The organism is Billgrantia lactosivorans, from assembly GCF_003254665.1.
Classification (GTDB): domain Bacteria; phylum Pseudomonadota; class Gammaproteobacteria; order Pseudomonadales; family Halomonadaceae; genus Halomonas; species Halomonas lactosivorans.
The window spans coordinates 279,123-388,097 of record NZ_QHGY01000002.1 but is presented as its reverse complement, the minus strand read 5'-3'; the positions used below and the strand labels follow the sequence as shown (position 1 = coordinate 388,097).

At 64.7% G+C, this 108,975-nt stretch carries 117 protein-coding genes and 6 pseudogenes (2 of these 123 running past the window's edge); 60 read left to right on the top strand and 63 right to left on the bottom strand.

Annotated elements, in window-relative coordinates:
* Positions 1–2,335: the 5' portion of a DEAD/DEAH box helicase gene (locus DIS04_RS07465; protein WP_111413142.1), read on the bottom strand. The gene continues 2,003 nt to the left of window position 1, outside the view; 2,335 of the gene's 4,338 nt are visible here — the first part of the coding sequence; its start codon is at positions 2,333–2,335; the stop codon falls past the left edge of the window.
* 77 nt (positions 2,336–2,412) lie between these two features.
* Here DIS04_RS07465 and trpA point away from each other — a divergent pair.
* Positions 2,413–3,108: pseudogene (trpA, locus tag DIS04_RS07460) on the top strand (tryptophan synthase subunit alpha); the annotation flags it as partial.
* A 15-nt stretch (positions 3,109–3,123) separates the two neighbouring features.
* On the opposite strand, the gene DIS04_RS07455 reads toward trpA, so the two are convergent.
* Positions 3,124–3,690, bottom strand: coding sequence for a LysE family translocator (locus tag DIS04_RS07455; protein WP_245904514.1), 567 nt, complete (start codon positions 3,688–3,690; stop codon positions 3,124–3,126).
* Here DIS04_RS07455 and DIS04_RS20450 point away from each other — a divergent pair.
* Positions 3,689–3,964, top strand: a complete 276-nt coding sequence (locus DIS04_RS20450; RefSeq protein ID WP_162623020.1) for a hypothetical protein — start codon at positions 3,689–3,691, stop codon at positions 3,962–3,964. The genes DIS04_RS07455 and DIS04_RS20450 overlap by 2 nt on opposite strands.
* A gap of 9 nt (positions 3,965–3,973) precedes the next feature.
* Here DIS04_RS20450 and DIS04_RS07450 read toward each other — a convergent pair whose 3' ends face one another.
* Both DIS04_RS07450 and DIS04_RS07445 read right to left on the bottom strand, forming a co-directional pair.
* A complete protein-coding gene (locus DIS04_RS07450) occupies positions 3,974–4,378 on the bottom strand; it encodes a VOC family protein (RefSeq protein ID WP_111413139.1) in 405 nt (134 codons plus the stop codon).
* A gap of 29 nt (positions 4,379–4,407) precedes the next feature.
* The gene (locus DIS04_RS07445; protein ID WP_245904513.1) at positions 4,408–5,562 is read right to left on the bottom strand and encodes an MFS transporter; all 1,155 of its coding nucleotides are present in this window, start codon (positions 5,560–5,562) and stop codon (positions 4,408–4,410) included.
* A gap of 67 nt (positions 5,563–5,629) precedes the next feature.
* Here DIS04_RS07445 and DIS04_RS07440 point away from each other — a divergent pair, with 67 nt between their 5' ends.
* Complete coding sequence (locus DIS04_RS07440) at positions 5,630–6,184, top strand: Lrp/AsnC family transcriptional regulator (protein ID WP_111413137.1); 555 nt, start codon at positions 5,630–5,632, stop codon at positions 6,182–6,184.
* On the opposite strand, the gene ada is transcribed toward DIS04_RS07440, so the two are convergent.
* The gene (gene ada / locus DIS04_RS07435) at positions 6,079–7,254 is read right to left on the bottom strand and encodes a bifunctional DNA-binding transcriptional regulator/O6-methylguanine-DNA methyltransferase Ada (protein ID WP_111413136.1); all 1,176 of its coding nucleotides are present in this window, start codon (positions 7,252–7,254) and stop codon (positions 6,079–6,081) included. The two genes, DIS04_RS07440 and ada, sit on opposite strands and share 106 nt — an antisense overlap.
* Before the next feature lie 249 nt (positions 7,255–7,503).
* Here ada and DIS04_RS07430 point away from each other — a divergent pair, with 249 nt between their 5' ends.
* The 5 genes and pseudogenes from DIS04_RS07430 (at position 7,504) to DIS04_RS07410 (ending at position 11,087) form a co-directional block, all read left to right on the top strand.
* Complete coding sequence (locus DIS04_RS07430; protein ID WP_111413135.1) at positions 7,504–8,274, top strand: SDR family oxidoreductase; 771 nt, start codon at positions 7,504–7,506, stop codon at positions 8,272–8,274.
* A gap of 168 nt (positions 8,275–8,442) precedes the next feature.
* Positions 8,443–8,859, top strand: coding sequence for a VOC family protein (locus DIS04_RS07425; RefSeq protein ID WP_111413134.1), 417 nt, complete (start codon positions 8,443–8,445; stop codon positions 8,857–8,859).
* Positions 8,860–8,912: 53 nt separating this feature from the next.
* Positions 8,913–9,263, top strand: a complete 351-nt coding sequence (locus DIS04_RS07420; protein ID WP_111413133.1) for an antibiotic biosynthesis monooxygenase family protein — start codon at positions 8,913–8,915, stop codon at positions 9,261–9,263.
* A 190-nt stretch (positions 9,264–9,453) separates the two neighbouring features.
* Entirely contained in the window at positions 9,454–9,786 is a 333-nt protein-coding gene (locus DIS04_RS07415; RefSeq protein ID WP_111413132.1) for a VOC family protein, read from the top strand.
* Positions 9,787–10,009: 223 nt separating this feature from the next.
* Positions 10,010–11,087, top strand: a pseudogene (locus tag DIS04_RS07410) (IS3 family transposase).
* Positions 11,088–11,214: 127 nt separating this feature from the next.
* On the opposite strand, the pseudogene DIS04_RS07405 reads toward DIS04_RS07410, so the two are convergent.
* The 10 genes and pseudogenes from DIS04_RS07405 to DIS04_RS07360 all read right to left on the bottom strand — a co-directional run bounded on the left by DIS04_RS07405 (position 11,215) and on the right by DIS04_RS07360 (position 21,037).
* A pseudogene (locus DIS04_RS07405) lies at positions 11,215–12,230 on the bottom strand (pyruvate kinase).
* Positions 12,227–13,567, bottom strand: a complete 1,341-nt coding sequence (locus tag DIS04_RS07400) for a glycerate kinase type-2 family protein (protein WP_111413131.1) — start codon at positions 13,565–13,567, stop codon at positions 12,227–12,229. The pseudogene DIS04_RS07405 and the gene DIS04_RS07400 overlap by 4 nt, the downstream one beginning before the upstream one ends.
* Positions 13,568–13,961: 394 nt before the next feature.
* Positions 13,962–14,819: a sugar phosphate isomerase/epimerase family protein gene (locus DIS04_RS07395; RefSeq protein WP_111413130.1), complete on the bottom strand. Its 858-nt coding sequence runs from the start codon at positions 14,817–14,819 to the stop codon at positions 13,962–13,964.
* On the bottom strand, positions 14,816–15,985 hold the full coding sequence (locus tag DIS04_RS07390; protein ID WP_111413129.1) for a dihydrodipicolinate synthase family protein: 1,170 nt from the start codon (positions 15,983–15,985) through the stop codon (positions 14,816–14,818). The genes DIS04_RS07395 and DIS04_RS07390 overlap by 4 nt, the downstream gene beginning before the upstream one ends.
* Positions 15,982–16,473, bottom strand: coding sequence for a MaoC family dehydratase (locus DIS04_RS07385; RefSeq protein WP_218938135.1), 492 nt, complete (start codon positions 16,471–16,473; stop codon positions 15,982–15,984). Before DIS04_RS07385 ends, DIS04_RS07390 begins: the two co-directional genes overlap by 4 nt.
* A 15-nt stretch (positions 16,474–16,488) precedes the next feature.
* Complete coding sequence (locus DIS04_RS07380; protein ID WP_111413127.1) at positions 16,489–17,253, bottom strand: enoyl-CoA hydratase/isomerase family protein; 765 nt, start codon at positions 17,251–17,253, stop codon at positions 16,489–16,491.
* Between the two features lie 11 nt (positions 17,254–17,264).
* The gene (locus DIS04_RS07375; protein ID WP_111413126.1) at positions 17,265–18,134 is read right to left on the bottom strand and encodes a shikimate dehydrogenase family protein; all 870 of its coding nucleotides are present in this window, start codon (positions 18,132–18,134) and stop codon (positions 17,265–17,267) included.
* A gap of 43 nt (positions 18,135–18,177) precedes the next feature.
* Positions 18,178–19,167, bottom strand: a complete 990-nt coding sequence (locus tag DIS04_RS07370) for a TRAP transporter substrate-binding protein (protein WP_162623034.1) — start codon at positions 19,165–19,167, stop codon at positions 18,178–18,180.
* Positions 19,168–19,217: 50 nt separating this feature from the next.
* Positions 19,218–20,501: a TRAP transporter large permease gene (locus DIS04_RS07365; protein ID WP_111413124.1), complete on the bottom strand. Its 1,284-nt coding sequence runs from the start codon at positions 20,499–20,501 to the stop codon at positions 19,218–19,220.
* Complete coding sequence (locus DIS04_RS07360) at positions 20,501–21,037, bottom strand: TRAP transporter small permease (protein WP_162623033.1); 537 nt, start codon at positions 21,035–21,037, stop codon at positions 20,501–20,503. The genes DIS04_RS07365 and DIS04_RS07360 overlap by 1 nt, the downstream gene beginning before the upstream one ends.
* Before the next feature lie 304 nt (positions 21,038–21,341).
* Between DIS04_RS07360 and DIS04_RS07355 the strand changes: the two genes are divergently transcribed.
* From DIS04_RS07355 to DIS04_RS07340, 4 genes are all read left to right on the top strand, one after another.
* Positions 21,342–22,916, top strand: coding sequence for an acyl CoA:acetate/3-ketoacid CoA transferase (locus tag DIS04_RS07355; protein WP_111413122.1), 1,575 nt, complete (start codon positions 21,342–21,344; stop codon positions 22,914–22,916).
* A complete protein-coding gene (locus DIS04_RS07350; RefSeq protein WP_111413121.1) occupies positions 22,916–23,569 on the top strand; it encodes a TetR family transcriptional regulator in 654 nt (217 codons plus the stop codon). The genes DIS04_RS07355 and DIS04_RS07350 overlap by 1 nt, the downstream gene beginning before the upstream one ends.
* 389 nt (positions 23,570–23,958) lie before the next feature.
* Positions 23,959–24,099 carry a transposase gene (locus DIS04_RS20940; RefSeq protein ID WP_111413120.1) on the top strand — a complete coding sequence of 47 codons (141 nt, stop codon included), beginning with the start codon at positions 23,959–23,961 and terminating at the stop codon, positions 24,097–24,099.
* A gap of 263 nt (positions 24,100–24,362) precedes the next feature.
* On the top strand, positions 24,363–25,343 hold the full coding sequence (locus DIS04_RS07340; protein WP_111413119.1) for an NAD(P)-dependent oxidoreductase: 981 nt from the start codon (positions 24,363–24,365) through the stop codon (positions 25,341–25,343).
* A gap of 535 nt (positions 25,344–25,878) precedes the next feature.
* Here DIS04_RS07340 and DIS04_RS07330 read toward each other — a convergent pair.
* Positions 25,879–26,090 (bottom strand): annotated as a pseudogene (locus tag DIS04_RS07330) (transposase domain-containing protein); the annotation flags it as partial.
* On the opposite strand from DIS04_RS07330, the gene DIS04_RS07325 reads away from it, so the two are divergent.
* Complete coding sequence (locus DIS04_RS07325) at positions 26,041–26,271, top strand: transposase domain-containing protein (RefSeq protein WP_422667632.1); 231 nt, start codon at positions 26,041–26,043, stop codon at positions 26,269–26,271. The pseudogene DIS04_RS07330 and the gene DIS04_RS07325 overlap by 50 nt on opposite strands.
* On the opposite strand, the gene DIS04_RS20935 is transcribed toward DIS04_RS07325, so the two are convergent.
* The 4 genes and pseudogenes from DIS04_RS20935 to DIS04_RS07285 all read right to left on the bottom strand — a co-directional run.
* Positions 26,166–26,561, bottom strand: coding sequence for an IS110 family transposase (locus DIS04_RS20935; protein WP_111413117.1), 396 nt, complete (start codon positions 26,559–26,561; stop codon positions 26,166–26,168). The genes DIS04_RS07325 and DIS04_RS20935 overlap by 106 nt on opposite strands.
* Positions 26,562–27,023: 462 nt before the next feature.
* Positions 27,024–27,955: pseudogene (gene tnpC, locus DIS04_RS20630) on the bottom strand (IS66 family transposase); the annotation flags it as partial.
* A gap of 283 nt (positions 27,956–28,238) precedes the next feature.
* Positions 28,239–28,604 (bottom strand): hypothetical protein, encoded by a 366-nt coding sequence (locus DIS04_RS07290; protein WP_111413112.1) that lies wholly within the window; start codon positions 28,602–28,604, stop codon positions 28,239–28,241.
* 134 nt (positions 28,605–28,738) lie between these two features.
* Positions 28,739–28,951 (bottom strand): annotated as a pseudogene (locus DIS04_RS07285) (IS30 family transposase); the annotation flags it as partial.
* 93 nt (positions 28,952–29,044) lie between these two features.
* Between DIS04_RS07285 and DIS04_RS20440 the strand changes: the two are divergent.
* The 3 genes from DIS04_RS20440 (at position 29,045) to sigJ (ending at position 30,535) form a co-directional block, all read left to right on the top strand.
* Complete coding sequence (locus DIS04_RS20440) at positions 29,045–29,221, top strand: hypothetical protein (protein WP_162623019.1); 177 nt, start codon at positions 29,045–29,047, stop codon at positions 29,219–29,221.
* 109 nt (positions 29,222–29,330) lie between these two features.
* On the top strand, positions 29,331–29,663 hold the full coding sequence (locus tag DIS04_RS07280) for a putative quinol monooxygenase (protein WP_111413111.1): 333 nt from the start codon (positions 29,331–29,333) through the stop codon (positions 29,661–29,663).
* On the top strand, positions 29,663–30,535 hold the full coding sequence (gene sigJ, locus DIS04_RS07275; RefSeq protein WP_111413110.1) for an RNA polymerase sigma factor SigJ: 873 nt from the start codon (positions 29,663–29,665) through the stop codon (positions 30,533–30,535). Before DIS04_RS07280 ends, sigJ begins: the two co-directional genes overlap by 1 nt.
* 9 nt (positions 30,536–30,544) lie before the next feature.
* Here the strand turns inward: sigJ and gcvA are convergent, their stop codons facing one another.
* A complete protein-coding gene (gene gcvA / locus DIS04_RS07270) occupies positions 30,545–31,459 on the bottom strand; it encodes a transcriptional regulator GcvA (RefSeq protein ID WP_111413109.1) in 915 nt (304 codons plus the stop codon).
* A 140-nt stretch (positions 31,460–31,599) separates the two neighbouring features.
* Here gcvA and DIS04_RS07265 point away from each other — a divergent pair, with 140 nt between their 5' ends.
* Together DIS04_RS07265 and DIS04_RS07260 are read left to right on the top strand one after the other, a co-directional pair.
* Entirely contained in the window at positions 31,600–32,319 is a 720-nt protein-coding gene (locus DIS04_RS07265; RefSeq protein WP_111413108.1) for an FMN-dependent NADH-azoreductase, read from the top strand.
* 123 nt (positions 32,320–32,442) lie between these two features.
* Complete coding sequence (locus DIS04_RS07260; protein WP_111413107.1) at positions 32,443–32,889, top strand: GNAT family N-acetyltransferase; 447 nt, start codon at positions 32,443–32,445, stop codon at positions 32,887–32,889.
* A gap of 120 nt (positions 32,890–33,009) precedes the next feature.
* Here DIS04_RS07260 and DIS04_RS07255 read toward each other — a convergent pair whose 3' ends face one another.
* The 5 genes from DIS04_RS07255 to DIS04_RS07235 all read right to left on the bottom strand — a co-directional run bounded on the left by DIS04_RS07255 (position 33,010) and on the right by DIS04_RS07235 (position 37,339).
* Positions 33,010–33,984 (bottom strand): SDR family oxidoreductase, encoded by a 975-nt coding sequence (locus DIS04_RS07255; protein ID WP_111413314.1) that lies wholly within the window; start codon positions 33,982–33,984, stop codon positions 33,010–33,012.
* A gap of 122 nt (positions 33,985–34,106) precedes the next feature.
* Positions 34,107–34,856 (bottom strand): arsenical resistance protein ArsH, encoded by a 750-nt coding sequence (arsH, locus tag DIS04_RS07250; protein ID WP_111413106.1) that lies wholly within the window; start codon positions 34,854–34,856, stop codon positions 34,107–34,109.
* Entirely contained in the window at positions 34,853–36,019 is a 1,167-nt protein-coding gene (locus DIS04_RS07245; protein ID WP_111413105.1) for an MFS transporter, read from the bottom strand. The genes arsH and DIS04_RS07245 overlap by 4 nt, the downstream gene beginning before the upstream one ends.
* Positions 36,020–36,068: 49 nt before the next feature.
* Complete coding sequence (locus tag DIS04_RS07240; protein ID WP_111413104.1) at positions 36,069–36,488, bottom strand: PadR family transcriptional regulator; 420 nt, start codon at positions 36,486–36,488, stop codon at positions 36,069–36,071.
* A 32-nt stretch (positions 36,489–36,520) separates the two neighbouring features.
* Positions 36,521–37,339 (bottom strand): AraC family transcriptional regulator, encoded by an 819-nt coding sequence (locus DIS04_RS07235; RefSeq protein WP_111413103.1) that lies wholly within the window; start codon positions 37,337–37,339, stop codon positions 36,521–36,523.
* 237 nt (positions 37,340–37,576) lie between these two features.
* On the opposite strand from DIS04_RS07235, the gene DIS04_RS07230 reads away from it, so the two are divergent.
* The 4 genes from DIS04_RS07230 to DIS04_RS07215 all read left to right on the top strand — a co-directional run bounded on the left by DIS04_RS07230 (position 37,577) and on the right by DIS04_RS07215 (position 40,106).
* Complete coding sequence (locus DIS04_RS07230; RefSeq protein WP_111413102.1) at positions 37,577–38,875, top strand: NAD(P)/FAD-dependent oxidoreductase; 1,299 nt, start codon at positions 37,577–37,579, stop codon at positions 38,873–38,875.
* Between the two features lie 73 nt (positions 38,876–38,948).
* Positions 38,949–39,407 (top strand): carboxymuconolactone decarboxylase family protein, encoded by a 459-nt coding sequence (locus DIS04_RS07225; RefSeq protein WP_111413101.1) that lies wholly within the window; start codon positions 38,949–38,951, stop codon positions 39,405–39,407.
* Between the two features lie 113 nt (positions 39,408–39,520).
* Entirely contained in the window at positions 39,521–39,718 is a 198-nt protein-coding gene (locus DIS04_RS07220) for a helix-turn-helix transcriptional regulator (protein WP_111413100.1), read from the top strand.
* On the top strand, positions 39,702–40,106 hold the full coding sequence (locus tag DIS04_RS07215; RefSeq protein ID WP_111413099.1) for a hypothetical protein: 405 nt from the start codon (positions 39,702–39,704) through the stop codon (positions 40,104–40,106). The genes DIS04_RS07220 and DIS04_RS07215 overlap by 17 nt, the downstream gene beginning before the upstream one ends.
* Positions 40,107–40,122: 16 nt before the next feature.
* Here DIS04_RS07215 and DIS04_RS07210 read toward each other — a convergent pair whose 3' ends face one another.
* Positions 40,123–40,962 (bottom strand): PhzF family phenazine biosynthesis protein, encoded by an 840-nt coding sequence (locus DIS04_RS07210; RefSeq protein ID WP_111413098.1) that lies wholly within the window; start codon positions 40,960–40,962, stop codon positions 40,123–40,125.
* A 149-nt stretch (positions 40,963–41,111) separates the two neighbouring features.
* Here DIS04_RS07210 and DIS04_RS07205 point away from each other — a divergent pair, with 149 nt between their 5' ends.
* From DIS04_RS07205 to DIS04_RS07195, 3 genes are all read left to right on the top strand, one after another.
* Complete coding sequence (locus DIS04_RS07205) at positions 41,112–42,713, top strand: SLC13 family permease (RefSeq protein ID WP_245904512.1); 1,602 nt, start codon at positions 41,112–41,114, stop codon at positions 42,711–42,713.
* A gap of 102 nt (positions 42,714–42,815) precedes the next feature.
* Positions 42,816–43,166, top strand: coding sequence for a VOC family protein (locus DIS04_RS07200; protein ID WP_111413097.1), 351 nt, complete (start codon positions 42,816–42,818; stop codon positions 43,164–43,166).
* Positions 43,163–43,426 (top strand): LysR substrate-binding domain-containing protein, encoded by a 264-nt coding sequence (locus tag DIS04_RS07195; RefSeq protein ID WP_111413096.1) that lies wholly within the window; start codon positions 43,163–43,165, stop codon positions 43,424–43,426. The genes DIS04_RS07200 and DIS04_RS07195 overlap by 4 nt, the downstream gene beginning before the upstream one ends.
* Before the next feature lie 48 nt (positions 43,427–43,474).
* Here the strand turns inward: DIS04_RS07195 and DIS04_RS07190 are convergent, their stop codons facing one another.
* Positions 43,475–44,068, bottom strand: a complete 594-nt coding sequence (locus DIS04_RS07190; protein WP_245904511.1) for a TetR/AcrR family transcriptional regulator — start codon at positions 44,066–44,068, stop codon at positions 43,475–43,477.
* A gap of 128 nt (positions 44,069–44,196) precedes the next feature.
* On the opposite strand from DIS04_RS07190, the gene DIS04_RS07185 reads away from it, so the two are divergent.
* The 4 genes from DIS04_RS07185 (at position 44,197) to DIS04_RS07170 (ending at position 46,836) form a co-directional block, all read left to right on the top strand.
* On the top strand, positions 44,197–44,598 hold the full coding sequence (locus tag DIS04_RS07185) for a RidA family protein (RefSeq protein ID WP_111413095.1): 402 nt from the start codon (positions 44,197–44,199) through the stop codon (positions 44,596–44,598).
* Positions 44,599–44,791: 193 nt separating this feature from the next.
* A complete protein-coding gene (locus DIS04_RS07180) occupies positions 44,792–45,061 on the top strand; it encodes a hypothetical protein (protein WP_111413094.1) in 270 nt (89 codons plus the stop codon).
* A gap of 260 nt (positions 45,062–45,321) precedes the next feature.
* A complete protein-coding gene (locus DIS04_RS07175; protein ID WP_111413093.1) occupies positions 45,322–46,338 on the top strand; it encodes a DUF2235 domain-containing protein in 1,017 nt (338 codons plus the stop codon).
* 111 nt (positions 46,339–46,449) lie between these two features.
* Positions 46,450–46,836: a tautomerase family protein gene (locus DIS04_RS07170; protein WP_111413092.1), complete on the top strand. Its 387-nt coding sequence runs from the start codon at positions 46,450–46,452 to the stop codon at positions 46,834–46,836.
* Positions 46,837–46,961: 125 nt separating this feature from the next.
* On the opposite strand, the gene DIS04_RS07165 is transcribed toward DIS04_RS07170, so the two are convergent.
* Complete coding sequence (locus DIS04_RS07165; protein ID WP_111413091.1) at positions 46,962–47,702, bottom strand: dienelactone hydrolase family protein; 741 nt, start codon at positions 47,700–47,702, stop codon at positions 46,962–46,964.
* A 206-nt stretch (positions 47,703–47,908) separates the two neighbouring features.
* Here DIS04_RS07165 and DIS04_RS07160 point away from each other — a divergent pair, with 206 nt between their 5' ends.
* Entirely contained in the window at positions 47,909–48,577 is a 669-nt protein-coding gene (locus DIS04_RS07160) for a dihydrofolate reductase family protein (RefSeq protein ID WP_111413090.1), read from the top strand.
* 6 nt (positions 48,578–48,583) lie between these two features.
* Here the strand turns inward: DIS04_RS07160 and DIS04_RS07155 are convergent, their stop codons facing one another.
* Positions 48,584–48,970: a gamma-glutamylcyclotransferase family protein gene (locus DIS04_RS07155; protein ID WP_111413089.1), complete on the bottom strand. Its 387-nt coding sequence runs from the start codon at positions 48,968–48,970 to the stop codon at positions 48,584–48,586.
* A 136-nt stretch (positions 48,971–49,106) separates the two neighbouring features.
* Here DIS04_RS07155 and DIS04_RS07150 point away from each other — a divergent pair, with 136 nt between their 5' ends.
* From DIS04_RS07150 to DIS04_RS07130, 5 genes are all read left to right on the top strand, one after another.
* A complete protein-coding gene (locus DIS04_RS07150) occupies positions 49,107–49,850 on the top strand; it encodes a carbon-nitrogen hydrolase family protein (protein WP_111413088.1) in 744 nt (247 codons plus the stop codon).
* 70 nt (positions 49,851–49,920) lie between these two features.
* Positions 49,921–51,003, top strand: a complete 1,083-nt coding sequence (locus DIS04_RS07145) for a calcium/sodium antiporter (RefSeq protein ID WP_111413087.1) — start codon at positions 49,921–49,923, stop codon at positions 51,001–51,003.
* Complete coding sequence (locus DIS04_RS07140; protein WP_218938134.1) at positions 51,000–51,962, top strand: arsenic resistance protein; 963 nt, start codon at positions 51,000–51,002, stop codon at positions 51,960–51,962. Before DIS04_RS07145 ends, DIS04_RS07140 begins: the two co-directional genes overlap by 4 nt.
* 133 nt (positions 51,963–52,095) lie before the next feature.
* Positions 52,096–52,707, top strand: coding sequence for a cell wall hydrolase (locus DIS04_RS07135; RefSeq protein WP_111413086.1), 612 nt, complete (start codon positions 52,096–52,098; stop codon positions 52,705–52,707).
* A gap of 165 nt (positions 52,708–52,872) precedes the next feature.
* Positions 52,873–53,070 carry a hypothetical protein gene (locus tag DIS04_RS07130; protein WP_111413085.1) on the top strand — a complete coding sequence of 66 codons (198 nt, stop codon included), beginning with the start codon at positions 52,873–52,875 and terminating at the stop codon, positions 53,068–53,070.
* Positions 53,071–53,129: 59 nt separating this feature from the next.
* On the opposite strand, the gene DIS04_RS07125 is transcribed toward DIS04_RS07130, so the two are convergent.
* On the bottom strand, positions 53,130–54,029 hold the full coding sequence (locus tag DIS04_RS07125) for a LysR family transcriptional regulator (RefSeq protein WP_111413084.1): 900 nt from the start codon (positions 54,027–54,029) through the stop codon (positions 53,130–53,132).
* A gap of 160 nt (positions 54,030–54,189) precedes the next feature.
* On the opposite strand from DIS04_RS07125, the gene DIS04_RS07120 reads away from it, so the two are divergent.
* Positions 54,190–54,516, top strand: a complete 327-nt coding sequence (locus tag DIS04_RS07120; RefSeq protein WP_111413083.1) for a hypothetical protein — start codon at positions 54,190–54,192, stop codon at positions 54,514–54,516.
* 4 nt (positions 54,517–54,520) lie between these two features.
* On the opposite strand, the gene DIS04_RS07115 is transcribed toward DIS04_RS07120, so the two are convergent.
* Complete coding sequence (locus DIS04_RS07115) at positions 54,521–55,420, bottom strand: arylamine N-acetyltransferase family protein (RefSeq protein ID WP_111413082.1); 900 nt, start codon at positions 55,418–55,420, stop codon at positions 54,521–54,523.
* A 200-nt stretch (positions 55,421–55,620) separates the two neighbouring features.
* On the opposite strand from DIS04_RS07115, the gene DIS04_RS07110 reads away from it, so the two are divergent.
* Both DIS04_RS07110 and DIS04_RS07105 read left to right on the top strand, forming a co-directional pair.
* Positions 55,621–56,322 carry a DUF899 domain-containing protein gene (locus tag DIS04_RS07110; protein WP_111413081.1) on the top strand — a complete coding sequence of 234 codons (702 nt, stop codon included), beginning with the start codon at positions 55,621–55,623 and terminating at the stop codon, positions 56,320–56,322.
* 51 nt (positions 56,323–56,373) lie between these two features.
* A complete protein-coding gene (locus tag DIS04_RS07105; protein WP_111413080.1) occupies positions 56,374–57,075 on the top strand; it encodes an aspartate/glutamate racemase family protein in 702 nt (233 codons plus the stop codon).
* Here the strand turns inward: DIS04_RS07105 and DIS04_RS07100 are convergent.
* Positions 57,066–57,269 carry a putative motility protein gene (locus DIS04_RS07100; RefSeq protein WP_111413079.1) on the bottom strand — a complete coding sequence of 68 codons (204 nt, stop codon included), beginning with the start codon at positions 57,267–57,269 and terminating at the stop codon, positions 57,066–57,068. The genes DIS04_RS07105 and DIS04_RS07100 overlap by 10 nt on opposite strands.
* Positions 57,270–57,396: 127 nt before the next feature.
* A complete protein-coding gene (locus DIS04_RS07095; RefSeq protein ID WP_111413078.1) occupies positions 57,397–58,581 on the bottom strand; it encodes an MFS transporter in 1,185 nt (394 codons plus the stop codon).
* A 141-nt stretch (positions 58,582–58,722) separates the two neighbouring features.
* Between DIS04_RS07095 and DIS04_RS07090 the strand changes: the two genes are divergently transcribed.
* Positions 58,723–59,754, top strand: a complete 1,032-nt coding sequence (locus tag DIS04_RS07090) for an AraC family transcriptional regulator (protein WP_245904510.1) — start codon at positions 58,723–58,725, stop codon at positions 59,752–59,754.
* Positions 59,755–59,770: 16 nt separating this feature from the next.
* Here DIS04_RS07090 and DIS04_RS07085 read toward each other — a convergent pair whose 3' ends face one another.
* Positions 59,771–60,091 (bottom strand): DUF1330 domain-containing protein, encoded by a 321-nt coding sequence (locus DIS04_RS07085; protein WP_111413077.1) that lies wholly within the window; start codon positions 60,089–60,091, stop codon positions 59,771–59,773.
* A 116-nt stretch (positions 60,092–60,207) separates the two neighbouring features.
* Between DIS04_RS07085 and DIS04_RS07080 the strand changes: the two genes are divergently transcribed.
* Entirely contained in the window at positions 60,208–61,017 is an 810-nt protein-coding gene (locus DIS04_RS07080) for a helix-turn-helix domain-containing protein (RefSeq protein WP_179951235.1), read from the top strand.
* Here DIS04_RS07080 and DIS04_RS07075 read toward each other — a convergent pair.
* The 3 genes from DIS04_RS07075 to DIS04_RS07065 form a co-directional block, all read right to left on the bottom strand.
* A complete protein-coding gene (locus DIS04_RS07075; RefSeq protein WP_111413075.1) occupies positions 61,014–62,021 on the bottom strand; it encodes a zinc-dependent alcohol dehydrogenase family protein in 1,008 nt (335 codons plus the stop codon). The genes DIS04_RS07080 and DIS04_RS07075 overlap by 4 nt on opposite strands.
* Before the next feature lie 95 nt (positions 62,022–62,116).
* Entirely contained in the window at positions 62,117–62,983 is an 867-nt protein-coding gene (locus DIS04_RS07070; protein WP_111413074.1) for a LysR family transcriptional regulator, read from the bottom strand.
* Between the two features lie 36 nt (positions 62,984–63,019).
* Complete coding sequence (locus DIS04_RS07065) at positions 63,020–64,060, bottom strand: zinc-dependent alcohol dehydrogenase family protein (protein WP_111413073.1); 1,041 nt, start codon at positions 64,058–64,060, stop codon at positions 63,020–63,022.
* 129 nt (positions 64,061–64,189) lie between these two features.
* On the opposite strand from DIS04_RS07065, the gene DIS04_RS07060 reads away from it, so the two are divergent.
* Complete coding sequence (locus DIS04_RS07060) at positions 64,190–64,939, top strand: NAD(P)H-dependent oxidoreductase (RefSeq protein ID WP_111413072.1); 750 nt, start codon at positions 64,190–64,192, stop codon at positions 64,937–64,939.
* A 15-nt stretch (positions 64,940–64,954) separates the two neighbouring features.
* Here DIS04_RS07060 and DIS04_RS07055 read toward each other — a convergent pair whose 3' ends face one another.
* Positions 64,955–66,430, bottom strand: coding sequence for a sensor histidine kinase (locus tag DIS04_RS07055; protein WP_111413071.1), 1,476 nt, complete (start codon positions 66,428–66,430; stop codon positions 64,955–64,957).
* Positions 66,427–67,191, bottom strand: coding sequence for a response regulator transcription factor (locus DIS04_RS07050; RefSeq protein WP_111413070.1), 765 nt, complete (start codon positions 67,189–67,191; stop codon positions 66,427–66,429). Before DIS04_RS07050 ends, DIS04_RS07055 begins: the two co-directional genes overlap by 4 nt.
* Before the next feature lie 203 nt (positions 67,192–67,394).
* Between DIS04_RS07050 and DIS04_RS07045 the strand changes: the two genes are divergently transcribed.
* The 3 genes from DIS04_RS07045 (at position 67,395) to DIS04_RS07035 (ending at position 69,408) form a co-directional block, all read left to right on the top strand.
* On the top strand, positions 67,395–67,673 hold the full coding sequence (locus DIS04_RS07045; RefSeq protein ID WP_111413069.1) for a hypothetical protein: 279 nt from the start codon (positions 67,395–67,397) through the stop codon (positions 67,671–67,673).
* 90 nt (positions 67,674–67,763) lie between these two features.
* Positions 67,764–68,645, top strand: coding sequence for a cytochrome b/b6 domain-containing protein (locus DIS04_RS07040; RefSeq protein WP_111413068.1), 882 nt, complete (start codon positions 67,764–67,766; stop codon positions 68,643–68,645).
* Positions 68,629–69,408: a molybdopterin-binding protein gene (locus tag DIS04_RS07035; RefSeq protein ID WP_111413067.1), complete on the top strand. Its 780-nt coding sequence runs from the start codon at positions 68,629–68,631 to the stop codon at positions 69,406–69,408. Before DIS04_RS07040 ends, DIS04_RS07035 begins: the two co-directional genes overlap by 17 nt.
* A gap of 263 nt (positions 69,409–69,671) precedes the next feature.
* Here the strand turns inward: DIS04_RS07035 and DIS04_RS07030 are convergent, their stop codons facing one another.
* The 7 genes from DIS04_RS07030 to DIS04_RS07000 form a co-directional block, all read right to left on the bottom strand.
* A complete protein-coding gene (locus DIS04_RS07030) occupies positions 69,672–70,943 on the bottom strand; it encodes an NAD(P)/FAD-dependent oxidoreductase (protein WP_111413066.1) in 1,272 nt (423 codons plus the stop codon).
* A gap of 14 nt (positions 70,944–70,957) precedes the next feature.
* Positions 70,958–71,557 (bottom strand): gamma subclass chorismate mutase AroQ, encoded by a 600-nt coding sequence (aroQ, locus tag DIS04_RS07025; protein ID WP_111413065.1) that lies wholly within the window; start codon positions 71,555–71,557, stop codon positions 70,958–70,960.
* Between the two features lie 117 nt (positions 71,558–71,674).
* The gene (locus DIS04_RS07020) at positions 71,675–72,577 is read right to left on the bottom strand and encodes a PA4780 family RIO1-like protein kinase (protein ID WP_111413064.1); all 903 of its coding nucleotides are present in this window, start codon (positions 72,575–72,577) and stop codon (positions 71,675–71,677) included.
* A gap of 28 nt (positions 72,578–72,605) precedes the next feature.
* Positions 72,606–74,003 (bottom strand): ATP-dependent RNA helicase DbpA, encoded by a 1,398-nt coding sequence (gene dbpA, locus DIS04_RS07015; RefSeq protein ID WP_111413310.1) that lies wholly within the window; start codon positions 74,001–74,003, stop codon positions 72,606–72,608.
* A 235-nt stretch (positions 74,004–74,238) separates the two neighbouring features.
* The gene (locus tag DIS04_RS07010) at positions 74,239–75,687 is read right to left on the bottom strand and encodes an efflux transporter outer membrane subunit (RefSeq protein ID WP_111413309.1); all 1,449 of its coding nucleotides are present in this window, start codon (positions 75,685–75,687) and stop codon (positions 74,239–74,241) included.
* A 22-nt stretch (positions 75,688–75,709) separates the two neighbouring features.
* Positions 75,710–78,883, bottom strand: coding sequence for an efflux RND transporter permease subunit (locus tag DIS04_RS07005; RefSeq protein ID WP_111413063.1), 3,174 nt, complete (start codon positions 78,881–78,883; stop codon positions 75,710–75,712).
* Positions 78,884–78,967: 84 nt separating this feature from the next.
* Positions 78,968–80,137: an efflux RND transporter periplasmic adaptor subunit gene (locus DIS04_RS07000; protein WP_245904509.1), complete on the bottom strand. Its 1,170-nt coding sequence runs from the start codon at positions 80,135–80,137 to the stop codon at positions 78,968–78,970.
* A gap of 361 nt (positions 80,138–80,498) precedes the next feature.
* On the opposite strand from DIS04_RS07000, the gene DIS04_RS06995 reads away from it, so the two are divergent.
* Positions 80,499–81,479, top strand: a complete 981-nt coding sequence (locus DIS04_RS06995; protein ID WP_111413061.1) for a LysR family transcriptional regulator — start codon at positions 80,499–80,501, stop codon at positions 81,477–81,479.
* A gap of 1 nt (position 81,480) precedes the next feature.
* On the opposite strand, the gene DIS04_RS06990 is transcribed toward DIS04_RS06995, so the two are convergent.
* Both DIS04_RS06990 and DIS04_RS20435 read right to left on the bottom strand, forming a co-directional pair.
* Positions 81,481–83,370: an ABC transporter ATP-binding protein gene (locus tag DIS04_RS06990; protein ID WP_111413060.1), complete on the bottom strand. Its 1,890-nt coding sequence runs from the start codon at positions 83,368–83,370 to the stop codon at positions 81,481–81,483.
* A gap of 52 nt (positions 83,371–83,422) precedes the next feature.
* On the bottom strand, positions 83,423–83,572 hold the full coding sequence (locus DIS04_RS20435; protein ID WP_162623029.1) for a hypothetical protein: 150 nt from the start codon (positions 83,570–83,572) through the stop codon (positions 83,423–83,425).
* Positions 83,573–83,681: 109 nt separating this feature from the next.
* On the opposite strand from DIS04_RS20435, the gene soxR reads away from it, so the two are divergent.
* Both soxR and DIS04_RS06980 read left to right on the top strand, forming a co-directional pair.
* Positions 83,682–84,131 carry a redox-sensitive transcriptional activator SoxR gene (gene soxR, locus DIS04_RS06985; protein ID WP_111413059.1) on the top strand — a complete coding sequence of 150 codons (450 nt, stop codon included), beginning with the start codon at positions 83,682–83,684 and terminating at the stop codon, positions 84,129–84,131.
* A gap of 115 nt (positions 84,132–84,246) precedes the next feature.
* Positions 84,247–84,858 (top strand): glutathione S-transferase family protein, encoded by a 612-nt coding sequence (locus tag DIS04_RS06980; protein ID WP_111413058.1) that lies wholly within the window; start codon positions 84,247–84,249, stop codon positions 84,856–84,858.
* Between the two features lie 25 nt (positions 84,859–84,883).
* Here DIS04_RS06980 and DIS04_RS06975 read toward each other — a convergent pair whose 3' ends face one another.
* Positions 84,884–85,105, bottom strand: coding sequence for a hypothetical protein (locus DIS04_RS06975; protein WP_111413057.1), 222 nt, complete (start codon positions 85,103–85,105; stop codon positions 84,884–84,886).
* A 95-nt stretch (positions 85,106–85,200) separates the two neighbouring features.
* The gene (locus DIS04_RS06970) at positions 85,201–86,211 is read right to left on the bottom strand and encodes an AraC family transcriptional regulator (RefSeq protein ID WP_111413056.1); all 1,011 of its coding nucleotides are present in this window, start codon (positions 86,209–86,211) and stop codon (positions 85,201–85,203) included.
* Positions 86,212–86,419: 208 nt separating this feature from the next.
* On the opposite strand from DIS04_RS06970, the gene DIS04_RS06965 reads away from it, so the two are divergent.
* Positions 86,420–87,859, top strand: a complete 1,440-nt coding sequence (locus tag DIS04_RS06965) for an FAD-binding oxidoreductase (RefSeq protein ID WP_111413055.1) — start codon at positions 86,420–86,422, stop codon at positions 87,857–87,859.
* Between the two features lie 61 nt (positions 87,860–87,920).
* On the opposite strand, the gene DIS04_RS06960 is transcribed toward DIS04_RS06965, so the two are convergent.
* Positions 87,921–89,114, bottom strand: coding sequence for a M24 family metallopeptidase (locus DIS04_RS06960; protein ID WP_111413054.1), 1,194 nt, complete (start codon positions 89,112–89,114; stop codon positions 87,921–87,923).
* 144 nt (positions 89,115–89,258) lie between these two features.
* On the opposite strand from DIS04_RS06960, the gene DIS04_RS06955 reads away from it, so the two are divergent.
* Positions 89,259–89,981 (top strand): YebC/PmpR family DNA-binding transcriptional regulator, encoded by a 723-nt coding sequence (locus tag DIS04_RS06955; protein WP_111413053.1) that lies wholly within the window; start codon positions 89,259–89,261, stop codon positions 89,979–89,981.
* Positions 89,982–90,052: 71 nt separating this feature from the next.
* Here the strand turns inward: DIS04_RS06955 and DIS04_RS06950 are convergent, their stop codons facing one another.
* The 6 genes from DIS04_RS06950 to DIS04_RS06925 all read right to left on the bottom strand — a co-directional run bounded on the left by DIS04_RS06950 (position 90,053) and on the right by DIS04_RS06925 (position 94,788).
* Complete coding sequence (locus DIS04_RS06950) at positions 90,053–91,204, bottom strand: DUF3618 domain-containing protein (protein ID WP_111413052.1); 1,152 nt, start codon at positions 91,202–91,204, stop codon at positions 90,053–90,055.
* A complete protein-coding gene (locus tag DIS04_RS06945) occupies positions 91,201–91,620 on the bottom strand; it encodes a phage holin family protein (protein ID WP_245904508.1) in 420 nt (139 codons plus the stop codon). The genes DIS04_RS06950 and DIS04_RS06945 overlap by 4 nt, the downstream gene beginning before the upstream one ends.
* Before the next feature lie 96 nt (positions 91,621–91,716).
* Entirely contained in the window at positions 91,717–92,175 is a 459-nt protein-coding gene (locus DIS04_RS06940) for a hypothetical protein (RefSeq protein WP_111413050.1), read from the bottom strand.
* Positions 92,176–92,432: 257 nt separating this feature from the next.
* Entirely contained in the window at positions 92,433–93,185 is a 753-nt protein-coding gene (locus DIS04_RS06935; RefSeq protein ID WP_111413049.1) for a creatininase family protein, read from the bottom strand.
* 15 nt (positions 93,186–93,200) lie between these two features.
* The gene (locus DIS04_RS06930) at positions 93,201–93,398 is read right to left on the bottom strand and encodes a tautomerase family protein (protein WP_111413048.1); all 198 of its coding nucleotides are present in this window, start codon (positions 93,396–93,398) and stop codon (positions 93,201–93,203) included.
* Between the two features lie 76 nt (positions 93,399–93,474).
* Positions 93,475–94,788, bottom strand: coding sequence for a putative bifunctional diguanylate cyclase/phosphodiesterase (locus DIS04_RS06925; protein WP_111413047.1), 1,314 nt, complete (start codon positions 94,786–94,788; stop codon positions 93,475–93,477).
* A gap of 351 nt (positions 94,789–95,139) precedes the next feature.
* Here DIS04_RS06925 and DIS04_RS06920 point away from each other — a divergent pair, with 351 nt between their 5' ends.
* Both DIS04_RS06920 and DIS04_RS06915 read left to right on the top strand, forming a co-directional pair.
* Entirely contained in the window at positions 95,140–95,328 is a 189-nt protein-coding gene (locus DIS04_RS06920) for a DUF3008 family protein (RefSeq protein WP_111413046.1), read from the top strand.
* 94 nt (positions 95,329–95,422) lie between these two features.
* Positions 95,423–96,892 carry a dihydrolipoyl dehydrogenase gene (locus DIS04_RS06915; RefSeq protein ID WP_111413045.1) on the top strand — a complete coding sequence of 490 codons (1,470 nt, stop codon included), beginning with the start codon at positions 95,423–95,425 and terminating at the stop codon, positions 96,890–96,892.
* A 6-nt stretch (positions 96,893–96,898) separates the two neighbouring features.
* Here the strand turns inward: DIS04_RS06915 and DIS04_RS06910 are convergent, their stop codons facing one another.
* Both DIS04_RS06910 and DIS04_RS06905 read right to left on the bottom strand, forming a co-directional pair.
* Positions 96,899–97,981 carry a GGDEF domain-containing protein gene (locus tag DIS04_RS06910; protein WP_162623028.1) on the bottom strand — a complete coding sequence of 361 codons (1,083 nt, stop codon included), beginning with the start codon at positions 97,979–97,981 and terminating at the stop codon, positions 96,899–96,901.
* Positions 97,982–98,245: 264 nt separating this feature from the next.
* Positions 98,246–100,927 (bottom strand): AsmA family protein, encoded by a 2,682-nt coding sequence (locus tag DIS04_RS06905; RefSeq protein WP_162623027.1) that lies wholly within the window; start codon positions 100,925–100,927, stop codon positions 98,246–98,248.
* A gap of 272 nt (positions 100,928–101,199) precedes the next feature.
* On the opposite strand from DIS04_RS06905, the gene DIS04_RS06900 reads away from it, so the two are divergent.
* The 6 genes from DIS04_RS06900 to DIS04_RS06880 all read left to right on the top strand — a co-directional run bounded on the left by DIS04_RS06900 (position 101,200) and on the right by DIS04_RS06880 (position 105,191).
* Positions 101,200–101,511 carry a hypothetical protein gene (locus DIS04_RS06900; protein ID WP_111413042.1) on the top strand — a complete coding sequence of 104 codons (312 nt, stop codon included), beginning with the start codon at positions 101,200–101,202 and terminating at the stop codon, positions 101,509–101,511.
* Positions 101,512–101,553: 42 nt separating this feature from the next.
* Complete coding sequence (locus tag DIS04_RS06895) at positions 101,554–102,552, top strand: NADP-dependent oxidoreductase (RefSeq protein ID WP_111413041.1); 999 nt, start codon at positions 101,554–101,556, stop codon at positions 102,550–102,552.
* Positions 102,553–102,845: 293 nt separating this feature from the next.
* The gene (locus DIS04_RS06890) at positions 102,846–103,157 is read left to right on the top strand and encodes a hypothetical protein (protein WP_111413040.1); all 312 of its coding nucleotides are present in this window, start codon (positions 102,846–102,848) and stop codon (positions 103,155–103,157) included.
* Positions 103,158–103,319: 162 nt separating this feature from the next.
* On the top strand, positions 103,320–103,496 hold the full coding sequence (locus DIS04_RS20430; RefSeq protein WP_162623026.1) for a hypothetical protein: 177 nt from the start codon (positions 103,320–103,322) through the stop codon (positions 103,494–103,496).
* 73 nt (positions 103,497–103,569) lie between these two features.
* A complete protein-coding gene (locus DIS04_RS06885) occupies positions 103,570–103,794 on the top strand; it encodes a hypothetical protein (protein WP_179951233.1) in 225 nt (74 codons plus the stop codon).
* An 89-nt stretch (positions 103,795–103,883) separates the two neighbouring features.
* On the top strand, positions 103,884–105,191 hold the full coding sequence (locus tag DIS04_RS06880; RefSeq protein ID WP_111413039.1) for a glycerophosphodiester phosphodiesterase family protein: 1,308 nt from the start codon (positions 103,884–103,886) through the stop codon (positions 105,189–105,191).
* A gap of 32 nt (positions 105,192–105,223) precedes the next feature.
* On the opposite strand, the gene DIS04_RS06875 is transcribed toward DIS04_RS06880, so the two are convergent.
* Both DIS04_RS06875 and DIS04_RS06870 read right to left on the bottom strand, forming a co-directional pair.
* Positions 105,224–105,652 (bottom strand): nuclear transport factor 2 family protein, encoded by a 429-nt coding sequence (locus tag DIS04_RS06875; RefSeq protein ID WP_111413038.1) that lies wholly within the window; start codon positions 105,650–105,652, stop codon positions 105,224–105,226.
* 168 nt (positions 105,653–105,820) lie between these two features.
* The gene (locus tag DIS04_RS06870; protein WP_111413037.1) at positions 105,821–106,210 is read right to left on the bottom strand and encodes an HIT family protein; all 390 of its coding nucleotides are present in this window, start codon (positions 106,208–106,210) and stop codon (positions 105,821–105,823) included.
* A 730-nt stretch (positions 106,211–106,940) separates the two neighbouring features.
* Here DIS04_RS06870 and DIS04_RS06865 point away from each other — a divergent pair.
* From DIS04_RS06865 to DIS04_RS06855, 3 genes are all read left to right on the top strand, one after another.
* Positions 106,941–107,780 (top strand): diguanylate cyclase, encoded by an 840-nt coding sequence (locus DIS04_RS06865; RefSeq protein WP_162623025.1) that lies wholly within the window; start codon positions 106,941–106,943, stop codon positions 107,778–107,780.
* Positions 107,781–108,007: 227 nt separating this feature from the next.
* On the top strand, positions 108,008–108,382 hold the full coding sequence (locus tag DIS04_RS06860; protein ID WP_111413035.1) for a septal ring lytic transglycosylase RlpA family protein: 375 nt from the start codon (positions 108,008–108,010) through the stop codon (positions 108,380–108,382).
* A 161-nt stretch (positions 108,383–108,543) separates the two neighbouring features.
* Entirely contained in the window at positions 108,544–108,783 is a 240-nt protein-coding gene (locus tag DIS04_RS06855; protein WP_111413034.1) for a hypothetical protein, read from the top strand.
* A 51-nt stretch (positions 108,784–108,834) separates the two neighbouring features.
* Here DIS04_RS06855 and DIS04_RS06850 read toward each other — a convergent pair whose 3' ends face one another.
* Positions 108,835–108,975, bottom strand: the final stretch of a protein-coding gene (locus DIS04_RS06850) for an AraC family transcriptional regulator (RefSeq protein WP_111413033.1). 840 nt of this gene lie beyond the right edge of the window; only the last 141 of its 981 coding nucleotides appear in the window; its start codon lies beyond the right edge, outside the window; the stop codon is at positions 108,835–108,837.

The window sequence follows — 108,975 nt, the reverse complement described above, 5'->3', positions numbered from 1 at the left end:
CAGGCAGCTCACGCGCCCCGGCCAGGTTCTCGGCGCAGGCGAGCTGGTCGGGAAAGACCACCGAGAGCAGGTCCTCGGAGTCCTGGCGCTGCAGCTGCGGCGGACGCCGTCGGCCATTGCGGGTACGCGGCACGGCGAGCCCCACCGAGGCGTTCCAGCGCCAGCGCAAGCCGAACATCGGCGCATCGAGCAGCGCCTGGATCAGCACCTCGCGCGCTGTTTTGCTGTTGAGATAGTCCCACACCTCGTCGAGCGGGAAGCTATGCGTCGGGCCCAGCGACAGCACGATGCTGTCCTCCAGCGCCGCCGCCTGCAGTTCGAAGTTGAACTTGCGGCAAAAGCGCTTGCGTAGCGCCAGCCCCCAGGCGCGGTTGAGCCTGGAGCCGAACGGCGAGTGCAGCACCAGGTGCATGTCACCGGCCTCGTCGAAGAAGCGTTCCAGCACCAGGTGGCGCTGGCTGGGAATCACGCCCAGCGCCGCCCGCGCCACGGCGAGGTAGCGCATCAACTGCTCGGCGGCAGCCGGCGCCAGGCCGTATTCGGCTTCCAGCCACGCTTGGGCCTCGGCCTCGTCGCTTTCGGCCAGCTGCCGGTCGATCCCCTCGCGCAGCCGCGACACCGCCTGCGAGAGCTCTTCCGTACGCGCCGGCGCCTCGCCGAACCAGAACGGGATGCTCGGCGGTGCGCCGCGGGCATCCTCGACGAAGAGCTTGCCGGTGGCGAGCTTGAGGATGCGATAGGCCTGGTTGCCGAGCTGGAAGATATCGCCCGGCATGCTCTCGAAGGCAAAATCCTCGTTGACGGTGCCGACGCGAATCTCCTCGGGCTGCAGGATCACGTCGTAGTCGAAGTGGTCAGGAATCGCCCCGCCGTTGGTCAGGGCGACGAGACGCGCATTGCGACGCGGGCGCAGGCGGCCGTTGACGCGGTCGCGATGCAGGTAGGCGCCACGCCGCCCGCGACGGGTGGTATAGCCGTCGGCAAGCATCTGCACCACCGCGTCGAAGCGCTCCTCGCTCAGCGCCCGGTAGGGCCAGGCTTGACGGATGCGCTCGAACAGTTCCGCCTCGTCGGTCTCCCCCGCCCCGGCGACCTCGGCGACGATCTGCTGGGCCAGCACGTCGAGCGGCCCCTCGGGAATGTGCAGCCGGTCGAGCTCGCCGGCCTGCACCGCGGCCATCAGCGCGCTGCACTCCACCAGATCGTCGCGCGTCAGCGGGAACAGCCGCCCCTTGGGCACGCGCCCCACCCCATGGCCGGAGCGGCCCACCCGCTGCAGGAAGGCCGACATGGAACGCGGCGAGCCGAGCTGGCAGACCAGGTCGACGTCGCCGATGTCGATGCCGAGCTCCAGCGAGGCGGTAGCCACCAGCGCGCGCAGCTCGCCCTGTTTCAGGCGCTGCTCGGCGTTCAGCCGATGCTCGCGGGCCAGGCTGCCATGGTGCGAGTTCACCCACGCCTCGCCGAGTCGGTCGGCCAAATGCCTCGCCACCCGCTCGCACACCCGCCGGGTGTTGGCGAAGATCAGCGTGGTGCGATGTTCTCTCACCAATTCTGCCAGACGGTCGTAGACCTCTTCCCACACCTCGTTGGCCATCACCGCAGTGAGCGGCGAGCCGGCCACCTCGATGGCCAGGTCACGCTCGCGCACGTGGCCGGTGTCGACGATGGTGCACTCACTGCCGCCGGTAAGGAACGCCGCCACCGCCTCCACCGGTTTCTGTGTGGCCGAGAGCCCGATGCGCTGCGGCGGGCGCGCGGCGAGCCCGGCCAGCCGCTCCAGCGACAGTGCCAGGTGCGAGCCGCGCTTGGTGCCGGCCACCGCATGGATCTCGTCGACGATCACCGTGCGCACGCTGGAGAGCATTCGCCGCCCCGAGTCTGACGTCAGCAGCACGTAGAGCGACTCCGGCGTAGTGACCACGATATGCGGCGGACGCTTGCGCATGCGCTCGCGCTCCGACGAGGTGGTATCGCCGGTGCGCACCCAGGCGCGTATCTCCGGCGCTTCCCGGCCTTCGGCCGAAAGCCCCTCGGCGATGCCGCGAATCGGCGCCTGCAGGTTGCGCTGGATGTCGTTGGAGAGCGCGCGCAGCGGCGAGACGTAGAGCACCACGGTTTCGTCGGGCAGCTCACTGTCGAGCCCACGGCGCACCAGGCCATCGATGGCGGCGAGGAACGCCGCCAGCGTCTTGCCCGAGCCGGTGGGGGCGGCGATCAGCACATGGCCGCCATCGCCGATGGCTGGCCAGGCGCGCGCCTGGACCTCGGTGGGAACACCGAGGTCGCGTGCGAACCAGTCGCTGACGGCGGGATGAAAGGCATCGAGCGGCATGGGCGCTCCGGGAAATCGCTTTTCTACAACGTAATCGAGTGCGGGGAGATACGCGATGTTCCCGGAGCAGTCGCCGGTTACCTGCAGCAGGCGCCGATGTTATCGAGCTCGGTATGCCATTCAGCGATCCCATGGCCGACGGCCCCACGATCCAGAAGGCAGCGCTACGCGCCCTGGAGGGCGGGCAAACGATGGCCCGGACGCTCGAGCTGGTGCACGCCTTCCGCCAACGGGATTCGCAAACGCCACTGGTGCTGATGGGCTATTACAACCCCATCCACCGCTACGGCGTAGCGCGATTCCTGGCCGATGCGGCCCGTGCCGGTGTCGATGGCTTGATCGTGGTCGACCTGCCGCCCGAGCATGACGACGAGCTGTGCCTGCCCGCCAGGGAGCACGGTATTGCCTACATCCTCCTCGCCACCCCGACCACCGACGCCAAGCGGCTACCCCGGGTGCTGGATAATGCCTCGGGCTTCCTCTATTGCGTCTCGGTGAATGGCATCACGGGTGGTAGCGCCCCGCCGCTACAGAATGTCGAGCGCATGGTGGGTCGGCTGCGCGAGCATAGCCACCTGCCGATTGCCGTCGGTTTCGGCATTCGCACTGCCGCACAGGCGCAAGCGATTGGCCGATTCAGTGACGCCGTGGTGGTCGGCTCGGCCCTGGTGGAAGGCATCGAAAGCGCTGAGAGTCGACATGGTGCCGTCGAGGCGGTTCATGGCCTGGTGCGTGACCTGGCCGCAGGCAACCGCCGGGCTGCCAACGCGTAATGCTGGCTTGGGAACCTAGACGCCCTGCCGCGGCTCCGCAGCCAGCTTGGCCGCCATGCCGGCCAGCACGCCGCCCATGACGTAGCGTTGCACGGCCAGCCAGGTCGGGCGCTGCTGGAACCAGGTGGCAATGCCCGCCGCCGACAGGGCGACCGCCAGGTTGACGGTGAAGCTCACCCCGATCTGGGTGAAGCCCAGCACCAGGCTCTGGAGAAAGACGGGGCCATGCTCGGGCGAGACGAACTGCGGGAAGATCGCCAGGTAGAACACGGCAATCTTGGGGTTGAGCAGGTTGGTCAAAAAGCCCATCAGGAACAGCTTGCGAGGCCGATCCGCAGGGAGCGAGCGCGCCTCGAAGGGCGAACGCGCGCCTGGCCTGACCGCCTGCCAGGCCAGGAAGAGCAGGTACAGCGCGCCAGCCCACTTGAGGACCTCGTAGGCCAGCGGTATGGCGAGAAATAGCGCGGTCAAGCCAACGGCCGCCGCCAGCATGTGCACCAGAAAGCCGGCCAGCACGCCAAAGAGAGAGATCACGCCCGCGGCTCGCCCCTGGCAGATCGAGCGCGAGATCAGGTAGATCATGTTCGGACCCGGCGTCAACACCACGATCAGGGCGGCCAAGGCGAAAAACAAAAGATCGGACAGCGGCAGCACGGCTTTCTCCTCGTCATCTCTTGTCATCAGCGCATGTCAGGATGCGCCGCACCTCGGCAACCGACAAGAAAAATCAATGATGGGCAAGCCCCCTCTTTGCAGCATCGCTCTGCTCGCTGGCCATCCCGGCAAAGGCACCTCGCAGCCACGCCGCGACCTGCTCGCCATCGCCTATGAGGGCCTATTCGCTAAGTTCGATTAGGTTGTTGGTTTATTTCCCTGCAATCATTTTTCTTGGATAGACGACGAACGCCAACTTGTTGCCATCGCAGTCACGAACATAAGCCGCATAAAAGCCTTCGCCATATTGAGGCCGGTAGCCCGGAGCACCTTCGTCACTGCCTCCGTTGCTGATGGCAATTTCATACAGCCTGTCGACCTGCTCCGGTTCGGCGAACTGGAAAGCCGTCATGGTGCCATTTCCCACCCCGGCTTCCTGACCATCGAAGGGATAGCCGACGAAAAACCTGGGGAAGTCGAGGTCGCTCTCTTTGCCGTAGGAAACGCAGGTATCGTCCTTCCAGCAGACATCCCAGCCCATTTCAGCGAAAAGAGGATCGTAGAACTTCAGCGCTCTCTCCAGGTTCCTGGTTCCGACCATGGTGTAGGCAATCATTTTCAAGCTCCTTTCCGTCAATGACTTCGCTACTCCACTGCCGCCTGTTTCCTGCGCCACTGCCCCAACGCCCAGCCCAGGGCCGGCAATACGAGCATCGCGGACGCCCAGGCGCAGGCGGCAAAACCGAAGTGAGTGAAGAGCGGCCGGTAGAGCAGCGCGCCGGCAAACACGCACATATACGTGATGGCGCTGTACAGTCCCATGATGGCACCCCGCTGCGCCGGATCGATCTCGGCAAGCTGGCGCATCAGCAGGTTCAAGCCGAGATGATTGGCCACGCCCCAGGCAAGACAGAGCCCCAGCAGTACCGGCGGAAGTGCGGCAGCCGCTATCAAGCCCAGGTAGACGAGCATCAGGCCGGCAAAGGTCACACAAGCGGCGGCAGTGGCGCCGTAGCGGTCGACCAGCCGACCCAACGGTGCGGCGGCGCCAAAGCCCAGTCCATAGACGGCGATGGCCAACCCCGCGAAGGATGCGGGGAGTTGCAGCACCTCACCCAGGTACGGGCCAAGATAGGTGTACAAGCCGTAGAACGCCGTCATGTAGGCCGCGACGTTCAGCAATACCGAGTGAATGCCGGGAATACGCAGGGCCTTCAGGGTGGAGCTCGGCGCCTCACCGACCGTTCTCACCCCCCAATCGTGGCAGCGAGAAACCCCCAGCGCCAATCCGACGGCAGCCAGTGCCAATAGAGAGAAGACGGCACGCCAGTGCAGCAGGTCGGCCAATAGCGCCGCCAGGCCGACGCCGACCACCAGACTCAGCGTCCATCCCGTCAGCACGAAGCTCAAGGCCTGGCTCTCGCGCCCCTTTTCGGCCACCTGAGCGGTGAGGGTATAGATCGCCGGCAACGCCATACCCGCCGCCAGGCCGGCCAGCGCCTGGGCGGCAACCAACATCCAGAGCGTTGGCGCCAGCGCGGCAAGCCCCAGCGACACGAACAGCATCAGCAGCGCCCGCACCAAGGCACGCTCGGCACCGATACGATCACTCTGCGACGCCAGCAGCAGCGCACTGCATGCCGTGGCCAGGCCATAGAGGGCCGCGGCCGTTACCACGTCGGCGGCGCTGCGGCCAGGAAAGGCTTCCGCCACCGCGGCGGCAATGGGGCTCAGCGCCAGCGAGTTGGCGCCGATCACGGCGATGGCGGCGGTCAGGAGAAGAATGTGACGAGAGATCACGGCTAGCTCCAGATGAAATTAGACACTAGCATTGAAGAAAGGAATCTCATTCGGAGCAATTGCAGAAATGCCGAACCATGAAAATACAGAAACCGTTCGGGACAAGGCCCAGGAGGCCCGCCCGCTGGATGCCTTCGACCGAAGAATATTAGGCGAGCTGGCGGTGGATGCCGGGCTCAGCTACGCCGAGCTGGGTCATCGCGCCGGCCTCTCGGCGCCGGCGGTGCATGAGCGGGTGAAACGGCTGCGCGCCACGGGGCGCATCCGCGGCACGGTGGCGGTGCTGGATGGCCCCACCACCGGCAAGCCCTTCCTGGCCTTTGTGCATGTCGATTCCACGGGATGGGGCAAGACCCAGGAACTGCTGGCGCTTTCGGAGCTGCCCGAAGTCGAGGAAATCCACTCCGTGGCCGGCGACACCTGCATGCTGCTCAAGGTGCGCTGCGCCAGCAGCCGAGCACTGGAGGGCCTGCTCGCCCGGCTCTATGCCCTGCCGAGCGTCAAGGCCACGCGCAGCTACGTGGTGCTGTCGACTTTTCTCGAGCGTACCCCGCAGGCCGGGATCACCTCGGCACTGGAGGAGGCTCCGCTCGTGGCGCCACCCGGGGACGTCTCGGGCTGAACCGACTCCCGCTCGAGCAGCGTGCGCTTTCGCTCTACGCCCCAGCGATATCCGGAAAGCGCGCCATCGCTGCGCACGACCCGATGGCAGGGAATGGCAAGCGCAACAGGGTTGGAGGCGCAGGCCCTGGCCACGGCACGCACCGACCTGGGAGAACCGATACGCTGCGCCAACTCTGCATAGCTGATCGTGTTGCCCACGGGAATCTCGGTCAGCGCCTGCCACACCCGCTGCTGGAAGGCAGTGCCACGAATGTCCAGCGGCAGCGCAAGCCCGAGGCCCGGCGCTTCGACGAAACCCACCACTTGGGCCACCCAGGCATCGAAATCCTTCCCTCCGGGAATGAGAGTGGCATTGGCGAAACGATCCTGGAACTCCTGCAGCAGTTGCTCCGGATCGCTGCCCAGGGAAATGGCGCAGATGCCCTTCTCGCTGCTCGCCACTAGTAGGGTGCCCAATGAGCACTCCCCAAGGGCGAAGCGGATCTCCATGTCTTTCCCTCCTGAACGGTAGCGCCTGGGCGTCATGCCGAGCATGCGATCGGTACCGGCATAGAAGCGCCCGCTGGAGTTGAAGCCCGCCTCGTACATCGCCTCGGTGACCGTTTCGCACCTAGCGAGTTCTTCGCGCACGCGCTCCGCCCGCCGGGCGACGGCGTAGGCCCTGGGCGTGAGTCCAGTGACCGACTTGAACACACGGTGGAAATGGAAGCGGCTCAACCCCGCGGCCTGTGCCAGTTCGTCGAGAGAAGGCAGATCCTCGGCGGCTTCGATGAGCCGACATGCGCGGGCGACGCTCTCGGCATGATGCTGGGCCAACGAGACATTCTGAGGGCGGCAGCGCTGGCAAGGCCGGTAGCCGGCTCGCTCCGCCGCCGTCGCATCGGCATGGAATTCGGCGTTCTCGCGGCGTGGCCGGCGCGACGGGCAAGTGGGACGGCAATAGATGCCGGTGGTACGCACCGCATAGACGAAAGCGCCATCCGCCGCCGTATCGCGGGCCAGCACCGCCGTCCATTTCGCCTCATCGGAATCGAAGGGAGCAAGTGCGTCGCTGGTTGTCTCGATCATGGCGGACCTCCACGGTGGGCTCAGCGTTTTCCTTGAGTTCAGGATGAGCCCGGTAGCCGCCTGGCACACTCCGTCTCTTGCTTTCAAAACAGGCCCGACGCTTCAAAGCATTTCGCAACATTCGCAGCATAGCATCGTCAGCGCACCAGGATTTTTGGCGGCAATAAGCGGAGTGAGGACTAACTGGGGCAACGGCAGAGTCGAGCTGGGGTTGCAAAGGATCCCTAACCACCAACGGAGATTACAGCCATGAAACGACTCGCCGGAAAGATCGCCATCGTCACCGGGGCCAGCTCGGGAATCGGTCATGCCACCGCTCGTCTGTTCGCCAGCGAAGGCGCCAGCCTGATAGTGAGCGCCCGTCGCCAGAACGAACTCGACGCCCTGGTCGAGGCCATCACGCGCGACGGCGGCACTGCCGTTGCCATCACCGGGGACGTATGCGACGAGCGCTTATCGCAACGCCTGGTCACTACCGCTCTTGAGCGCTTCGGAGGGCTCGATATCGCCTGCAACAATGCCGGCATCGTCGGGCCGATGGGCCCGCTACAGGACATGACATCGAGCGACTGGCACGACGTCATGCATACCAACCTGTACGGCGCCTTCCTGGGGGCCAAGTATCAGGTCCCGGCGCTGCTGCAACGCGGCGGTGGCAGCCTGCTCTTCACTTCGAGCTTCGTCGGGCATACCGTCGGCATGCCCGGCATGGCGGCCTACGGCGCCAGCAAGGCCGGCATCCTGGGCCTGATGAAATGCCTGGCTGCAGAGCTGGGGCCCAACGGCATTCGGGTCAACGCCCTGCTGCCGGGCGGCACCGAGACGCCCGCCAGTATCACCAATGCCCCCGACGCCGGCCCGGAAGTCCTGGCCTTCGTCGAGAACCTGCACGCCCTCAAGCGCATGGCCACGCCGGAAGAGATCGCCCGAGCGGCGCTCTACCTGGCTTCCGATGAGGCCAGCTTCGTCACCGGCACGGCGATGCTGGCCGATGGCGGTGTCTCCATCACCCGCACCTGATGATCAGGAAGCGGTGCGGCTGCCGACACCGCTTCCTGAACAGCGGACACCTCAGTGGCCTGCTACCCTTCACACATTGCCTAGCGCCCCGGTGAGCACTTACTCACCGGGTAGCGCTTGGTCGACATTGCCGGCCAAACTCGATCTGAATCGTTGGCAGGAGGCGGTATGGAATTTCTCGTCAACCTGGACGTGGACGATCTGGAGCGTGGCATTCTCTTCTATGTGCAGGCGTTCGACCTCGAACTCGGCCGCCGCTTCGGCGACGACGGCGTCGAGCTGATCGGTGGCCCGGCACCGATCTATTTGTTGACCAAAACCACCGGATCGCCGGCTTACCCCGCGGGGGAACCCGTGCCCGGCGCGCAGCGCCACTACACCCGCCACTGGACGCCGGTGCACCTGGACGTGGTTGTGGAGGACATCGACGCCGCGGTGGAACGGGCCATCGCAGCCGGCGCCATCCAGGAGCAACCCATCGCCTCCGAGACCTGGGGCAGGCTTGCACTGATGGCCGACCCCTTCGGCCATGGTTTTTGTTTCGTGCAATTCCTGAATCGCGGCTACGACGAGATCGCGACCTGAAGCCTGCGTAGGTAGTATTGAGAAAATATAACAACGACAGAATGGAACGCCTCATGATCGCCGTCATCTTCGAAGTCATTCCCAAGTCCGGCCGCCGCGACCACTACCTCGATATCGCCGCCAGCCTGCGTCCGCTGCTCGATGAGATCGACGGATTCATTTCCATCGAACGCTTCGAGAGCCTCACCCAGCCGGGCAAGATCCTCTCGCTCTCCTTCTGGCGTGACGAGCAGGCCGTCGCCCAGTGGCGCCAGCTCGAGCGCCACCGCGCAGCCCAGACCCAGGGCCGTGATGTGGTCTTCGACGACTATCGCCTGCGCGTGGCCACGGTGATGCGCGACTACGGCATGCACGAACGCGAACAGGCCCCGGCCGACAGCCGCGAGCGTCATGACAGGGCCTGACGGCTAGAAAGGAGCGCAGCTACCGGTAAGCCCTTACTTACCGGGTAGCTGCGCTCATTCTTGAGCTAGGACCAGCAGGCCGCCCGCCTCCAACATCTGGCAGAAAGCAAATGATCGGTGCGTGTCGAAATCGCCTACGTTGAAGCGACGAAGGGAGGTGACACCGACAACAACCCCCTGGAGACCCACCATGCAGCTTTCCACCTACCTGATCTTCAACGACAACTGTCGCGAAGCCTTCGAGTTCTACCAGCGCTGCTTCGACGCCAAGCTCGAGGCTATGGCGACCTATGCCGAAATGCCTGCCAGCGAAGGCATGGAGATACCCGAAGAGGCCGGCAATCTTGTCATGCATGCCCGACTGCGTATTGGCGACCAGTTGCTGATGGCGTCGGACAACTCCCCCTGCAGCCCTGCGCCCTACGAAGGCATCAAGGGGGCGAGCATTGCGATCGGCGTCGACTCGATAGAAGAGGCCGAACGCCTCTTCAATGGAGCGTTCCTACCAGTTAGTCATCGATAATGCCTTGAATCAGTCACTTCTTAGGACGTAACTATTTTTAATAAAACGTATAGCCTGGCGTGTGTATCCTTATGAACACGTCTTCGGAGCATAGGACAACCTCAAATACCAAGTGCAACGCTTTTGAAGGGCCTCGGATTTCTTGTGACCTTCCCCCCAGAAACCGGTCCACCGCCAACGAGAGATTTCCGCTACGTTTACCTTGATAGCAGGAGATCTCGCGATGAAGCGTAACCGACATACCGAAGAGCAGATCATCAGCATCCTCAAGGCCAACGAGCATGGCGTCTCGGTCGCCGAGCTTGCCCGGCAGAATGTCGTGACCGAGCAGATCCTCTACCGCTGGAAGGCCAAGTACAGCGGCATGGACGTCTCGGAGGCCAAACGCCTGCGTGAGTTGGAGGCTGAGAACGCCCGGCTCAAGAAGCTGCTGCCGGAAAGCGCTCTCGACAATGCCGCCCTCAAGGAGATCGTCTCGGGAAAGTGGTGACGCCCGAAGCAAAGCGGCGTGCGGTGAAGCACCTGGTGGCTGGCGGCTGGCTCATCCAGCGAGGTGCCTGCCGATTGCTGGACCTGACAAGAACGGTGGCTCGGTACCGGGCCATGCCGCGTGACGATGAGCCGCTTCGGGCACGCCTGCAAACCTTGGCGACCTGCTATCCCCGTTATGGCTACTTGCTGCTGCATGCCTTGTTGCGCCAGGAGGGCCTGGTGATCAATCGCAAGCGGACCTACCGACTGTACTGCGAGCAGGGTCTTCAGGCCCGAACCCGGCGGCGCAAACGGCTGCTCCGGCCGAGGACACCGATGCCACTGCCGGACAGGCCCAACCAGCGCTGGTCGATGGACTTCGTCTCGGACCAGTTGACCTCGGGACGCCGCTTTCGTGTGCTGAACATCGTGGACGACTTCAGCCGCGAGTGTGTCGGCCAGTTGGTGGACACGTCTATCTCGGGACGTCGGCTGGCCCGGTCCCTGGACGAGATCGCGCAGCAGCGCTCACTGCCAGTCTCGATTGCTTGCGATAACGGGCCGGAGCTGACAGTAAGGCCAATGTTCTTTTGGGCGCGTAGTGGAAGGTGACGCTGGCCTTCATCCAGCCGGGCAAGCCGACGCAGAATGCGTTCAGCGAGAGCTTCAACGGCAAGTTCCGAGACGGCTGTCTCAATCAGGACTGGTTCTTGAGCCTGGCGGATGCACGACACGAAATCACACAATGAAGAACCCACCCCAACCATGTCAGACCGCACAGCTCGCTGGGCTACTTGCCACCGGTAGCGTATGCCGAGCAATGCGCATGAAGCAGAGGTGCCTCACATTGATAGCGGACCTAAACCAGGGGGAAGGTCGATGTCACCATCAAGCTGATACCGCCCTGCAACTGACACCGGCTTGGAGCAACCTCTGTAAAGCCGATCGGAGCTTGTCTCAGCGCACGTGGCCGGGGTTCACATTGAGAAACTTCATGGTGTTGGTACCGCCATGGGCGTTCATGTGGTCGCCGCGCGTCAGGATGACATGATCGTCGGGTCCGGCGATGCCGTGGCGGACCAGTCGCGCCAGAGCATGGTCGTTGAGGTCGTTCGCTTGCATGTCACTGGTGTCGAAGGGCAACGATACCACGCCGCGATACAGTGCCATGCGCCGCTGGTCAACCGGGTTGTGGGCGAGGCCGACGATCGGCAACCCTGAGCTGATTAGCGAAGCGATCAGCGGCGTATAGCCCGAGGCGGTCATGCAGGCGATGGCGCTGACGCCCGCGAGGTGATTGGCGCAGACAGACCCGATCCATGGCCTCAATGGTCTCCACTGGGAAGTCGCCGGCGGCGGTCTCGGCCGAGAGCATTACCGCGTCGGTGCCGTCGAGCACGGCGTTGGCCACGTCGAACACCTCGGCGCGGGTGGGCAAGGGCGAGTCATAATCGACTCCATCATCTGCGTGGCGGTGATCACCGCACGGTTCAGCGTACGGGCCTGCTTGATGATGCGCTTCTGGGTGCCGCTCAGCTGGGCGTCGCCGATCTCCACGGCGGTCTCGAGGTCCGCCTTGTCCTTGTTGGTCAGCGCCGGCGCCGACAGCCCGCCGCCCTGCTTGTTGATGCCCTTGTTGTTGGAGAGCTTGCCGCCCACGGCCACGCTGGTGTGGATCTCCTTGCCCACCACGCGGACGACGTCGAGCACCAGGCGGCCATCGTCGAGCAGCAGGCGGTCGCCGCCCTTGACATCCTCGATCAGCTGTTTGTAGTAGCCGATGCGCTCGGCCGCGCCAGGCGCTGGCGATGATCGTCCACCGATCCGTGGGAGAAGTTGAGGCGCACCACGTCGAGACCGGCTTTGATCATCGCCTCCAGGACGCCCTCGCGGTCGCTGGCCGGCCCCAAGGTGGCGACGATCTTGGTGCGGCGGATAGGCTCATGAATGGGGGCGTGCGGGGGAAGCGTCATGGTGTCCTCGGCAAGATCAGAATGGCTCGGAAATCGTTGACGTTGGTACGAGTCGGCCCGGTCATGATGAGCCGATCCAGGCCCTGGAAGAAAGTATAGGCATCGTTGCGTGACAGAAAATCGGAGGGGTCGAGGCCTTGCTCCCGGGCGCGGGCCCAGTCCTCGGGGAGAAACAGCGCCCCGGCGTTGTCCTCGGAACCGTCGATGCCGTCGGTGTCGATGGCCAGGGCATGGATGCCAGGGGCACCGCGGACGGCGTCGAAAAGGCCCAGCAGGTATTCGACGTTGCGCCCGCCCCGCCCGTCGCCGGTCATCGTGACGCTGGTCTCGCCGCCGGAGAGGATCAGCAACGGCTGTTCCAGCCCCTCCTGAGCGGCCAGCGCCAGGTGCCCCTGGGCGCGGCCCAGCTCGCGGGCCTCCCCCTCCAGGTCGTCGCCCAGCACGCACACCGCGACGCCGGCCGACTCGGCGCCACGCTGCGCCGCCGCGAGGGCGTCGCAGCCACGGGCCAGCACCCGCGAGCGGTCGCGGGCGAAGCCCGCATCACCCATCGCCGGTGCCCGGCCGGCGGCCTGAAGGTGGTGCCGCACGGCGTCGGATATGGCGATCCCGTGCCGCTCGAGGATCCCCAGGGCATCCGCCGGCGAGGTGGCATCCGGCAGGGTCGGCCCCGAGGCGACCAGGGTAGGATCGTCGCCTGGTACGTCGGAGATCAGCCAGGTCAATACCCGGGCCGGGTGGGCAGCGGCGGCCAGGCGGCCGCCCTTGATCACCGAAAGGTGGCGGCGCACGGTATTGATCTCGCGGATTGGCGCCCCGCAGCGCAGTAGCTCGCGATTGATGGCCTGCTTCTCGGCCAGCGCGATTCCCTGAGCTGGCAAGCTAATCAGTGCCGAACCTCCGCCGGAGATTAGCGCGATCAGCAGATCCTCCTCGCCCAGAGGCTCGACGGCCTCGAGCATCCGCCGGGCGGCCTGCTCGCTGAGGCCGTCGGGCATGGGGTGGGACGCCTCCAGCACCTCGATGCGCTTGCAGGTAGTATCCTGCTCCTGTGAACCATGACCGTAGCGAGTCACCACCAGTCCCTGTAGCGGCGCCTCGGGCTGGTGGGCCAGCCAGGCGCGCTCCAGGGCTACGGCCATTGCGGCGGCCGCCTTACCTGCCCCCACCACAAGAGTGCGACCGGGGGGCGGCGCGGGCAGCTCACCGGGCAGCAGACTATCGGGGTGCACTGCGCGTACGGCCAGGTCGGCGAGGCCTCGCAACCAACTTGAAGGATATTTCAGCGGCACCGGCAGGGCGGGGTCGGGAGACGACGGGGATGGTATGGCGACCATGAGGCACTCCTCTACGACGAACGGATGGGGTTATAAGAATTCGGCTCGTAAAGAACCCGGTGGCGGAACTCCGCTAGCAAGGCCGCCATGCGGCGGCCGGAAGCCAGTCGAATTTGGAGGATCGTCGCGATATTCTCGTTCGAGGTGATGCGAGCCCGGATGCAAATAATCATCAAGCACAACCTGAAGGAGCCGCTGTGGCGGTGAGAACGATGGCGCGGCGGATATCGGTGTTGCCAATGCATTTCATCTCGCGGCTCTCGCGGATCTTAAGCCTCGCTAGCCTCACCGAATACGAACTCTGTTGCGTCACCGGACTTGGCGACCTTAGCGTGACTCAATGGCTATCATCGCCAAAGGCAAATCGGACAGTACAGACAGAGCCGGAACGCCTCTATACGGAATCGGTCATGCGTTCACGCACGGATGCACTTCTTTTTAGACAGGTTTGCACAACGTATTCGGGGTCTTGCCCCCACCAATAGCGGGAAAAAATCTCTACTTCAGGTAGTCCACCAAAGCCACTCGCTTTGACACGATCCGCAAGCCAGGGCAAATCTATGATCCCGTCTCCCATCATTCCTCGATCTTCCAGCAGATCCTGGGTCTTATAAAGCCAGTCGTTGATGTGAAAGCCGTGTAGCTGTTTCGATGTGACTCTCTTAAGAGAGTCCTCAAGATTAGGGTCCCACCAAACGTGGTACACATCGACAACCACGCCTAACCAACCCTCTTTCGTGGGCTCAAGCTGTTCACAAATATCCAACGCCTGGGACAGCAGCGAGATGCAGCTTCGATCCGCTGTATACATCGGATGTAGAGGCTCGATCGATAACTTGACTCCCGCCTGTCTCGCCTCGGGCAGAATTTCGGCGATTGCATCGATGACGTGTTGTCGCGCCGAGGGCAGGTCGCGGCTGCCTTCAGGGAGCCCACCGCAAACTAGAACCAGAGACTTGGCGCCAATAGCGTGCGCTTCCTCGATCGCAAGGCGGTTGTCGTCGATATGACGCCTGAACGACTCTCCATCCTGCGCAGGGAACCCACCTCCGCGACAAAGACCAAGCGCAGGCAATCCAGCCTCGCGCAGGAGGCGTCCCGCTTTGGCCGGTCCATAGGCCTGGATCTCGTGACGCCACGGTGAAATGGCAGCCACTCCGAGGCGACTATAGCCGTCGACAGCCTGTGCGAAATCCCACTGAAGGCGGGTCGTCGCCGTGTTCAGGCAGAGACCGACACTTGCGTGGTTCATTGCCAAACTCCATGAAGCTCGAGCAGTATCCGCATTCGTTCACGCGCCATTTCCGGATGGCTAAGGAGTCCGCAATCGTTGGCGAGTGCAAAGACGCGCGAAAGATGGAGGATGGAGCGCGCCCCTTGGTGGCCGCCCACCATGGTGAAATGCTCCTGATGCCCATTGAGCCAGGCGAGAAAGACGACACCCGTTTTGTAATACTGAGTCGGGGCGCGAAAGATCTCCCGCGCCAGCGCCACTGTCGGATCGAGAGTGGCGCGGAAGGTTTGCGTGTCCTGATCGCCCAGCGCCCGTAACGCGGCAGAAGCAGCCGGTGCGATGGGGTCGAAGATACCCAACAGGGCATCGCTGTGGCTTGCGCCATCGCCGGCGATCAGCTCTGGGTAGTTGAAATCGTCCCCGGTGAACATGCTGACACCCGCTGGTAAGCGGCGACGCATTTCGATCTCCAGCGTCTTGTCGAGCAGCGATATCTTGATGCCTTCGACCTTATCAGCGTGTTCGTGAATCACATCCAAACAGCGCGACATAGCCCGTTCAAGGTCGTGCTCGCCCCAATACCCCGTGAGAGCAGGATCGAACATTGGCCCCAACCAGTGGAGGATGACCGGCTGGCGTGCTGCACTTAGCACTTCGCGATAGACGAAGGAATAATCTTCGTAGGACTTGGCTGAGGCGCTTAGCGCGCGGCTCGCCATAAGAATGACCCGCCCACCGCGCGTCTCGACGAACTCCAACTGTGACTGATAAGCCTCGACGACACGCGAAAGCGGCATCTCCTCGGCTGGCAAATGATCCGTGCCCACGCCGCTATAGACTTCCGCTCCCGGCAGCCCTCGGGCTCTGTGCAGAGTCTCCGCGATGAGTTCCTGAGCGTCGCCCCAGCTGAGTCCCATCCCGCGCTGAGCTGTGTCCATGGCTTCTGCCACGCCTAGCCCTAGGCTCCATAGATATTCGCGATAGCGCTGGGTGGCATCCATATCGATGGCACTATGTGCAAACGGGACAACATCAATATGCGGGTCGCACACCACATGCGCGGCCGAGAGCGCCTTGCGCGGCAGCACCATCCCCAGCGTTGCCGTTTTGAACTGCGCCGGAGCGTTGAGCACAATGCTTTGCATCGCACCATTCGCGACCGGGACTTTGAGATCGTGTTTCATCCGCTACTCCTGCATTCGAGCATTAGTGTCTTGACGCCTGAGTGGACGACGTCGCGCTGGTTCTTGAACACCGTGATCACAAGCTCCACGATGCCGCGATCACCGCGCTTCGTGCGACGTACAGGTTTGAACCGAGCCTCGGCATGCACGCGATCATTAATGAGCACCGGTGCCTTGAAAGACCAGTCCCACCCCAGCGCGGCCACGATTCTGGGTTTCACGGCAGAATTCATCATCAACCCATCGACCAGCCCCAATACCAAAAGACCGTGAGCGATCCTTCCGGGAAAGCCCGCTTGCTGGGCCGTCACATCATCCAAGTGAATGCTGAAGCGGTCCCCGGAAAGCCCGGCGAACCCGACCACATGGCTCTCAGTGACCATGATTCCATCGGTAACGAAGTAATCCCCTTCGATGAGGTCGTCGAAGAAGAGGTCACCGCTTTTCAGCAACCGATTGTTTCGCTTTTCTTCATGGGTTTGCTGCACTGACATGTCCTCGAATTACTGGTGGCCTTCATCGCTGCTCCGCGATCGAAAGCGTTCTAGACCTTCGACGTGCTCGCACATCGCGAAGCAGAGCGTGTTCATTTCGTTTTCGTAGCGCAGTCCTGAAGCTAGGTCCGTGCAAAGCGCCGCGCGTACAGAAGCCTTGACCGATTGAAGTGCAATGGACCTGTGTTTGGACATCTCAATACAAAGGCCTCGGGCGGTGCTCTCGGCCTCCCCCGCGTGCACTACGTGCTCGCAGAGACCGACTCGGTAGGCCTCGTAGCAGTCAATCGTCTTGCCTGTAAGCAGCAAGTTCATCGCCTGGCCGTAGCCGCAAAGCCGTGGCAGCAATTGCGAGGCACCCCCACCCCCGACCCAGCCGTGAGACACTTCAGGAAATCCGAATCGGGCGGTCTCGTCGGCGACACGTATGTCCGCCGCGAGCGCCAACTCGGCACCGCCGCCGAGTACCCAGCCTTTCAACGCGGCCACGACAGGCTTGCGGATGTCGCGAATGGCCGCGGCGTATTCACAGCGGTTGCGAAACGCCCACGCATTCGCATAGCCGGCGAGCGATTGTAGGTCAGTACCGGCGCAGAACGCGCGAGGACCAGCGCTGGTCAGAAGGACAGCTTTGACGTTGTCGTCGTCATTGGCGCACCGAGCCAGCCGAGAAAGTTCCGAAGCCATGGCTGGCGTAATGGCGTTCAACTTATCGGGACGGTCGAGCCGAATCTCAGCAACTCCGTCCTGCACACCATAATGGATGAGATCCATCACGAATCTCCCTAATAAGTTTTACCATGAGGATATCGTTCAGCCGCCTCGGCTGAGCTGGCATCGAAAAATTCGGCAATCGCTTCGATCTGATTGTCGAGCATGAGGTAGCCAGGCATGACCCCAAGTCCTCTCGCCTCGCAGGCCTTGAGAAAAGCGGTGATTCGCGGCTTGAGCAGTATGTCGGCGACGTGCGCACCTGCATCGATACGTGCGGGATCAGTCGGTAAAGCTTGATCAACGTTGCCGCCAGCCGGGCTTGCGTTGATAATGATGTCGAAACCGGCGGGATCGTTGTCTACCGATTCGGCATCGAACCCCGGCCAGCCGCTGCGAAGATTAGCGACAAGGTGATCGGCTCGATGGCGATCCAAATCATGGACTCCGATTGATTCAGCGCCGTGCTCGGCCATCGCATCGGCGATGGCATGACCTGCGCCTCCCGCCCCGATGATCATCACGCGTTTTCCTCGAACCCGGCCACCGCTGGCTGCCAATCCTCGCGCGAATCCCTCCCCATCAAAGTTGTCGCCGTAAAGCCCGCCCAGAGTAAATCGGATCGCATTAACCGCGCCGATACGCTTCGCCCTTGGGGTACAGTGATCCAGGAGCCTCAACGCCTGCTGTTTATGGGGCACAGTGATGACGAGACCCTGGAAGTTTCGCACTGCGCGCAGGCTCTTCACGACAGCAGCAAGATCCTCAGGCGTGACATGAAGCGGGATAAGTACTGCGTTGTCGCCTTTTTTTTGGTATTGCTGATTGAAGCGTTCTGGAGAACCCACTTGTTCTATCGGGTCACCCACGATGGCGCATATTCGCGTCGCGCCATTGAGGAAGTGGGGCTCGCGCCCCACTTTGGATACATTGGAGAATTCCATGTCTTTCCTTACTTAGTAAGACGGGAATACCGGTAGCGACTCATCATTCCAGCGAGCGCACGGACTCGATCAGATCGGCGCCGACTTCCGACTCGAACTCATCGATAGTGGGTCTGACGGCCTCGCGGAACTCACGCATGGCATCCTCATCCAGTTCTACGACCTCAACACCCGAGTCGACAATCTGTTCGAGGCTATCGGACCACGCTTCCTGGATATAATCGATCTGGTAGTTCTCAGCTTCACGCCCGGCTTCTAGAATGGCATCCTGTGTCTGCCCATCGAAGGAATCAAACCGATCCTTGTTCATGATGATTGCCATGACTGCAATCGAGTGCCGATCCAACGTGTAGTAATCGATAACCTCGTTCCAGCCCCAGGCCATCACGCTAGCGGGATCGTTCTCCCCGGCGTCGACGGTGCCCAACTGAAGCGCGCTGTAAAGCTCAGAAGAAGGCATCGGCGTAGGCCGCATACCAAGGCGTTCAAACATGTCGACATAGATTGGGCTTTCCATAGAACGAATCGTCAAACCCTCCAGATCTTCAACCGAATGAACGGGACGTTCGTTATTGAAGATACTTCTGAAGCCTGCGATGACGAAGGACAGAACCTCGACGCCATCATCACGCGCTTCGTCTTTGAGACGATCGCCGATATCCCCTTGAATCACTTTCTTGTAGTGCTCGACGTCGCTAAACATGTAGGGAAAATCAAAAATTTTGGATGAGGGCATCCATCCCTGAATATAAGTCGTCGCGGTGTTAGCAATGTCGACGCCGCCGCTTTTGGTCATCTCGGCGAGCTCGCGCTCGTTCGAACCGAGGGCGCCAGAGTAATATCCCTTAACCGTCACATCACTATTCGTCCTTTCTTCTATCGAATCGCCTAAGACCTTGACGTACTCGCCCATGTAGCCACCTGTCTCTGGCTGACTACTGGCGAAGCGCAACTCTGTCGCACCGTAGACTTGGCTCGACAGGCACAAGATGCCTACCAGGATGGTGGGCTTTGTAATGTTAATGTTTCGCATTTTTTTGTCCTCTAGAGTTGATGGCCTATCTTGTGGCGCCATTGTCGTCACTATTGCGCGATTGTTGGCAACCACTCTACTAGTGAAGGAACAAAGGCTACCAATACCAGCGCCGCAGCCATCGCGGCGAGGAATGGCAGAAGGTCCTTCACAAATTTGTCGATGCTCAACCCGCTAATTGCCGAGCCCACAAAAATGCAGGAACCGACCGGCGGTGTTGCTAGACCGATTGACAACCCCATCACCATGACTACGGTGAAGTGGACATCCGAGATTCCAAATGAGGAAGCAATCGGCTGAAAAATGGGAGAAAAGATCAGAATGGCCGGCAGAGGATCCAAGAAGGTGCCGATAATTAAATAGCTGATAAGCATCAATGCCATGACACCATATATATTATCCGTGACCGTCGTTATAGCGCCGGCAACGATTTCTGGAACGCCAGCAATAGCGAAAAACCAAGCCAGAACCATCGAAGCTCCTAAGCAAAACATGATTGCCGAGAGCCTCGTCACGACCGTTACCAGGCTTTGGTACAACTTATGAAGCGGCGGTATGCCTTTGATCAGTAAGGCGCCAACAATGATCGCGTAGACGACCGCTAGGTTCGCGGCTTCGGTGGGAGTAACGAAGCCACCCAAAATCCCCCCGATGATGACGACAGGTATACCCAATCCTGGCATTCCAAGCCATAAGGCGCGGCTTCGTTCACGCCAGCTCATCGCGGCGGATTTCGGAAAGCCTTTTTTATAACCGTATATGAGAGAAACAATGAGCAGGCTCAAACCAGCCACGATGCCAGGGATGACACCACCTAAAAAAACATTGGAAACTGACGTCCCGGTCGCAAGTGCAGCGACGATCATGATCCCTGAGGGAGGAATGATGACGCCAATTACGGATGAGATTACCGTTACGGCTGTGGCATAGGATTTGGTATATCCCTGCTTGACCATTGCCGGTATCATCATACTCCCCACTGCTGAAGTATCAGCGCTAGCCGCTCCAGATATACCCGCAAAAAGCATACTTACTACAATATTGACATGACTTAGGCCGCCACGTATTTGTCCAACAATGGCGTTGGCAACTTTCATTAACCGATCAAACAGTGGCGTCAGCCCCATCAGCTCACCGGCAAGCATGAAAAAAGGAATACATAGCAAAATATAGTTATCGGTCCCACCATAAAACTTCTGCGGAACGATCATGTTGGGCAGCCCCGGCTCGAACACAAATAGGACGAAAAAAGCGGTACCCAGCATGGCGTAAGCAATTGGCACGCCGATACTTATTAGTACGAAAAAACTACTCAGCAGCGCTATCGCCGACATTATTCGGTCCCTCCTGACGAAGTAGCTCTCGCTTTTTGAGCGGCTTGCGGATTTAATGAATACAAGTCTTTGAAATCTTCACTTACGACTCGCAACCGATTTACCAACGTAAAGGTAACCGATAGAGGTAGTGCTCCGTAAACTATATAGAGAGGGATCTGAAGCGTTGTGGAATAGGCATTGAGACCGAGGTATGTAAATTGCAGCCCTTGGATTAGCATAAGCGCCAGCACTGTCAAGATAACGGCTTCACGAATAAAAAAGATTAACCTCTGCAGGGCGATAGGCATTGTCAGAACCAACATGTCGATGCGAAAGTGAGCGCGCTTCCTCTCGACGACGGCTATACCGGAAAGTGATAGCCAGATGAATGCGAACCTAGCGACCTCACCGGTCCAGGGAACCGGAGTCGAGAACACATAACGACTCATGACGCCTAGGGCGACGACCAGAAAACCAACAATCAACATCGATATCGCTAACACTTCGCTGAAGATATCGATTGCTCTAAACAAATTGCGACTAGGGTTTTGCAAGGTTATGCCTCCGCTCCGGACAATAGAGGTAAATTGTTGTTTTGCTCTTGTGAACCGATTATGAAATTAGCATACTTACTGACCGGTCAGTATGCCATTAGACTTAAGTTGCACGCCGCAAAAGACCACCATAGGTAAAGCCGCCGGTCGCTCGCCGGCTCACCCTCTAGAGACAAAGATCGTGCGTCAGGGATTGAAAATGGTGACGCGCACGTTATGATAAGGCTTACCGATCGATCAGTAACTTACCAGATCAGGGCTTGACCCAGTGACGCTTGTCACGGCTTTTTTAAAGGTGATAATTATGCAAGTGATTGATTTAGAAGAGTTTTCCCAGATAGTGCGTGACGGTCAGACTGTGCTCATAGGTGGGTCAGGATCAGGCCATGCCGTTCCCGATGCCTTGATGAAAGCTATCCAGGAACGTTACCTCGCAGAAGCCCACCCTCGCGGCATTACATCAATTCACCCGGTCGGTCTTGGGGATCAGCGAGAGCTCGGGGCGAACCACTTTGCTCATGAAGGCTTGCTTAAGCGCATCGTATGCGGCACGTTGTCAGATGCTCCCAGCGTCGCCGCGCTTGCCGCCCAAGATCTGGTCGAAGCTTACACCCTCCCCCAGGGCGTGCTGTCACAGCTCACGCGCGAGATTGCTGGAGGCCGGCCTGGTCTCATTACCCACGTCGGGCTTCACACTTTCGTTGACCCCCGCCTCGAGGGTGGGCGTCAAAGCTGCAGGGATTCGGAGAGCCTTGTCGAGGTACTCGAACTAGACGGTCGGGAATGGCTTTACTACCGTGCCTTTCATATCGACGTGGCCCTACTTCGCGGGACAACGGCGGATGAAAATGGCAACATTTCCATGGAAGATGAGGCTATCTGGGGCGAGATGCTCTCCATGGCCCAAGCAACAAAAAAATGCGGCGGTAAGGTCATTGTTCAAGTCAAACAGATAGCCAAGGCAGGCACGCTAGCGGCCAAAACGGTCAAGATACCCGGCATTTTGGTCGATTACGTCGTTGTTGTTCCAGACCAAATGCAGACCTTTCAGACAATGTATAACCCGTCCTACGCGGGTGCACTCAAAGTTTCGACTTCTGGGTTTCCGCGACTAGCACTTGATGCCCGCAAGATCGTCGCTCGCCGCTGTGCCATGGAAATAGTGCCCGGCTTGATCTGCAATATTGGTTCGGGTATATGCACCGGCGTCGGACTTGTCGCAGCAGAAGAGGGCGTGATCGATCAATTCACACTGACCAATGAGCAGGGGCTGATTGGTGGCGCACCAGCTTTCGGCCTGGATGCTGGCGCCGCATGGAACTACGATGCTATCGTTGATCAACCCTATCAATTCGACTTTTATGATGGTGGAGGACTGGACTTGGCCTTTCTTTCATTCGTCGAAATCGATCCTGCAGGCAACGTTAACATCAGCCGATTCAAGAACCGCATCATCGGCATTGGAGGTTTCATAAATATTAGCCAGAATGCCAAGTCGATGGTTTTTGCAGGTACTTTCACAGCTGGTGGTCTTGATATCTCGACCATTGACGGTGAGCTTCGTATCGAAAACGAGGGCCGCTTCCGGCGCTTCGTCGAAACGGTCGAGCAACTTACCTACAATGCCGAGTACGGTCTTTCGCGAGAGCAAGAGGTGACTTATATCACAGAGCGTGCTGTATTTCGTGCAACACCTTCGGGGCTAGAGCTAGTGGAGTACGCTCCAGGAATTGATATTGAGCGCGATATTTTGGCGCTCATGGATTTTCAGCCGCTTATTTCTAAAGAACTTAAAGAGATGGATCGTCGAATATTCATCGACAAACCCATGGGACTCGATCAGAGCTTGCTGGATAAATATACAGGTGCTAAGCAATAATGTCATCCGTTAGCTTCCAACCTCAAAAGCCAGCATCTAGAAATACTCGAGATGCTATTAAGTGTATTGTAAGTGATATGCTTATTAGAAATGGCTATCGTGGTACGACCATGTCGAAGATTGCTAAAGAAACTGGCACGACGACGACTAACATTTTTTACCACTTCCAGAGCAAGGACGGCGTCATCGATGAAGTCGTCAGGGATTATGTTGAGCATACACTAGAAGTTCACGGCGCAATATGGCGCGACAGCTCGATGACTTTGCAAGACAAAATTTATAAGGTCATCGAGTTCAATCGATCACGTTATCTCAAATTCAACCCATCCGGGGAAAGTGGTAATCCTTGGAGTCTAATTGCGCGCCTAAGGCTCGAGACAGATGTCATTAGCACCGACTCCCAGCGCCAGCTCAGCTACTTCAGCGAAGCACTATATAACCTCGTGACCGAAGCGATTAAAATAGCTTTGGCCAATGGAGAGCTGATAGAAAAAGTAGTGTCGAAGGAAGCCGCGATGGTTATCGCAATGGTCATTAACAGTTCGGCGCAGTTCTCAACTGAAAAGGGCTCCTTTAGAGAGCTGGAGAACCTTGTAGCCGTGGTGTCAAAAATGTTCTTCGATGCCTACGGAAAAAACGTAGGCAAAGAATAATAAAATTTGCTTCAGCATTATTAAAATGTGTCGAGCAAATGCTTTATTTCTTTTTCCAGTGCCGGCGCACTTCGGGTTCATTCGACCGATTAGTAAATGTTTATTTGTCGGTTCCTGAGCGACTGATCTGTTTAGCAAATAGCCCTAGCTGTTTAGCCTGCCTCGAACGCCTGGAGGTCGGCAAGGCGCACAGTCAGTGGGTCGCCCGAGCCCGAGAAGTTGGTGAAGAGCCGCTCCCGCTCAGGACTACCACCGCATCAATCGCTGATCTGGTACCACGAGATCTAGCGGCGAAGGGTGAACTCGGCCTTGGGAGAGTGCCGGCTCAGCGGGGCCGCTAGGGCACGATATGCTGAGTCGGCCTGTGGTTCAGGAAGGACTGACTTCGGCTGGAGTCTCCTCCTCCCTGCTCGCCGGAGCTGAATCTCGCAGAAGTTTTCTGGAGATGGATGAAGCGACGGTGCGCTAACCGAGCCTTCAAGGCTGCGTGGAGTTGGAGCAGTGGCATCGTCAAACGGCAAGAGCGATGAAGAGGCGGCGTGATCATGTCAGGAGATTGCTGCGAATTATGCAGTTGGTAGTCAGTAAAACTTTCCCATTTGCTGAGTATAACCTTAAGAATGCAAAGATTCGGGTCAAAACATATGCCCAGCCTCACTTCGCCTTGCCATTTGATTGTCGGTTCCGCGAATTCAGATGTGATGAAAAAAATCCATGACAGCGGAAAGGTCCTCTTCTCGATAGACGTTACGAATCAGCCTTGTTCCTACAAGGTGGTCTAGGAGAAGTTCTGATGTTACGCATTCTTTTGCCTCATCCCGAGTGGGAGCTTCGTCAGCTTTACGGCGACACGCCGTTTGAATTGCTCTCTAAGATTGGGAAGCTAAAATTGAATGAGGGCGAGCGTCATTGGGAGCGTAAGCGTCTCTATGAAGAAATCGAGGACTGCGATATCGTCCATAGCTTCGGCGTAACGGTGGCTGATGAGGATTTCTTCGCCCATGCTTCTCATCTGCGGGCCTTCGTCCGGTGGGCGGTTGATTACCGCAATGTCGATGTTTCCGCAGCCACCAAAGCCGGTGTGCTTGTCACCAATGGTCCCCCCGTCTTTACCGCCGGCGTGTCAGAGCTGATCATCGGGCTTATGCTCGACCTATCACGGCAGATCACCGCCGGGGCGAAGCTATATCATGCGGGCGAGACGCCGACACCGGGCCTTTATCCGGAGCTTCGCGGAGCGACGATCGGCCTAATCGGCTTTGGCGAAATCGCCCGATATCTCACCGATTTGGCCATGGTCTTCGGAATGACTATCCTCGCGGCGGATCCCTATGTGACGATCCGTGACGAGCGGGTTGAACAAGTAACGTTCTCGCAATTGTTGTCCCGGTCCGATTTTGTGATTTGTCTAGCCAAGGCGACCGAGGAGACCGAGGAGATGATAAATGCCGAGGTTTTCGCGGCGATGAAGCAAGGCGCGTATTTTATCAATCCCGCACGGGGCAACCTGATCGATGACGCAGCCTTGCTTGCTGCCCTCGACAATGGTCATCTTGGAGGGGCCGGGGTCGATGTTGGGCGCTCGTATCGGCAAATGCCTACCGCTGTTGTCGCGCGCCACCCAAAGGTCATCGCAACCCCGCATATCGGCGGGTTGACGCCTGGCTCGGTCGAGGTGCAATGTGCTGCTTCGGCCAAGCAGATCGCGGCAATTTGTGACGGCAAGCGCCCGGAGCGCTGCGTGAATCCCGAGGCTGCCTCATGGCTAGCGTAGAACTCCTGAAAACCGACTGAAGGGCGTGTGATTGTGCCATTCGCTGTCAAGGTGATTCGCCGCACGGCTGCATTGACGAACGGGTAGAGAAGGACAACCCAGTGCGTAGAGCTTTGCGATGGATCCGCTAAGATTGGCACCCAGCAAGGACGGCGGCGAATGCCGATTTTGGGCTTTGGGTATGTGCCGCCAACTCCCCACGCCTGCCTTATGTTCTGCCTAAAAAGTCCTGATTGCTCCACTCCCTCTTGTCATGGCAGGGGAGGCGTGAATGGCAGTACGTTACGAACTTTCCGACGAGCGCTGGCACATAATCGAGGATATCGTTTCCCGCCGCTGATCATGGGGCGCCCGCGACGAGATGACCGCCAGATGCTCAATGGAATATTCTTAGTCCTCTGCTACGGGACCAAGTGGCGGGGTCTCCCCATCGCTATGGGCCAAGACCGTCTATTGTCGCTTTCGTCAGTGGCGCAATGACGGCACCTTCGACTAGGTACTGGGTAGGCGGCTAGCCATCACCCTTTGCGAGTGTTCAGGCGCCCGGTTTCCAGTGTTGAGACAGGAGTTCCTGTATCTGACTGCCTTTCTGCGTCGGCAGCCGAGCCAGCCCAACTTTCAGGTAGTCATGCGGTTCATGGCCGTTCAACTTGGCAGATTATGCCATGCACGGCATAAAGCAGACTGGATCAGGCTCATGATGTTGGCAGCGCACTGGCCGCTGTGCAGCGAGCCGGCAAACAGCCATACACCGAGCGGTGCCCAGGCCAGCGTGGCCATCTACAGCCTGATCGAGACCACCAAAGCAAATGGCCTCTCGCCCTACAAATACCTGCAATTCGTGTTCGAGACGCTGCCAACACGCGGCGACGTTGATAATCTCAGCACCTTGCTGCCGTGGCGGTGGAAAGGCAATCTACCGGCCTGAGCCAAGCCGGCACAGATGGGGTTAGTGGATCGCTTACCGTAGTACTCGCCGATCAGGCCGCGGATCTGGTTGGCCTTGGCCGTCCGCTGGCGGACCAACTCTTCACGAAACCGATGTGCCGCCGGGACATCCTGCTGGTAGACAGTCTTGACCGCAACGAAGCTCATGTTAGGCCGCCTCATGACTCCACAGATGGTTTCGGCATCGACACGGTAGTTCTTGTTGCTCTTTACGTATTGCTTAACGAATTGGGCCGCATCCAGCTTGATAGCCACGCGCCTGCAGCGCATGTGCCCAGTGGTGAAACGCAGCGCAGTTCCATACCGATCACGGCCCCGACAGGCACACGTTTGGAGAGAGCATCCAGTCACCTATGACGGGGGTACTTGCCGCCTACTGGACCTGATCATGGCGATCCACAGCGTGAACATGAAAAACGGACTTTGCGATATCGACGCCGACCCGGCCTATCTTCATAGGGAGTTCTCCTCATCCTAAGGCTGGTAAGTGATGCTCTTACCAATCAGTGTGGCGCAGCGACACCGGTGTAGAGTGGGGAGGACTTAATCCCATTGGTTTCGGTACTGGCTCAGCTGGATCCATCAATTGCTCAGGGTCCCGCGCGACATCGCCATGATTGCCCTAGCGCCTGGGGGGTATGGCGAACTAACGGTGTTGGCTGGCATTAGCCATGGATCATCTACGGTAAGCGCCCGGCCATCACCCTTTGCGAGTGATCAGTCGACCGATTTTCAGTGCTGAGGCAGGAATTCGTGGATCTGGCAGGCTTTCTGCGTCGGCAGCCGAGTCAGCACGTCTTTCAGGTAGGCATGCGGTTCATGGCCATTCAGCTTGGCAGTCTGGATCAGGCTCATGATGTTGGCAGCGCGCTAACCGCTGCGCAGTGACCCGGCAAATAGCCAGTTCGAGCGGCCCAGTGCCCAGGGGCGAATCAGGTTCTCCGCCCGGTTGTTGTCGATCGGCAGTCTGCCGTCCTCCAGGTATCGCGTCAGTGCTACCCAGCGCTTCAGGCTGTAATCCACGCCTTGGCCGTCGCCGAGCCATTGGGCAGCTTCTCGCGATGAGCCAGCATCCAGCGGTGTAGCGCGTCGGCGATAGGCTTTGCTCGGGTGTCGCGTCGCCGTTGGCGTTATTCCGCACTCAGCGACTGGGCCTCGCGCTCCACTTGGTAGAGCTGGGCGATGAGCTCGATGGCCTGCTCGGCGACCTGGCTCTTGCCGGCCACGTGCAGGTCGACGAACTTGCGTCGGGCGTGGGCCATGCAACCGATTTCGGTGACGCCGTTGGTAAAGCTCTGCTTGTAGCCGCTTTAATCATCGTAGATCAGTTTGCCTTGCCAGCCGCCGAGGAAGTCGCGGACATGCTGGCCACCGCGCCCGGGCGCGAAGGCGTAGATCACTGCCTTCAGCTCGGCGTAGGGCGTGGTGGCATAGGTTCAGAGGTAGGCCTTATGAGTCTTCTTTTTGCCCGGAGCCAGCATCGGCACTGGCGTTTCATCGGCATGCAGTATCGGTTCGGTGAGCAGGATGTCGCGCAGGGCATCGATCAGCGGCTGCAGTCGCACCCCGCAGATGCCGACCCACTCCGCCAGAGTGGAGCGCGGTATCTCCACGCCCGCGCGGGCAAAGATCTGTGCCTGCCGGTAGAGCGGCTGATGGTCGGCTTACCAACACCGACTGCTCGTAGGGACAGCCCTGGAAGCGCCGATCCCATCGCACCTCCACCCGATACCCTGCAACCGAGGGCCTCCAGTAGTTGGTGCTCTGCTGTGACAGGTCAAGGTAGGCCTTGATGCCTATGCTGCTGGGATCTGCAGATAGATTAAACTCTACTTCGGGAGCGCACAGCAGGCTGCCTTCCTGCGCCAGCAGGCGAATGTTTTCTAGGCCGACAGGAGCATCCATGGTCAGTCCGGGCACGTGGTTGGCTGGCAGGATCAAGTTGAATCAATAGCGCCCCTCACTGCGCGTGTATGGGTAGCCTTCAAAGCCGGCGGCAGGCTCCAACGTGCCGCCAAGCTCGGTGGGAAGAATCACCTGAGCGTCCTGCGCTGTGGGCAGTTGAAAGGGCTCAAAGTTCTGGTCAGCTAAGGTGTTTTGGCGCTCGCTGCCAACGGTCAGACCGAAACCACACAAGACGACCAGCCAGACCAGTGCGACCTGGGAGGCGCCAATGAAGCGCGGTGTGCGAATCTCGGCGCACAGCCTTGTTACGGTTTGCCTGGACGCCTTCGCCACGCGGGTGCGAATGTTCGCTAAACGGGTGCGAGTGGTTGTGCGAGACTCTTTTGCGGTGTTGTGTGCACCCTGCATGCTGGAACTTTCCTTGGCTGACTTGCCGCGCTGTCAGGATACAAGGTCGGCTTTGTTGCCACAAGCCAACGCGGCACCCTGGAGCCTTTAACCGCTGCTGGTTGGGGCAGTGGCAGACTCTGAGTGCAACACACTCATTTGCTTGTTGGTGGGCTTTCATGGTGCTTATCCATCAGTTCTCAGCACTTCTATCGGACATTTAAAGTCGAAGCATATTCTAGGCCGCATATGCCTCCATGTTGCCGATCGCAAAAATAAATAGCGATGCCGGTTTCCTGGACGACCTTTGCATGCTGAGGCATTTCACGCCCCTGATCATAGGCCATGCTTTTTCGGCCACCCTCTGGGTGGGCCGAACGCATTCGAGGACAATAAACGGAGTGTTCCCTCTCGACCGGAGCCGCAAAGTCACAGTGAGACGTCACTTTGGGGAAAGGGACATGCTCCTGCACAAGCTCATCACATGGCTGAAGCGAGGCGATCGAAGTATTCCCAACCATCAGGATTATCTCGCATTGAGAGAGTGCGACCCGCGAATGCTGCGCGACATCGGGCTATACCGCGAGCATGGTAGCCTACTGACTCTTCATCCGGAGCCAGATGAAACGATGCATTGACCTGCACTTGGAAACCGCATGTCACACAGCGCCTTCCTGAATCGTCATGACAGTGACGGCCACTAGGCCTTCATCTCTCTACCTTACATCAGCGATTCAGGAGTCATGCATGAACCAGAGCACGCTTTTCATCAAGCACAAGGCACTCCCCGGCAAGCGCGAAGAGGTACGGCGCCTGTGGGAGTCTCACCTGATGCCGAGCATCCAAGAGCGCCAGGTCCACGACGCCTACTTCTACTGCTACGATGATGGCGATCCCGACACGATCCGCGTCTTCCAGCGCTACGCCGACGGTGCGGATGCACAGGCATTCATGCAGGGGCCGGCATACGAAGCCTATGTCGCCGCGGTAACGCCCCTGCTGGGTCATCCGCCCGAGATTCATGCTGCCACCGTGGCCTGGGCCAAGGACAAGGCGGCTCCGATTTCCGAGACAGCCTGATGCCTTCCGCCGATTTGCTTCACTTCGAGGAGGCCCGCCCCATGCTGCTGGGGCTGGCCTATCGCATCCTCGGCTCGCGCGCCGACGCCGAGGATGCGGTGCAGGACACCTTTCTCAAGTGGCAGGCAGCGGACCGTGAGGCTATCGATACGCCCCACGCCTGGCTGACCACGGCCTGCACGCGACGCTGCCTCGATCTGCTGGGCAACGCCCACCGGGCTCGGGTCGAGTATGTCGGCGCCTGGCTACCCGAGCCCATCCCGACCATCGTCGTCTCCGATGCGGAACGCAGCATGCAGCTGGCCGACTCGCTCTCCACCGCCTTCCTGCTGCTGCTCGAGCGCCTGTCGCCCAAGGAGCGAGCGGCCTACCTGCTGCACGAGATCTTCGACACGCCCTACACCGAGATCGCCGCCATGCTCGAGATCAAGGAGCCGGCTTGTCGCAAGCTGGTGTCCCGGGCACGAAGCAACCTCCAGACCGCCGAGGAACGGCACACCCCACCGCGGGAACGCCAGCAGGCGCTGCTGGAGGCCTTCCGGCTCGCCATCACCGAAGGCGCCACGGCACGGCTCGCGAACCTGCTCTCGGCCGAGGTTCGCCTGAGTGCCGACGGCGGCGGCAAGGTGCCCACCCTGCTCGAGCCGCTGCACGGCAAGTCGACTGTACTCGGCTTTTTGGCCAGCCGATTGCGCCAGTACTGGGCCGACTATGAATGGCGTGAAGCCGACATCAACGGGGGCTACGGCTGCGTGATGCGCAAGGAGGGAAGTGTCGTCGCTGCGGTGACCTTCGCCTACGACCGCTCAGGGTATGCCACGGATATCTTCATCGTGCGCAATCCCGACAAGCTCACCGGACTGGTGCCATGAAGCGCCAGGCTACTGGGCATGGCATACGCTTTCGCGGGCAGTCGCTTCATTCAACCCCAGGATCCACTCACGCACTGCGGCGATGGCCGGCTCCCCGAGCCTTTCGGGGGGATAGACGAGATGAAACGGCAGCACCGTGATCTCGGGGCCAAACGGCTGGACCAGGCGCCCTTGGCGCAGCTCCTCGGCGATCAGGTGACGGCTCATCAGGGCCACGCCCTGGCCATCCAGCGCCGCCGTTATGCCGTGGGATTCATCGGAGAACAGCAAGCCGGCGCTGACATCGAGCCCCGGCACCAGGACCCGACGCTGCCAGGCCGCCCAGTCCACCGGTGCGGTCGCCTTGGGCGATGAGAAATGCAGCAGCGTATGGCGCACCAGCTCGGCGGGAGTGTGAAGTTCCAGCGCGGGGCTGCAGACGGGAATGAAGACGTTATCGAACAGCTTCTCGGCGACGAGCCCGGGCCAGGGGCCCTCGCCATAGCGAATCGCCATGTCGGCGACGATGCCGTCCAGGGCGACCCAGTCATGGGATACCTGGATGCTCAGGTCTATCTGCGGATGGGCATCGCGCAGCAGGCAGACCCAGGGCAGCAGCCAGCGTGCGGCGACGGCCGGCGTGGTCGAGAGCGTGACTGCCTGGCGCGACGGCGGCCGGCGTAGCTTGGTTACCGTCTCGGCGATGGCATCGAAGGATTCGCTCAGCACGCCAAGCAGTGCCTGCCCCTGCGCCGTCAGTATCAGCTGCCGCGGCCGACGCACGAACAGGGCCACCCCCAGGCTCTCCTCGAGCTGGCGAATCTGGTGGCTGATCGCCGTCGGCGTGACCGAGAGCTCCTCGGCGGCGCGCTTGGCACTGAGGTGGCGCGCCGCCGCCTCGAAGGCGCGCAGGGCGGAAAGCGAAGGCAGTCGTCGCGGCATCATGGCTGAGTTTTATTTTCCACTATTGAAAAAGAATCGTCGTTTGTCGCCCTGCCTGGCTTCAGGCTTATATGAAACGAGCCACAGGCATGACTGAGAACAACTCATTCAATAGATACTAAACCCAGTGACGGAGAAAACCCATGACGCGTTTACTTCACCTCGATGCGAGCCCGCGGCCCGGCCGTGCCGGCACTCACGACCACGGCTCGCATACCCGCCGGCTGACCCAGCATTTCGTTTCGCACTGGCGCACTCTGGAGCCGGATGTCGAAATCGTCTATCGCGATATCGGCGCCAACCCGCCACAGCTGACCAGCGTCGAGTGGATCGAAGCCGCCTTCACGCCCATCGAGCGACTGACCGAACCGATGCGGGCAGTGCTTGCCGAGAGCGATGCCCTGGTCAACGAGGTCGAGCGAGCCGACATCCTGGTGCTCGGCGTACCCATGTACAACTTCGGCCCGCCGGCCGCGTTCAAGGCCTGGATCGACAATATCGTCCGCATAGGCCGCACCGTCGATTTCGATTTGGACTACGGCGCCCACCCATTCATGCCGTTGGGGCAATATGTGCCGCTGCTCGCCGATCGGAAACGGCATGCGGTGCTGCTCTCCTCTCGCGGCGGTTACGATTTCGATCCAGGGCGCAGCATGGCGGCCTTCAACCACCTGGAACCGAGCGTTCGTACCGCCCTGCAGTTCATCGGCATCGGTGACTTTCACGACATCGCCATTGAGCACCAGGAGGAAGGCGGCAAGGCGCTGGCGGCCTCGACCGAAAGCGCCCTGGCGCGTATCGACCGGCTGGTGGAGCGCCTGCTCAGCGAAGCTACGGCCAGGCGCCAGTTGCAGCCAGCCTAATGGCCCCTTCAATGGCCAAACACCGGGGCGCATGACGCCCCGGCCTCGTCCCTGTAGCCTCTGTCAGTCGGCGCGTCGTCATACGGACACGGCCGCTACCCGATACGTCGCAGGAACACCGACATGCAAATCAAATCCGTACCCAGCGCCGAGGCACCTCTCAATCTTCTGCTGGAGGCCGATCCCTCGCTAGACGCCATCAAGCACTACCTCGAACGCTCGATCTGCCATGTCGCGACAGTCGAGGGGGAGATCGTGGGCACCTATGTCACCCAGCCCGTTGGCGATGGAGTTCATGAGCTGATGAACATTGCCGTCGCCCCGGCGCATCAGCGCAAGGGCATCGGCGCACGGCTACTGGATCACGCCATCGCAACGGTTCGGGAGGCGGGGGTACGGCGCCTTGAACTTGGCACCGGCACCTTCGGTTATCAGCTCACCTTCTACCAGCGTGCAGGGGTCAGGGTCGTCGCCGTGGAGCGTGACTACTTCCTGACTCACTACGATGAGCCGATCTACGAGAACGGCATCCAGCACAAGGACAGGCTTTGGCTGGCTCTCGACTACTGACAACAGTCACGCACTAAACGAAGCACCCTCAGCCCCATGATCCAGTCGCATGCGGCTGGCCAAGCGACTGCTTGGCGGATGGGGCAGCGCTTCGCTGTCAGCATGAGGCATTCCCCACGCTCAGTCCTGATGCAGCCTGAGGCGGCGAGACAGGCAAAAGCCCACCAGCGCCCCTCCAAGGGTCGCGGCCATAACCGCCTTGCGGCGACCGTCCGACGATCGGAAGCCACCGTCGATACGCCGCTTGCCGCTCGGAGGGGCATGGAGGTTGCCTGAGGAGTTCGCCATGGGCCGGGCCCGCTTCAGGGCAAGGTCGACCAGGTTGGCATTGAGCCGGCTGTAGCCCGGCATTCCATGGGCAAGGCGAGCCAGTATGGCGGGCAACCCCACGTAAGCAGCCGGCTGAGGGTGTCGAGCAAGTTTGACAATCGTCCGAGCGGTACGCCGAGGGTCGTAGACAGGAGGCACAGGCTGGACGGCTCGGCCCGTGTAATTGCCTCCGTCGCGAAACCCCGGGGTATCCATCACGGCAGGATAGACATTACAGACATGGATATCCTGCCAATGATGCAACTCACCCTGCAGGCTTTCGGCAAAGGCGCGCAGGCCAAACTTAGCCGCACTATATGAAGTGGCGTAAGGCTGGGGCGCCCAGCCGCCCAGGGAAATATTGTTGATCAGGATGCCGCGCCCGCGCTGCTTGAAGTGAGGCAGCACGGCGTAGGCGCCATTGATCTGACCGACAAGGTCCGTCTGGATGACGCGTGCGTGGTCCTCCAGGGGGATCTCCTCGAAGGCCCCAAGCGCACCGACACCCGCATTGTTGACCCATACATCGATCCTGCCCGCCGCCGCTATCGCGCGCTGGGCCAGTTGCTGCATATCTTCAGGCTGGGTAACGTCGGCGACGATAAAACGAGCCTGGCCACCGAGCCGATGACACTCCTCGGCGACGTCATGCAACGCTTGCTTGTCCCGGGCAGCCAGGAACAGGACCGCGCCCTGGCGCGCAAATTCATGGGCCGTGGCACGCCCGATGCCGCTGGAAGCGCCGGTAATGACGACTACGGTTTCGGTCATCGCAGGTGGGTTCATGATTGCCTCCATTCCGGTGGTCTCACGGCCTCCTGGCCGCTCTTACCTTGAAAGGTAGGTCAATATCCTGGCGATAAGCTCAGCGAAGCGGGCGGTTGCGGCTTATGTTGCTGCCAATGGCGCTACTCCGATGTCTGGGCAACCGCCGCCTTGTCGGTCACCGGGTCGGCCTTGGCGCCGGCCACTTCGCGGCGCTCCGAGTAGCGGTCCACCAGCGTCTCGGCGTGGGGCCGCAGCAGCAGGGTGAAGCGCACCAGCTCCTCCATGACATCGGCGATGCGGTCGTAGAGCGGCGAGGGTCGCATGCGCCCGGCTTCGTCGAACTCCTGGTACGCCTTGGGCACGCTCGACTGGTTGGGGATGGTGAACATGCGCATCCAGCGCCCCAGCAGGCGCAGGGTATTCACCGCGTTGAACGACTGCGAACCGCCGCTGACCTGCATCACCGCCAACGTGCGCCCCTGGGTGGGCCGCACCGCGCCCATGCTCAGCGGCAGGTGGTCGATCTGGGTCTTCATTACGCCGGTAATCTGGCCATGACGTTCGGGGCTGCACCACACCTGTCCTTCCGACCATATGGCCAGCTCGCGCAGCTCGCGCACCGCCGGGTGGTCGTCGCCCGGCACCTGGTCCGGCAGCGGCAGATCGGAAGGGTCGAAGATGCGCGTCTCGGCGCCGAAGTAGCGCAGCAGCCGCGCGGCCTCCTCCACCGCCAGGCGTGAATAGGAGCGTTCGCGCAGCGAGCCGTAGAGCAGCAGGATGCGTGGCGGATGGCCCAGCGGATCGGGCAGACCCTGGCCGGGCTGCCGCAGAGCGAAGCGCGCGTCGAGGGCTGGAAGATAATCGGGGTCGTTGAGCGTGCGAAGCCTCATGTCGCCTCCTTCATGGCGTGGGTTTGCAGGACGAGCAGCGCCACCAGGGCGGCGAGCCCCAGGGCCGAGGAGAACAGCAGCGCCTGGGTACCGAAGCGCTCGATCAACAGGGCGAAGGCCAGCGGCGCCAGCGCCTGGCCGAAGCGTGCCGGTACCATCAGCACGCCCTGGCGCAGGCCATAGCCGTGGGGACCGAAAATGGCCAGTGGCAGCGTGCCCTTGGCAATAGTGAGAATGCCGTTGCCGGCACCGTGCAGCAGCACGAACAGCGTGGCGAGCGGCGTCCCCAGCGTCATGACGCCGAGCGCGCCGACGGGATGCGCGATAACCGCCAGCTTGGCCGAGAGCAGCGGATGAAAGCGCTGCAGCAGCGAGAACTCGAGCAGTCGCGCCGCCACCTGGGCCGGCCCCACCAGCGCCGCGGCGGCAATGGCGGCGGCGGGCGAGAGCCCCGCGATCTGCAGCAGCCACGGCAGGTGTGCCGCCATGGCGGTACTGACGAACCAGGTCACGGCGAAGACGAAGGCCAGCAGCGCCATGGGCAGCCAGGTCGTGTTCGCCTCTTCGTCCGTTGCCGTCTCGCTACGCGGCGCGGGCGGCTGAATGCCGAACGGGATCAACAGCCGGTTGAGCGGCAGGCCCAGCAGCAGATGCACCGCCGCCCAGGTGAAGCAGGCGTTCTGCCAGCCGAATTCGGCGTTGAGCCAGCCGGTGATCGGCCAGCACACGGTGCTGGCAAAGCCCGCCAGTAGCGTGATGCCTGTAATGGGGCCACGCGCTTCTCGGCCATAGAGCCCGGCCAGGGTCGAGAAAGCCGATTCGTACAGCCCCATGCCCATGCCGACGCCGATCACCAGCCATCCCGCCCATAGCAGCTTGGCTCCATCCGCCAGACCCAGCAGCACCAGACCCAAGGCAAACACCAGGCTCGAGGCTGACAGCACGTCGCGCCCACCGAAGCGGTCGATGCGCCGCCCCACCGACGGCCCCAGCACGGCCGATACCACCAACGCCGAGGAGAAGGCCGCGAATACCGTACCCGTGGCAAGGCCGAGGTCTCGCGCCATGGGCACGGCGAGGATCGCCGGAAGATAGTAGGTCGAGCCCCAGGCCAGGGTCTGGGAAACGCCCAGGGCGACGACCACACCGCTGCGCGAGCTCATCGACTACCTCGATCATCGAGGTATTGAGGCCTGAAAAACCGCGCCGCGCTCATGCTTCCCGCTCCTCCCGTTTCACTGCCCCAGCGGCCATGCGACGGCTCTCGACGATGCAGTCCGTGGCCTCGAGCCAGGCGTCCACCGCCACCTGAAAGGCCTCCCGCCCCTTCTCCGTCAGCGTGTACACCTTGCGCGAGCGCCCCTGCACCACCTCGTTCGTCGCGGAGAGGTAGCCCCCCGCCTCGAACTCGTTGAGCACCGGATAGACCGTGCCCTCCGAGGGGCTGCAGCAGCCGTTGGTGCTCTTCTCCACTGCCTGCACCACCTCATAGCCGTGCATCGGTTTGCGGTGCAGCACGCTGAGCACGAAGAACTTCGACAGCGACATCTTGATCGTGCCGCGCCAGTAGGAAGGGTCGCTGTAGTCGGGTATCCGGCGGCCGGTGGCCGCTTCGGGTTTCGCTTGGCTCATGACAAAAAACGTATACCTCGATGATCGAGGCGTCAAGCGCGACCGTACCCTCGCCGTCTGACATGCTCGCGGTAGCCGCCCGGTGTCAGGCCGGTCACGGCCTTGAAGTCGTGGATGAAGTGGGCCTGGTCGAAGTAGCCGGCGGTGAAGGCGGTATCGGTCAACGGCAAGGCCGCCCCACCCTGCTTGATCAGTTCGCGACAGTGGGCGACGCGAAGCAGACGGGCGTAGCGCTTGGGCGAAAGCCCAACGTGTTGCTGGAACAGCCGCTCCAGGCGGCGCTGGCCCACCGGCAGCGCCGCCACCAGCGCGGCGATACTGGCCTGGCCCCGGTGGCGTTGCAACCAGGCAAGCGATGCGGACAGGGCCGGCCCCTCAGGCGTCGCGTGACGCTGCAGCCGCTTGAGCAGGTAACCCTCCAACAGCGCGATACGCCCCATCCGTTCGGGTGTTTCCTGCAGCCGCTGATGCAGCGCTTCGAGCTCGAGCCGGCGCAGGGCTCCACCCGGCGTCAGCTCCCCGCCGGCCAGGGCCGATAGGGACTCGCCAAGGAAGGGAAATGCCATGCCCGGCAGGAAGCGAACGCCCAGCAGGTCGAGCGCGCCACCTACCGCCAGCCTGGCCGTGCGCCGCTTGGGGCCGTCGATCCAGCAAGCGCCGTGTACCCGCTCGCCGTCGCGCTCGAGCGCAGCGCCGAAGTTGAACAGCAACCCCGCGGCGCCATCCGGATGCAGGTGCTCCACGCTTGCCGGCCCGCCGACGTTGGCTCCACGGGCCCGCCAGTAGCACTGCACGTAGGGGCGCAGCGCCGCGCCGGGCGCGAAGCACTCGAACGACAGGCCGGAAGTCATCGCCGGCGCAACAGGCCGGAAATCTCCAATCCCGCTGCGGTCAGCCAGGGCAGGCTGAAGGACTGCATCCACGTTCACCCCCTCTCAGTGGAAGGCAAGGCCGTCCGGGGCGGCCCCTTCGGAGCATGCCGAGCGAGCAGGTAGATAAGCAAAAAGTCCAACCTTGCTCATCGTCCAGTTGTAGAGTAGGGGGACCATTTTCCCATTACCTCATCTTTCATCCTAGTGGAGCACTCAATGGACAGAACGCGAATCGTGGTCGTCGGCGGCGGCGCCGGTGGGCTGGAGCTGGTCACGCGCCTCGGCCGGCGCCTGGGGCGGCGCGGCAGGGCGGAGATTACCCTGATCGACCGCAACTCGACCCATATCTGGAAGCCGCTGCTGCACGAGGTCGCCACCGGGGCGCTCGACTCCAGCATCGACGAGATTTCCTACCAGAGCCACGCCCAGTCGAACGGCTATCGCTTCCAGCGCGGCACTCTCGAGGGGCTCGACCGCGACGCCCGCCAGCTGCGTCTGGCCCCGGTGCTCGACGACTACGGCGAGGAAGTGCTGCCTGCCCGCACCCTGGATTACGATCTGCTGGTATTGGCGCTCGGCAGCGTGAGTAACGACTTCGGCACCCCCGGCGTCGCCGAACACTGCCACTTCCTCGACAGCCCGGCCCAGGCGGAAGCCTTCCGCCACGACATGCTCAATACCTTCCTGCGCTACAGCGACCCCGAGCGGCGGCATCACCCGCGCCTGACCGTGGGTATCGTCGGCGCCGGCGCCACCGGCGTGGAGCTGGCCGCGGAGCTCTACGACGCCTCGCGCATGCTGCACAGCTACGGTTTCACCGAGATGGACAGCCGCCACCTCGAGGTCCACCTGATCGAGGCCGCGCCGGACGTGTTGCCGGCCCTGCCCGAACGCATTCGCGGCGCCGTGCGCACCGAACTGGAACGCCTCGGCGTGCAGGTACACACCGACACGCGGGTGGTATGCGTTGAGCAGAACGCCATCGTCACCGCCGACGAGGCGCGTATCGAAACGGACCTCAACGTCTGGGCCGCCGGCATCAAGGCGCCCGACATGCTGCGCGGCCTGGGCCTGACGCTGGAGCGCAACCAGTGCATCAAGGTCGAGCCGACGCTGCAGAGCGTCGACGACCCCAACATCTTCGTCTTCGGCGACTGTGCCAGCTGCCCGCAGCCGGACGGCTCCGTGGTACCGCCGCGGGCCCAGGCCGCCCACCAGCAGGCCCAGCGGCTCTACAAGAACCTGCTCGCCCGGCTCGATAACGGCCCGCTCAAGCCATTCCGCTATCGCGATCGCGGCTCGCTCATCTCGCTGGCCCACTTCGAGGCGATCGGCAGCCTGATGCGCGGCGCCTCGGCGCGCAGTCTGTTCATCGAGGGGCGCCTGGCCAAGTTCTTCTATGCCTCGCTCTACCGCATGCACCAGCGCGCCATCCATGGCACGGCCAAGACCGCGCTGATCCTGCTCTCGGACGGACTCAACCGCTTCATCCGTCCGCGCATGAAGCTGCACTGAGGTCGAAAAACTACAATCGAGGCGATAACCGCCGCGCTAGGGTGGGGCTTCCACCCCTTACGGAGCCCCACCCATGCGCATGAACTACTACGCCGCCAGCCCCGCCGGCCTCAAGGCCATGCTCGGCCTGCAGCGCCACCTCCACCAGGCAGCCGAAGCGGGTGAACTTGGCGACGGCCTGCTGGCGCTGGTCTACACCCGCGTGTCGCAGATCAACGGCTGCGCCTATTGCATCGACATGCACACCAAGGACGCCCGCCAGGCCGGCGAAACCGAGCAGCGACTGTACGGCCTGAGCGCCTGGCGCGAAACACCCTTCTACTCACCGCGCGAACGTGCCGCCCTGGCCTGGGCCGATGCCAATACCCTGATCGCCGGCCACGGCATCGACGAGGCCCTGTACGCGGCCACCCGCGAGCACTTCTCGGAGCAGGGGCTGACCGACCTCACCCTGGCGATCTGCACCATCAACGCCTGGAATCGACTATCGATAAGCTTCGCCGCCGACACCGGCAGTTACCAGCCCGCATAGGGTTGCATCTGCCTCCTTGGTGAGCCGCGTGATCAGCTCGCCGTCGATTCGCCTCAGGCGCATGAATGCCAAGCTTGCTTGACAAAACACAGAATGCCAAACAGGCTTGGCATATGCACAACCACATCCGTTCGCTGCGCAAGACGCGGGGGCTGACCCAGGCAGATCTGGCCGAGGCCATGGGGGTCTCGCGCAATACCATCAACTCCATCGAAGTCGGCCGCTACGTTCCCTCGCTGCCACTCGCCCTGCGCCTGGCGCGTTTTTTCGGCAAGCCCGTCGAGGAGGTATTTGATGACCGAGCACCGTGAAGCCCCAGCGGACAACAAGCCCATGCTCGTACCGCTGTGTGGAGCGGCCCTGGGCGTGGCGATGTTCCTGACCTCCTGGCTGGCAGCGGATGCTCCCGGCATCGGCACGGTCATGCTCGCCATCATGCTCGGCTATGCCGCGCTGATGCGCTTCGGCCAGCGCTTCGAATCGATTCAGATGCTTAGTCACGATCCGCCGCTGGACGAACGCCACGCCCTGATCCAGCTCTACGCCCTGCGCGCGGCCTATTTCGCCGTGCTCGGCGTCGCGCTGATCGGCTTCTTCTGGGAGGTCGCGCGGGGGGCCCCCGGAGCCTTCACGCTGATCGGCTTCGTCGGTGGCACCACCCATCTGCTCGCCACCGTGATACTGCGCCGTCGCCTGTGAGCGGGACAGACCGACTTCAGCCCTCCAGGCTCACCGCCGGTCCGGTCACGACGATGCCGCCCGAGAGGGGAATGTCCACCTGCAGGCGGCTGGGCCGCCCCATCGCTTCGCCTTGCAGGATCGTCAACTGGGCGGGCGCCTGGAGCAGGCCCGCATCACGCAGGTAGCCGCCCAGCGCCGCGGCCGCCGCCCCGGTGGCGGGGTCTTCCACCACGCCGCCCACCGGGAACGGGTCGCGGGCATGGAAGCGCGCTTCGCTCTCACGCCACACCAGCTGCAGCGTGGTCAGGCCCTCGCGCAGCATCAGCGCCTTGAGCCGCTCGAAATCGTATTCGAGCCGCGCGAGGCGCTGCTCTGTCCTGCACGCCAGCACCAGGTGCCAGGCCCCGGCGTAGGCCCGCGCAGGCGGAATCTTGAGGTCGAGCTCCTCGGCCTGCCAGCCGAGCAGTTCACGCACCTGCTCGACCAGCGCCGGCTCGGCGGGGCGGAATTCCGGCGTGACCGATACCAGCGAGGCCTGCCACTCCCCTTCCACCTGATTGACGGTGACCATCACCTCGCCCACCGCCGTCTCCAGCAGGTAAGTACCCGCCCCGCTCAGCCGCCCCATCTGCACGCCGCTGGCCACCGTGGCATGGCCGCAAAAGCTGACTTCCGCTTCGGGGCTGTAATAACGCACAAGGCGCCGCTCGCCCTCGGCCGGGGCGATGAAGGCGGTTTCGGAATAGCCCACCTCGGCGGCGATCCGCTGCATCTCCGCCGGGTCGGGCAGCGCCTCGCCAAGCCACACCCCGGCGGGGTTGCCGCCGCCGGGATCGTCGGTAAACGCCGCCAGGCGAAAGAGAGTGCCGCTCATGGGAAGCTCCTGGTGTGAAGGGGTTCTTTCCATCTTGGGGCAAAACGGGGGGAACACAATGGCGCGCCGCAACTCGTTCAGGCCGTGTCCTGTACTCTTGGCTACGCTCCAGGAAGGGAGCTGTATTAGTGAAATAAAGGAGACTTAGCATGGCGGATCAACGTCGACCAACCGATGAGAACGGGGACACGTCCGAGGAGAGGGAATCCGGAGGGAGATCGGCCAGGCTGACATGGGGGTTGCGCGCCCTCGGGTTGCTCCTGGCACTGCTGGTCTGGCTCGCCATGGGCCAGGCCGAAGGGCTAGCGCCGGATGCGCGCTGGGTCGCGACGATCGCCACCCTGATGGCGGTCTGGTGGATGACCGAGGCGATCCCGCTCTCGGCCACCGCCCTGCTGCCGATCGTGCTGATCCCGATGCTGACGGAGCGCACCGTCGGCCAGGCCACGGCGCCCTACGCCAGTTCCATCGTGTTTCTGTTCCTCGGCGGCTTCCTGATCGCCATCGCCATGGAGAAGTGGAACCTCCACCGCCGCATCGCGCTTCTGACGCTGGCCCGGGTCGGGGTCGCGCCGCAGCGGATCGTGCTCGGCATGATGCTCGCCACGGGCTTCCTGTCGATGTGGGTCTCGAACACCGCCACGACGCTGATGATGCTGCCGATCGGGCTCTCCGTGCTGGCCCTGGTGGCGGAGCGCAGCGGTGAATCCACCGAGATGGCCGCCGCCGGCCACGACCATCACCGCGCCGGCCACGTCGACTTCATCCAGGACGAGAACATCAAGCGCTTTGGCACCTGCCTGCTGCTGGCGATCGCCTGGTCGGCCAGCATGGGCGGCCTCGGCACCCTGCTCGGCAGTCCGCCGAACGCCATCGTCGCCGGCTACGCCGCCGACGAACTGGGCCGCACAATCGGCTTTCTCGACTGGATGATGCTCGGCGTACCGCTGGCCTTCACCTTCATCCTGGTGGGCTGGGTATTGATGACCCGGGTGCTCTACCGCTTCAAGGTCGCGGAGATCCCCGGCGGCAAGGAGATGATCGAGGGTGAGATCCACAAGCTCGGCGCGCTCAGCCAGGGCGAGAAGATGGTGATGCTCGTCTTCGGCTCGGCGGCGTTCCTGTGGGTCGTGCCCGGCGTTCTCGGCAACATCCCCGGGGTGGGCCAATGGCTGGGGCCGCTGGGCAATCTCGATGACACCGCCATCGCCATCGCCGCCGGCATTGCCCTGTTCCTTCTGCCCGCGAGAGGCCGCAGCGAGATGGTACTGAACTGGCAGGATGCCGAGGACGGGCTGCCCTGGGGGGTGCTGCTGCTGTTTGGCGGCGGCCTGAGCCTCGCCGGCGCCGTCGCGGGCACCGGCCTGGACAGCTGGTTCGGTCAGCAGATCACCGGGCTGGCAGTGCTGCCGATCCTGCTGCTGGTGGCCGCCGTGGCCACCATCGTGCTCTTCCTCACGGAAGTGACCAGCAACACGGCCACGGCCGCGACCTTCATCCCCGTGCTGGGCGGCGTGGCGGTGGGCATCGGCGCCGACTCGATGACGCTGCTGATCCCGGCCGCCTTCGCCGCAACCTGTGCCTTCATGCTGCCGGTCGGCACGCCACCCAACGCCATCGTGTTCGGCACCGGGGCGGTCACCATCGCCCAGATGGCGCGGGGCGGGGTCGTTCTCAACCTGATCGGCATCGTATTGATCACCACCTTCTGCTATCTGCTCGGCGGCTTTGCGCTGGGGCTGCAGTTCTGATCATGGTAACAGGAGTACAGCGGAAGCCGCTTCCAGCGTAGAGCCGTACCCGGGGAGGCACCGCAACGTTAAGGAATCCACTAAAAACAATCGGGGTGGCACATGAAAGTCAAGCGCATCATGGCCAACACGGCGACATCGGAGCTCGACAAGGCGGTGGCCTTCTATGGAGGCATCCTGGGTCTCGACCTGCTCATGGATCACGGCTGGTTTCGAACCTACGGTTCGGATGAAACGATGAGGGTCCAGGTGAGCTTCGGCAGCGAAGGCGGCTCGGGGACGCCCGTGCCCGACCTCTCCATCGAAGTCGACGATATCGAAGCAGCGCTGGCACGCTGCGAGAAGGCAGGCGTCCCCATCGAATACGGCCCGGCCCGCGAGCCCTGGGGCGTGCGGCGCTTCTACGTCCGCGACCCGTTCGGGAAGCTCGTCAATATCCTCGAGCACGAATGACCGGGACGGCTAAAGAAAAGCAACTTCGACATGCTGCTCGCGGCAGCGTGCCGGGGCTAGGCGTGGCGCTGCCGCCCACTCATATCTGCCGGGTGAGCTTCGCCAAGGGGGAACTGGTACACGTGCTGCCGGAATGGCGCTTCCCTTACGGCACGATCCAGGCGGTCCTCTCCCATCGCAAGGGGCTCGTGCCCTCCGTGCGAGCGCTGATCGACTTCCTCGCCCAGGCCATCCCCTGCAAGCTTTCGGTGGAGGCCTGACAGCGCCCGCTCGCCGCGTACGACGTCTGAATACTGGAGATTCGCCGCTTAGCGCTCGGTTTGCAGCAGGCCGGCCGCGAGCTGCCGGAACGCCTCGACGGCTTTCGGCAGCACGGCGCGCGGCTCGTCGGCCGCGGCAATCCACAGCGCGGCGTTGAGCGCCGCGCCGTTGATCAGGCGGGCAGCGGCTTCGGCATCGACCGGCTTGACCGTTCCCTCGTCGATGAGCGCCTGAATGGTCTGGGTCGTGCGCAACAGGCACGCATTCTGGTTGGGCCATTGCGATGGATCGCCGAGCACGGCCGGCCCGTCCAGCAGCATGATGCGCTGGACTTCCGGCTCCAGCGCCATTTCGATATAGGTCACACCCTCCGCCAGCAGCCCTTCCCACGGACTTGGCGCCCGCTCCTGGGCCGCGATGAGACGTGCCACCATCTCCGCATCGATCTGATCGACCACGGCCTGCAGCAGTCCCTTCTTGCCCCCGAAATTGTGATACAGCGCCCCTCGCGTCAGCCCCGCATCGGCGGTGATGTCGTCCATCGAGGCCGCCGCATAGCCCTTGGTCGCGAAGGCCTCCCGAGCGGCTCGAACGAGCTTGGCCCGGGTCTCCTCCATCATCTGCGCACGTTTCGTCGCCACACCCTCTCCTGACATCGCTTCCAATAAATTTTTCACATACGAACCGTATGCGTATTGACATACGTCGTGTATGTGCCAGCATAGTCACATACGGCCCGTATATCAATTTTACCCACCGGAGCAGCACGATGGCTAAACGCGATGCAGTCTTTCCTGCCGGACGGCAGGCACTCTACGAGATCAACCGCTATTCGGCGGCTATCCGCTCGGGCGACTTCCTGTTCGTCTCGGGCCAGGTCGGCAGCCGTGAGGACGGCTCCCCCGAGCCGGATTTCGAAAATCAGGTGCAGCTTGCCTTCGACAACCTCTCGGCCGTTCTCGAGGCCGCCGGTTGCACCTTCGACGACATCGTCGACGTGACCACCTTCCACACCGATCCCGCCGCCCAGTGGGAAGCGATCGACCGGGTTCGCACCAAGGAAATCGGCCAACCGCCCTACCCCAACTGGACCGCCGTCGGTGTCAACTGGCTGGCGGGCTTCGACTTTGAAATCAAGGTGATCGCACGGATTCCCGCGCCAGCGGCGTAACGCCACGCCTCCCACCAGGAACGCACCGCTGCCGGAACGGCGGCGGTGCGCTTTCATCGATTGCAGGCCTCGGCACGCTAACCAATACTGCAGCGAGTGGCATCACTCACGCCAGGCAGCACCTGATCGATCAGGGTAAACCCCGCTCGCCGAACGGGACTGTGAGCGATCGGAAAACCCTATGGAGGCTCCCATGGATGAAGACCTCGAACGGATGACCCGAGAGGAACTGATCGCAGAAGCCAAACGACTCCGCCAAGGCATCCGCGAACACCGGGACTGCAGCGGGCACGACCTGTGCTGGCATCACCCGGCCCTGTGGGCATTACTGCCCGACAAGACCGACCCGGTCCCCGTGGTACCGGAATGGCCGGAATTCATGAAAGGCTGCATCAAGTACCGCCAATCGCTGGATGCGCAGCTACCTGATGCACCGCGCACGAATGACTCGTACGGGGAGTGAGACTTCCACCAAGTAGGCCGGAGACCATGCTTCCCCCACGTATCGACACCGAGCGACTCGCCCTGCGGGAACCGCGCCCCACGGATGGTTCGCTCCGTTGCACGACGCCTGCTTTCTCCCTTTGTTGTAAGCCATTTGCTACACGTGTGTAAGCCATGTCCTCAATCAGGACGGCTCAGGTCATTTTTGGACGAGATCACATAGCACATCCGAAACAATGGGTTTACGTTTAGTAAAAAAGTACGCAGGGAGGGAACGGGATGAAGCGCATCGTCATCTGCGCGGACGGCACTTGGCAGTGCCCCGAGAGTGACGAACCCACGCACGTGCTGCGCCTGGCCCGCGGCATCGCACCCTGTTGCGATGCCGGCAGCAAGCAGGTCGTCTACTACGACTGGGGCGTAGGCACCGAGGGAGACAGCATTCGTGGCGGTGCCACCGGCGCCGGTATCGACAAGAACATCACCGATTGCTATCGCTTCATCGTTCACAATTACGAGCCCGGCGATCAGCTCTTCCTGTTCGGCTTCAGCCGCGGCGCCTATACCGTGCGCTCCCTCGCCGGGCTGATCCGCAACTGCGGCATCCTGCTGCGGCTCTACGCCGACCGAATCCCGGAAGCCTACGTACTCTACCGTCAACGCTCACGAAGCTCGGCCCCGAATGGCGAAAGAGCCGCCGACTTCCGCCGCGCCTACGCCGTGGCGGATAGAACCGAGATCGAATTCATCGGCGTGTGGGATACCGTCGGCGCGCTCGGCATTCCCGCCCCGTTCCTCGGCACCTTGGGCACCGAGCGCTACCTGTTTCACGACACCGAACCCAGCAGCATCATCCGCCACGCCCGACATGCCGTTTCCATCGACGAGAACCGCCAGGACTTCGAACCCACGCTGTGGTCGGCCAAGCCCGGCATCGACCTCAAGCAGGTATGGTTCGCCGGCGTGCATACCGACATCGGCGGTGGTTACCCGCAGCATGAGCTAGGCGACTATGCAGGCGTGTGGATGGCCACCGAGGCACGGCAATTCGGCCTCACCTTCGAGCCGCACTTTCTTGGCTCGATGCACCCGAACCACAGTGGCAGGCAGCACGACGAGTACAAGGGCTTCTACAAGATCATGCGTCGCTCGCAGCTTCGCACCCCCGAACCCTGCCTGCACCAAAGCGTACGCCTGCGCTGGGAAGACCCGAGCGTGACCTACGAGAGCCCGGCGCTGAGCCAACTACTCGACTCGGTGGGTGGCGATTGGGATCGGGTGGAGTTGGTAGGGTGAGGGAGATAGTCGATGGAATAAGTGGCGGTTTTTGCCCCAAAGCCGACATGCCGGAAAAGGCAGCATGCTCGTTCATTCTTGTTGAACAAGATATACATTGCAGGAGGCATCGTGATAGTCATCTATGGAATCAAAGAACACCTTAATCCGATTAAGGCTCTGCTCTCTGAGGTCATTCACGGATGTATGCAGTCCGTACTGGGTATGCCGGAAGACAAACGGGCTCATCGTTTTATCCCTATGAAAACCGAGGATTTTTATTATCCTTGTGGCAGGACACCCGCCTACACGGCCATTGAGATCAATATGATGCAAGGTCGAACTCCCGAGACCCAAAAAGCTCTAATCAAGGAACTCTTCAACAAGATTGAGTCCGTGGTTGGCATATCGCCGGTAGATATTGAGGTCACGATCAAGGAACAACCGCCCCACTGTTGGGGCTTTCGTGGCATGACCGGAGATGAGGCGCGTGACCTGAAGTACTCAGTCAATGTGTAACAAGGAAATCAAATTCGTTCCGGTCCGACGGGCCTCCACCGGACGCCCTTGTCAGGGCGCCGTTTATTGCTGTCGTTACACTGCGGCCCCAACCCCCGGGGCCGCCGATAAAGCAGACCGCCCCGCTACAGCGCCTCCTCCAGCAACATCGCCAGCCTCTTGTGATGCAGCGCATCAGCGGTCGCGTCATAGCTCGGGGCGTCCTTGGCGGTGAAGCCGTGGGCGGCGCCCTTGTAGAGTTCGGTGGTGTAGTGCACGCCGGCCTTGGCCAGCGCTTCGTCCAGGCAGGCGATCTGCTCGGGGGGCAGTAGCTCGTCCTTGTCGGCGTGGCCGAGATAGACGCGCGCCTCGATGGTGCCGACCACGTGCACGAGGCTGTTCGGGTCATCGGCCTTGGCCAGGTTGGCCGAATGGAAGCCGGCCGCGGCGGCGACACGCTCGGGGTGCTCGGCCGCCATGCGCAGCGCGAAGGCGCCGGTCATGCAGTAGCCCACTACGCCTAGCTTGCCGTCGGCGAACTCGGCTTCGCTGTCGATGCATTTCAGCAGCGCGGCGAAGTCGCGGGATAGTGCCTCGGGTGTGAGTCGGCCGGCATACCCGAACAGTGTCGGTCTCACGTCCGGGTCGCGGAAGGACTTGCCTTCCGGCACGACGGGACCGCGCGCATCGCGATAGTAGATGTTGGGCATCAACACGGCATAGCCGTTGTCTGCGATCTGCTGGGCCTTCTCGTGATAGCAGGGGCGCAGGCCGCCGATATCGGTGAACAGCACCACGGCCGGAAGAGGACCATCGGCGTTCCCGGGCGTGAAGACATGAGCATCGATGGTGCCGTCGGCAGCGGGGATGTCGATATCACGAGACATGAGTGGCTCCGGTTTCGATGGCAAATGAGTGTCGTCAGGGACGAATCTAACCGGAGACAGGGCCCGTTGACGAGGCCGTTCCTCTCTTACGGCGGTGGGGTGCACCCTTGCCCCAGACCTGCTCCTCGCAGGCCTTTCACCCCCTTGTCGATTTCTTGCCACCTCGCTCGACTACCGGATACCCAACCTACCAGGAGGATAGATTCATGCGAAAAGTGATTGTGGGCGCCATGGTGTCCCTGGACGGCGTCATGCAGGCGCCCGGCGGGCCGCAGGAGGACCCGACCGGTGGCTTCCGCTACGGCGGCTGGGTCGCGCCGCTGGTGGACGAGGTGTTCGGTGAAGAGATCGACAGGCTGTTCGGCCAGCCGTTCGACCTGCTGCTCGGGCGCAAGACGTACGAGATCTTCGCCGCACACTGGCCCTACGCCGAGGGGGGGCCGGACGACTCCATCGCTAGGACCTTCAATTCGATCAAGAAGTACGTGGCGACCCGAAAGGGCCTGGAACTGACCTGGGAAGGCTCGGTGGCGCTGCGCGACGCGGCGTCGGATGTCGCCAGGCTGAAGCAGGAGGACGGGCCGGCGCTCGTCACCCAGGGCAGCGCCGACCTGATCCAGACGCTGCTGGAGAGCGACCTCGTCGACGAGATCAACCTGTTCCTCTGCCCCGTGGTGCTGGGGAAAGGCAAGAAGCTGTTTGCCGAAGGCGCAGCGCCGGCGGCTTTCAAGCTCGTGGCCCATCGAGTATCGCCCAACGGCATCGTGATCGCGAAGTATGTGCGCGACGGCGCGGTGCAAACCGGCGACTTTGCCATGGAAACGCCCACCGCGGCGGAAGTGGCTCGGCGCGAGAAGATGCGGCGGGAAGGCTAGGTTAGCTCAGGGCCTCCACCCACCCTGCCGGATCGCTACACAGCCGGCCACATCGGGGTTGTAGAGGTAGAGCCAGGCGGGGCCGAAGGTGGTGGGGTGAATGGCGCGGCGGTAGAGCCCGGCGTGCGGCTGGCGCGGGCGACAGTCCTCGAGCCTGTCCAGTTCGGTGAGCAGGTTGGCATCGATGCGAAATACCTCCACCTCGACCCCACGTGAGGGTTCGGGCTTGGCGCCGGGGAATGGGCCGAGATCGTAGAGGGTGGCGCTGGTCAGCCGGTCGCTGCCCAGGAAGTCGGCCCCTTCCAGCCAGCGGTGGTTGCGCAGCCCTCGCTTCAGCGTGCCGTAGACGGCCACCAGCGGCGTGCGGGCAATGGAGTGCGCAGGTGCGAACATCTCAGGCTGCCTCCTCGACGCGTCGGTACAGAGGTAAGTCTAACTCAGCACCTCGTGTCGACGCGTAGGCAAAGCGCCATTTCCCCAACGCCAAAATGTCGTACGCTTACCGTGGGCCAGCGAGAGGGAGCGAGCCATGAAGCTGTGTGCCGTGCAGTACGCCCCGCTGACGGGCGATATGGAGGGCAACGTGGAGCGCCACGCCGAGTTCATCGAACTGGCGGCGTCGCATGGCGCCGAGCTGATCATCTTTCCCGAACTCTCGCTGACCGGCTACGAGCCGACGCTGGCGAAGGGTCTGGCCACCCACGAGGAAGACCCGCGGCTGGACGTGTTCCAGCACCTGAGCGATACCCACGGCATGGTCATCGGCGCCGGGCTGCCACTGGTCACTTCGGGCAAGCCGCAGATCGGCATGGTGGTGTTCCAGCCCCACGCGGGGCGGCACGCCTATGCCAAGCAGCGCCTGCACGACGACGAGCGGCCCTACTTCTCGCCCGGCGACCGGCCGATGCTGATCGAGACCCGTGAACATCGCCTGGCGCTGGCGATCTGCTTCGAGTCGCTGCAGCCCGATCATGCCGCCACGGCGGCCAGCCTCGGCGCGGACGTCTATCTCTGCAGCGTGGCCAAGCATGCCCCGGGCCTTGACGAGGCCTATGCCTACTACGCGACCTTCGCCCGTGAGCACGCCATGACGATTCTGATGGCCAACTGCGTGGGTCCCTGCGATGGCGCTGTCGGCGGCGGCCGTTCGGCGGCATGGAACGATCGCGGCAGGTACGTTGCGGCGCTAGACGGCTTGCAGGAAGCGATGCTCATGCTCGACACTGCCACGCTGGGCACGCAAGTGCTGGTCCCCGCTTCGCCGGCGGCGTAGCCGGGGCTCGACCCAGTCCCGGCAGGCCCAACCGAAACTCCCCCCTTCTCCCAGTGAACGGAAACTCTACATGCTGACGCTACTGCTGCTGTTGGTCGGTCTTGCGCTCTTGATCGTCGGAGCGGAGGGCCTCGTTCGGGGCGCCTCGCGCCTGGCCCTGCAGGTGGGCATTTCCCCCTTGATCATCGGGCTTACCGTGGTGGCCTTCGGCACCAGCGCCCCGGAACTGGTCGTCAGTATCAAGGCGGCCCTGGATGACCAGGCGGGCATCGCCATCGGCAACGTGGTGGGCAGCAACATCTTCAACGTGCTGTTCATCCTGGGCATCTCGGCGCTGATCGTACCGCTGGCAGTGGCCCAACAGCTGATCCGCCTGGATATTCCGCTGATGATCGGTATCTCGCTGCTCATGCTGCTGCTGGCGCTGGATGGCAGCATCGGCCGGGTGGACGGCGGGCTGCTGTTCCTGGGGCTGATCGTCTACACCGGTTTCCTGCTGTGGCAGGGACGGCGCCAGTCGGAGCCCGCCGAGACTGAGGCCAGCGAGTCGGCGCGCAGTCACTGGGGGGTCGATGTGCTGTTCGTCGCGGGCGGGCTCGCCATGCTGGTGGCCGGCTCGCGCCTGTTCGTCGATGCGGCGGTGGTGCTGGCCACCTGGCTCGGCGTCAGCGAACAGGTGATCGGCCTGACCGTGGTCGCCGCCGGCACGTCGCTGCCCGAAGTGGTCACGTCGATCGTCGCGGCCCTGCGCGGTCAGCGCGACATCGCCGTGGGCAACGTGGTCGGCAGCAACATCTTCAACCTGCTCGGCGTGCTCGGCCTGGCCGGGCTGATCGCCCCCGCCGGTATTGCCGTGTCGGACGCCATGCTCAGCCTTGACATTCCGGTCATGCTCGCCGTGGCCGTCGCCTGCCTGCCGATCTGCTTCACCGCCAGCGCCATCAATCGCTGGGAGGGGGCCGTGCTGCTGGGGTACTACGTGGCCTACACCGCCTACCTGATCCTGGCCGCCACCCAGCATGACGCCCTGGTCGGCTTCAGCACACTGATGCTCTACTTCGTGCTGCCGATCACCGCCCTGACGCTGGTCGTGCTGGCGGTGCCCGAACTGCGGCGTACAACGAACAGGGCAGGAGAAGACCGCCGGCCTTGACTCGCCAGACGCTCGAGCAGTATCAGGTCCTGGTCTACCTGGCATTCATCGCCATGGGCCTGGCCCTGGGTACCGCCTGGCCAAATCGGGTCGACGCGTTTGAGTCGCTGCTGTGGCCGCTATTGGGGGCATTGCTCTACGTCACCTTCACCCAGGTGCCGCTGACACAGCTGCGCGGCGCATGGGGCGATACACGCTTCATGGCGGCCGCGGTGGTGGGCAACTTCGTCCTGTTGCCTCTCGTCACCTGGGGGCTGGCACACCTGTTCGCCCACGAGCCGGCTATCCGCTTGGGCATGCTGCTGGTCCTGCTGGTGCCCTGCACCGACTGGTTCATCACCTTCTCACATCTGGGAGGAGGCAATGCGCGCCATGTAATCGCCTTTGCCCCGATCAGCCTCTTGCTGCAAATCGCGCTGCTGCCCTTCTACCTCTGGCTGTTCCTGGACGAGAACCTGCGCCTCGCCATGGTGCAGCGCGAACTGCTGCTGGCCTTTGCCGGGCTGATCGTGCTGCCATTACTGCTGGCCTTCGTGACCGAAGCCTGGGCTCAGGGACAGCCCAGGCGTGAAGCCGGCATCGAGCGCCTGGGGTGGCTGCCGGTGCCGCTGCTGGGCCTGGTGGTGTTCAACATCGCCGCTACCCAGGTCGGTGCCGTTGCCGATTCGTTACCCCTTCTCGGCGGGCTGCTGCTGGCCTTTGCCGGCTTCATGGTTGCTGCGGCACTGTTGGCTCGTGTGCTGACCAGCGTATTCAGGCTGCCCACAGCGCAGGGGCGCGTGCTGGCCTTCAGCCTGGGCACGCGCAACTCCTTCGTCGTGCTGCCCTTGGCCCTTGCGCTCCCCGCCTCCTACGAGCCAGCCGTGGTGGCCATCGTGTTCCAGTCGCTGGTGGAGCTCATCGGCATGGCGCTGTTCCTGTGGTGGGTGCCGCGAGAACTCTTCCCCTCGGCTCGCTGATCCGCGCCGGCAGGGGGGGCATGGGTCTCCATGGCCGCGCGCACGAGTCGTTCCGGACAACTATACTCGTTACGCTGCGTGCCGCTTCGTTACGCTATGGAACCGCCCCATAACGATACCAAAGGTTCTCGCCATGTCTCCCTTTCGCTCCGTCGGCTGGTTCCTCCTTGCCCTGCCTGTGGCTGCCCTCGCTGTCGTCAACCCCGCACCGCAGGCCGGCGAGGCCGCGCGCAAGGCCGAGGTGCTGGAGCAGGTGGTGGCGCCAGACGTGGAGGTTACCGAGCCCGTGGAGCCACTCAGCGAGCAGGAGGTAGAGGTCCTCGACCCGGAGGGCAACGACCCACTGGAAGAGCCGATCACCTGCCTAGCGCGCACCATCTACTGGGAAGCGAAGGGGGTCCCGGGCCTCGATATGGAATCGGTAGCCAATGTGGTCATCAATCGCCTGGCCAGCGAGGAGTTCCCCAATAGCGTGTGCGAGGTGGTGAAGCAGGGCTCCGAGCAGAGCCCGTGCCAGTTCTCCTGGTGGTGTGACGGCCGGCCCGACGAGGTGGTGGAGGGCGACGCCTACGAGGTGGCCAAGGATGTCGCGCGCCAGGCGCTCAACCAGGAGCTGCCCGACCACACCAACGGGGCACTCTACTTTCACGACCGCACCGTTCACCCCCCTTGGGCGGATGAGTATCTGCTGACCGCCGAGACCGAGGCCTTCATCTTCTATCGGCCCAACGGCACCCCGCCATAATGACTTTTCTCACCGATTTAAGCGAAACGGCACGATTTTGGCCCGTTTCGGTTTGACGCGACTCGCCGCTAGCAACCACCATAGTGTTACAAGATGAAAACTCGCACCGGATAACGACAATGAAATAGCCCATCAGGGCTGTAATGCTTTTGGAGGTACGCACCCATGTTAGTCTCACTGATTCCCCCCACCGCCGCCGTTTCCGATACCCAGCATGAAGCGGATATCGAGGCGCTGCTCGACGGGCTGATGAGCGATGAAGGGCTGAACCGCAAGGAACGAGACGAGTTGCTCGACCTGCTGATTCTGGAGCGCGCGGAGATCAAGCGGCAGCTCAACCGTATCCGCGCCGAGAAGGCCTGATCGAGCGAGCGGCCCGGCACAGCGACTTCACGAGCCACGCAGCACCGACCTGGCCTTTTTCAGTAGCTGCGAAAGGCCGCCGTCACATGCCCTACCAGGGTTTCGCAGGCCTGGCTGGCGCCGGGCCGCTTCACCAGCGTGAGCTGATATTCCCCCAGCGTCGGCAGAAGCCCGGGATCAATGCGCAGCAGCGGCGGGCGCACCAGGCTCTGCGGGAAGGGGGAGACCGCCAGGTCGGCAACCATGGCGGCTTCCTGGCCGGCACAGTGCTCGCAGGAATAGGCGATGCGAAAGCTGATGCCGGCCCGATTCAGCGCCTCCAGCGCCATGCCGCGCCAGGCGCAGCCCTGGTGCGCCAGTGCCACCGGTAGCGGCGAGCGCCGTGCAGCCACGCCGCCTTCCCTGCCCACCCATACCAGCGGCTCGCTGTGGACGATCTCGCCGCGCGCTTCCTGGCCGGGATTGCCCGCCGTGACCAGTACCAGGTCGAGTTCGCCGGCATCCAGCCTGGTGAGCATCTCCCGGCTGCTGCCGACCACCACGTCGACCTGAACCGCCGGATGCGAGCGGGCGAACTGCGCCAGTACACCGGGCAGGATACGCGTACCCACGTCGTCGGTGGTGCCGAAGCCCAGCCGGCCCGATATGCTGGGCGCCAGGAACTGCGTGACCGCCTCTTCGTTGAGCTTGAGCAGGCGCCGCCCGTAGCCGAGCAGCACCTCGCCCTCCGGGGTCAACCGCACCTGGCGGGCTTCGCGTATGAACAGCGCCTGACCGAGCGTCTCCTCCAGCCGCTTGATCTGCATGCTGAGCGCCGAAGGGGTGCGGAATACCTGCCGGGCGGCCCGGGTAAAGCTGCCGCATTCGGCGATCGCCACGAAGGTACGCAGCACGTCGGTATCGAGCAGCGGAGTCGAAGCCTGCCAGTTGTCGGCAGGGGGAGCGGCGGCTTGCGTCATGTCTATATCCTTCAATTTTCCTTAAAGGACAATGTAGACCTTTTTGCTGGAGTGATCCATCAGGCCGAGCCAAGCTGTCCTTCAAGAGGTCGCGACCCTCCTTTCAACCGACAGAGACGACGGCATCCGCGCTTGGCGGCTGCCCGCCGGGAGGTGCGACATGAGCCAGTACGAACCGCTACGTCAGCCACGCACGGACACCGCCACCAAACGCCCCGCCACACCCCCCCAGCCGGACTTCTTCATGCCGGCCATGCCCCCGCTGGGGTTGATCCATAGGCTTGAGACCAAGTGGTGGGAATACCAGCGCCGGCGGCGGTTCCGCCAGCGCTTCCTGCATCTGCTGGCCTACGACGACCATATGCTCGAGGACATGGGCCACAGCCGAGACGACATTCTGTGGGCCTCGCGCCTGCCTCTGAAGGAGGATGCCGGGCAGGCGCTGGAGCAGCGGCGGGCGAAGCGCAAGGTGAAACAGCAGCGCTGACCGCTCAGGTGCCGAGCTGCTCGCCTTCGGAAGTCGCCTCGGTGAGTGCCTCGGCGCGCCGCAGCAGGAGACGTTCCTGCTGCGGCGCCGAAGCCAGGCCGAAGCGCTCGCGCAGCACACCGGGCAGTTCGCTGGCGGCGATCCGGTGCAGCTCCGGTGGCTCGCCCGGGCGGAAGATCTTCAGCTCGAGGTCGGTCAGCGCAAGCCGTACCTCCGCGCCGTTGTGCTGAGCCACGATTCGCCGCACGAAGGGCGATGCGGGATGATGAGATGCCAGATAGTTGTATTCGGCGGAGTCGGCGCGATAGGTGGGTTCGTCACTGAACTGGTAGATGTTGAACCACTCACCGAGGCGCTTATGACGCAACAGCCAGTATCCCAGCGGCGAGCGCTCCAGGCGATACTCCCAGGGGCCATGGTTCGCCTCGCTGTTCACTTCGAGCCGGATCGGCTCACGCGGGCCGACGTTGCCAACGCCGACATCGACCAGCCAGTCGCGGCCTTCCGCTTTCACCACCAGCATGGTATGACCGAGAGGGGTGACGACACTGGCATCCTCGCCCATCAGCATTCTCGCGTTGCGCCCCGCGACCTCGAAGCCGAGCCGATCCAGTACCGTGGCGAACAGCGTGTTGTGCTCATGGCAGTAACCGCCGCGCCGGCGCCGGACCAGCTTGTCCTGCAGGCTCCCCAGGTCGATGCGGATCTCGCCGCCGGTGACGACATCAAGGTTCTCGAACGGCACCGCGGCGAGGTGCGCCTGCTGGAGCGCCCTCAAGGTTTCCAGGTCGGGGGACAGCGGTCCCCGATAATCGATGCGGGCCAGGTAGGCCTCGAGATCGAGCGCCGGGGTCTCCCACCGGGCCGATTCGTGGAGCGATTGGGTGGTCGATACAGCCTGCATGTCGTTCTCCTTTTTCTTCGAAGGGCAACCTTTTGTCATGCAGGCTAACGCCTCAACCTTGCTTGAGGTAAAGCCAAGAAAGCCCAATCGCTCCCATAGCCACAGGCCATCTGAGCAGGAGGTTGACTGTTCATGGCTACGGCGCCTATTTGATGACAAGCTGCCGAGTGCCTCAATACAAGAACGGAAGGAGTCGTGCCATGACCTCACCGCTTCCCCCCATCGTCTCCGAAGAGGAGTGGCGCAGCGCCCTGGAGGAACAGATCGCTCGTGAAAAAGCCCATACGCGTGAGCGCGACAGGCTCAACGCCGTGCGGCGCCGCTTGCCGATGACCGAGGTGCGCACCGATTACCTCTTCGACGGGCCACGAGGAAAGGCCACCCTGCTCGATCTGTTCGAGGGGCGCCGCCAGTTGATCGTCTATCATTTCATGTTCGGGCCCGACTGGGAGGCCGGCTGCGACGGCTGTTCCTGGGTGGTGGATGCCATGATCCACCCTGCCCACCTGAACGCCCGCGATACCACCCTGGTGCTGGTATCCCGGGCACCGCTGGAAAAGCTTATACGCTACCAGGCGCGCATGGGCTGGCAGCATCCGACGTGGTATTCGTCGCTGAATAGCCGTTTCAATCAGGACATGGGCGTGACGACCTGCCACTGCGACGCCCCCGGCACCGACCGCGGCGAGCGCCATGGTATCAGCGTCTTTCTGCGCGACGGCGAGCGGGCGTTTCGTACCTACTTCAGCGGCAAGCGCGGCGTGGAGTACCTGGGCAGCCTGTGGTCCTACCTGGACCTGACACCCTACGGCCGCCAGGAAACCTGGGAGGACTCACCCCCCGGCTGGCCGCAAACGCCGCCCTACGTGTGGAACCGGCGGCACGACGAGTACGAGACGTGACCACGCATGCGGCGAGCCAGAAAACAACGACAACAGAGGGAAACCATGACCATGAAGACCATCGGCCTGCTCGGCGGCATGAGCTGGGAATCCACCGTCAGCTATTACCGGGCGCTCAACGAAGGGGTGAAAACCGCCCTGGGCGGACTGCACTCGGCCAAGCTGTGTCTCTACAGCGTCGACTTCGCCGAGATCGAAAGGCTGCAGCACGCCGGCGACTGGGACGCCACTGCCGAGATCCTGTGCCGGGCCGCCCGCCGCGTGGAGGCCGGCGGCGCGGATTTCCTGCTGATCGGCACCAACACCATGCACAAGGTCGCACCGCAGGTGGCTGAAGCGGTCTCGATCCCGCTGCTGCATATCGCCGACGCCACGGCACAGCGCCTGGCCACCGACGGCATTCGTCGCGTCGGCCTGCTCGGCACCCGCTTCACCATGGAGCAGGACTTCTACAAGGGGCGTATCGCCGAAGGCTTCGGCATCGAGGTGCTGGTACCCGATGAGGCTCAGCGCGATCTGGTGCACGAGGTGATCTACACCGAACTGTGCCTGGGGCAGGTGAAGGAGACGTCGCGCCAGCGCTACCTGGAGATCATCGCCTCGCTACGCGAGCGAGGCGCCGAAGCGGTGATTCTCGGCTGTACTGAAATCGCCCTGCTGGTGCAGCAGCGCCATACCGAGGTGCCGCTCTACGACACCACGGCCATACATGCCGAAGAGGCAGTGAAGTGGGCGTTGGAGGATCAAGCGTAGGTATTGATCTGGGTCCCCACCATCCCCTCGTTGGCCAGCTGCGGTGCCACCGACGCCGACGCCATCAGGGCGGCGACCTGGTCCTTCTGCATGTCCAGGGCGTCCTTGTAGACCTCGAGCTGCACCTGCTGCGCGGCCTGTGCCTGCTGCATGACCATCGACTGGCCAACGATGTTATTGACGGCTGAATCCATGGTTGCTCGCTCCCGTTTGTTGATTCTTCTGTCAAGCCACGCTAACAGCTAGCGGAAGCGATGGCAAAAACGCGGCCCGCCGAAGCGGGCCGCACTCATCCAGGCAGTGTTCCTGTTGAAGCGGTCTTCAGGTTCCGGCAGCAGCCAGAGGCCGCGTCCTCACGCCCATCAGGATCATCAGCGCGGCCAGCAGCAGCACCGCACCACTGGCGGCAAACACGTTCAACGCTCCGCCCAGGTCGAAGATGATACCGCCGGCCGCCGCCCCGGTAGCGATCGCCAGGTTGATGGCGGCTACCAACAAGCCACTGGCGCTCTCGGCCTCGTCGGGCACCGTGCGGGTGAGCCAGGTCGACCACGCCACCGGGATGGCGCCGAAGGCCAGCCCCCACATTGCCACCAGCACGGCGTCCGTAGCTGGCGTACTTTGCAGCACCACCAGTGCCACCCCGAGCGAGCCCATCAGCAGCGGCATCGCGATCATGGTCAGGCGCAGGCTGCGCTCGACCAACCAACCGCCCAGGTAGTTACCCAGGAAATTGGCCACGCCGAAGCCGAGCAGGATGGTGGCCACGCCGGTCACGCCGACGCCGGTCACGGTCTCGAGAAATGGCCGGATGTAGGTGAAGAAGGCGAAGTGGCCGGTGAAGACCAGGGCCGCGGCCAGCATGCCCAGGCCGACCCGCGGCCGCATCAGCACGTCGAACAGGGTGCGCAGGCGTGCCTGCCCACTCGGCGCCATGCGCGGCAGGGTCATGAACTGCACCGCCAGCGCCAGCACGCCGAGCAGCGCGGCCAGCAGGAACACGTCGCGCCAGCCGAGCAGGTCGCCGAAGTAGCTGCCCAGCGGCGCCGCGGCGATGGTTGCCGCGGAGACCCCGCTGAACATGATCGACAGCCCCCGCGGCACCATCTCCTCGGGCACCAGGCGCATCACGGTAGCGATCGACATGGTCCAGAACCCGCCCAGCGCCAGTCCCAGCAGCACGCGCCCGAGGAGCAACACCGATAGGCTGGGGGCAAACGCCACCACCAGGTTCGAGGCCACCAGCAGCAGCGAGAAGCCCAGCAGCACATGGCGCCGGTCGATGCGGCGGGTGGCGGTGGAGATCAACAGGCTGGTCAAGAGTGCCACCGCCGCGGTAGCGGTCACCGCCTGCCCCGCCATGCCCTCGGTCACGCCAAGGTCGGCCGCCATGGGTGTGAGCAGGCTGGCGGGCAGGAACTCCGCGGTGACCAGCCCGAACACGCCGAGGGCCATCGAGATGACCGCCCCCCAAGCGGGCCGTGTCCGCTGTACCAACTCGTTCATGTTCGTTCTCCTATCCTAGAGAAGCGTTCGTCAGGAACGAGAAGACTAGAGCGATCAGCCCGGACGATCTATGCTAGAAACTCTCGAATGCTTGATCATTCATCCGAAGCTGATGAATACCAACCGAAACAGGAACCCAAGATGCCAACGCCGGAACTGCCCAGCGATCTGGTCAGCGAGCTGCTGCTCGGCATGCGCCTGCGCGGCATCGCCTATCGCCGCATTCAGCTCTCACCCCCGCTGGGAGTGGAGTTCGGCCAGGTGGAGGGCTGGGCCCAGTTCCACTTCGTCGCACGCGGCCCCGTCTACCTGCGCAGCCCCAGCGGCAGCGTGCATACCCTCTCGACGGGGGACGCACTGCTGCTGCCGCGGGGCGGTCCCCACGCCCTGCTCTCCTCCCCCGACCAGCCGGCCCGGGACGTCACCACCTTCGAAAGCGCCAGGCTGTGCGAGGCGGTCAGCGCGATCCGCGCCTGCCCCCAAGGCTGCATCCTCGACGGCGCCCTGACCTTCAGCGGCTGCATGGAATTCGACCTGGGCAGCATGCACGCACTGGTCTCGCTGATGCCCGAGGTGATGTACGTCGGCACCCTGCTCGAGCGCCAGCCCGAGATCCTGCCCATGCTCGAGGCAATGGAGCGCGAGGCGAGAAGTGAACGGGCGGGCTATGCCGCTATCCTGGCGCGGCTCGCCGACGTGATGGCCGCCTTCATCGTGCGCGGCTGGGTGGAGTGCGGCTGTGGCGATGCCAGCGGCTGGGTCGAGGCGCTGCGCGACCCGCGCCTGGGGCGCGTCATCGCCGCGCTGCATCGCGAGCCGGGGCGCCACTGGACGGTGGCGGAGCTTGCCGCCGAGATGGGCAGCTCGCGCTCGGTGTTCGCCGAGCGCTTCCTGGCGGTAACGGGCATGACACCGCATCGCTACGTGACCGAGCTGCGCATGCGCCTGGCGGCCCAGTGGATCGGCCGGGAGCGGCAACCCATCGAAACCGTGGCCTACCGCCTGGGCTACGGCAGCGCGGCCGCCTTCAGCCGCGCCTTCAAGCGTGTCCACGGCCATCCGCCCGGTGCCTTGCGCCATCAGCGCGAGGCCGGCGCCGATGTGACCTCGGTTGCCCCGAGGGCTACCACAGCCAAGGGCGAATACGCACGCCCGGTCGTCGAGCCGGGCTGACGGTGCCGGAGTCCCTTCAGCCGAGAATGTCGACGCCCCGGTGCCCTTCCTCGACGCCTTCCACCAGAATGACATCGCCTACGGCGTTGGCGGTGCGCAGCGGCATGATGGCCTGGTAGGCCTCGGAGCGATACCAGGCTCGGGCCTGCTCCAGGCTGGGGAAGCCAAGCATGATGGTGTCGCCCTTCCAGCTGCCCTCCAGCACATCGGTGGCGCCGCCGTGGATCAGGTAGCGGCCACCGTAGGGCGCGAGGGTGGCATCGATCTTCTCCAGGTACTCGACGATCTCGGGGCCCAGGGTGACATCCTGCAGGTGGGCGATGGCGTAGGCGGTCATGGCAACGCTCCTGTGGTGGGTTTGCCTGGACAGCTTCGCCCGCCTCACAGAACCTGGCGATTACCTGCATGGTAATGGCCAGGCATATCGCTTGGCGCTAATCTGGTGCCATGACCATGGACTCCCCCACCCCCGGGCAGCTGTTGAAGGCGTGGCGCCAGCGGCGGCGGCTGAGCCAGCTCGCGCTCGCCACCGAGGCCGACGTCTCCCAGCGCCACCTGAGCTTCGTCGAGTCCGGCCGCGCCACGCCGAGCCGGGAAATGTTGCTGCGCCTGACGGAACAGTTGGGCATTCCCCTGCGCGAACGCAACCGGCTGCTGCTCGCCGCCGGCTTCGCTCCGGCTTACGGGGAACGCCCTATCGACGCGCCCGAATTCGAGACGGTTCGCAGCGTGATCGAGCGGTTGCTCGCAAGCCACGCCCCCTACCCGGCGCTGGCCGTCGACCGCCACTGGCACCTGCTGATGGCCAATCGGCCGCTCGAGGCGCTGCTCGATGGCATCGACGCCGAACTGCTGAAGCCCCCGGTCAACGTGCTGCGGCTCACCCTGCATCCCCAGGGGCTTGCATCGCGCATCGGCAATTTCCGCGAATGGCGCGCCCACATTCTCGAGCGACTAGCGCGCCAGGCCGAGACGACCGCCGACCCGGCGCTCATCGAACTCGCCGAGGAGCTGAAGGGTTATCCGGTGCCGGCCGGCGCTCGCCCCCATCTGGCCAGCGCACCGTCGCGCCACGGCGGCATCGTCGTGCCGCTGGAGCTGGTCATGCCGGATGGCCGCGTGCTGTCGCTGTTGAGTACCACCACGGTGTTCGGCACCCCGCTCGACATCACGCTGGAGGAACTCGCCATCGAGTCGTTCTTCCCCGCGGACGCCGCCACCCAGGACGCGCTACAGCAGCTGGCGGCGGCCTCCTCCGGCTAGAAGGAAAGACAGATCTTGCCGAAGTGCTTCCCCGCCTCCTCGTGGCGGAAGGCGTCGGCGATCTCCTCGAGTTCGAAGGTGCTGTCGATGATCGGGCGTACGCCGCTGGCCTCGATGCCACGCACCATCTCCTGCTGGTGGATACGGCTGCCGACGATCAGCCCCTGCAGGCGCGCCTGCTTGGCCATCAGCTTGGCGGTGGGTACCTCGCCCCCACGCCCCGTCAGCACGCCGATCAGCGAGATATGGCCGCCGATGCGCACGGCGTCGATGGACTGCGGCAGCGTACCCGGCCCACCGACCTCGATCACATGGTCGACGCCCTGGCCGTCGGTCAGCGACTTCACCTTCTTGCCCCACTCCGGCTCGGCCTTGTAGTTGAGGGTGTGGTCGGCGCCAAGCTGCTTGAGCCGTTCGATCTTCTCGTCGGAAGACGAGGTGGAGATCACCCGCGCCCCCATCGCCTTGGCGAACTGCAGGGCGAAGATGGAAACGCCGCCGGTACCCAGGGTGAGGATGGTATCGCCGGCCTTGAGATGGCCGTCCACCACCAGCGCGCGCCAGGCGGTGAGGCCCGCGGTGGTCAGGGTCGCAGCCTCTTCGTGGCTGTAGCCTTGTGGCGCGTGGGTGAACCAGGTGGCCGGGCGAATGACCTGCTCGCGGGCGTAGCCGTCGACACCGTCGCCAGGCGTGGTCTTGAAATCGCCGACCCGCGCCGGGCCGTCGAGCCAGTAGGGGAAGAAGGTGGAGACCACCGCATCGCCCACGGCGAACGCCTCGACGCCCTCGCCTACCGCCTCGACCACGCCTGCACCGTCGGACATGGGAATGCGACCATCCTCGGTCGGCATCTTGCCGGATACCACACCGTAGTCATGGAAATTGAGCGAACTGGCATGCACGCGCACGCGGATCTCGCCCGGCCCCGGCTCACCGGGTGCCTCCCGCTCGACGACTTTCAACTGGTCCAGCCCGCCAGGGCTCTTCAGGGTTACCACTTTCATCTCGGTACTCCTCTATCTTTCATTGCCTTTCGCTTTCAACGAGAGTGCCAAGAGACTAGTCCATCATGCCGGAGGGAGGACAAGGGTCCCCCACTTTACCTGCCCTCGAGGCGAGACTCGACGTCTTGCACGGCCTCGGCCACGAAGGCCATGAAGGCACGGATGCGCGCCACCCGGCGCAGGTCGGGATGGGTCAGCAGCCACAGGTCGGTGGCGAGCTCGGGGATCGGCTCGCCGATCCGCGTGAGCGCCGGTTCGGCATCGGCGAGATAGCAGGGCAGCACGGCACGGCCCAGCCCGTCGCGGGCGGCGGCCAGCATGCCGAACATGGTGTCGACGCGATAGCGGCAGCACGCATTCGCTCCTTGCTCGGCCATCCAGGCATCGAGCGCGGCATAGCCCAGATGGCGATCCGGCCCGACCCAGGCATCGGCGGCGCTATCGGAACGGGCGTAAATGGCCTGGGCGATGGTGCCGATCCGCCGCCCCACCAGGTGCTCGGGTGGCGCTTGAGAAGGCCGCACCGCCACGTCGGCGTCGCGCTGGGAGAGGTTGAACAGCTGGTTGGAGACCGCCACCTCGAGCACGATCTCGGGATGCGTACGCTGGAAGTCGGCAAAGATCGGCGACAGCAGCCCCATCAGCAGCGTGTCGGTGGTGGTCACGCGGATGGTGCCGGAGAGACGCAGGTCACGCCCCGCCACGCGCCGCTCCGCCCCCAGCACCTCGGTCTCCACGCGAGCGGCGGTCGCCGCCAGGTCCTCCCCCGCCGGGGTCGGTGCGTAGCCCGTGCGCGAGCGCTCGAACAGCGCCACGCCCAGGCGCCGCTCGATGGCGTTCAGGCGGCGGAACACCGTGGCGTGGCTGGCTCCCAGCCGCCGCCCGGCGCCGGAGAGCGAGCCCGCCTCGGCGATGGCCTGCACCACGCGCAGGTCGTCCCAATGCAGCGACTGCTCATTCACGATGCGCCCTCATCGGCATGACGTGGACCCTGCGACTCAGAATTCGGTGATCACGGTCACGCCAACACCCTGGAACTCGTCCATGCTCGTCAGCGCCTTGATCGACTGTTCCAGGTCGATCCGTTGGCCAACCAGCCTCTCGGGCGAGAGCTTGCCGGTCTGGATCATGTCGAGCATGGCGCCGTAGCGATGGGCCTGCATGCCGTGGCTGCCGAGGATCTCGAGCTCGTTGGCGATCACCTTGCTCATCGGAATGGCCGGCGTGCTGTGATCGGCCAGCATGAGCCCGACCTGAACGTGCTTGCCGCGCTTGCGCAAATTGCTGATCGAGTTGAAACAGGTAGTGGGGTGCCCCAGCGCATCCAGCGACACGTGGGCACCGCCCCGCGTCACCTCGATGACGGCCTCCGCAACGCTCGCCACCTCGGTCGCGTTCACGGTGGCCACCGCGCCCAGCTCGCGGGCCAACTGGAGCTTCTCGGCCGAGATATCGACGGCCACCACGTTGGCGCCCACGGCATTGGCGATCATGATCGCGGAGAGGCCGACACCGCCGCAGCCGTGCACCGCCACCCACTGCCCGGCGGACGCCTTGCCCTGGTCGACCACGGCGCGAAACGAGGTCACGAAGCGGCAGCCCAGGCTGGCCGCCGTGGCGAAATCCAGCGTCTCCGGCAAGGCCACCAGGTTGATGTCCGCCTGGTGGATACCGACATACTGGGCGAAGGAGCCCCAGTGGGTGAAGCCAGGCTGGAACTGACTGTCGCAGACCTGGTGATTCCCCGAGTAGCACTCGGGACAACTGCCGCAGCCGCCGACGAACGGCACCGTGACGCGATCGCCGGCACGCCATTGCGTCACGTCCTTGCCCACCGCCTCGACGATGCCCGCCAGTTCGTGCCCCGGCACGTGAGGCAGCCGGATGTCGGGGTCGTGGCCCATCCAGCCGTGCCAGTCGCTACGGCAAACGCCCGTCGCCATCACCTTGACCACCACGCCGTGCGCTTCCGGCGTCGGGTCGGGAACGTGCTGGATTTGCGGTGGAGCGGAAAAGGCCTCGTAGACCACGGCTTTCATGCAAGGTCCTCTCTGGCAGGCTGTTCAAATATGCAAAATCGATTGTCAGTCTTTGGGAATATCGGATCGCCAGCGTACAGCATAGCCTGAAGGCAAGCATCACGTAGGCCAGCGAAGCGGAGACCCAAGATGCATGCCCTGATCGTGTTCTGCCACCCCGAACCCCACTCGTTCAATGGCGCCCTGAAGGAGGTCGCCGTCGAGACCCTGCAGCGGCAAGGCTACCGTGTCGAGGTCTCGGACCTCTACGCCGAAGGCTTCGATCCGCTGGAGGGGCCTGGCCACTACGTCGAACGGGCCGAGCCCGAGACATTCTTCCCCCTCACCGAGCAGCGCAGCGCTTTTGAAGGCGGCACTCTGCCCGCCGACGTGAAGCGTGAGATCGAACGCCTGGAGCGCGCCGACCTGGTGATCCTGCAGTTTCCGCTGTGGTGGCACGCCCAGCCGGCCATGCTCAAGGGCTGGTTCGATCGGGTATTCATCTACGGTGGGCTCTACAGCGGTCGCATGCGCTACGACCGCGGCCGTTTCCCCGACAAGCGGGTGATGCTCTCGGTGACCACCGGCGCCCCGGCGCCGACCTTCAGCCGACATGGCCGCAGCGGCCATATCGTGGCGCTGCTGTGGCCGATCCACTACTCGCTCTACTACCTCGGGGTACAGGTGCTGCCGCCCCAGGTCACCTACGGGGTGCAGGGCGGCGGGCTCAGCTACCAGGACGAGGCGGCGTTCCGTGAACGCCTGGAAGCGGAGAAGGCCGCCTGGGCACGGCGGCTGGAAGGGCTCGACGGCGAGGCGCCGATCCCCTTCGCCGGCTGGGACGACTGGGACGAGCAGGGCGTGCTGAAAGCGGGACATCCCGAGACCTGGCGACTGTGAATGCCTGGGTGAGCGTCACGCGCGGGGCAGGATGACGCTCACCTCGGTGCCCTTCCCCGGCGCGCTGACGATCTTCCACGCCACCCCTTGCCGTTCGCAGATCTCGCGCACGATCGACAGCCCCAGCCCCGAGCCATCGCCCCTGGCGAGGCTGGCCCGGGTGCGGTAGAAGCGCTGGGTCACCAGCGGCAACTCCTCCTCGGGGATACCGACGCCGTTGTCGATCACCGCCAACCGCACCCCCTCCGGCAACGCTTCGGCGTCGAGACGCACCCAGCCCCCGGCGGGGGTGGCGCGCAGGGCATTGTCGATCAGATTGGACAACAGCCGGTCGATCAGCCCCAGATCGGCCTCGACCCGGGGCAGTGAGGGCTCGCAGGCTACCGTCAGTGCGATGCCGGCCTCGCGGGCCTGATGCTGGAACTTGCCGACGATATCGTGGGCCAGCTCGGCCAGCGAGAACGGCTCGCACTGCAGTGGCCGGTCGTCGGCATCCAGCCGCGCCAGGGTCGAGAGCTGCTGCGCGAGACGGGTCAAGCGGTCGGCATTGTCGAGAATTGCCATCAGCATGCGCCGGCGGCCCTCGTCGGCGGTCTCCGCGGCCAGCAGCTGTTCGGCATAGCCGCGCAGCGAAGTCAGCGGCGTGCGGAAGTCATGCGAGAGGTTGGCAACCAGCTCGCGGCGCTGGCGATCGGTCTCGCGCATGGCCTGGAGCTGTGCCTCGATGGTCCCGGCCATGTCGTTGAAGGCCCTGGCCAGGCGGCCCAGCTCGTCGTCGCGGGGCGTGGCGATGCGCTGCCCGTAGTCGCCGTTGGCGAATCGCTGTACCGCCGTGGTCAGGCGCGAGAAGCGTCGGGTCAGCAGCGCGAACCACACCAGGCCGAAGACCCCGGACACCAGTAGCGCCATCAACCCGGCCGCGACCAGGGTGCGAGTGATGGAGCTGGTGCGCAGCATGGAGAACATCGATGCCTGGCCGGCATTGGCGAGATCGACGTAAAGAAAGCCCTGGCGGCGCGCTTGACCATGCTGGATGGGCGCGACGGAGAAGATGCCCGGTTCGCTACCGCAGGGCGCCGTCGCCAGCACGGGCAGCATCGGCTCTTCACTCAGCAGGGTTTCCAGCGCCCCAACCTCGATCCGCCGCCCCAGCCCGCAGGCCGGCTCGGCGTAGTCGGCGATCACCCTGCCCTGCTCGTCGAGCACATACAGCGACAAGGAGGGGTTGATCGACAGAATATGGCGAGCCATGTCGCGCGCGGCGTCGCTCCCGGCACCTTGCCGCAAGGCCGGCTGCATGACCTGGGCGAGATTCTTGGCGAGATCGATCTCCATCCGCTGCTGCAGTTCCCGGGTGAGCTGGTTGAACTGGCTGATGGCGATCCAGGCGGTGGCCACCGACAGCAGCAACAGGCTGCTCAGGTAGACCAGCGCGATGCGCGCATAGAGGCTACGACCCAGCCGCCCGCAGCGGCGCAGCAGCCCCCTCATGGGCGCTCGGCGCCCGGCGCGGACGACGGCGAGCCCTGGCCCTCCGGTGTCTCGGCGAAGCGATAGCCCACCCCCCAGACGGTCTGGATGAAGCGCGGCCTGGCCGGGTCGACCTCGATCTTGTTGCGCAGACGATTGATATGGGTATTCACGGTGTGATCGTAGCCATCGAATTCCTCGCCCCAGACATGGTCGAGCAGCTCGCCGCGGCTGAAGCTGCGCCCGGGATGGCGCGCGAAGAGCGAAAGCAGCGCGAACTCCTTGCCGGTGAGCTGAAGCGGCTTGCCATCGAGCTGGACCCGGTGCCGGTCGGCATCGATGACCAGCGGGCCGCAGACCAGCGGCGGCGTGCTGGCGAGGCCGTCGTCGCTGGGCGCCTGGCGCTGGCCACGGCGCAGCAGGGCCTGGATCCGGGCCATCAGGATCGGCATGGCGAAGGGCTTGGTGACGTAATCGTCGGCACCGATCTCCAGCCCCACCACCACGTCGCGGATCGCCGCCTTGGCGGTCACCATCAGCACCGGCGTCAGGCTGTCGCGACGACGTAGCTGGCGGCACACTTCCAGGCCATCCACGCCGGGCAGCATCAGGTCCAGGGTCACCAGGTCATAGCGTACTCCCGCCGCCTCGGCACCAAGCAGTGCCAGCGCCGCCTCGCCGTCGCGAACCCAGTCACAGGCATACCCCGCCGCCGCCAGCGATTCGGTGAGCAGCCTGCCGATCTCGGCATTGTCCTCGACACAGAGGATTCGATAGCTCATCGCCAGACTCCCGCCCGTTGCCTGCGCCCACTCTAGAACGGCACTGGCTCTGCTACATCACGAAATCATCACGGAAAAAGATACCACGGCGTGATGGTTCCGTGATGAACCCATGGCAGTGCCTGACTAGTGTGACCCTTGCCGCTCCGGCATACCGCCGACGGCCAATCCGAACAACCAATCCGAACAAGAGGTGCAAGCCGATGAACCCGTTGAACCGTCCCAAGACCGCGCTGTTTGCCACCCTGCTCGCCACCGCGCTGCTGCTGCCGACCGTCGCCCTGGCCGACGAGCCCATGGAAAGCGACAGCATGGAGCACGAGGCCATGACCGGCGATGACATGGGCAGCGATGCCATGGAAGAGAAGGACGCGATGATGGAAGAAGACGCCATGGAAGAGAAAGGCGCAATGATGGAGGAAGACGATCACATGATGGAGGAGGAAGACGACGACATGATGTCGGACGACGATGCCATGTGAAGCTCGACTCGCGGTATCGGCCGGTGCTCGTCCATTCCTTCCCGCCACCGGCCGATTTTTCTCGATCTTCGCTCGCAGGAGGGTGCCGCGATGCGTATCTTCGACTCATTCACCGGTACGAACAGGGACCAGGCTGCCACGGTCATCCAGCGACATGGCGCCTTCACACGGCTCTGGCATTGGGTCAATGCCGCCTGTCTGTTGGTGTTGTTGATGAGTGGCCTGCAGATCTTCAACGCCCATCCCGCCCTGTATTGGGGCAAGGATTCCAGTTTCGCCAACCCGGCACTGTCGATTCGCGCCGCGACGGGTGACGACGGCGAGTGGCGCGGCATCACCCAGGTCGGCCCCTACCGTTTCGATACTACCGGGGTGCTGGGCGTTTCCGGCCCGGATGAGGCCCGAGAACGACGCGCTTTCCCGGCCTGGGCCACCCTGCCCGGCCCGCGCTGGCTGTCTGCGGGTCGTGGGTGGCATTTTCTCGCCGCCTGGGTCTTCGTTCCCATGCTGCTCGCCTACCTGGCGTATCTGGTCCTCAGCGGTCAGCTAAGGCGACGTTTGCTGCCGCGTCGGCAGGAATGGCGAACCCTCGGCCAGTCCTTCTACGACCACCTGCGGCTGCGCTTTCCGCGCGGCGAGCAAGCGCGCCATTACAACTTGCTGCAGAAGCTCGCCTACCTGCTGGTGCTGTTCGTCGTCATGCCATTGGTCGTGCTGACCGGGCTGACCATGTCACCGACCATGGATGCCGCCTGGCCCTGGCTGCTGGATCTCTTCGGCGGCCGCCAGAGCGCTCGAACGATCCACTTCCTGTGCGCCCTGGCCCTGGTGATTTTTTTCCTGATCCACATCGTGCTGGTGCTGGTCTCCGGCGTCGCCAACAACTTGCGCTCGATGATCACCGGGCGCTATCGCCTGCCCCCGGGCCTGCCCGCGAGCGAGGAGGTGCTTTCCGATGAACAGCAAAAATAGACCCACCGATCCTCGCCGTCGACGCTTTCTGACCCGCTCGCTGCTGGCCGCATCCGCCGTCCTGCTGACGGGCTGCGACCGGCTGTCGCGTAGCGACACCATGGGCCGGCTGTTCGATGCCAGCAGTGCCTTGACCCAGAAAGCCCAGCGCCTGCTGGCCTCGCGCGAATCCCTCGCCCGTGAATACTCGCCCGAGGACATTGCGCCGACCTTTCGCGCCAACGGCACGACCGACCCGCAGGACGCAACCTACCGACGCCTGGCGGCCGACGGCTTCCGCGACTGGCGCCTGACGGTCGATGGGCTGGTCGAGCGTCCGCAACGCTTTTCGCTCGATGAGCTGAGGAGCATGCCCTCGCGTACCCAGATCACCCGCCACGACTGCGTCGAGGGCTGGAGCTGCATCGGCCAATGGACCGGCGTGGTCCTCGGTGACCTGCTGGCCCAGGTCGGGGTGCGTGACGAGGCGCGCTTCGTGGTCTTCCACTGTGCCGACCGCTACCGCGGCGGGGATGCCTATTACGAAAGCCTGGACATGATCGAGGCCTATCACCCCCAGACGCTGATGGCCTACGGCCTGAACGGTGGCAATCTGCCCGTTGCCAACGGCGCCCCAATAAGACTGCGAGCGGAGCGCCAGCTCGGCTACAAGATGGCCAAGTACGTGATGCGCATCGAACTGGTGGAGAGTTTCGCTCACCTCGGCCGCGGTCGGGGCGGTTATTGGGAGGACCGCGGCTATGAATGGTGGGCAGGGATATGAGCCATTTGCGAAGCTTAGGGGAAATGCTGATTTATGTCGCGAGCGATGAGAGGTTGGCTGGCACCGGAAGCGGCCGCCACCGCGATGCCCTTGACCGCGGTCAGCGTCTCGGCCGTAACGGTGCCATCGAACGCTGCGACGGCCCCCCGGCTCGGTTTGCGCCCGCCGACTCGAAGACGGGAATGGCACGGTCTGCCTCGCGAGTCACTCTAGGCTATGTCCGAAATCTGGGAAACGCACTAAGCGGACTCTTGCCCTTGGCTTCAGGTCCGCTGGAAGCGAGTCACCCGGTAGGGGGCAAGATCCAGCGCCGGAGCCTCCCCCTTCACCAGGGCGCCGACGAGTTCCGCCGTGATCGCCGCCTGGGTCAGCCCCAGGTGCTGGTGGCCGAAGGCGAAGTGAATCGACGGATGGTCGGGGTGGGTGTCGATGACCGGCAGCGAATCGGGCAGCGTCGGGCGGAAGCCCATCCACTCCGTGGATGCCTCGAGGCCCGTCGCATCCGCCAGCAGGCGGCAGGCGTGTCGGCGCAGCGACGCATAGCGGCGCTTGTCGGGGGGCAGCGCGAGCCCGCCGAGCTCGGTGAAGCCGACCACGCGCAGGCCGCAACTCATCGGCGTCATCACGCAGCGGCGCTCGGCCGAGCCCACCGGCTGGCGCAACGCCTGGCCCCGCTCGGGCAGGGTCAGGTGGTAGCCACGCTCGGTCTCCAGCGGCACCTCGAGCCCCAGGCCCGCGGCCAGGTGATGGCTCCAGGCGCCGGCCGCCACCACGGCCTGGTCGAAGGCCAGGTTGCCCTGCGACGTCTGCAGCGCCACGCCCTGGGGGGTAGCCGCCAGGCCTTCGACCCGGGCTCGGCGAAACTCGCCGCCGCCGGCCTCGAAGGCCTGCGCCAGACGACGCACCAGAACGAGCGGGTCGCGCACCTGATGGCCACCGGGGAAGAAGAGCCCGTGGCTGAGCCGGTCCGACAGCCCTGGCTCGCGTGCGCGGATCTGCTCCGCCTCCAGCCACTCCACCTCGTGCCCCCAGCGCCGCATATGCTCCATGTGGCGCCTGGCCTCGGCGCGCCCCCGTTCGGACTCCCACACCAGCAGGTAGCCCGATGCCACCAGTTCCTCCTCGGCACCGATGGCGGCCAGGCAGCGCCGCCAGGCGGCCACCGCGGCCCCGTTGAGCGCCGCCAGCGCCTGGCGCCCCCTGGTCACCTGGGCGGGACGGGCCGCGGCGATGAAGCGCGCCAGCCAGGGCAGCAGCCGCGGCAGGTAGCGTAGCGGCATGGCCACGGCGCCGTGGGGGTCCAGCCACAGGCGCGGCGCCTGGCGCAGCATGGCGGGCGTCGACAGCGGGTCGATCAGCTCGGCGGCGATGAAGCCGGCGTTGCCGGAAGAGGTGCCTTCCCCCGGCCCCTGGGGATCGAGCACCGTCACCGACAGGCCGTGCTGCTGAAGGGCCAACGCGGTGGCCATGCCGACCACGCCGGCTCCCACCACGGCGACACGGCTGCCGCCGGCCTGGTCGTGGGTCGTCTGCATCGCCGGCACGCCCGCTACCGCGCCAGCCGCTCTAGCAGTGGCGCGACCGCCACCTCGCGCGGTTCGCCGTCGAAATCGTCCTGGATCAGCTCCGCCGCGCGCCGCTCGAGATAGCGGCCCGAGCCCTGGGCCTCGGCAATGCGCTCGAGCTCGGCCAGCGACTCGATCAGCTGCGGCGTCAGGCGGTCGAGCACCGGGCGCACCTCCTCGGCGAGATCGGGCGGGTCGGCAAAGGTCGAGCGTCCCTCTTGCAGCCATTGATGGTGCAGGCGCCGCTGAATCTGCTTGCTGGCTTCGAACTGCTTCTCGAAGAAGTCGCGGGCGAACGCCTCGTCGACACCGGCCGCTTCGGCCTCCTCCGCCACCTGGTCGAGAATCTGCGCCTCTCGCTCGGGCGCCTCGATGGGCGCACCGCTGTTCCACTTGGCCTGGGCCACCAGCGGCGCCACGTCGAGCCGTTCGTCGATCATGACCAGCATGCGGTCGATGGTCGCCTTGTCTTCGTCGGGGGGCTCCGGCGGCTGGGTCTGGCAGCCTGCCAGCAGCAGCAACAGGGCAAAGGCAATGACGAGGAAGCGTCCGGGATAAAGGAGAGGCACCTTACGCACCGACATGACGATACTCTCTTGGCTGTTGGGTAGTGGGCAGGGAGTGGTCGAGTTCCGAGCTAGAGTGTGGCAGGAAAAACCCGAGCTAGACCAGCCGCGTTTGCCTGGCCGCTCCGACTGGGTTCAACGCTCCCGCTGGGAGGCCTGCCACTCCTCGGCGGCCTCCTCGACGCCGGGCTCGTCGCCGCGGTTGCGCGCCCCCTGGCGATATGCCTCCTCCTCGCGCACGTCGTCGATCACCGCCATCAGCTCGTCCACGTCCACGGCGCCGGTCTCATGCTCGAAGCGGCCCGTCAACTGGCTCTCGGGATGCAGCTCACCGGCTTCATACAGCGCCCAGATCTCCTTGCCGTAGTCGGTGCCGAGCAGCTCCGGGGCGAAGCGGCCGAAATAGCGGCGCATGTTGTCGACGTCGCGCTCGAACATCCACTCGGCGCTGTTGTTGCCGGCGGCATCCACCGCCTGGGGCAGGTCGATGATCACCGGGCCGTCGGCGGCAAGCAGCACGTTGAACTCGGACAGGTCACCGTGGATCAGGCCCGCGCACAGCATCTTGACCACGTCGCGGAGGATCTTGTCATAGTGCTCACGGGCCTGCTCGGGGCTCAGGATCACGTCGTCCAGGCGCGGGGCTGTCAGGCCCTCGGCATCGCTGATCATCTCCATCAGCAGCACGCCGTCGATGAAGCCGTAGGGCTGCGGCACCCGCACGTCCGCTGCCGCCAGCCGGTAGAGGGCGTCGACCTCGGCGTTGAGCCAGGCCTGCTCCTGCTCCTTCTGGCCGTAGCGGGTCTTCTTGGCCATGGCCCGCGAGCGGCGGCTGTTACGTTCACGGCGCCCCTCCTGGTACTGCACCGCCTGCTTGAAGCTGCGCTGCTTGGCCTCCTTGAAGACCTTGGCGCAGCGGCGCTCGCCGTGGGAGATCACCACGAAAACCTGCGCCTCCTTGCCGCTCATCAGTTGGCTCTCGACTGCGTCGATCAAGCCGTCGTCGATCAGCGGCTGCAATCGTTTAGGTACCTTCACCTATCCTCCTACTGTTCTAAAGCGGCCATCAGCGGCTGACACGCCGGGCGCGGAACGAGCGCCCCTTGAGCTTGCCCGTGGCGAGCTGGTCGAGCGCCGACTTGGCGACCTCGCGCCGCACGGCCACGTAGGCGCTGCGTTCCAGCAGCTTGATCTTGCCCACCTGGGGCCCGTCGATGCCACCCTCGCCGGTCAGGGCGCCGAGGATGTCACCGGGGCGCACCTTCTGCTTCCGGCCGCCGTCGAGCTGCAGCGTGGTCATGTCCGGCAGGAAGGGCTCCCGCGCCAGCACGTCGCGCGGCGGCAGCGGCGCTTCCTCCAGCGGCTCGCCGAGGAACTCGACCAGCCGCTGGAGCCGGTAGGCTTCGCGCTCGGTGACCAGGGTACAGGCGATGCCGGAACCGCCGGCACGGCCGGTTCGCCCGACGCGATGCACGTGCACTTCGAGGTCGCGGGCAATCTGGTAGTTGAATACCGCATCCAGCGCTTCGATATCCAGCCCGCGCGCCGCCACGTCGGTGGCCACCAGGATGGAGACGCTGTGGTTGGCGAACAGCACCAGGATGCGCTCGCGGTCGCGCTGCTCCAGGTCGCCGTGCAGCGCCAGGGCACTGAACCCCGCGTCACACAGGGCGTCGGCCACCTCCTGGGTCTCGCGCCGGGTGTTGCAGAACACCACGCTGCTACGCGGCCGGTGCTGCAGCAGCAGCCCGCGCAGGGCCGCGAGGCGCTGCGGCTCGTCCGTCACCCGGTAGACACGCTGACGGATGGTGCTTTCGTCATGGCTTTCGGCCACCGCCACCTCGGCCGGGTTACGCATCAGCCCCTCGGCGATGCGTCGAATATCGTCGCTGTAGGTGGCGCTGAACAGCAGGGTCTGACGGCTGGCCGGCGTCGCGGCGACGATCGCCTCCATCGCAAGCTGGAAGCCCATGTCCAGCATGCGGTCGGCCTCGTCCAGCACCAGGGTCTCGAGACGCGCGAGGTCGAGCGAGCCCTTGCGCAGGTGCTCCTCCACCCGGCCCGGTGTGCCCACCACCACATGCGCGCCATGGGCCAGCGAGGCGAGCTGCGGACCCAGTGCCGCCCCGCCGCACAGGGTGAGCACCTTGACGTTGGGCAGCGTGCGCGCCAGCCGCCGGATCTCGCCGGCCACCTGGTCCGCCAGCTCGCGCGTGGGGCAGAGCACCAGCGCCTGCACGCCAAAGCGCGAGACGTCGAGCCGGTCGAGCAGCCCCAGGCCGAACGCCGCGGTCTTGCCCGAACCGGTCCTGGCCTGGGCGATCACGTCGCGCCCGGCCAGCACCAGGGGCAGGCTGGCGGCCTGTATCGGGGTCATGGCGCGATAGCCGAGCGAATCGAGGTTGGCCAACAGCGCTGGCGCCAGCGGCAGCGAGGCAAAGGCCCCGTGGTGAGAATCGGACACGGAATGGACCTGCGAGAAGAAGTGAACGGTGCCGGGCGGCAAGCAAACGAAGACGGGGTGCGACAAGCACGAGTCGAGGGAAAGCGGGCAGGATAGCAGAAGTGGCAGGCGATGTCGCGCCATCCCCAGCGCGGGGTCGGCGAGCGGTTACTGGGGCGGCAGCGAGTCGACCCGACACGGCGCATGGTGCCGTGTCGGGCCGTCATGACGTGCCAGGAGGCCTGGCCAGGTCCGGCTAGGTGGAGGTCGGTCCCGGTTCGGCCGCCGCCTGCCGCGGCTCGTCCATGCGCGCCTCCCAGCCGCCGGCCAGCGCCCGGTAGAGCCCCACCAGGGCGGAGGCGGCACGCACGCTGCTCTGGGCCAGGCCGTCCTCGGCCTCGAGCCGCGAGCGCTCGGCGTCGATCACCTCGAGGAAGTCGACCACGCCGACCTCGAAGCGCACCCGCGCCTGGCGCGCCGCCTCGGCGCTGGCGGTGGCGGCGGCCTCGAGATGCTCGCGTTCGCGCAGCGACTGGGCGTAGCGCGCCAGTGCCGTCTCGGCCTCCTCCAGCGCCTGCAGCACGGTCTGCTCGTAGCGCGCCAGGTTGGCCTCGGCGTCGGCATCGGCGGCGGCCATGCGCGCCCTGACCCGGCCGCTGTCGAGGAACGACCAGTCGACGCCCAGCGCCAGCAGCCGTGTTTCGCTGTCGCGGCCGAACAGGTCGCCGATGCCGGCGGCCTGGGTACCGAACAAGCCGTTCAGGGTGAAGCGCGGGTAGAGGTCGGCGGTGGCCACGCCGATGCTGGCGGTGGCGGCATGCAGGCGACGCTCGGCCGCGGCGATGTCGGGTCGGCGGCGCAAGAGCTCCCCGGGCAGCCCGACCGCCACGCGCTCGTGAAGCGCCGGCAGCGGTGCCGGGGCCTCCAGCCGGGCGATCAGGGCGCCGGGCTCGCGTCCGGTCAGCACCGCCAGGCGGTGGGTGATGGCGGCGATCTCGCCCTCCAGCGCCGGAATGCGCGCCAGCGTGCTCTCGAGCTGCGCCCGGGCGCGCACGCTGTCGAACTCGGTGCCGCGCCCCGCCTCCAGCCGCGCGTCGACCAGCGCCAGCGACTCGCGCTGGTTGTCGGCGTTGGCCCGCGCCACCCGCAGTTGCTCCTGCAGGCCGCGCAGGCGCACGTACTGGTCGACCAGCTCGCCGACCACCACCACCTGCATGGCGCGCACGTCGGCGGCCGAGGCTTGCGCTTCGGCCTCCCGGGCTTCCACGGCACGGCGTACGCGACCGAAGAAGTCGAGCTCCCACAGCGCGGCGACGCCGGCGTCATAACTCTCGAAGTCACGCTGCGAGCGCGTCATCTCGGGCATCTGGTCGGCGCTGGCGCGCTGATGGGCGGCGCCCGCCTCGGCGGTGACGCTCGGCGCCAGGTCGCGGCGCGACTGGCGCAGCAGCGCCAGGCTGCGATCGTGGCGCGCCAGGGCGATGCGCAGGTCGTGATTGGCGGCGAAGGCCTCCTCGACCAGCTCGCTCAACAGCGCATCGTCGAAGCTGCGCCAGAAGTCGCGCTCGGCGGCCTCCGTGGTCACCAGCCCCGGCTCGGCGCGCACCAGGGCGCCGGCCTCGGGCAGCGCCGGCGCGCGGTAGTCGGGCCCCACCGCGCAGGCGGCCAGCGCCAGGACAAGCGGCAACGGCAGCAGGGGTCGCATGGTTCTCTTGCGTGCGGCCAGTTCAGGCATGGTAAGCCCCCTCCACGGGCTGGGCGTCGCGAGGTTCGGCCTGCCCGCGCGTAACCAGCTTGCGCAGGGCGACGTAGAACACCGGGGTCAGGAACAGGCCGAACAGGGTCACGCCGAGCATGCCGGCGAAGACCGCCGTGCCCAGCGCCTGGCGCACCTCGGCGCCGGCCCCGCCCGCCAGCATCAGCGGCACCACCGCCGCGGTGAAGGTGATCGAGGTCATGATGATCGGCCGCAGGCGCAGGCGGCAGGCTTCCAGTGCAGACTCGACGATGCCGCGCCCCTGCATCTCCAGCTCGCGAGCGAATTCGACGATCAGGATGGCGTTCTTGCACGCCAGGCCGATCAGTACCACCAGCCCCACCTGCACGAAGATGTTGTTGTCGCCGCCGGTGAGCTTGACGCCGATCAGCGCCGAGAGCATGCACATCGGCACGATCAGGATCACCGCCAGCGGCAGCGTCCAGCTCTCGTAGAGCGCGGCCAGCGCCAGGAACACCAGCAGGATGGCGAGCGGGAACACCACCAGCGCCGCGCCGCCCTGGTTGACCTGCTGGAAGCTGAGGTCGGTCCATTCGAAGGACATGCCGGCGGGCAGCACCGCCGGGGCGAGCTGCTCGACCACTTCGATGGCCTGGCTCGACGACAGCACCCGCGGATCGGCCTCGCCCATCAGGTCGGCCGCCGGGTAGCCGTTGTAGCGGATCACCGGGTCGGGGCCGAAGGTCCGGTCGACCCGGATCATGCTGCCGATCGGCACCATCTCGCCGTAGGCGTTGCGAGTGCGCAGGCGGTTGATGTTCTCCACGTCCAGGCGGTAGTCGCCGTCGGCCTGGGCCATCACCTGCCAGGTGCGACCGAAGCGGTTGAAGTCGTTGACGTAGACCGAGCCGAGGTAGACCTGCAACGTCTCGAACAGGTCGGTCAACGCCACGCCCTGGCTCTTGGCCTTGACCCGATCGACGTGCAGGTCGAGCTGCGGCACGTTGGACTGATAGGAGGTGATCGGGAAGCCCATGCCCGGCGCCTCCATCAGCGCGCCGCTGAAGCCGTCCACGGCCTGCTGCAGCTCGCCGTAGCCCAGCCCGGCGCGGTCCTGGATGAACAGCGAGAAGCCCGAGCCGGAGCCGATGCCGAGGATCGCCGGCGGGGTGAAGGCGAAGCTGAACGCCTCCTGCATGGCACCGAACTTGCCGTTGAGCTCGCCGACGATCTCCTCGGCGCTGCGCGAGCGCGACTCGAACGGGTCGAGGCCGAAGAACACCGTGCCGGTGTTGGGCGTGTTGGTGAACTGCAGCGGGTTGAGCCCGGGGAAGGCCACCGCCGAACTCACCCCTTCGGTTTCCAGCGCCAGGTCGGTCATGCGCTGGATCACCGCCTCGGTACGGTCGAGCGAGGCCCCCTCGGGCAGCTTGGCGCCGCCGATCAGGTACATCTTGTCCTGGGTGGGAATGAAGCCCCCCGGCACCAGTTGGAACATCACCCCCGTGCCCGCCAGCAGCAGCGCATAGACGGCGAATACCGCACCGCGGCGGCGCAGGCTGCGCGCCACGCCGCGCTGGTAGCCCCGGGAGCTGGCGTTGAAGAAGCGGTTGAAGGGACGGAACAGCCAGCCGAACAGGAAATCGATCAGTCGCGACAGGCGATCCTTGGGCGCATCGTGGGGCTTGAGCAGCATCGCCGCCAGCGCCGGCGACAGCGTCAGGGAGTTGATCGCCGAGATCACCGTGGAGATGGCGATGGTCACCGCGAACTGGCGATAGAACTGGCCGGTGACGCCCTCGAGGAAGGCCATCGGCACGAATACCGCGCACAGCACCACCGAGATGGCGACGATCGGCCCGCTCACCTCGCGCATGGCCTGGTGTGCCGCCGCCAGCGGCGCGAGCCCCTCCTCGATGTTGCGCTCGACGTTCTCCACCACCACGATGGCGTCGTCGACCACGATGCCGATCGCCAGTACCAGGCCGAACAGGGTCAGGGTGTTGATCGAGAAGCCGAGCAGGTAGAGCACGGCGAAGGTGCCGACGATCGACACCGGCACCGCCAGCAGCGGGATCACCGAGGCGCGCCAGGTCTGCAGGAACAGCGTCACCACCAGCACCACCAGCAGCACCGCCTCGAGCAGGGTCTTGATCACCGACGTGATCGAGTCGCGCACGAACACCGTGGGGTCGTAGACAATCTCGTACTCCACCCCCTCCGGGAAACGCTGGGAGAGTTCCTCCATCTTGTCGCGCACCGCGTCTGAGAGCGCGATGGCGTTGGAACCGGGCGCCTGGAAGATACCGATGGCCACCGCCTGCTGGTTGTCGAGCAGCGCCCGCAGCGAATACTCGGCGGCACCGAGTTCGATGCGGGCCACGTCGGAGAGGTAGGTGATCTGCCCGTCGCTGCCGGCCTTGACCACGATCTCGCCGAACTCCTCCTCGGTGGTCAGGCGCCCCTGGGCGTTGATCGAGATGAGGAAGTCCGAGGTGGTCGGGGTCGGCGGCGCGCCGAGCTGGCCCGCCGAGACCTGCACGTTCTGCTCACGGATCGCGGCGATGATGTCGCCGGCGGTAAGCCCGCGGGCGGCGGCACGGTCGGGGTCGATCCACACCCGCATGGCGTAGTCGCCGGCGCCAAACAGCATCGCCTGGCCCACGCCGGGCAGCCGCGCCAGCTCGTCGCGCACGTGCAGCGCCGCGTAGTTGCGCAGGTAGGTGCTGTCGTAGCGCCCGTCGGGCGAGATCAGCTGCGGCACCATGGTCAGGTCGGGCGACTGCTTGTCGGTGGTCACGCCCTGGCGACGCACCGCCTCGGGCAGCCGCGCCAGCGCCTGGCTGACCCGGTTCTGCACCTGCACCTGGGCCTCGTCGGGGTCGGTGCCGGGGCGAAAGGTCAGCGTCATCGCCAGCACGCCGTCGGAACCGGCCACCGACTTCATGTACATCATGTCCTCGACCCCGGTGATGGCCTCCTCCAGCGGCGTGGCCACCGTCTCGGCGATCTCCCGGGGGTTGGCACCGGGATAGACCGCGCGCACCTGGACGGTCGGCGGCACCACGTCGGGATATTCGCTGACCGGCAGCAGCGGGATGGTGATCGCGCCGGCAATGAAGATCAGGATCGACAGCACCGCGGCGAAGATCGGCCGATCGACGAAGAACTTGGCGAAATTCATGACAGGGACTCCCGTCCGGGGCGGGTACGGGCCCGCCCCAGGAATAACGTTCAGGGGTTGTGGTGATGGCTGGAGTCGCGGGGCTCAGCGCATCGCGGCGTACTCGCCGGAGGCCGTGTCGGCCCCGCGCATGTCGACGCTCTCCGCCGCCACCGGCATGCCCGGGAAGAAGATCCGCTGGGCGCCGCTCACCACCACCTGGTCGGTCGGCTCGAGGCCCTCGGTCACCACCCGCAGCCCGTCGACCATGCGGCCGAGCTGCACGTCGCGACGCATGGCCCGCCCCTCGTCGTCGACCACGTAGACGTACTTGCGGTCCTGGTCGGTGAGCACCGCCTTGTCGTCGATCAGCAGGGTGTCCTCGGCGCTGCCCGCCAGCAGCTGGACGCGGGCGTACATGCCGGGGGCGAAGCGGCCCTCGCTGTTGTCGAGCACCGCTCGGGTCAGGATGGTGCCGGCCTCGGCATCGAGACGGTTGTCGACGAAGTCGACCTCGCCGCGATAGGGGTAGCCCTGGTCGTTGGCCAGCCCCACCCGTACCGGGATGCCGCCATCGCGAAAGCTGGCCTGGCTGCCGTTGCGCGCCATGGCGTCGTAGTGCAGGTAGGCCAGCTCGTCGCTGTGGAAGTGCACGTGGACGCGGTCCAGGGCGACGATGCGGGTCAGCGGCGTGGCATCCGAGACCAGGTTGCCCGGCGTGACCAGCGCCCGGCCGGCGCGCCCGCCGATGGGCGCACGCACCTCGGTAAACTCCATGTTGAGCCGGGCGGTCTCGGCGATGGCCTGGGCGGCGAGGATGTCGGCCTCGGCGGTGGCCGCCGCCGCGCGTCGCTGGTCCAGCTCCTCGCGGGAGATCGAGCGGCTCTGGGCCAGCGCCTCGGCCCGGGCGGCTTCGCTGCGCGCCAGCTCGGCGCGCGCCTGGGCCCGCCGCAGCTCGGCCTCGGCCCGTTCCAGCTCGGCGCGGTAGGGGCGCGGGTCGATGGTGAACAGCACGTCCCCCTTCTCCACCTCCTGGCCCTCGGCGTAGTGAATGCTGTCGATGTAACCCGACACGCGCGGGCGCAGGTCGACCGTTTCCACCGCCTCGATGCGGCCGGTGAAGTCATCCCACAGCTGCACGTCCTCGACCAGCACCTGGGCCACGCTGACCTGGGGCGGCGGCGGCCCCTGCTCGGCATTCTCCTGGGTGTCGGCCAGGCTATCGCATCCCGTCATCACGACGAGCCCGGCGACCATGGCGGTAACCATGAGCATTCGCCGACCTTCGCGTTTCGCGAACATCTTGTGGACGTTCATTGTCTCTTTTCTCCCGATACAAACAGCAGTTGGCAGTGTCGTTATTCGTTCCGGCCAGCAACTCTCGTCTTTCGGCTCATTTTTCTTAATCCTTTTCCCCTAATCACTTATTAATGTCGTTCGCCGGCGTGATAAATCGACAACTGCAAACTTTGCCGAACGCCACCATATAGTGTTACCGGTCACTTGATTAGTCGGGTCAAAAGGGAAATACTGTCCCATTGGCGGGACAGTCTCCGTGCAGCCGCTCTCGTCTTCTTCTGCTCTGCAATGTTTCCCTCCCCCTGGCATTGCATGCACGGCACAGGACAAAAAGACCATGCTGCAAGATCTCAACGACGCCCTGATCTTCGCCAAGGTCGTGGAGCAGGGCAGCTTCATCTCCGCCGCAAAGCAACTTCGTCTCTCCAAGACCACCGTCAGTCGCAAGGTGCAGGATCTCGAGCGGCGCCTCGGGGCGCGGTTGCTGAACCGCACTACCCGCAAGCTGAGCCTCACCGAAGCCGGCTCGATCTACTTCGATTACTGCAATCGCATCGCCCGCGACCTGGGCGAGGCGGAAAAGGCGGTGCACCACCTCGAGGAGAGCCCCCGAGGCTGGCTGCGCGTCACGGCCCCCTTCACCATGTGCACCGAGTTCACCTCGGTGCTGATACGGGATTTCCGCCAGCTGCACCCCCAGGTGCGTATCGAGCTGGTGCTCTCCAACGAACGCCTCGACCTGGTGGCCAACCAGATCGACGTCGCCCTGCGCGTCGGCCCGCTGCCGGACTCCAGCCTGGTGGCACGCCCATTGGCCCGCTTTCGCTCGTTCGTCTACGCCAGCGAGACGTACCTCGCTCGGCATGGCGAGCCACGGACCCCATCCGACCTGGCGTCCCACCCGGTGCTGGCCAAGGCCATGGACCAGCGCGGCCAGCGCCATGTCTGGCAACTGCGCAACAGCGCGAGCCAGGAAAGCGTCGAGGTCGAGGTCGACCCGATCGCCATCGCCAACGATCCCTTCGCCCTGCGTGGCATGCTCGAGGACGGCCAGGGCATCATGCTCGCCAACGAGTTCGTTGTCTGCCTCGCGGCGGAAGCCACGCGACCGCGGCGCATCCTCGAAGGCTGGGAAGGCCCCGAGGTGGAGCTCAACGCGGTCTTCCCCGGCGGGCAGCTCATCTCGCCCAAGGTGCGCACCTTCGTCGACTTCGTCGTCGAGAGCATGCGGATCGAGAGCCTGTCGGCGCCCGAACCGTGGCAGCCAGCGGCGCAAGCCGTCGAGCCTCGCGGCGAAGCCGAACAGGCCCTGGCCTAGGTCACGACTCCACGCCGAGCGCCCGGTCGCGGCGCTCGGCGTCCTCGTCGAGGTCCAGCCCCAGGAAGCCGCCCGACTGGCGCCGCCACAGCGAGGCGTAGAGGCCGTCGCGCGCCAGCAGCTCGCGGTGGGTGCCGCTCTCGACGATCTCCCCCTCGTCGATGACCACTAGCCGGTCGAGCATGGCGATGGTGGAGAGCCGGTGGGCGATGGCGATCACCGACTTGCCCTCCATCAGGGTATAGAGCTGCTCCTGGATCGCCGCCTCGACTTCGGAGTCGAGCGCCGAGGTGGCTTCGTCGAGTACCAGGATCGGTGCGTTCTTGAGCAGTACCCGGGCGATCGCGATGCGCTGGCGCTGACCGCCGGAGAGCTTGACCCCACGCTCGCCGACGTGCGCATCCAGGCCACGGCGACCCTCGAGATCCACCAGCTCGTCGATGAAGGTGTCGGCGTGGGCGCGGCGCACCGCATCGAAGATCTCCTCCTCGCTGGCGTCGGGGCTGCCGTAGCGGATATTGTCACGCACCGAGCGATGCAGCAGCGAGGTGTCCTGGGTGACCATGCCGATCTTGCGGCGCAACGACTCCTGGGTGACCCGGGAGATGTCCTGGCCGTCGATCAGGATGCGCCCGCCCTCGAGGTCGTAGAAGCGCAGCAGCAGGTTGGCCAGGGTCGACTTGCCCGCTCCCGAACGGCCGATCAGCCCGACCTTCTCGCCCGGGGCGACGCTCAGCGTGAGGCCATCGAAGACCCGTTTGGTCTCGCCGTCGGGGCGAGCGTAGCCGAAACGCAACGCCTCGAAGCGGATCTCGCCGTGAGGCACCTCGAGCTCGCCGGCACCGGGCGCGTCCTTGACCGCCGGTTCGCGGGCGATGGTGTTGATGCCGTCCTGCACCGTGCCGACGTTCTCGAACAGCCCCGCCACTTCCCACAGGATCCAGTTGGACATGAAGCGTATGCGCATCACCAGGGCGATGGCCACGGCGATGATGCCGAGTGACACGGCCTCCAGGTACCAGGCGCCGATGGCCACCGCCGCCACCCCGGCCAGCAGCAGCGAGTTGAGCAGCGTCAGGCTCACGGTGAGCCCCGTGGCCAGGCGCATCTGCCGATGCACGGTGGTCATGAACTGCTCCATGGCCTCGCGGGCGTAGGCCTGCTCGCGCCGGGTGTCGGCGAACAGCTTGATGGTCTGGATGTTGCTGTAGCTGTCGACGATGCGCCCGGTCATGACCGCGCGGGCGTCGGCCTGCTCCATGGAGACCCGCCGCAGCCGCGGCACGAAGTAGCGCAGGATCGCCACGTAGCCGGCCAGCCACACCACCAGCGGCAGCATCAGCCAGGGCTCGGCCTGGCCCATCAGCAGCATGGCGCCGGCGAAATAGACCACCACGTAGACCATCAGGTCGAGCAGCTTGGTGACCGTCTCGCGAATCGCCAGGGCCGTCTGCATCACCTTCTGCGAGACGCGCCCGGCGAACTCGTCCTGATAGAAGGCCAGGCTCTGGCTGAGCATGTGCCGGTGCGCCAGCCAGCGGCCGATCATGGGGTAGTTGCCGAAGATGCCCTGATGCATCACCAGCGACTGCAACAGGGTCAGCAGCGGCAGGCCGACCGCCACCAGGGCCGCCATGCCGGCCAGGCGCCAGCCGTACTCGGCGAAGAAACCCTCGCGCTCGGCGTTCGAGAGCCAGTCCACCAGGTCGCCCATGTAGCTGAAGAACACCACCTCGGCGGCAGAGACCAGCGCCGTGCACAGCGCCAGCGCCGCCAGCAACGGCAGCAGCGGGCGCGAGAAGTGCAGGATGAAAGCGGCGAGCCCCCGCGGCGGTGTCCCGGTCTGCCCCAAGGGGTAGGGATCCACCAGTGTTTCGAAATAACGGAACATGACAACTCCATCGTCAAGGAAACTTAGGAAGCAGCGATTCTGGAACTCCCGGTCATGTTCCAGAGTTGCTGACAGGGAGCAGGCTAAAACCTAAACTTAAATTGAGGTCAAGGAGGGGTACGAAAAAATACAGGAGCGGCGAGCTGAACACCATACGAGCCTTGCCGAGCAATGCAAAATCAAACTTGGTGATTTCAGCCATCAAGCTCTTTTATATATAACTCCATTCTACAAGGAAAGGTGGCATGACTTGTCAGACGCCTGGCAAAACGCTAAAACCGTCTCCCCAGCCAAAACCCGGGAGAGGCAAGATGCCGGCTCATCTTCAGCGCGACCTCAGCGTCGGCGAAGTCGCCAAGCGCAGCGGCCTGGCAGTTTCCGCCATTCACTTCTACGAGGCCAAGGGGCTGATCAAGAGTCGCCGCAACGCCGGCAACCAGCGCCGCTTCTCCCGCGACGTGCTGCGCCGCGTGGCGATCATCAAGGTCGCCCAGCGGACCGGCATCCCCCTGGCCGAAATCCGTACCGCCTTCGCGGACCTGCCGGACTTCCGAGCGCCCACCGCCGCCGACTGGAAGCGGCTGTCGACGAATTGGCGCCACGCCCTGGACGAGCGGATCCGCCGCCTCACCCAGTTGCGCGACCAGCTCGACCACTGCATCGGCTGCGGCTGCCTGTCGATGGAGGATTGCCCGCTGCGCAACCCCCAGGACGAACTGGCCGCCGAGGGGTCGGGGCCGCGCCTGCTCGACCCCGACTGAAGCGCCGCGGCGGCGTCGGGCCTGATGCTGCACACCGTTTAACCGTTCGTTAACCGCTCGGCTACGTTTCCTTCAGGAGCTGCTATCTTGGTGGCAGCCCACGGAGAGAGCTGCCATGCCCGAACCCCTCGTCCTCTATACCCACCCCATGTCGCGTGGGCGCATCGCCCGCTGGATGCTGGAAGAGACAGGTGCGCGCTATGACACCGAGGTCGTCGAGTTCGGTCCGCCCATGAAGTCGCCCCAGTACCTGGCCATCAACCCGATGGGCAAGGTGCCGGTGGTCCGCCACGGCGAGACGATCGTGACCGAGTGCGCCGCCATCTGCGCCTACCTGGCCGATGCCTTTCCCCAGGCCGGCCTTGCCCCGCCGCTGGCCGAGCGCGGTGCCTACTATCGCTGGCTGTTCTTCGCCGCCGGCCCTCTGGAGGCAGCCATCACCGATCGCGACCTGGGCATGGAACCCAACATCACGCAGCAGGGCAGAGTGGGCTACGGCAGCATCGAGGCGGTGCTGGAGACGCTCGAGGTCGCCGTCAGCGCACACGAGTTCATTGCCGGTCCGCGCTTCAGCGCTGCCGACGTCTACCTCGGCTCGCACATTGGCTGGGGGCTGCAGTACGGCAGCCTGGAGTCCTGTCCCGCCTTCGCCGACTACTGGGCACGCGTCAGCAATCGCGAGGCCTATCGCCGCGCCACCGCGCTCGACGACCAGGCGATGCGCTAGGCCGCAGCGGCGGCGGCGACGCGGGTCAATGGGCTTCGTAGGGCCGGGCCCAGAGGTCGTCCGGCTGATGCCGGCCGAGAATCTTTTCCGCTTCTGGCTTCGATTCGTCCGGCACGAGCACCTTGACCTGGTGCGCCTCCTTGTCGAGATAGAGCTTTTCGCGCGGGAACCCTTCGGAGATCAGCTCATCGTAGGCGTTGGTGGCCTTCATCAGGTCGTGATAGGTCGCCGTTACGGTCAGGGTCATGGCACCCTCCTTGTTTCGTGGCAACGTCTCTCGTGGCAACTGAGTTGAAGGAAGCCGTGAAGGCTTGGCCTCGTGCATCTCCAGTATAGTAGCTGTCATTGCATGGGCCGGGTTTGTCGTCGCCGCCAGGTCGCCGGGGGCAAGCTGGTTTCACGCCGGAATGCCCGACTGAAGGCCGCTTCCGATTCATAGCCGACCTCGAGGGCAATCGATGCCACCGAGGCGCGGGTCTGGCGCAACAACCCAGCGGCGACCTGCATGCGCCATTTGGCAAGGTAGTGCATCGGGGCGTGTCCGGTAAATCGAGCGAAACGCTCGTGCAGTGCCGAACGCGACAACCCGGTATGAGCAGCCAGCTTGTCGATCGTCCAGGCATCGCCCGGTCGCTGGTGCAGCAGTGCCAGAGCGCGGCCGACGTGTCGATCCTGCAGGCCGGCCAGCCAGGTCGACTGACCTTCCGGCATCGTTTCCAGATATCGGCGCACCAGCTCGACGAACATGGCCTCGCTGAGTCGCTCGAGCAGCGCTTCGCCTCCCGGTCGCTTGTGGATCGATTCGGCCAGGGCGAAGCGAATGAAGTGGGCGATCCAATCGTCGTCCTCCTGCCTCGCAGGCACATGCAGCAGGTGCGGCAAGCTGTCCAGCAGGGGGTTGAAGGGATTGGCATCGCAGCCGAAGAAGCCACACACCAGGGTAGCGCTATGCCGTTCCTGCTCGGGATCCAGGCGCGACATCCGCATCGAGCTGCCGCGCTGGCTGGCGAAATAGGGTAATTGCTCGGGGCGCGGAGGAGCGTAAGGACTGAGATCCACCTGGCCGCGCATGCCGGGCTCGCTCGACATCACATGCGGATCACCACGCGGAAAGATCACCACGTCCCCCTGGTGCAAGGCCACCGGAGGCTCGTCGACGACCGATGCCCAGCAACTTCCCTGAGTCAGCACATGATAGGCCATCACGTGCTCGACGCCCGGCATGATCAGGTCGGCGATTTCCATTGCCGAGGGGGATTCGCTGACCCATCGCGCATCGCCTTCGACGTGATAGAACACCGCACCGCGCAATCGTACGCAGCGTAGAACGACCGACAGCGTGTCCTGGCTCATGGCTGCCCCGCCCAGCGCCGATCAGATGTCAGCGCGCGCCCTGTCTGAAGCAGTATCGTGGACGCTGTCGTCAATCGCCATGTCGGAATCGGATTCCGGGGCAATTCGTCTGGAGTTCCGGTCAGTCACTCGGTTTGACAAGCTTCGATACTGAGTTACGCCACAACAACATTCACGACAACTGCAGACGCAAGCAAGGAGAAGCACCATGCAACCCCTGACCTACCGTAGCCTGGACGGCGATCTGGCCTCGCTATCCTCCGAGCAGGTCGAAGCGTTTTCCCAGCACATCCGTGGCGGCGTGCTAACCGCTGAGGATAGCGAATACGAGCCGGCTCGCCGCGTCTGGAATGGCATGGTCGATCGCCACCCCGCCCTCATTGCCCGCTGCCTGGGTACCCAGGATGTGCGCCATGCGGTCGATTTTGCCTACCAGCACCGCATGCTGCTCAGCGTGCGCGGTGGCGGCCACCACATTGCCGGCAACGCCATCGCCGATGGCGCCCTGACGATCGACCTCTCTCCGATGCGCCATGTACGGGTCGACCCCGGCCAGCGTACCGCACGTGTTGGTGCGGGGGCCTTGCTGGGTGATGTCGACCATGAAACCCAGGCCTTCGGCCTGGCCACGCCTCTCGGGATCAATTCCACCACCGGCGTGGCCGGCCTGTGCCTGGGCGGCGGTTTCGGTTGGTTGACGCGCCAACATGGCCTGACCGCAGACAATCTGCTCTCCGCCGATATCGTGACCGCCGATGGCGAATTGCGCGTCGTCTCGGCCACTCAGGAGCCAGAGCTGTTCTGGGCCATTCGCGGTGGCGGTGGCAACTTCGGCGTAGTCACTTCCTTCGAGTTCCAGCTGCACCCCGTGGGGCCCGAGGTCTATGCCGGCCTGGTCGTGTACCCTTTCGCCCAGGCCAAGCAAGTGCTTCAGGCCTGGCGCGACTTTGCCGCCACCGCTCCCCGCGACTTCAGCATATGGACGGTACTGCGTCAGGCGCCTCCCCTGCCCTTCCTGCCCGAGTCGGTGCACGGCAAGGAAGTCGTGGTGTTCGCCCTGCTGCACCACGGCGATATCGCCACGGGCGAGCGGCTGGCCACGGAGGTGCTCGGCTTCGGCGACCCGCTCGGCAGCATGCTTGGTCCCCAGCCCTACGCCGGGTTCCAGACCGCATTCGACCCGCTGCTGGCACCGGGCGCCAGGAACTACTGGAAGTCCCACAACTTCGTCGAGGTCAGCGACGGCCTGATCGACGCCGTGATCCAGGGAGCGGCAACGCTACCCGGTCCCGAGTGCGAGACCTTCATCGCCCAATTGGGGGGTGCCATGGGCGATGTGGACGAAACCGCTACCGCCTATGCCGGGCGCAACGCCAATTTCGTGATGAACGTGCATGGTCGCTGGCAGGACCCGGGGCAGGATGACGTCGTTCGCGATTGGGCGCGGCAAGTGTTTCGCGACACCGCACCGTTTGCCACCGGTGGCGGCTACGTCAATTTCTTCACCGAGGATGAGGACGACCGTATCGACAGCGCCTATGCGCAGAACTACCTCCGGCTACAGCAGCTCAAGCAGCAGTACGATCCCGATAACCTGTTCCGCGTGAACCAGAATATCGTCCCGATGATGCTGGCCCGTTCCGCCTGACCCGCCTGGCCCGCCAGTGCGGGCCAGGCCTCCTCCTCCCCTTCGACTTCGGCTCGCCTGCTCAGGAGGCAGCGGTTTCGGCCAGCTGCCAGTCGTTGTCGGTCAGCGGCTCGGCCCCCTTGGGCGTGACCCGCACGGTATCGCTGAGCCCGACGCCCCACACTCCCGGCACGCGCAGGCAGAGCGGCAGGTGGAAGACCATATCGGCCTCGAACTCGCGCTGCTGCCCGCGGGCGATGTAGCCGCTGCCCTCGACCCAGCTGGGCGGGAACTGGGCGCCCACGGCGTAGCCGAACACGCCGGAGAAGAACACCCGCCCGGCATGGGGCTCGAGCACGGCCTCGGCGGCCCGGGCGGCATCGTCGAAGACATTGCCGGGGCGCATCGTCGCGACCAGGGCCTCGTACAGGTCGCGACACACGTCGCGCAGCACCAGCATCGGCGGCGTGGCGCGCCCCGCCACGACCGTCTTCATCATCGGCGCGGTGTAGCGTCGATAGGCGGCGCCGAACTCCAGGAAGACCGGCTCGTCCGGGGCGATGCGATGGCGCTGATGGTTCATGTGGATCACGCTGATGCGCCGGCCGGTGGTGACGATGGGCTGCATGCTCATGAATTCGCTGCCGGCCGCCAGCATGGCCCGCGCGCCCTCCGCCGCCACGTCGCTGTCCGCCATGCCGGCGGCAATCACCCGCGTGGCCGCCTTGAGCCCCAGCGAGGTGATCCGGGCGCTCTCGCGCAGGCAGGCGAGCTCCGCCTCGCTCTTGACGAGACGGATGCGATCGAGCAGCTCGCCGCCATCGTCGCGGAAGCGCTCGCTGCCCAGGCGCGCCTGGAGCTCGCGCAGCACGCCGTGGCGCAGCCCCGCGCCGAACAGGTCCAGGCCGATGGCGCGATAGGGGGCGAGCGTCTCGGCCAGTGGGTCGATCACCTCGCCGATGCCCTCCCAGCGATAGCCGAGCAGCTCGTCGACGCGCGCGGTGACCACCGCCGGCCCGGTCTCGATGGAGGGCACCTGCAGCACCAGCCGCTCGGCCGAGCAGACGAGGCAGGTGTGCACCGACACCTCGAAGGTGTTGTAGCCGGTCAGGTAGTAGATGTCGGCGGGGTCCGTCAGCATCAGGGCATCCAGCCCGGCCTCCTGCATGGCGCCGCGCACGCGGGCCAGGCGGGCGTCGAACTCGCCGGCGGGAAAGGCCAGCTCGCTGGCCTCGAGCCGTGCCGCCAGGGCGTGGCGGTACTGGTGGTGATCCATGGCGCGGCTCCGCAACGTGGGGTCTCACAGCAGTGTAGTCATGACCCACCTCCTGTCAGCCGTCGCCGAGGCGAAATAGGGCTGTTCCAGGGCAGGCCGGTTTCGTAGAATCCAGCCTCGTATCCGATGCAACAGGACAACGTTATGGGCAGGGCCTTTCAGAACCGCAAGGAATCCATGGCCAAGACGGCCGCCGCCAAGACCAAGGTGTACAGCAAGTACGGTCGCGAGATCTACGTCTGCGCCAAGCAGGGCGGCACCGACCCCAACGGCAACCTGACGCTGCGCGGCCTGATCGAGCGTGCCAAGAAGGACCAGGTGCCCAGCCACGTGATCGAGAAGGCGCTGGACAAGGCCAGCGGCGTGGGCGGCGAGGACTACTCCCCGGCCCGCTACGAGGGTTTCGGTCCGGGCAACTGCATGATCATCGTCGACTGCCTGACCGACAACCCCAACCGCACCTTCGGCGACGTGCGCGCCTGCTTCAACAAGGCCAAGAGCAAGCTCGGCACCCCGGGCAGCGTCAGCCACATGTTCGACCACTGCGCCATCCTCGCCTTCGCCGGCAGCGACGAGGAAGCCGCACTGGAGGCCTTGATGGAGGCCGATGTCGACGTCACCGACATCGAGAAGGAGGAGGGTCGCATCACCGTCTTCGCCCCGCACACCGAGTATGCCAAGGCCAAGCAGGCGCTGATCGATGCCTTCGGCGAGATCGAGTTCGAGGTCGACGAGATCCAGTTCGTGCCCCAGACCACGACCCCGATCGAGGGCGATGACGTCGCCATGTTCGAGAAACTGGTCGATGCGCTCAACGACCTGGACGACGTGCAGAACGTGTTCCACAACGCCGAAGTCGACGCCTAGCATACACCACCGCGCCACGCCCGATCGGGCGCGGCGCGGGTTCGTCACATTGGGCTTACCAACCGGACCTGTCAGGCACCACGTGGCGGCGTGGAACCGCCATCGCCGGGTTTCGAGCCGGAGACGCCCGGTGTCGGCGAGCCAGTTGTCCCCGCCCCCGTGCCGCTCGTCGTGCCGCCGGTGCCGGTACCGCCCTTCCCTGCCGCCGAGTCCCGTGCGGAATTCGCGCCGGCGCCGGGCGTGGTCGAGCCGGCCTTGGCATAGCGCTGCTCGCTCGAGGGGTTCTCCACGTAACTCGACGAGTTCGACGACTGCGCCGCACGCGCCTCCTCCTTCAGCCTCTCCGCAGTGTCATGGACCTTCTCCTCGGCCCGTTCGAGCTGCTCCCGCCCCGCTTCCTCGGCACGCTGCAGGGCCCGGTCGCGCATTTCGCCCAGGTGGCGTTGCTCGGCGCGCGTCGGCGACAACAGGCTGCCGAGCACGGCCCCCATAGCGACCCCGAGGGCGCCGGCCACCAGGGGGTGGTCCTGGACGAAGTGGCTGGTCTGGGCGCCGGCATCGCGGGCGCGATGGCTGACCCCCTGCAGGGAGGCGCTCTGGCGTTCCCGCAGCCGTGAGGTACGATCGCGCACCTGTCCGCTCATGTGCTGGGCGCGGTCCCGCACCTGATCGCTGACGTGATGGGCGCGGTCTCGTACCTGGCTGCCCATGTGCTGTGCACGCTCCTTCATGCTGCCGGCCATCTGCTGCGCCTTCTGCGTCATGCCGCTGCCATGGCCATGCTCCGAGGATCCGTGCTGCGGCGTGGCGCCCAGCGCGGCGGGATCATGCCCCAGGGTCGTGGTACCGGCACCGCTGACGGTGCCGCTCCCCCAATCGCCCCCGTCGGGCATGCGCGTGGCGGGCAGCGTCGCCCCGGGGTAGCCGCCCGCATAGGCCTCCGGGTCATCGTAGCCTGGGTCAGGGTTGCGCTGGGCCAGCAGCAGCCAGCCCAGGCCGATGCCGGTCACCATGACGGGTAGCGGGTTCTCGCGGATCGTCCTGCCCAGCGAGGAGAAAGCGCTTTCTGCACCGCCGTGGCGGAGGTAGTCGTAGGTCGTATTCATAAGCCTTTGGGGAGAGAATTTCTCTTCGATCTCGTGAAGGGTCTCATCCAGCCGCGCGCGCGTCTGATGAATCTCGTGTTCGATCTCGTCCGAGGTGCGCCGGTCATGGTGGCTCATCTCAACTCCTCCTTGACCGCCTCTTCATGCTCCTGGGTCAATGCCTTGTCGCGCCTCAGGCTAGCCATGGTGCGCGTCGGCATCAGGTTTTCCTGCTTTAGCCTGTTGCGCCCCGCCTGCAGCATGATGAAGCCGATCAGGGTCACGACCCCGCCGACGATGAGCGCCGACAGCCAGGGGGTGGTTTCGGGAGGAAGCACGGTATTGAGCCCGAAGACTGCTGCGGCGAGCAGCACCAGGAAACCGCACAGGAGCACCGCCCCGGCCACGGCGATCGACGCCAGGGCGCTCATCGCCTGGCTGGTCTTCTCACCCATTTCGGCCTTGGCGAGTTCGGTCTCCTTGCGCACCAGTGCGGACACTTCACGTGCCAGATTGGAGAAGAGAGAACCTATCGAGGACTCTCCCGTACGCATTCTGTTTTCCGCTTCCATGAGGGTGTCGCCTCCTTTGCAACTCTCGGCAAGGCATCGCTCGACGAAAACCGACGCCTTCGTCCTGGATGCCGCGACTCAATGGCGGGTGGCATCGCTGCTCCGGCTGGAGCTGCGCATGAAGCGCGACAGCATGAAGCCAGCGGCGATCGCCCCACCCATGAACAGCGCCGGGTGCTGGCGGGTGTAGTGACGGGTCTGCTCGACCAAGGTTTCCAGGTCGCGCTCGCGCAGGGTGCGGGAAAAGCTGTCGGAACGCCTGGCCAGTTCGTTGACGCAGCCGGAAAAGTAGGGCTGCTCCTGACGCTCGAACTCATCGGCCATCTTGTGCAGCACCGTGGAGACCCTTTCGGCCTGCTCGGCGGCGGCCGCCTTCTGCCGATCCAGCAGGCTCTCGGCCTGCATTCTTGCCGCCTCGCGCAGCTCGTCGCGGGTCTCCTCCGCCTGGTGGCGGATCTCCTCGGGGTCGATGCCGTGCCGGTTACTCTCGTGGCCAGCGCTTGCTTCCGAACTCGCGCGGCTTTGGGTATCGCTCATTCGCCACCTCCATGTATCGCTTGTGTCATCACTGCCCGAAAAGGGGCACCATGCAACCAGTCCAATCGAGACTCGAAACTTGGCTGACACTCGCAAAATAGTACGCGTGGGAGGCCTGTCAATTCGCGCCGGTTCGTTGCCACGATCAGGCACGCTTCCAGAGTAAATTAGCGTCAAGAAGGGTTACTTTTTGCTCTAAAACGTCTCGCTACAAGAGGTGAGAATCACGAGCGCCTGCAGCGCTGAAATTGGCAGCGCTAGCCGGAGCGGGTAAACGCCCGATACGCCTCCCATACGTCGGCCACGCCGGCTTCGAGGAAACGCTCGCCATGCTCGCGGGTGGCGAGCGACGGGTCGGATCCCATGCGGCCATCGGGGAAGCGACGACGAAACTCGTCGGCGTCGCACTGGGCACTGCCGCGGGGGGCGATACGCGGCGACATGGCGACCTGTTTCTGCGCCTCGGGCCTGGCAAACCAGGAGAGGGCGACCTCCGAGGCGGTGGCGTGCGTTCCCTCGGCATCGCCGTAGAGCGATTCGGCCAGCTCGCGCACCCGGGGGCCGGCGAACCAGTTGTTGGTGGTCAGGTGCAGCTCGCCGGCGGGCGGCGGCGCATCGCCCAGGCTGCGCTCGGCGTAAATCTCGGCGAAGGCCGCACTCAGCGACGCGATGTTGCCGCCGTGGCCGTTGAGGAAGAACACATGCGTGAAGCCGTGTCGCGAGAGCGAGAGCACCGTGTCCCGCAGCACCGCCATCAGCGTGCTGGGACGCAGGCTGATGGTGCCGGGAAACGCCAGGTGGTGCTGCGCCATGCCCAGGTTCTGGGTCGGCGCCACCAGCACCCCATGACGCTCGCCGATTTCCCAGGCGATCGTCTCGGGGCAGATGGCGTCGGTCCCTACCAGGCCGTTGGGGCCGTGCTGCTCGGTGGAACCGATCGGCACGATGATGCCGGTATCGCGCTGCAGGTAGGCCTCGACCTCCTGCCAGGTAACGTGCTGCAGCCGCATGTCGCCTCCTCGTGTTCAGCCCTGTCCGCCGCTCCGATCGCAGGCCAGCTCGCCCGCCTTGGCCCAGTTCTCGTGGTCGGTTTCCGCGAAGAAGATCTGTACCGCCTCTTCCCGGACGCCATAGGTCGTGACGAACGCATCCGTGATACGACGTGCCAGTTCGCGCTTCATCTCCACCGAGCGCGGGGACTGCTGAATCGTGACGATGGGCATGGTGTTCTCCTGGGGTGATCAGAGACCATAGTCAGGCCAAAGCGGCATGACGGCAACCTCATGCTGCACGCCTGCGCTACTCCTCAGGAGCTTGATCGCTGTACTCCATGCGCGACCACAGGCTGCCCTGCAGCAGATCGCAGCCCTGCTCGCGCAGGAAGTCGGCCTGCTGGCGCGACCCGATCTCGCTCGCCGCCACGCGCACCCCCAGCTCGTGGGCCATGCCGATGACCGAGCGAATGACCGCCTGGCGACGCGGGTTGTCGAGGCAGTCGTCGATGAACAGCGCATCGAGCTTCAGGGTGTCGATGGGAAACTGGCCCAGGTGCCCGAGGATGGAGGGCCCCTTGCCGAAGCCAGCGATGGAGAGCTGCACTCCCGCCGCCTTGAGCCGCTCGAGCACCGTGCAGGCGTGCTCGGGATCCTGCATCAGCCCGCCCTCGGTCAGTTCGATCTCGAGCAGCCCCGGGGGCAGGCCGCTGTCGGCGAGCACCTCGCGGACACGCTCGGCCAGCATGTCACCCGCCACGACTTCGCCCGGCATGCCGACCACCACGCGCAGCCCGGAGCCGGCCTCGTACCAGGAGCAAGCATGACGGCAGGCCCTGGCCAGCACCCAGGCGCAGATGTCGTGCAGTTGGTCGTTGTCTCGGGCGGCCGGCCACCAGCGGCCCGCCTCGAGCACGCCGAAGCGCGACGAGCACCAGCGCGGCTGGGCCGACACCGCCACCACCTGGCCACTGCGGGCACAGATCACGGGGCGGTAGCGCAGCGCCATCTCGCCCCGGGGCAAGGCATCGCGCAACTCGCAGCGCAGCGTCACGCGGTCGGGGCCATCCTCGAGCATGTCGGGAGAGAAGACGCAGTGGCGCATGCTGCCCCTGGCCTGGGCCTTGCGCCGGGCCAGGTTGGCGTGTCGCATCAGCTCGGTGACAGTGCCGCCATGGTCGGGGTACAGCGCCACGCCGATACAGCAACTGGCAAAGAGGGTGCGCCCGGAGAGCTCGATAGGCTGGCGGGTGCGCTCCAGCAGCCGTTCGACGACAGGCGCGACCGTCTCCATGCCGGCCACGTCGGGCAGCACGGCCATCATCTCGTCACTGTCGAGCCGGCTGACGCTGCCCCGGACATCGACGACCTCGCTGACCCGCTGGGCAACCCGGCGCAGGCAGGCATCGCCCACGGGCCTGCCCAGCGAGTGGTTGACCTCCTTCAGGCGATCGATGTCGATGTGCAGCACGGCGACCTTCGTGCCCTGCTCGGCGGCACGTGCCAGCTGGTAGGCCAGTCGCTGCTCGGCGTGGCGGCGTGTGGCGAGGCCCGTGACGTCATCATGGGAGGACTGGATGGCCGGCTCCTGGGAGCGGCCCTGAATGGCAAACTGGCGCATGAGACTCCCTTCCCCACCCACGGGATGCGACGAACTGTTCGAGACGTTTATCGTGGTCCCTTGAAATCGACTGCACTCACGCCAGGGGCTTTGTAGTTATCCATATTCATCTTCAAATATCATGCAAACCGGACCTCGTCAAAGCCGATTTTGAAGATCGAGAAGACGTACTTTAGGCATGTTTCATTTGCACTTCAGGTCATCGGGTTCGAGAACGGCGTTTTCCTTATTACACCTCCCAGATATTCGTAACATACTGAAACGGCAGGCTTCTGAACCACGGTCTAGCTTGTTGACTGTAGGCAAGCAAATCGCTGGAAGCACTTCGTATCGTTGAGAAGGAGACCGACCATGCCTGCCAAATCGGAAGCCCAGCAGATGGCGGCCGGTGCCGCCCTTGCCGCCAAGCGCGGCGAGAAGAAGGTCAGCGAACTCGAGGGTGCATCGAAGCAGATGTACGAATCCATGGACGAAAAGGAGCTGGAGAAAATGGCCTCGACCAGCCGCAAGGACAAGCCCGCTCACAATCGCAAGTCGTGATGCCGTTTCAGGATTGACCGCTGCCTGCCCCTAGCGTCTAGGCTTCAGGCATGGCGGGCCATTCGAGCCATGCCAATGCGCCGGGGGACAAGCCATGCAGGAGCGAGACGTCGACATCGCCGTGATCGGGGCCGGCACGGCCGGCCTGAGTGCCTTGCAGGTGGCCAGGCAGTACCGTGACCGGGTCGTCCTCATCGAGGGCGGCGAACTCGGTACCACCTGCGCTCGGGTGGGCTGCATGCCTTCCAAGCTGCTGATCGCCGCCGCCGAGTCGGCCCATACGGTCCGCGAGGCCGCCGGCTTCGGCATCGAGGCCACAGGCGTGGCGATCAACGGCCGCGATGTCATGGCCCGGGTCAGGCGCCACCGCGACGCCTTCGTCGCCAGCGTGCTCGACTCCATGCAGCGCATCGAGCCCGACAACCGCCTCTCGGGCCATGCCCGCTTCGAGGATCCCCATACCCTGCGCGTCGGCGACGACCTGCGCCTGCATGCTCGAGCCATCGTCATCGCGACCGGCTCACGCCCCCACTGGCCGAAGACCTTCGCCCCCGCCGGCGATCGCCTGGTCGACAGCGAGGCCGTGTTCGAGTGGGAAGCGCTACCCGATTCGGTGGCCGTGTTCGGTCCCGGCATCGTCGGCCTGGAACTCGGCCAGGCGCTCGCTCGCCTGGGCGTGCGGCTGCGCCTGTTCGGCAACAGCGGTTCGCTCGGGCCGTTCCGCGACCCGGCGTTGCGCGACTACGCCGAGCGCACCTTCAGCGACGAGTTCTACCTCGACCCGGCGGCCAAGGTCGAGGGCATCGAGCGCGACGGCGACCAGGTCGTCGTCACCTTCCTCGAGCGCGGCAGCGGGCGTCGCCTGACCGAGCGCTTCGACTATCTGCTGGCCGCCACCGGGCGGCGCCCCAATATCGACCGACTCGACCTGCACAACGCCGGCCTGGCCCTGGACGACAAGGGCGTGCCGCGCTACAACCGCTTCACCATGCAGTGCCGCCGCGCCGACGACGAGAACGCCGCGAGCCATGTGTTCATCGCCGGCGACGCCAATCAGGAGCTGCCGCTGCTGCACGAGGCGAACCAGCAGGGGCGGATCGCCGGGCACAACGCCGCCCGCTATCCCGAGCGCCGCGCCGGCCGACGCAACACGCCGCTGTCGATCGTCTTCACCGACCCGCAGATGGCCACGGTGGGGCTGAGCCGCGACGAAGCGGCCCGGCGCTTCGGCTGCGAGGCTGTCGCCGAAGGCGGAGCCAGCTTCGAGGACCAGGGGCGGGCGGTGGTGATGGGCCGGAACCGGGGCCTGATGCGGCTCTACGCCGAGCACGGTTCCGGCCAGTTTCTCGGCGCCGAGCTGTTCGGCCCGCGGGTGGAGCATATCGCGCACCTGCTGGCCTGGGCGCTGGAGCAGAAGATGGGCGTGGAGCGCATGCTGGAGATGCCCTACTACCACCCGGTGCTGGAGGAGGGACTGCGCAGCGCCCTGCGCGACCTCAGCAGGGCGCTGCTGCAGGGGCCGGCCATGACCGAGCGCTGCCTCGAGTATGGCCCCGGGGGCTAGGCCGGCTCACGGCGAGGCGTGCAGCCAGCGCGCCCGGCCCACTTCCTTGGCCCGATAGAGGGCCTGGTCGGCTCGCCCGTAGATCAGGTTGGCATTGGTGTCGCGCCCCTTGGCCACCAGATAGAGCCCGGCGGAGACGGAGACGCTGGCGTGGGGTCCAGCGGGAGCCGGCTCGCCCATGGCTTCCACGGCGGCCAGCAACCGGTCGGTCATTTCGGCGGCCTGCTGCGGGGTTTCCGTGTGGAACACCACACCGAACTCCTCGCCACCGAGGCGAAACACCACATCCTCACCGCGGGAAAAGACGCGCGAGGTGGTATCGGCGAGACGCTTGAGCAGTTCGTCGCCCTGGGGATGCCCGTAGGCGTCGTTGTAAGCCTTGAAGCGATCGACATCGAACAGCAGGAAAGCCAGCTGTCGTGGGTCGTCGTCGCGCCGCGCCAGTTCGCGTTCGAGTACCTCGATGAAGGTGCGGCGGTTGTGGAGGCCCGTCAACGGGTCGTGGCTGGCCAGCTCGTTGAGCTGCACGCTGACGGCCCGCAGCATGGCGATAGACTGCTTGCGATGATGCACGTAGAGCGCCATGACCGCGGCCTGGAACACCATCACCAGGGTAATGGTCAAGGCACCGTCGAGCAGCATGCCGCTGTCGCGCAGGTGGGGACCGAAGCCCGAGGAGAGCAGGATGTTGAGCCCCGCCGTCATCAGCAGGGTCCCGGCGAGCCCGCGACGAATGTCGTCGAGCAGCAGGAAGGCCAGGGCGGGATAGACCAACGGCAGGGTCATCGTCAGCGGGTTCTGCGCCCGGGTGAACGATAGCCCCAGCAGGCCCAGGAAGAGGAACGCATGGGTCACCTGTGCCGCCAGCGTGACCGACATGCCACGGCGCAGGCCGATGATCACCCCCAGGGCTATCACCAGCCCCAGGGCATCGATGAACAGGCGAGCCGGGGTGGGCTCCAGTATGCCGATCAGCATCAGCAGCAGGAACAGGCCCCAGGCCAGGACACCGGCACTCTGCAACAGGTTGAGCAGGATGATGCGCAAGAAGTCGGGGCAGCTCTCGACGGTGCGACCGCCGGATGTCATGAGGTCGCGCCAGAACCGGCGGAGGGTGCCTTTCGGTGGATCAACCTCGTCCGGGAGAAGCTGGTTCTCCACCAGGACCCGCTCTGGCCTGTTCATTCACACCTCACCCGATAAACGATGCCCTGATGGCCCAGGCGACCTCAGAAGAGAGCAGGCACAGGGTATCGCACCGTTGCGTTTAAAGGTGAATTCCACTAAAGAGGCGCACTGCGTGCCATGCCAGCGGTCACGCGCCCGAGGGCGGGAATGAGCCTGGCCAGGGGCTCACTCCTCGAACTCCTCCAGCGCCTGCTCGCAGCCCATGCCGACCTGCTCGCCGCCGCCCGGGTCGACCCAGGGCAGGATCGCCAGGGGCGGCGCAACCACGGCGCCCAGCAGCGACAGCGCGCCACGCGCCATCAGCTCCTCGGTGATGACGTTCACTTCCGGTTCGCGCAGCGCTCCCTTCAGCTCCACCGGCGAATTGCCGGTGAACAGGGTGGGCTCCAGGTTGTGTCCCTGGAACGCCAGGTCCATCCGCTCGCTGGCCAGGTTGATGGCACCGGCGCCCTCGAAGTGGGCGATCTCGGTGGCCATGAAGAACTGGTCCAGGTCGGCCAGGCCGTCGGCGGCGGCGAAACGCAGGTAGGTGCACTCCAGCTGGACCTGATCCTCCCCGGCGAGCGCCGCCACCAGCGCGTTGGCCACGTTGAGCGGCAGCAGTTCGGCGGCAATGATGTCCAGCCAGCCCTGGGACATGGCCAGCTCCAGCTCGCCATCGAGCCCGGCCATGACTTCGTGCATGGAACGTCCGTGATAGCGGAAGTCGCCGCGACCGCCTATCACCCCCAAGGTGTCGCGAGCCACCTCGGGCAGGCCGGCCTCGTCGAGCAGGGCGCTGAGGTTGACCTGCTCGAGGGCCAGCCGCAGGTCGCCCTCCAGTGCCGCGCGCCGTGCGTCCATCATCCAGGAAGCGCTGAGCTGGCCATCGCCGATCCCGACCCGCAGCGGGTCGACCCGCATCACCCCCTGCTCCAGCTCCAGGGCGAGCGACAGCTCCTCGAACGGGACATGCTCGGCCTGCACGTTGCCGGCCTCATAGTCGAGCACGATGTCGGTGTTGCGCAGCGCCTCGAGGTTCCACTCGCGGTCGGGAAACAGCCGCCCGGCGCGACGCTCCTCCGCGTCCCACTGCTCCTGCTCGGCCGAGGCCGTCTCGTCCGCGCCGGTCTCCGGCGACATGCCCAGCATGGGCAGCAGGTCGTCCGCCTCCAGCTGTCGCGAGGCCAGCGTCGCCCGCAGCCTGGGCCTGTCGCCGAAGTGCAGGTGCACCTCGCCGCTCACGTCGCTGTCGCCGAAGCTTCCGTCGAGCTCGTCGATGTCGAGCCGGTCGTCCCGGTAGTTCAGGTAACCGCTGACCCGATAGGGGGGCAGTTCGGGCAGGTTGATGCCGGTCAGCTCGGTCAGCTCCGCGGGGCTCGGCCCTTCGAGGCGGGCGCTGCCCTCCAGCGATTCCAAGGCGAAGGGCTGCACCGCGCTGCCGTCGATCCACAGCCGGGTATCGCCGCTGGCCAGCTCGCCGGCGACGGGATAGGGCCTGTCGGGCCGGGCCAGATCGAGCAGCGGCCCCACCTGCAGGTCGAAGGCGAAGGGCTCCTGCTCGTAGCTGCCCTCGCCGACCAGATGCACTCGCTGTCCCTCCTCCCGCGCATGGGAGTCGGCGGTGAACGAGAGCGCCAGGCCCCAGTGGGGAGCGCGGTAGTCCAGCGCGGTATTCTCGAACAGCAGCCCGCCGTCGACCACGCGGGTATTCAGGTCGCCATCCAGCGTCCCCAACTGGCCGAGCCCGAACGGGGCGAGCGCCGCGGTCAGGTCGATGCGGTCGAGCTGCGCCTGCAGGTCGGCCATCAGGCGCTGCTCCTCCACCTCGAGCCAGCCCTGGGCATTCAGCGCCCGCGGCTGTTCCTCGTCGAGCTGCTGCAGCGCCTGCAGCCGCGCGATGGAGAGCCGCCCCGCTTCGAGGGTCGCCTCGACGGCCAGGTCGTGCAGGGTCTGCCCGGCGTAGCGCAGGCGCCCGAGCGCCAGGTCGAGGTCGGCCTCGTAGGCCGCCAGGCCTTCCAGCGCCCGGGCGACGCCGCGATCCCACGCCGGCGGCGCACCGGCCTGCTGCGGTGCGTCCCCGGCCGCCTCGCGCTCCTCGAACAGCCCCCAGCGGTCGAGGTCGAGGGCATCGGCCTCCAGTTCGGCGCCCAGCCAGGGCGTCGTGCGCCCCAGGTCCAGCGCCAGGCGTCCCTCCAGGCGGCTGTCGCCGATACGCCCCTGGAGCCCCTCGATGGCGCCACGTCGCGCCTCCGGCGCCAAGCGCAGCCGCCCCTGGAAGCCGACCGGATCGCCCTGGGCGCGGCCTTCGCCGTCGAGGTCCAGGCGCAGCTCGTCGGGGCTCTCGCCGGAAGGGTCGTCGGGGGTTTCGAAGGCGATCTCGAGGTCGACGTCCCGTCCCGCATCGCGATAGCCCAGCCGGCCGCGTTCGACGACGAACGCCTCGGGCCAGAGCGCGAGTTCCTGCTCCTCGGTGGGCTCCTCGTCGATCAGGTCGTCGATGTTGGTAGTGCCGTCCTCACGGCGCTGCAGCAGCATTTCGGGCCCATCGATGGCGACCCGCTCGAGTTCGATCTCGCGTTGCAGCAGGGCCCCCACGTCCAGCGTCACCGTCAGCTCGTGGACGCGAGCCATGGGGTCGTCGGCCCACGGCGCGTTGGCCACGCGCACGTCGTCGAGCCGGAGGGTCAGCGGCAGCCCCCAGTCGATGGCGTGATGGCCGATTCTCACCTCACGCTCCAGTTGTGCGCTGGCCTGCTCCTCCAGCCAACCACGAAACCAGCCGGACTCCAGGAACAGCGCCAGCGCCGCCGATAGCAGCAGCGCCGCTCCCATCGCCATGACGATTCGTCGCGCGACCTTGTTCACCATTCCATCCCTGGGCAGTGGGTTGACCCGTGCCCTAACCATGGACAGAGATGCGATCCCGGTCCAATCCGCCCCCGTAAGCACTCGCTCACCGCGGGCTGACCGACAGCGAGAGGATGGCGGCGCGCAGCGCTCCCTTAGCAAGCCTTCACATTCGCTAACCTGCCCCAGGCCGCTAAAGCTTCTATGCTGGAAGCATGGACGTCTCGACCGTTACCCACGGTAAACAAGGAGAGACAGCGGGATGTTCCCAGCCGGAACGGGAGGTTCGTATGAAAATCTACAAGCCGGAATGGCACTGCACCTTCACCGTGAACGAAGCCGCCGGGGCCTCGGCCGGCTGGCGCACCAGGCTCGCCTGGCGGGTTCGACGCTGGGCCGACAGGCTCGACGGCAAGGGCCGCACGGTGACGATCGAGTGCAATGTCGAGCCCGCCGTGACCGCCGAGGAGATCGATACCTGCCTGGTCAAGGGCTTCGAGGTCACCCACTCGCTGCTCAACCAGCTGGCACAGCAGGCGGCGTGCGAAGATGTGATGCGCGACGCCAAGGCCGAACTCTTCGAGCAGGGGCCGCCGCGCTGACGACGACCGCCAGGCAGGATGCACGCACGTCAAGGAGCCGACATGCAGTCACGTTATTTCACCCTTCGCGACTACCCGAATGGGGCGCCGCCCAGAGAGCTGTTTGAGCTTCGTCAGCAGGCGCTGCCCGCCTTGGAAGAGGGCGAGGTACGCATTCGCAACCGCTGGCTCTCGGTAGACCCCTACATGCGGGGCCGCATGAGCGGCGTCAAGACCTATGTCGCCCCGTTCGAGCTGAACGCCCCCATGGAGGGCGCCGCCATCGGCGAGGTGGTCGAGTCTCGGCATGCCCGCTTCAAGTCAGGCGACAAGGTGCGCCATATGGCGGGGTGGCGCGATGTCGCCCAGCTCAAGGGCGACGTGATCGAGCCCCTGCCCGACATGGATGTCCCCGACCAGGCCTACCTGGGCGTGCTCGGCATGCCGGGGATGACCGCCTGGACGGGACTCCACCGCATCGCCAACCTGCGCGAAGGCGACAACGTGCTGGTCAGCGCCGCCGGCGGCGCCGTGGGGTCGCTCGCCGTGCAGCTGGCCAAGGCCAAGGGCGGCACCGTGGTCGGCATCGCCGGCGCGGAGGACAAGCTCGCATGGCTGGAACAGCACGATGTTGCAGCGGTGAGCTACCGGGGCAAGGGGGCTCGGCAGCTCGCCGCCGACCTCGAGGAGGCCTGCCCCGAGGGCTACGACGTCTACTTCGAGAACGTCGGCGGCGAGTGCCTGGAGGCGGCGCTGGACAACTTGAAGGTCGGCGCCTGCATTTCCCTCTGCGGGCTGATCTCGCGCTACAACAGCGAGGCACCCGACCGCGGCCCGGGCAACCTGGCCAACCTGCTGGTCCAGCGCGCCCGCATGCAGGGCTTCGTGGTCTCCGACCATTGGACCGAATACCCCCATTTCCTGGAGGAGGTCGGCCCACGTGTCGCCCGCGGCGAGATCGACTACGAGGAAACCGTCGAGGAGGGGCTTGAGCGCACCCCCGATGCCTTCCTCAAGCTTTTCGAAGGGGCCAATCGAGGCAAGATGCTGGTGCGCCTGTGACAAGCTTCTGAAGGTTACCGAAGCCCTCTGAAAGGTTACCCTGCCCCGCTTGGCTTTTGCCCCCTCGCTGCGTAAACCGCTCAGGTTTTTGCCTGCTGTGCCGATAGGAGACTTGAACGCCGCTCCGGGCTACCCCTCGCGGCGACTCACCGAAACGCATCAGCGTAGCGAAGCAGCACAGTCCGTGAAGGTCCAGTACAAGTTTGATATGCTGCGCGAGTAGTCCTGTCGAAGAAGCGGAGCCGAACATCACGATCGATCATTCCTAACTCAAGCCAGTGCAGGAGGTACTCATGCGAGTCTACAAACCTGAGTGGCGGTGCTCGTTCAGCGTCAACGAAGGCATGGAAGAGACTGGAGGCTGGCGCGAGCGCCTTGCCTGGTTCATTCGCAGCCTCGCCGACAAGCTGGACGGAAGTGGCAGAACGATCAAGATCGACTACGACGTGACTCCCCACCTGAGCCGCGAAGAGGTGGACACCTGCCTAGGCAAGGGTTTCGCCGTGACCCAGAGCCTGCTGACCCAACTCGCCCATCAGGCGGCCTGCGAGGATGTCATGCGCGAGGCCAAGGCCGAACTTTTCGAGAAGCATCCGCAGCGCTGACGAAGCCCCGCTCATCGCCCCCTTGATCATCACCCCACTCGGTCGTGCCGATGGGGTGATTTGCATTGGAAGCGGCCTTCACGGTTTCGGTTACAAATTTCATGCTGCGTTGCAGCAAGAAGCGTCTACGCTAGTGGTGTAGTCCTACCGGAGGGCCACCCCATGACACCGAACCACGTTTCCCCATCCTACGATGACGACGTGCTGCGCTTCTGGGCACTCCAGGCCAATCAACTACAGGCCGCTCACGAGGCACTGCGGCACTATCTCGAACTGCGGCACTATCTCGAGAGTCAGGTCACTGCCTGCGCCGCAGCGGTCCGACACGAGCCGGACTGATCTTGCCAACCTGTCTTCGCCCCCTTCGGGTCGATCGTTCGAACGTCAGGACCGCCACACGACGGCGAGCGCCATGGCGTTCCAACTGCTCAAGCTGCTCGATCCCAAGCTGACCCTGCTCCTCCTCGCCTTCCTGCCGCAGTTCGTCGAGGCCGACGCGCCTCCACTGGGACAAATGCTCGAGCTGAGCCTCGCCTTCATGCTGATGACATTTGCGGTGTTTATCGTCTACGGCGTCGGCGCGTCTGCGGCGGGATTCCTCGCCCTGGCGGCACGCCTGGCAGTCACGCAGCGCTAGCCCGTTACGCTTCGCCTGGCTACGCTCAAACCTGGCCCTTGGCGCCGCTCGGGGGCTCACGCCAACAAGGAAGAAGAGCGAGACACCCAATGAACAAGACACTCCCCTCCCTGGCCTGCCTGGGCCTGCTGGCCGCCGGTGCGGCACTGGCCCAGGCGCCCGCCCCGGCTTGGGACAACGCCCTGGTGGAAGCCGCCGGCCAGGTCACGCTCGGCCCGCGACCGCTGTTCCTGGTCAACGACATGAGCACCGAAACCGAGCACGAACGCGAGCTCAAGGCCGACCTGCTCGAATGCGCGGCGCGACACACCGACTGGCAGGCCTCGGACCTCGTCATCGCCCATCGTGGCGCGCCGCTGCAGTTTCCCGAGCACACCCTCGAATCGTACCTGGCCGGGGCCCAGGGCGGCGCGGGCATCATGGAGTGCGACGTGACCTTCACCAGCGACAACGAGCTGGTATGCCGCCACTCCCAGTGCGACCTGCATACCACCACCAACATCGTCGAGACCGAGCTCGCAGCAAAGTGCAGCGTGCCTCCCGAGGCCGACCCCGACAGCGGCGAGCTGACCAATGCCGCCGAAATCCGCTGCTGCACCAGCGACATCACCCTGGCCGAGTTCCGCACGCTGCGCGGCACCATGGAGGGCGCCGATCAGGAAGCGCGCAGCCTCGAGGCGTACCTGGACGGCAACCCGGCGTGGCGCAGCGACCTCTACGCCACGCGCGGCACCCTGATGAGCCATGCCGAGAGCATCGCCCTGTTCAAGGAGCTCGGCGTGAAGATGACGCCGGAACTCAAGGCGCCCGAAGTGGAGATGCCGTTCAACGGCATGAGCCAGGAGGCGTATGCGCAGAAGATGATCGACGAATACAAGGCCGCCGACGTCTCCCCGGGGGACGTCTACGCTCAGTCCTTCAATCTTGCCGACGTGCGCTACTGGATCGAGAACGAACCCGAGTTCGGCGAGCAGGCGGTCTATCTGGACGGGCGCTACGACGACGAAGGCTTCGACCATACCGCCCCCGACACCTGGTCGCCGAGCATGGAAGAGCTGGCGGAGAGTGGCGTGCGTATCCTGGCACCGCCGACCTGGATGCTGCTTGCCGCCAACCCGGACTTCGGCGAAGCCGACCATCGCCTGGTGCCTTCCACCTACGCCGAGCGCGCCAGCGAGGCGGGGCTCGAACTGATCACCTGGACCCTCGAGCGCTCCGGCCCCCTGGCCGACGGCGGCGAGTGGTATCACCAGACCACGGAGGACGTGATCCGCCGCGACGGCGACAAGCTGATCACCCTGGATGCGCTGGTTCAGGATGTCGGCGTGATCGGCGTCTTCAGCGACTGGCCGGCCACCGTGAGCCTCTACGCCAACTGCCTGGCACGGCGCGGCTGAACGCCATGGCCGGCAGGCAGGTCGCACGGCGATCAGCCTGTCGGTCGACCCTTCGGCCAGTTGCGTTGCCAGTCTGCCGGGGTGGCGGTCCTGGTGAAGTGCAACGACCGCACCCGCCACTCCCCGTCTTCCTGCTGCCATAGTTCGCTGAAGTTGAGACTGAAGCGCGCCCGGTCGCCATCGACGATGCGCCCATGGCCGTAGACCGATACGGCCTCGCCCAGAGGCACCAGCTTGAGGATCAGGTCCTCTGCCTGGCTATGGCGAGCAAACCATCGGTCGGCCGCGACGGCTTCGGCGATCCCGCCGAGCTGGTCCAGCTTGCCCCGCAGGCCCGTTTCATCGATCAGCACGAAATCGTCGCGTTGCAGGTGATCCAGCCGCCCGACGTTCCCGTCGATGTAGGCGGCATACCATTGCCGCCGTGTCTCCAGCAGCTTTTCGTGCACCGTGCCCTCCATGTGCCCTCCATGTGCCCTGCTCTTGGACGGGTACCGCCCGCCGTGGATTCAGCTGGCTTAGGAAGATATCCATACTAGACCAGCGTCACGGAAGTACCATCAGACATCGGCGCCAAAGTCTGTAAGCCATGGCCTACGTCGAGGCCGCGGCGCGCAGTGCCGACCGGGCTAGAGCGCCCCACGGATGCGATCGGCATGTTCCGCCAGCACCTCGGGTTGCGCCCTGGGCAATCCTTCGAGGCGGATATCCTGCATCGCATCGATCGGTACCAGATGCAGATGCACATGGGGGACCTCGAGGCCGACGATCATCATCCCCACCCGCGCGCAGGGGAAGCTGCGCTTGAGGGCCTTCGCCAGTTTCTGCGACACCGCCATGAGGTGTGCGCTCAGCGCGGCCGGCATGTCGTCCCAGTGGTCGATCTCCTCCCGGGGGATCACCAGCAAGTGACCTGGCTTCATGGGGTTGAGGGTCATGATGGCCACGCACTGCTCGTCGGACCAGACGAACTCGCCGGGCAGCTCGCCATGGATGATACGACTGAAGACACTGGCCATTTCGCTTCTCCCTGTCAGTTGGAGGCAAGAGGGTTACGCAGGCAGTCTCGCCTGAGCGACGCCGCCGGTCCAGCCTCCTTCCGCATCAGGCACCTGTCGGCAAATTCGAAGCCACCTGCCTTTCCAGTCCACCGGGAGGGGCACCGTCGCACTATCTGTCGCAGAAATGCGACATTCAAATCATTGATTTTATTGTATTTATAGGAAAACGCTCGTTTAGCGTCTCCTATTGCCAACATTTTCTCCCCTGGGGAGGCCCCCTTTTCCCCCGGGCTGCCTCCCGCATGGCACGAAAGCATTACTAAAACACTGTTTTTTAAACGAATCGAGAAAAGATGGCACTGTTCTCGCTTACTTAATGGCAGTGGCAAGATTGACGAGAGGCAACGCAACATGGGTCACCGCTCGTCACCTAGGCGCTTGCAGCGTCACGGAGCGACGCGATGCGGACTGGACCCCGGCAAGCAGGTTGCATCTGCTTCCACCGGCCTAAGGCACGCTCTTGCGATGAGTTAGCACTATCCTTTAGTTCCCTGCGTACTTGGGCCGCTCTGCGGCCCTTTTTTTAGCCGCACTGCACAGCAAGACGCACGGATGCCGCGAGCGCCAGCTGGCCAGAGTCACAACCTTGTCTCGGGCATTGCCCGAACGGCCCAGGAACGAGACGATCGCCATGCATACGAAGCCCAAGTCTCCACTGAGCAGTTGGACCACCCTTGCGACTGGTGCAGTGGCAGTTGCCCTGCTACTCGACGCCGCCCTTTCCCTCAACGGCTTTGTGTCCGAGCAGGCCGCGCTCTTCCCCAACGCAGCCGCTTCCCTTGCCGACATGGCCGCGAGCCTGCTGCCTTCCGGCATCGCGCTGGCCGGCTTCGCCAGCGGCATCGTCCTCGCGCTGGCCGGCTTCATGCTGCCGATGCACCGTTTCTATCGCTCACGCGAAGCCCGGCTCGTGCAGGAGCGCGAGCGTCTCGCAGCCCAGAATGCCAAGCTGGCCCAGCAGGCCGCCAGCGACGGTCTGCTGGGCATCGCCAACCGCCGTGAGTTCGAGCGGGTGCTGAAGCTGGAGTGGCGCCGTGCCGCACGCGAGCGCCAACCCCTCAGCCTGCTGATGATCGACATCGACTGCTTCAAGCGTTTCAACGACTCCTACGGTCACCAGGCCGGCGACACCTGCCTGCGTGGAGTGGCCGACGTGCTTCGCGCCGCCGCCGCGCGCCCGGGCGACATGGTGGCCCGCTATGGCGGCGAAGAAATGGCGGTGCTGATGCCGCACACCAGCCTGGAGGGCGCCGTGCGCATGGCCGAACGTATCCATGCCATGCTGGCGGAACGCGCCCTTCCCTTTGCGGCCTCCCCCGTGGCGGAGCGCGTGACCGTCAGCATCGGCGTCTCCTCGATGCTGCCGGTGCGCAATGCCAACCGCTCGGCGCTGGTGAAACAGGCCGATGAAGGCCTGTATGCAGCAAAGGAGAGCGGACGCAATCGCACGGCAACCGTACCGAACCTGCGGCTCATCTCCCAGGAAGAAGAGCCACGGGCCTGGACCCACCGCGCCCAGGGCATCTGAGGGGCCGCCATCCGCGGCACCGCCCCAGGTCGCCCCCCCAGGTCGCCCGTCCCGGCGAGACCCTGCAGCGAGATCAGCGCCCAACGCCGCCCAACGCGCCGGCTTCTTCTACGAACGAGAAGCGACTTTGGTTGCCCAACACGGCCATGGCAGGTACTATCCCAAACGCTCACCGGCACCTCATCGATGAAAGCGATACCCGCCACACGATAACCTGAGGTAATACCATGGGAGCTAGACTCAAGAAGCTGCTCGCTTGTTGCCTGGCAGGATTGTTCGCGGTATCCGCCGCCAATGCCCTGGCCCACGAGGCCGAAGTCCAGGAAGGCATCGCCTCCTTCTACAGCGACAGTCTGCAGGGCGCCATCACCGCCAGTGGTGCTCCCTTCGACCAGCAGGCCATGACGGCCGCCCACCCCAGCCTGCCCCTGGGCACCAAGGTGCTCGTTACCCGGGCGGACACGGGCCAGGAAGTGGAAGTGCTGATCAACGACCGCGGTCCCTATGTCCAGGGGCGCATCATCGATCTCTCCAAGCGAGCCGCCAGCGAACTCGGCATGCTGAGGCGTGGCACGGCTCCGGTCATGGTCACCGTGCGATAACGCGCTCTTGCCGCCCCGCCTCACGACGGCAGCGCGGCATGGTACGTGCCCCTGCGCCCCCCCTTCAGTTCCCTCGTCCTTTGCCGATAATGCGTTCAAGCGCTCGGCGAGGGGCATCGCGACGCTTGTGGTTTCCGAAAGACGCAGGGGGGAACGTGATGATGAATATGCTGAGTATTCCGGGGGATATTCCCGGCGAAGCGGTAGCGCCACGCCTCAACGAAGTGCTATGCAAGCGCTTGGTCATGGCCAAGATACAGCTCGACCGCCTGGAGGGCGACGGGGCGTGCAAGGATCTGAGCGCCCTGAGCGCAGCCCGCGTGGAGTTCGCCCTTGCTTCGCGGGCACTGGCCGATGCGCTGATAGCCCAGGAAGCGGCCGACGAGCTTGATATCGACTGATCTGTCGTGAGGAAGGCAAGGCAGGCGGAGATTCGATATGCAGCCTGCGCCTCACTCGGGGGCAATCGCCTGCCCGGCCTCCTGCCGCTCCCTTCTCCATGCTGCCGGGGGTGACCCGAAGGCGCGCTTGAACGCCTTGGTGAAGGAGGCCTCAGACTCGTATCCGCTCTCCTCGGCCACCTTGCCGATGGT

Bases quoted from the DNA above. Each gene is read 5' to 3' on its own strand.
- DIS04_RS06930 (WP_111413048.1), bottom strand. From the start codon at position 93,398: ATGCCCATCGTCACGATTCAGCAGTCCCCGCGCTCGGTGGAGATGAAG.
- DIS04_RS07040 (WP_111413068.1), top strand. From the start codon at position 67,764: ATGCGTATCTTCGACTCATTCACCGGTACGAACAGGGACCAGGCTGCC.
- DIS04_RS07380 (WP_111413127.1), bottom strand. From the start codon at position 17,253: ATGGATCTCATCCATTATGGTGTGCAGGACGGAGTTGCTGAGATTCGG.
- DIS04_RS07450 (WP_111413139.1), bottom strand. From the start codon at position 4,378: ATGATTGCCTACACCATGGTCGGAACCAGGAACCTGGAGAGAGCGCTG.
- soxR (WP_111413059.1), top strand. From the start codon at position 83,682: ATGCCGGCTCATCTTCAGCGCGACCTCAGCGTCGGCGAAGTCGCCAAG.
- DIS04_RS07455 (WP_245904514.1), bottom strand. From the start codon at position 3,690: ATGATCTACCTGATCTCGCGCTCGATCTGCCAGGGGCGAGCCGCGGGC.
- DIS04_RS07125 (WP_111413084.1), bottom strand. From the start codon at position 54,029: ATGACGCAAGCCGCCGCTCCCCCTGCCGACAACTGGCAGGCTTCGACT.
- DIS04_RS07415 (WP_111413132.1), top strand. From the start codon at position 9,454: ATGCAGCTTTCCACCTACCTGATCTTCAACGACAACTGTCGCGAAGCC.
- DIS04_RS07085 (WP_111413077.1), bottom strand. From the start codon at position 60,091: ATGACCGCCTACGCCATCGCCCACCTGCAGGATGTCACCCTGGGCCCC.
- DIS04_RS06940 (WP_111413050.1), bottom strand. From the start codon at position 92,175: ATGAGCGATACCCAAAGCCGCGCGAGTTCGGAAGCAAGCGCTGGCCAC.
- DIS04_RS06880 (WP_111413039.1), top strand. From the start codon at position 103,884: ATGAACAAGACACTCCCCTCCCTGGCCTGCCTGGGCCTGCTGGCCGCC.
- DIS04_RS07400 (WP_111413131.1), bottom strand. From the start codon at position 13,567: ATGGTCGCCATACCATCCCCGTCGTCTCCCGACCCCGCCCTGCCGGTG.
- DIS04_RS20435 (WP_162623029.1), bottom strand. From the start codon at position 83,572: ATGGCTGAAATCACCAAGTTTGATTTTGCATTGCTCGGCAAGGCTCGT.
- DIS04_RS07420 (WP_111413133.1), top strand. From the start codon at position 8,913: ATGATCGCCGTCATCTTCGAAGTCATTCCCAAGTCCGGCCGCCGCGAC.
- DIS04_RS06990 (WP_111413060.1), bottom strand. From the start codon at position 83,370: ATGTTCCGTTATTTCGAAACACTGGTGGATCCCTACCCCTTGGGGCAG.
- DIS04_RS06920 (WP_111413046.1), top strand. From the start codon at position 95,140: ATGCCTGCCAAATCGGAAGCCCAGCAGATGGCGGCCGGTGCCGCCCTT.
- DIS04_RS07290 (WP_111413112.1), bottom strand. From the start codon at position 28,604: ATGCAGGGTGCACACAACACCGCAAAAGAGTCTCGCACAACCACTCGC.
- arsH (WP_111413106.1), bottom strand. From the start codon at position 34,856: ATGAGGCTTCGCACGCTCAACGACCCCGATTATCTTCCAGCCCTCGAC.
- DIS04_RS07180 (WP_111413094.1), top strand. From the start codon at position 44,792: ATGGATGAAGACCTCGAACGGATGACCCGAGAGGAACTGATCGCAGAA.
- DIS04_RS07060 (WP_111413072.1), top strand. From the start codon at position 64,190: ATGCATGCCCTGATCGTGTTCTGCCACCCCGAACCCCACTCGTTCAAT.
- DIS04_RS07065 (WP_111413073.1), bottom strand. From the start codon at position 64,060: ATGAAAGCCGTGGTCTACGAGGCCTTTTCCGCTCCACCGCAAATCCAG.
- DIS04_RS07340 (WP_111413119.1), top strand. From the start codon at position 24,363: ATGTTACGCATTCTTTTGCCTCATCCCGAGTGGGAGCTTCGTCAGCTT.
- DIS04_RS07115 (WP_111413082.1), bottom strand. From the start codon at position 55,420: ATGCAGGCTGTATCGACCACCCAATCGCTCCACGAATCGGCCCGGTGG.
- DIS04_RS06885 (WP_179951233.1), top strand. From the start codon at position 103,570: ATGGCGTTCCAACTGCTCAAGCTGCTCGATCCCAAGCTGACCCTGCTC.
- DIS04_RS07045 (WP_111413069.1), top strand. From the start codon at position 67,395: ATGAACCCGTTGAACCGTCCCAAGACCGCGCTGTTTGCCACCCTGCTC.
- DIS04_RS06960 (WP_111413054.1), bottom strand. From the start codon at position 89,114: ATGGATCACCACCAGTACCGCCACGCCCTGGCGGCACGGCTCGAGGCC.
- DIS04_RS20440 (WP_162623019.1), top strand. From the start codon at position 29,045: ATGCTCCTGCACAAGCTCATCACATGGCTGAAGCGAGGCGATCGAAGT.
- DIS04_RS07210 (WP_111413098.1), bottom strand. From the start codon at position 40,962: ATGAGCGGCACTCTCTTTCGCCTGGCGGCGTTTACCGACGATCCCGGC.
- DIS04_RS07080 (WP_179951235.1), top strand. From the start codon at position 60,208: ATGGACTCCCCCACCCCCGGGCAGCTGTTGAAGGCGTGGCGCCAGCGG.
- DIS04_RS07245 (WP_111413105.1), bottom strand. From the start codon at position 36,019: ATGAGCTCGCGCAGCGGTGTGGTCGTCGCCCTGGGCGTTTCCCAGACC.
- DIS04_RS07055 (WP_111413071.1), bottom strand. From the start codon at position 66,430: ATGAGGGGGCTGCTGCGCCGCTGCGGGCGGCTGGGTCGTAGCCTCTAT.
- DIS04_RS20430 (WP_162623026.1), top strand. From the start codon at position 103,320: ATGACACCGAACCACGTTTCCCCATCCTACGATGACGACGTGCTGCGC.
- DIS04_RS07165 (WP_111413091.1), bottom strand. From the start codon at position 47,702: ATGTCTCGTGATATCGACATCCCCGCTGCCGACGGCACCATCGATGCT.
- DIS04_RS07160 (WP_111413090.1), top strand. From the start codon at position 47,909: ATGCGAAAAGTGATTGTGGGCGCCATGGTGTCCCTGGACGGCGTCATG.
- DIS04_RS07280 (WP_111413111.1), top strand. From the start codon at position 29,331: ATGAACCAGAGCACGCTTTTCATCAAGCACAAGGCACTCCCCGGCAAG.
- DIS04_RS07000 (WP_245904509.1), bottom strand. From the start codon at position 80,137: ATGCTCATGGTTACCGCCATGGTCGCCGGGCTCGTCGTGATGACGGGA.
- DIS04_RS07220 (WP_111413100.1), top strand. From the start codon at position 39,521: ATGCACAACCACATCCGTTCGCTGCGCAAGACGCGGGGGCTGACCCAG.
- DIS04_RS07155 (WP_111413089.1), bottom strand. From the start codon at position 48,970: ATGTTCGCACCTGCGCACTCCATTGCCCGCACGCCGCTGGTGGCCGTC.
- DIS04_RS06945 (WP_245904508.1), bottom strand. From the start codon at position 91,620: ATGCGTACGGGAGAGTCCTCGATAGGTTCTCTCTTCTCCAATCTGGCA.
- DIS04_RS07175 (WP_111413093.1), top strand. From the start codon at position 45,322: ATGAAGCGCATCGTCATCTGCGCGGACGGCACTTGGCAGTGCCCCGAG.
- DIS04_RS06935 (WP_111413049.1), bottom strand. From the start codon at position 93,185: ATGCGGCTGCAGCACGTTACCTGGCAGGAGGTCGAGGCCTACCTGCAG.
- DIS04_RS07265 (WP_111413108.1), top strand. From the start codon at position 31,600: ATGACGCGTTTACTTCACCTCGATGCGAGCCCGCGGCCCGGCCGTGCC.
- DIS04_RS07365 (WP_111413124.1), bottom strand. From the start codon at position 20,501: ATGTCGGCGATAGCGCTGCTGAGTAGTTTTTTCGTACTAATAAGTATC.
- DIS04_RS07425 (WP_111413134.1), top strand. From the start codon at position 8,443: ATGGAATTTCTCGTCAACCTGGACGTGGACGATCTGGAGCGTGGCATT.
- DIS04_RS07110 (WP_111413081.1), top strand. From the start codon at position 55,621: ATGACCTCACCGCTTCCCCCCATCGTCTCCGAAGAGGAGTGGCGCAGC.
- DIS04_RS20450 (WP_162623020.1), top strand. From the start codon at position 3,689: ATGTTCGGACCCGGCGTCAACACCACGATCAGGGCGGCCAAGGCGAAA.
- aroQ (WP_111413065.1), bottom strand. From the start codon at position 71,557: ATGTCGGTGCGTAAGGTGCCTCTCCTTTATCCCGGACGCTTCCTCGTC.
- DIS04_RS07100 (WP_111413079.1), bottom strand. From the start codon at position 57,269: ATGGATTCAGCCGTCAATAACATCGTTGGCCAGTCGATGGTCATGCAG.
- DIS04_RS07240 (WP_111413104.1), bottom strand. From the start codon at position 36,488: ATGAGCCAAGCGAAACCCGAAGCGGCCACCGGCCGCCGGATACCCGAC.
- DIS04_RS07350 (WP_111413121.1), top strand. From the start codon at position 22,916: ATGTCATCCGTTAGCTTCCAACCTCAAAAGCCAGCATCTAGAAATACT.
- DIS04_RS07095 (WP_111413078.1), bottom strand. From the start codon at position 58,581: ATGAACGAGTTGGTACAGCGGACACGGCCCGCTTGGGGGGCGGTCATC.
- DIS04_RS07120 (WP_111413083.1), top strand. From the start codon at position 54,190: ATGAGCCAGTACGAACCGCTACGTCAGCCACGCACGGACACCGCCACC.
- DIS04_RS06970 (WP_111413056.1), bottom strand. From the start codon at position 86,211: ATGAGCCAGGACACGCTGTCGGTCGTTCTACGCTGCGTACGATTGCGC.
- DIS04_RS20935 (WP_111413117.1), bottom strand. From the start codon at position 26,561: ATGCGCTGCAGGCGCGTGGCTATCAAGCTGGATGCGGCCCAATTCGTT.
- DIS04_RS06875 (WP_111413038.1), bottom strand. From the start codon at position 105,652: ATGGAGGGCACGGTGCACGAAAAGCTGCTGGAGACACGGCGGCAATGG.
- DIS04_RS06910 (WP_162623028.1), bottom strand. From the start codon at position 97,981: ATGACATCCGGCGGTCGCACCGTCGAGAGCTGCCCCGACTTCTTGCGC.
- DIS04_RS07230 (WP_111413102.1), top strand. From the start codon at position 37,577: ATGGACAGAACGCGAATCGTGGTCGTCGGCGGCGGCGCCGGTGGGCTG.
- ada (WP_111413136.1), bottom strand. From the start codon at position 7,254: ATGATCGAGACAACCAGCGACGCACTTGCTCCCTTCGATTCCGATGAG.
- DIS04_RS07355 (WP_111413122.1), top strand. From the start codon at position 21,342: ATGCAAGTGATTGATTTAGAAGAGTTTTCCCAGATAGTGCGTGACGGT.
- DIS04_RS06915 (WP_111413045.1), top strand. From the start codon at position 95,423: ATGCAGGAGCGAGACGTCGACATCGCCGTGATCGGGGCCGGCACGGCC.
- DIS04_RS06980 (WP_111413058.1), top strand. From the start codon at position 84,247: ATGCCCGAACCCCTCGTCCTCTATACCCACCCCATGTCGCGTGGGCGC.
- DIS04_RS07215 (WP_111413099.1), top strand. From the start codon at position 39,702: ATGACCGAGCACCGTGAAGCCCCAGCGGACAACAAGCCCATGCTCGTA.
- DIS04_RS06890 (WP_111413040.1), top strand. From the start codon at position 102,846: ATGCGAGTCTACAAACCTGAGTGGCGGTGCTCGTTCAGCGTCAACGAA.
- gcvA (WP_111413109.1), bottom strand. From the start codon at position 31,459: ATGATGCCGCGACGACTGCCTTCGCTTTCCGCCCTGCGCGCCTTCGAG.
- DIS04_RS06870 (WP_111413037.1), bottom strand. From the start codon at position 106,210: ATGGCCAGTGTCTTCAGTCGTATCATCCATGGCGAGCTGCCCGGCGAG.
- DIS04_RS07395 (WP_111413130.1), bottom strand. From the start codon at position 14,819: ATGAACCACGCAAGTGTCGGTCTCTGCCTGAACACGGCGACGACCCGC.
- sigJ (WP_111413110.1), top strand. From the start codon at position 29,663: ATGCCTTCCGCCGATTTGCTTCACTTCGAGGAGGCCCGCCCCATGCTG.
- DIS04_RS07375 (WP_111413126.1), bottom strand. From the start codon at position 18,134: ATGGAATTCTCCAATGTATCCAAAGTGGGGCGCGAGCCCCACTTCCTC.
- DIS04_RS06860 (WP_111413035.1), top strand. From the start codon at position 108,008: ATGGGAGCTAGACTCAAGAAGCTGCTCGCTTGTTGCCTGGCAGGATTG.
- DIS04_RS07185 (WP_111413095.1), top strand. From the start codon at position 44,197: ATGGCTAAACGCGATGCAGTCTTTCCTGCCGGACGGCAGGCACTCTAC.
- DIS04_RS07145 (WP_111413087.1), top strand. From the start codon at position 49,921: ATGCTGACGCTACTGCTGCTGTTGGTCGGTCTTGCGCTCTTGATCGTC.
- DIS04_RS07390 (WP_111413129.1), bottom strand. From the start codon at position 15,985: ATGAAACACGATCTCAAAGTCCCGGTCGCGAATGGTGCGATGCAAAGC.
- DIS04_RS06925 (WP_111413047.1), bottom strand. From the start codon at position 94,788: ATGCGCCAGTTTGCCATTCAGGGCCGCTCCCAGGAGCCGGCCATCCAG.
- DIS04_RS07430 (WP_111413135.1), top strand. From the start codon at position 7,504: ATGAAACGACTCGCCGGAAAGATCGCCATCGTCACCGGGGCCAGCTCG.
- DIS04_RS07105 (WP_111413080.1), top strand. From the start codon at position 56,374: ATGAAGACCATCGGCCTGCTCGGCGGCATGAGCTGGGAATCCACCGTC.
- DIS04_RS07050 (WP_111413070.1), bottom strand. From the start codon at position 67,191: ATGAGCTATCGAATCCTCTGTGTCGAGGACAATGCCGAGATCGGCAGG.
- DIS04_RS07010 (WP_111413309.1), bottom strand. From the start codon at position 75,687: ATGCGACCCCTGCTGCCGTTGCCGCTTGTCCTGGCGCTGGCCGCCTGC.
- DIS04_RS06855 (WP_111413034.1), top strand. From the start codon at position 108,544: ATGAATATGCTGAGTATTCCGGGGGATATTCCCGGCGAAGCGGTAGCG.
- DIS04_RS07075 (WP_111413075.1), bottom strand. From the start codon at position 62,021: ATGAAAGTGGTAACCCTGAAGAGCCCTGGCGGGCTGGACCAGTTGAAA.
- DIS04_RS07370 (WP_162623034.1), bottom strand. From the start codon at position 19,167: ATGCGAAACATTAACATTACAAAGCCCACCATCCTGGTAGGCATCTTG.
- DIS04_RS06895 (WP_111413041.1), top strand. From the start codon at position 101,554: ATGCAGTCACGTTATTTCACCCTTCGCGACTACCCGAATGGGGCGCCG.
- DIS04_RS07225 (WP_111413101.1), top strand. From the start codon at position 38,949: ATGCGCATGAACTACTACGCCGCCAGCCCCGCCGGCCTCAAGGCCATG.
- DIS04_RS06900 (WP_111413042.1), top strand. From the start codon at position 101,200: ATGAAAATCTACAAGCCGGAATGGCACTGCACCTTCACCGTGAACGAA.
- DIS04_RS06955 (WP_111413053.1), top strand. From the start codon at position 89,259: ATGGGCAGGGCCTTTCAGAACCGCAAGGAATCCATGGCCAAGACGGCC.
- DIS04_RS06995 (WP_111413061.1), top strand. From the start codon at position 80,499: ATGCTGCAAGATCTCAACGACGCCCTGATCTTCGCCAAGGTCGTGGAG.
- DIS04_RS07200 (WP_111413097.1), top strand. From the start codon at position 42,816: ATGAAAGTCAAGCGCATCATGGCCAACACGGCGACATCGGAGCTCGAC.
- DIS04_RS07030 (WP_111413066.1), bottom strand. From the start codon at position 70,943: ATGCAGACGACCCACGACCAGGCCGGCGGCAGCCGTGTCGCCGTGGTG.
- DIS04_RS07090 (WP_245904510.1), top strand. From the start codon at position 58,723: ATGCCAACGCCGGAACTGCCCAGCGATCTGGTCAGCGAGCTGCTGCTC.
- DIS04_RS07130 (WP_111413085.1), top strand. From the start codon at position 52,873: ATGTTAGTCTCACTGATTCCCCCCACCGCCGCCGTTTCCGATACCCAG.
- DIS04_RS07325 (WP_422667632.1), top strand. From the start codon at position 26,041: ATGATGTTGGCAGCGCACTGGCCGCTGTGCAGCGAGCCGGCAAACAGC.
- DIS04_RS07005 (WP_111413063.1), bottom strand. From the start codon at position 78,883: ATGAATTTCGCCAAGTTCTTCGTCGATCGGCCGATCTTCGCCGCGGTG.
- DIS04_RS07235 (WP_111413103.1), bottom strand. From the start codon at position 37,339: ATGACTTCCGGCCTGTCGTTCGAGTGCTTCGCGCCCGGCGCGGCGCTG.
- DIS04_RS07135 (WP_111413086.1), top strand. From the start codon at position 52,096: ATGTCTCCCTTTCGCTCCGTCGGCTGGTTCCTCCTTGCCCTGCCTGTG.
- DIS04_RS07205 (WP_245904512.1), top strand. From the start codon at position 41,112: ATGGCGGATCAACGTCGACCAACCGATGAGAACGGGGACACGTCCGAG.
- DIS04_RS06965 (WP_111413055.1), top strand. From the start codon at position 86,420: ATGCAACCCCTGACCTACCGTAGCCTGGACGGCGATCTGGCCTCGCTA.
- DIS04_RS07195 (WP_111413096.1), top strand. From the start codon at position 43,163: ATGACCGGGACGGCTAAAGAAAAGCAACTTCGACATGCTGCTCGCGGC.
- DIS04_RS07150 (WP_111413088.1), top strand. From the start codon at position 49,107: ATGAAGCTGTGTGCCGTGCAGTACGCCCCGCTGACGGGCGATATGGAG.
- DIS04_RS07035 (WP_111413067.1), top strand. From the start codon at position 68,629: ATGAACAGCAAAAATAGACCCACCGATCCTCGCCGTCGACGCTTTCTG.
- DIS04_RS07440 (WP_111413137.1), top strand. From the start codon at position 5,630: ATGCCGAACCATGAAAATACAGAAACCGTTCGGGACAAGGCCCAGGAG.
- DIS04_RS07255 (WP_111413314.1), bottom strand. From the start codon at position 33,984: ATGAACCCACCTGCGATGACCGAAACCGTAGTCGTCATTACCGGCGCT.
- DIS04_RS06975 (WP_111413057.1), bottom strand. From the start codon at position 85,105: ATGACCCTGACCGTAACGGCGACCTATCACGACCTGATGAAGGCCACC.
- DIS04_RS07260 (WP_111413107.1), top strand. From the start codon at position 32,443: ATGCAAATCAAATCCGTACCCAGCGCCGAGGCACCTCTCAATCTTCTG.
- DIS04_RS06950 (WP_111413052.1), bottom strand. From the start codon at position 91,204: ATGAGCCACCATGACCGGCGCACCTCGGACGAGATCGAACACGAGATT.